This is a genomic window from Allochromatium humboldtianum (assembly GCF_013385175.1).
Taxonomy (GTDB): domain Bacteria; phylum Pseudomonadota; class Gammaproteobacteria; order Chromatiales; family Chromatiaceae; genus Thermochromatium; species Thermochromatium humboldtianum.
In genome coordinates this window covers 115,344-230,686 of the sequence record NZ_JABZEO010000006.1, presented here as the reverse complement: position 1 = coordinate 230,686, position 115,343 = coordinate 115,344, and the positions used below count along the sequence as shown (strand labels likewise).

Below are 115,343 nucleotides of genomic sequence, written 5' to 3'. Positions count from 1 at the left end.
GCGGAGGAAATCAGTGATGAGTCAACGTGACATCGGACGCGAGATCCTGGACGGTCTGCGAGAGATCAAGGCCCATCAGCGCGGAGAGGTGACTTTGCGGACCTTCGAGGTCTCCACACCAGACGCTCGCGCAATCCGCGAACGCATGGGGCTGACCCAGGAAGCGTTCGCTGCCCTGTTGGGTGTCAGTCGCCGCACCCTCGAAGGCTGGGAGCAAGGCCGCCGCCATCCGCGCGGTCCAGCGCTAGCGCTGCTGCGGGTTGCCGCGCGGCATCCCGAGGCATTGCGGCCCTGAGCGCAAGGAGTGCGTAATGATTGCCAAGCGGTCAATGGATGCTCTGGGGGGCAGGTACCACTACAGGTACCAGCAAATGCACGCGATTGGGGTATTTTGACGCGATTCGCGCGATCGGCGTTTATCGTAAGTCATTGAATTGGCGGAGAGGGTGTCCGCCTAATTTCCGTATCATACTGTCTCAGATCATCTCAATAAAGTTAAAAAAATCATTTTAAAACAAATTGTTGTAAGTTTTTAGTGTCTCTGCTCGTCTCATGACGTATCATGCAATCGCATTTTTTATGGCGGGTATGATGGTGGGTAGGTGAGGCGGTTTAGGTTATGCCAAAACTTGCAAAAGAATTGTCGGCCTTGGAAGTGGGGCGACTGAAGAAGCCCGGGATGCATGCGGTAGGCGGGGTGGCTGGCTTGTATCTGCAAGTCACCAACGCTGGAGCACGCACTTGGATTCTCCGAACCATAGTCGGCGGTAAACGACGTGAGATGGGGCTGGGGGGCTATCCATCCGTGACGCTCTCGCTGGCCCGTGAGAAAGCCCGAGATGCTCGGCAAGCGATTGAGCTGGGCCGAGATCCCGTTGCGGAGCGTGCGGCTGCTCGCCGCGAATTGGCCGCGCAACGAGGTGCAGAAATCACCTTTGATGAAGCGGCGCGTAAGTTGGTGGCCTCAAAATCTGCTGAGTGGAAGAGTACTAAGCATGCAGCACAGTGGTCTGCCACCCTAGAAACGTATGCGTCTCCTGTCATCGGTCAGTTGCAGGTGAGGGATGTGTCTCTCTCGCATGTAATGAAGATCCTTGAGCCGATCTGGACTACTAAAACAGAGACGGCTTCGCGGCTTCGCGGACGTCTCGAAGCCGTTCTGGATTGGGCGCAAGCGCGAGGCTACCGGCAAGGTGACAATCCGGCTCGCTGGAAAGGACACCTCGACAAATTGCTGCCGAAGCCGTCCAAGGTTCAAAGAACCGAGCATCATGCGGCCTTGCCATGGGAAGACGTAGGCGCTTTCATGGATTCCTTGCGCGAGCGCGAAGGCATCGCTGCACGTGCTCTCGAATTTTTGATTCTGACGGCCACGCGCTCTGGTGAAGTACGCGGTATGACATGGCGTGAAATTGATCTGGAAGCCGGCGTTTGGACGATTCCAGCCAGTCGAATGAAAGCCAGCAAAGAACATCGTGTTCCGCTGAGCCAGCCAGCGATCGACTTGTTGAAAAGCATCAAGCAACTCGGTGCCTTTCAAGAGGACGACATCGTGTTCCCAGGAGCACGACATGGCAATCCCCTCAGCGATATGTCTCTGACGGCTGTGCTTCGCCGGATGGAGCGAGGCGATTTGACCGCGCACGGCTTTCGTTCGACGTTTCGTGATTGGGCGGGAGAAACTACGGCTTATCCGCGAGAGGTAATTGAGCACGCACTGGCCCATCAACTCAAAGATAAGGCGGAAGCCGCTTATGCGCGCGGAACTTTGTTCGATAAGCGACGTCGTCTGATGGAGGATTGGGCCAACTATATTACCGGTATCAGTGCAGCACCTGAAGCTGAGCGCCAGTAACTGAATTCAACTCTGCTTGGTGGGTCCATCTCTGTTTTTCGGTCCTATAAATGCCTTCTGAGCTTGCATAGGCAAGTTGTCAGGCGTTTTACTGACTGCAACATGACTTTCTGCAAAGAAAACGCTTGCTATGAGCGGATGTTCGCTCATAGCAAGTAGGTTACTGTTCAGGCCAGTCTAGAAACTTTGTTTAGCGGCGTTTTTTGGATTTGACCTTACTATATCACCTCGACGTGTCGTTGCGCGCTTTATCTAATACCTGGCGAAGCTCTCCAACATTCCAGCGGCTAATTCTAGGGCCGAATTTGTTTGGCGCTGGCAGGTATCCGTTTTTCACCCAGCGATAAATCGTCGCCCGAGAGCATCCAAAAAGACCTTGAACGACCGGTAGAGATACGTTCACAGAGTCGGCATACCTGTCAAACAACTCCAATGCGTGACTGTGTTGGGGAGCCAGGCGGAGGTTATCCGTCTGCGTCGTCAGTCTCGACGCGGCTTGATCTTGGGTAAGCGGAGAGGCTGAATGCTGATCCTGATCCTCGCGTTTCCTCATGGGCAACTCCAGTGTTGTGCTATCAAGCAGGCTGCACAGCGCAGGTTGCTCTAGCCTCCAGGCTTTACAGGAAACGGTTTAGCTAGCGACTCACCGCCCTCCCAGTTGTGCATTGATGCATCAAAATCGCTCCTAAACGGTGTCTTCGCGCAAAATTCCGCTATCCTTTGAGAGGATGGGAGGATGGGAGGATGGCCGGAGTGTCATCGTCGCTCAGGATGCGTGGCGGGACTCTAAGTCGCCCCACGCCCTCGCGACGTGACAACCTGGAGGCCCGGCTTCGTCCCACTCCGAGGACGGCTTCGGCACGAGTTGCTACACCATTTTGGGATTGAGATGAACATGGTTGAGAAGTCGTTACGTCGTAAGAGCATGGAGCAACCGGAGAGTCCCGTCACGTCTACTGATCAACGATAACACTCAGGTTTTATGAGAGAGTTTGGATTAAAAAATTGCATGATTTGCCAGTTGATGCTAACGCAATAGTGCTAAGCGCAAGGTGGTATCAAATGAAGAACTTACAAAAAGAGAATATATTCGAGAATAAGAAATGGTCTTTTCAAAAAGCTTTTAAAGTGATGTTTGTTGCTGATTCAGTTGAAAGTGGCTCTTCAGATCATTTTGATGATTTGTGGGGTTATATGCAGTGCCAGATGGATGGCGATATTCATGGCTCATTTAATAGAATTCCCAGTGACGATCGCGAAATTTGTGATGCACTCGCTCTTTTTTTAAAAAACGAAAGTCGAGCACTTATTAAAACTGAAAGCAAATTTCCGCCAGCGGTTTGGATGAGACTGGCTTTTAAATTTTGGATTAGTTACGGCAGTGGCAGCAAAAAATTTCTTGAGCGCTATGATAAGTGGCGCGGTGAATCGGGAAAAGAGTTTTGTTACGTAATTGTTTCAGTAGGTGATGGCTGTAATGCTTTGGAGCAAGATCCGAATCACAAAGCATCGCTTAAGTCAAAAGCCATTTTCTCTCTGGATAAGTTTTTGTTTGGTTTTGTGGATTTTGATTTACTGTATAATGCCAACTGGAGTATTAATTTTTTTTCAATGGCTGCTATTAATCAATCCTGTGGAAAGCCAAAAGCTTTTGCACAAAAATCAAGCGGCAAAAAAATTCTAAAAAAAATTATACCTTACAATGAAGAAGAAAGTGATAAGCTGCGCAAATTCAAGAACTCTGTTGGCGCTAAGAATTATAATTCACTTAAAGAGATTATTGAAGATGCTGCTTCTAAAGGTGTCATCCGTAATTTGCGACCTAGAAAAGATTCTGCAACTGGGAGGTATTTGTATAAAGGGCAGAGGAAATCTTGCATTGAGGATTTGAAAAAAGAATATCCCGACGCGATTCAGTGTAGTGATAGCGTGTTTCTAAAAATTATTTCACATTTCATTAAGTGCAGATTGTAGTGGTCGAGCGTTAATGCCTTGTTTGCGAGGCTGGCGCTAAGCGTTTTAACTATGAAAAGCAGTGTATCCGTTGATTAAAGAGCAAATGACTGAAGCCCTGAAATATACAGGACGTTATAAAGCTAATTTCACTAAAGGTGGGCTTATGGTCCCGGAGAGTCGCCTCGTCGCCGATCTGCTGCTCCAAGACGTCGATGCCGATAGCTGGAAACACGCCATCGAAGTCGAGAATGTGCTGCGCAAGCGTTCTCCCGCCACCGCTGTCGGCAAGGCGGGGCTGATTCGTGCCCGGTTGCGGACCATGACCCCTGAACTCTGGACGCTGGTCCGCGACGCCGGCAAGCCAGTTGCTACGCAGGCAGTGTTCGCGGCGACGCTCAAGTATTCGCCGCTGCTGGCGGATTTTTTGGATCTCATCGTGCCGGATCTGTACCGTCGCTTCGAACCCCAGCTCAAACCTCGGCACTGGGAGCGGTATCTGGAAGACTGTCATCTCCGCGATCCCCGGATGCCTGCCTGGTCAGCCGCAACCCTGACCAGTCTGCGCCAGCGTGCCTTTGGGATGCTGGCCGAGGCTGGCTATCTATCCGACTCACGTCCCCGGAGGTTGCAGGCGCTGCGGCTGGAACCCGAGGTCGTGGCCTGTCTGCGTGCTCAGGGTGAAGACGATATACTGCGCTGCATGCAGATCCGACTGACCTGAAGCCTGGGATGAGCAGCGATTTCGACCGACGACTCGATCAAATTCTGACCCGCCTCACCTCCGACGATCTTCTCCACGGCCAGGGATTGGGGAACGAGATCCCCTTCTATGCCTTCGACTACCCGCCGGCGCGTGAACCGGCCATGCGTGCTCACATCGACTTTTTATTGGCTCAGCTTCCCAAGCGGCGTCCTGGCCTGCGATTCCGGCATGTCGATCTGCTCGATTTGATCGTCCGCCATCTCAAGGCGCGCGGACTCTATGACAAGTCGCTGGAGCGGCAGAAAACGGCTGGCGATGCCGCCCTGCTCAGGGCGCTGTCCGCTCCGCTGGAAGCCGGCAAGCTGGCACAGGTCTTCGCCGACGAAGTGCAGCCCGAACAGCAGGATCTGGTGCTGGTGTCCGGCGTCGGTGCGGCCTATCCATTGCTGCGTACCCATAACCTACTCAACAACCTGCATCACCGCCTGGGTCACACGCCGCTCGTGCTCTTCTATCCGGGCGTTTATGACGGACAATCCCTGCGTCTGTTCGGGATCCTGCCCGACAAACCCTATTACCGTGCCTTCAGACTCGTGAATTAGGAGCTGCGTATGCTGGTCAAGGAACTGTTCGCCAAGCCGATCGACCGTCCCATCAATGGTGTCATCAAGGCCGACCAAGCCGACAGCGCCTCCGTATGGCAGGAGCTGGACGAATATGTCGTCACGCGCGAACTCGATGTTCACTTCCGCCGCTTCTTCGGTGCCTTTCTGGAGGCCATCGACCGCACCGGCGATCCGAGTCTCGTTGGTTTGATCGGGGTGTGGATCTCGGGCTTTTTCGGCTCCGGCAAGTCGCATTTCCTCAAGATCCTCTCCTATCTGCTGGAGAATCGCGAGATCACCTGGAACGGCCGGACCAAGCGTGCTATCGAGTTCTTCGACGGTAAAATCCAGGACGCCATGCTGGCCGCCGATATCAAGCGTGCGGTTGGCACCGAGATCGATGTCATCCTGTTCAATATCGACAGCAAGGCCGACAGCGGCAGCGGACGCGACGCCATCCTGCGGGTCTTTCTCAAAGTCTTCAACGAAAAGCTCGGCTACAGCGGCGATCATCCGCATATCGCCGATCTAGAGCGGCGTCTCGCGGCTCAGGACCAGCTGGACAGCTTCAAGGCGGCTTTTCACGCCTTGGCGCACGTCGAGTGGGAGCAGGAGCGCGATGCCTACAGCTTCTATGCCGACGAGCTGGTTCAGGCGCTCGCGGAGACGCTGGGCAAAAGCGCCGAGGGTGCACGGAGTTGGCTCGACAAAGCGGAAGAGGACTTCAGGTCACGGCTGAACGTCGAGAACTTCGCACGTTGGGTTAAGGACTATCTCGACAGTCGCAGTCCCCAGCATCGTCTGCTGTTCCTGGTCGATGAGATTGGCGGTTTCATCGGCGACGACACACACCTCATGCTCAATCTCCAGACCATCACCGAGAATCTCGGCACGATCTGCGGGGGACGCGCCTGGGTTGTCGTGACCTCGCAGGAAGACATCGACGCGGTGATCGGCGAAGTGCGCGCGTCCAAGGCCAATGACTTCTCCAAGATCCAGGGACGTTTCAAGACGCGCCTATCGCTGTCGAGCGCCAACGTCGACGAAGTCATCCGCAAGCGGCTGCTGAACAAGGACGAATCGGTTCAGGCGGCGCTGACCCAGGTCTACGAGGATCAGGCCGACATTCTGCGCCACCAGCTCAGCTTCACCAACGTCGGCATGACCTTCAAGCCCTATGCCGATGCGCGCGATTTCGTCAGCGTCTATCCCTTCGCGCCCTATCAGTTTCAGCTGATGCAGAAGGTGTTCGAGGCGATCCGCCGCCATGGTGTCACCGGTCTGCATCTGGCGCGTGGCGAGCGTTCCATGCTGGACGCCTTCCAGTCAGCCGCCATCCAGGTCGCCGACGAGGCGGTGGGCGTGTTGATCCCGCTCTATCGCTTCTATCCCTCGATCGAGAGTTTTCTTGAAGGCGTCGTCAAGTCGACCATCGATCACGCCGCCGACAACGACCGGCTCGAACCCATCGACGTGCAGGTGCTCAAGACCCTGTTCCTGATCCGCTACGTCGACGAAATCCGCGGCCATCTCGACAACTTGGTGACGCTCTTCATCGACTGCATTGATGCCGACCGGCTCGTCTTGCGTCAGCGGATTGAGGGCAGCCTGCAACGGCTGGAGAAGGAGACACTGGTTGGTCGCAACGGTGAGGACTTTTTCTTCCTCACCAACGAAGAGCGCGACATCAGCCGCGAGATCAAGGACATCGATCTCAGTGCAGCGGAAGAGACCAAATTTCTCGGTGAATTGATCTTCGAGGAGGTCTACAAGGGGCTGCGCAAGCACCGTTTCCCGGACAACAACAAGGACTTTGGGCTGACTCGTCTGTGCGATCTGCATCCGCATGGCAGCCGGACCGAGGGCGATCTGATCGTGTCGGTGATCACGCCGCTGGCCGACGACTACGGCCTCTACAGTGACGGCAAGTGCACCCTCGACAGTGCCGCCGATGGCGGACAGCTCCTGATTCGACTCGACGACGACAAGACCCTGAGTCGGGAGCTGCGCACCTGGCTGCAAACTGATAAGTACGTCGTCCGCAAGCACGACGGCACCGCCTCCACCACGACCCTGCGCATCCTGCGCGAGCGTCAGGAAGAAAACCGTGAGCGTCGCCAGCGGTTGATCCATCAGTTGGAGGAACGCTGCAAGGAGGCGCACTACTATGCCGTGGGCCAGCACATCCAGCCCAAGGGCGGCAGCGCCGCCAGTGTCTTAACTGAGGCACTGAACTATCTGATCCGCAACAGCTTCAATAAGCTCGGCTATCTGGCACGCCTGTCCGCCAATCCCCAGGCTGAGATCAAGGCCGTGCTCAACGCCACCGATGTGGATGAACTCGGATTCTCGCTGGAGGCCGGGCAGGGCAACCAGCAGGCGCTCGCTGAAGTGCAGAGCACCGTCGGGCTGATGGCAAGTGCCAATCGACCGGTGATCCTGGAGGATCTGGTGGAGAACCGTTTCGGACGGCGCCCTTACGGCTGGCCGGAATGGGAGGTCGTGTTGCTGGTGGCGCGTCTGGTGCGTCGGGGCGACTTCAATTTAGTGAGCGATGGCGCGGTCCTGCCGATCGACCGGGTGTATGACGCCGTCATCACGCCGAGCAAATGGAAACGTCTGCTGATCATCCAGCGTCAGACCGTCGATCAGGGGCGGCTTCAGAGTGCCCGCCAACTCGCCAGGGAGGTGTTCGGCCAGCTTCCGCCGGATGGCGAGGAGGCACTGGATGGATTTTTGCGCGAGCACTTCGGGGGCTGGCGTACCGATCTGACACAGTACCAACCGCTGACGGCCAGTGGCGACTATCCGGGCAGTCAGGAGATCGCCGAAAGTCTGGGCGTGATCGCCAAGCTCTTGGCCGAGTCCGAAAGTTTCGGTCTGATCTCCCGTTTCCTGGAGCGCCGGGACGATCTGCTCGATCTGTCCGAGAGCGTCCATGAGTTGCGCCATTTCTACCAGACGCAACGTTCTGCCTGGGATCGGTTGCGTCAGGCGCACAGCCGCTTTCAACTCAACCGGGACTGGCTGGAGCAGGACGCTGGAGCCAAACCGGCCCTCCAGCGGATGCAGGAGATTCTGGCTGCGCCCGCGCCCTATGGGATGATCAAGGAGGTCGAGGGGCTGATCGAGCGCGTTGAACAGGTCAACGCGGCACTGGTCGAGCAGCACCGCACGGCGGTCTTGCCCGCGATCGACGCTCAGATCGACAAGATTCAGGTCGAGCTGGACGAGGCCAAGGCTGGGGCCGATGTTCGCAATCGTTGTCTCTATCCGTTGCAGCAGCTCAAGAGCCAGGTCGAGTCACAGGCCAGTTTGGCGCACATCGATCAGGCGGCTCGGCGCGCGGTCGAACTGGCCGATAGTGCGTTCAGCCGGATCGAGTCGCTCACGCCGCCCGCACCGACGCTGGTGAATGACAAGGGCGGTCCCTCGCCTAAGCCGGTCGTTGTGAAGTCGAAGCCGCGCCGAATCCTCAGGGCCGCTGAGCTGGCTCCCAAGACCTATTTGGAGACGCAGGATGATATCGACGCCTATCTGAACAAACTCAGACAGGTGCTGGAGTCGGCGATCGCCAATCATGAGCGGGTCGAGATTCGCTGATTCAGCTTGACCTATCCTGGAATCTGTAAGCCCTTCAAGGAGCCTCGATGCAAACCGCCAAACTCAAGACCTACGCCCCCAAGGCCCGACGTGACTTCATTGCCGCCGTGATGCGCCGGGCGGCGACCTTTGGCCTCACGGCTCAGGGTGTCGCGCCCCAGCGGGAGGAGGGGCAGCTCATTTTCATCGACGGGCGGGCCTATCCGCGCGGCATCGGGGTTCAGCGCCAAAAGCTCGCCGCGCGCATCGAGCGGCAGGGGTTTCAGGCGGTCATGGAGTCGGCGGCCTACACCTGGTTCAACCGTTTCATCGCCATCCGCTTCATGGAGCTGCATGGCTATCTGGAGCATAGCTTTCGGGTGTTGAGTCATCCGGCCGGTGGTGGGCTGCCGGAGATTTTGGAGCAGGCCCAGCATGTCGAGCTTCCGGGACTCGACCGGGCGCGAGTGTTGGATCTCAAGCTGGATGGGACGCGCGACGAGGAGTTGTATCGCGATCTGTTGCTGGCGCAGTGTCGGGCGTTGCATCGGGCGATGCCGTTTCTGTTCGAGCCGATCGATGACGAGACTGAGTTGTTGTTGCCGGACAATCTGTTGCAGACCGATTCGTTGATCCGCGAGTTGGTGACGGCGATCCCGGAGGAGGATTGGCAGGAGGTCGAGATCATCGGCTGGCTCTACCAGTTCTATATTAGTGAGAAGAAGGATCAGGTCATCGGTAAGGTGGTCAGGAGTGAGGATATTCCGGCGGCGACGCAGTTGTTCACGCCGAATTGGATCGTTCAGTACATGGTGCAGAACTCGCTGGGGGCGCAGTGGCTGGCGACCTATCCGGATTCGGCGCTCAAGGGTCAGATGGCGTATTACATTGAGCCGGCGGAGCAGACCGCTGAAGTCAAGGCGCAAATCGCGGCCATCACCCCCGAAAGCCTCAATCCGGAAGAACTGACCCTGATCGATCCTGCCTGCGGATCCGGGCACATCCTGGTCGAGGCGTATGAGCTGTTCAAGGCGATCTATCTGGAGCGTGGCTATCGGCTGCGTGAGATTCCGCAGTTGATTCTGGAGCGGAATCTGTATGGGTTGGATATCGACGAGCGGGCGGCGCAGTTGGCCGGGTTTGCGTTGATGATGAAAGCGCGGGCGGATGATCGGCGGTTGTTCGAGCGGAGGGTAACGTTGGATGTCATGGCCTTGCAGGAGAGCAAGGGGCTGGAGGCCGACGAGCTGGCGCAGATTCTGGGAGCGGTTGGCGGTTTGGATGCGACGGGGGAGGGGAGGCGCGCGCCGTTGTTGGGGGTTGCTGGGGATGATCTCTTTCCCGATACGTTGCCGCAACTGAGTCTGGGAGAGGTGGAGACGGGGCGGGCATCGAGTGAGGCGGAGGCGTTGCGGGCGACGCTGGCGGTGTTGATCGAGACCTTTGCCGAGGCGAAGACCTTTGGTTCCCTGATTCAGGTGCCGGAGGCGCTAGCGGAAAAGCTGCCGGAGTTGCGGCGGCGGTGCGAGGTGGAGAGTCAGGATCTGTTCGTGGTGGAGGCGTTGCGCCGATTGCGGCCGCTGGTGCAGCAGGCGGAGTTGTTGGCGAAGCGATATGATGCGGTGGTGACAAATCCACCGTATATGGGTAATAAAGGAATGAACGCCCAGCTGAAAAAATTCATGAAGCAAAAATTCCCTGGATCAAACTCTGATTTGTTTGCTGCGTCAGCAACGCGATTTTTGCAGTTTTCGAAATTATCAGGTTTTGTTGGATTGATGACGCCATTTACCTTAATGTTTTTAAAATCATATAGTTATTTGCGGGAAATTATTCTTGGGTCGTATACTCTTCGGTCTCTTATTCAGCCTGAATACCACTCGTTTTTTGATTCGGCTTTTGTGCCAATTTGCACGTTTGTAGTTAAAGCATGTAGGACCAATTCTTATGAAGCTTCATTTATCAGGCTCTCGGATTTTTATGGTGCGGAACTGCAATCGGTTAAAGCAATTGAAGCGATAAGAAATCCTGCGTGTGGCTGGTACTACTGCACGAAAACCACCGCATTTGAAAAGCTTCCAGGTCTCCCTTTTGTATATTGGATTAGCGAAAAAATTCTCAAGCTTTTTAGTTCAAATAAATTGTTGGGAGATGTTTGCGAATCTCAAGCTGGAATATGCACTACAGACAACAATCGTTTTCTGCGATTTTGGCACGAAGTGGCTTACGATTCTGTGATGTGGAATGCAACTGATAGTGAGGCTGCTCAAGCTTCTGGTCGTCGATGGTTTCCGCATAACAAAGGTGGTGGCTTCCGAAAATGGTGGGGTAACCATGACTATATCGTTGATTGGGAAGATAATGGGTCGCGCATAAAAGCATTGGTGATTAATAAATACGACTATCTCAATGGTGATCCAAATTTTGTTGTTCATGATTATGGAAATTATTTTAAGCCATTTGCATCTTGGTCTGAGATTACATCAGATATTATATCGTTTCGCCTGTTTCCGCTTGGCTTCACAAGTAATTATAAGGGAATGTGCGTATTCCAGGCTGGAGATACTACGCTTGAGCAAATAGTTGCATTATGTAACTCACGTCTCACGGCAGTGCTGTGTGAGGCACTTAATCCGACTCTTAGTTTTGGTATTGGAAATTTTCGGTCATTACCTGCTGCTCTTGTTGAGCATAAAATTGTTGCTCCAATCGTATCTCAGCTTGTTTCGATTGCTCGATTAGATTGGGATTTGCTTGAGGTTTCCTGGAAATTTCAATCTGTTCATATCTTGACGAGCTCTTCTGGATTTCACCCTAATATAAAATCCAGCTACACCGCTTGGATCACCCAAAACCGCACCACCATCGCCGAAATGAAGCGCCTCGAAGAGGAAAACAACCGCCTCTTCATCGACGCCTACGGCCTACAGGACGAGCTGACGCCCGAGGTTCCAATCGACCAAATCACCCTGACGGTGAACCCCGCCTATCGCTACGGCAAGAAGCTGACCAATGATGAATGGTCGGTCGAACACGGCTTTCCCGAAGAACTGGAAACCCGCTTCCGCGAAGACACCATGCGCGAACTGGTCTCCTACGCCATCGGCTGCATGATGGGCCGCTACAGCCTTGACGAACCCGGCCTAATCTACGCCCACGCCGGCAACCAAGGCTTTGATCCCAACCGCTACCGCACTTTCTCCGCCGACGCCGACGGCATCCTCCCCATCACCGAACTCGACTGGTTCGACAACGACGCCGCCCACCGCCTCGTCGAATTCATCGCCGTCGCCTGGGACAGAGCCCACCTCGAAGACAACCTGAGCTTCCTCGCCGCCAACCTGTCGCCCAAAAAAGACGAAACCAGCCGTGACACCCTCCGCCGCTACCTCAGCGACGGCTTCTTCAAACACCATCTCCAGACCTACAAACGCCGCCCCATCTACTGGTGCTTCAGCAGCGGCAAACTCAAAGCCTTCCAGTGCCTTGTCTACCTGCATCGCTACCACGAAGGCACCCTGGCCCGCCTGCGCATGGAATACGTCGTCCCGCTGCAAAGTAAACTGACCGCCCGCATCGATCGCCTGGCTGACGACATCGCCGCCGCCGCGACCTCGGCCCAGACCAAACGACTGCAAAAGGAACGCGACCTGCTCACCCGTCAACTCGACGAACTGCGCCAGTACGACGAAAAGCTTCGCCACGCCGCCGACCAACGTATCCGCCTCGACCTCGACGACGGCGTCAAGGTCAACTACGGCAAATTCGGCGACCTGCTGGCCGAAGTGAAGACCGTCACGGGCCAGACCAGCGACTGAGGCCAACACGGAGCCTTGCAACCATGACTATCGCTGAACAGATCTACCAGGAAGCTCGAACACTACCGCACGAATTGGCACGCGAAGCCCTCAATTTCACGGGATTCATAGCATTCAAGCAGGGGCTGAAGCCGGCAACAAAAAAGACTGTCAGTGACCAACTCCACAAACCTCTTCGTCGGACACCGGGAACCGCTAGCTGAAGCTGACCGTGTGGATCGAAAACGATGAGCACCTCAAGGGTTTTGAGGATGACATGCCATGAGAGTATTGCGCGATATGCCGACCTTTTTATTGGGATGCTGAGCGAATGACGGTTAACGAGCAAGTATCCGTGCAAGCTGCCGAGGCAGAGCATTCTGTTTCGTCCATCCGCCTAAGGTCCATCTATGTCGATAACTTCAAATCATTGGTGGACTTCCAGCTATCGCTGGCCGCGTTCACCTGCCTGATCGGGCTGAACGGCTCCGGGAAATCGACTGTGCTGCAAGCGATCGATTTCATCTCCAGACTGTTCAAAGGCAATGTCTCGCAATGGCTGGAGCAACGTCAATGGAAACCGGGAGACCTCAACTCGAAGCTGAGCGGCAAGAGCAACCTCAAGCTGGGCATTGAGCTGTCGGGCGCCGATGGAGATTTTTCCTGGGACTGTAGCTTCAACCGCTCACTCCTGCGCTGCACACAGGAGACCGTGAAGCTCAATGGCAAAACACTGCTTTCGGTCGCTGATGGGCATTACTGGTTCGGTGATGTCGTTCACGCTGGAACAACGGCCGCGCGTACCAAGATTGCATTTGAATATGAAGGCTCGATCCTGTCTCAGCTCAAGGATGAGGTTCTACCCAAGCCACTGCTGCCGCTGAAACGCTTTCTTCAACAAACCGCCTCACTCGACCTGCTCGCGCCTCAGCTTCTGCGCAAGCGGGCCGTCCAAAGCCAAGGCGAACTGGGAATGGGCGGAGAACGCCTCTCGGCCTTCCTCTCCGAGCTGTCGGATGAGCAGCGACTGACCCTGGGGAGTCAACTGAAGAGCGCCTATCCCCATTTGGAGCAATTCGTGACCCGCTCGCTACGCGCCGGCTGGAAAGAATTGGGGATTCGCGAACAGTTCGGTGACAAAGCCCTCTACACCGAGGCCCGTCATATCAACGACGGAATGCTGCGCCTGATGGCGATCCTGGCCGAGATCCTGACCGATCATCAGTTTCTGCTGTTCGATGAAATCGAAAACGGCATCAACCCGGAACTGGTCGAATTCCTGCTCGATGTGCTGGTCAACGCGCACCAGCAGATCCTGGTCACGACGCATAGCCCAATGATCCTGAACTATCTGGACGACTCCGTGGCGCGCGCGGGCGTGCAATACCTCTACAAGACGCCGGAGGGCTTCACGCGGGCGGTGCCCTTCTTCTCGATCCCCTCGCTGGCCGCCAAGCTCGAAGTCATGGGGCCGGGCGAAGCCTTCGTGGATACGCACCTGTCGCGCCTGCCCGAAGAAATCGACGCTATGCGCGCCAGCAACATGGAGAGGCCGAATGCTGATCCTCGTCAGCGGTGAGGGTCCAACCGACATGGGGCGATGCACGGGCACCGACCCCGTCACGGGCGAGGCCTTCGAGGCCGGTCCCATGGCCTGGCTGGTGGATCAGATCGCCGAAACCTCGGAAGGCTATCCGTTCATCGATGCCGAGTTGATGTTCTGTGTTTCAAAGCAGCGACTGTCCGAAGTCTCGAAAAAACTGAAGCCGGCCTCTTTACCAGGGCGACGCCGTGGCAAAGAAACGGCCTACTACTTCCGCAATGCGCGCGGACTGGCGCAGATTGCCGCCGAGCTGGCCAAGCGCTGGGAGCAACCCGTTATCCCGATACTCTTCCGGGATGGCGACGGTACGCAGTCGGCTGGGCGCGGGGTCTGGCGCGACAAATGGGACTCCATGTGTCACGGCTTCGCGTATGAAGGCTGTACGGTCGGTGTCCCCATGATCCCCAATCCCAAGTCCGAGGCTTGGTTGCTTTGCGCCCTCAAGTCGTTCCAGCCGTACCAGCACTGCGACCCCATCGAGCAAGCATCCGGAAACGACGCCGGACTAGAACCGCTCAAAGCCCAATTGGAAGCGGCGTTGGGTGCACCGCCAACTGCGGCCCGACTTGCCGAACTGGTGCGCACTGGTCAAGTGAATGCCGCCAGAATCGAGATGTCGAGCTTCGTCAAGTTCCGCCGTCGGCTCCAAGCGGTGCTCACGGAACCGGAGACATCAGGCGATGATCCGTCGGCGTCTGGTTGCTTCGATGAATTGGACTGATCTAACCCATGTCGATTGAGCGCATCGAAACGGCACTCCGTAGCCTGTTCATCAACGAAGGTCAGCGTATCGTCTTCTGGCACGATCCCGAACGCGAATTCGAGGACGCGCTGCCGGCGTTGAACCTGGACGACGTCACCCTGCTCCGGCTGGACCAGGAGCCGGCCTTGGCGGTCAAAGTCCGCCTCGGGTTGGAGGATCTCACCGGCCGTTATCTGCTTTATGCCCCCAGCGAACCGCCCGATCCGGACGACGACTGGCTGCTCGACATGCGTCTCTATAGCGCGAGCTTCCGCGCCGATCGCGCCTCGATGCTCCTGGCCGAACTGGGACTGGTGCAGCTGTCGCTGCGTTCGCATCTGGCCGAGCGCGCCCGCTTCTTCGCCAATCGCGAGCGCCTGGAGCGCGTGAAAAAACTGGTCGGTCCCGATGACGACGCGCTCGATCTTGACCGCAAGCTCATGGCCGTTGTGCTCAAATCGGAGCAAGCTGAATTCTTCAGCCTACTGATCGCGCTCTTCGATGCGATTCCCGACGCCAACCTGGAGGCCTTACCGCCGGCCTGGGCCGAGCTGGAAAAATATGAACTGACCGCCGCCTTCTGGACCCTGGCGGCGGGATATTTTGGCGATACCGGCGAGACGCCGACGCTCAAAACACTCCTGATCCGGCTTATGGTGTCGGATCTTGGGCAAGCCTACCGAGGGATACTACCGGAGGGTCTCAGACACCTGACACTCACTCGCCAGGGGACGGCCAATGCCGTGGTCTGTCTGGCTCAGTGGCGCGACAGCCTGGCCCGCAGCCCGTCTTATGAGGCGTTGTCCGCCGCCGTGGCCGAGGCGATCAAGCTAGAGCCGCACCTGGCGGCAGCGAGCATCGAGGATCTGGTCGAGGTTAAGACCTTCCTTCTGGTCGAAAAACTCATCGCCAGTCGCCTGCGCGATCGGGTGCTGGAGACGCTGGAGACGATCAAGCCTGATGCCATCCAAGCGATCGCCACGCAGCGACAGGACGGCTACTGGGTGGCGTCTGGATTACCGGATACGGCGCACGCCCCGCGTCGAGCGCTCGCGGCGGTCTATCGTGCCCTGACGACGGCGGCGGATCTGTTCGCCCTGCGTCAGACTCAGCTGGGCGGCTGGACCTACCCCGATGCCAAGGCCGTACTGACGGCCTATACCCAGACGCTGTACCGATACGACCAGGGTTATCGGCACTTCTGCGAGCTGGCCGACGCGGCGGAGTCGCGCGATTGGGACATCCTCAAGTCACTGCGCCAGCGGGTCGAGTCGTATTATGCGCAAGGCTTCATCACGGAACTGGCGCTGGCCTGGAACACGCACCTGGAAGCCGGGCTTCTGAACCAGTGGCGACTCGACGACCTGCCGAATCAGCAACGTTTCTATGCGCGGGAAGTCGCTCCGATTCTGGCGAAAGGGCCGGATCGGCGCGTCTTCGTCATCATCAGCGATGCCTTTCGCTATGAAGTCGCTCAGGAGCTGACCGAGCAGCTCAATGGCCGATATCGTTTCGACGCCGCCTTGTCGGCGCAACTCGGCGTATTGCCGTCCCATACCGCGCTGGGTATGGCCGCGCTGCTGCCGCATATGACGCTCGACTACACCGACAACGGTGCTCTGCGTATCGACGGTCGGCCCTGCGCCTCCCTGGAGCAGCGTAGCCGGATCCTCGACGCCGTACAGGGCGTGGCGGTTAAGGCCGACACCTTTATGGCGATGAAGAAGGACGAGGGGCGCGCCTTCGTCAAGCCCTATCGCGTCGTCTACATCTACCACGATCGGATCGATGCCATCGGCGATAAAGCGGCGACCGAGGCTCAGACCTTTGCCGCCGTGCGTCAGGCGATCGACGAGTTGAGCGATCTGGTCGGCAAGATCGTCAACAGTCTCAATGGCAATCATCTGCTCATCACCGCCGATCATGGGTTTCTGTTCCAGGAGACGCCGCCGGTTGAGACCGACCGTCAGCGGTTGGCCGACCAACCCCCCGGCACCCTGACGGCGAAGAAGCGCTATCTGCTTGGACGCGATCTGCCCAACCATGACGCCGTCTTTTGCGGATCGACGACGATGACCGCCGGTGCGGGGGGCGATCTGCTGTTCTGGGTGCCGAAAGGGGCTAGCCGTTTTCATTTCGTCGGCGGCTCGCGCTTCGTGCATGGTGGCGCTATGCCTCAGGAAATCGTGGTTCCCGTCATTCGGGTGCAGCATGTCAAGGACACGAGCAAGGCGGTCAAGACCCGGGTCCGCAGCGTCGGCGTCAGCGTCCTGGGCAACAACTTCAAGGTGACGACCAATCGTCACCGGTTCCAGCTCATTCAGACCGAGCCCGTGGGTGAGCGGGTCAAGCCGGTGACGCTCAGGATCGGGATCTATGCCGGCGAGGAGCCTGTGACCAATGTCGAAACGCTGACCTTCGACAGCCGTTCGCCGGATATGAATCAATGGAAGAAAACAGTGAGCCTGACCCTGGAAGGACGCCGGTTCGATCGCCGACAACTCTATCAACTGATTCTGCGCGAAGCCGAGACCGGTGTGGAAGAGGCTCGCTTCGACGTAACCATCGATCTGGCCTTCAGCAATGACTTCTGATGCGACTTCCGAGGCGCGCGACGTCGACCTCGACGTCTTGCTCAACCGCCATTTTGCCGGCAAGGTCGTCCGCAAGGATCTGACCAAGCGCATCAAGGAAGGGGCCAACGTTCCCGTCTATGTCTTGGAGTACCTGCTCGGCATGTATTGCGCCTCCGACGACGCGGAGATCATCCGCGACGGGCTGGAGACCGTGAAGACGATTCTGGCCGAGAACTATGTGCGGCCCGACGAAGCCGAGAAGATCAAGTCGAAGATCCGCGAGCGCGGCAGCTATAAGGTCATCGACAAAGTGACGGTGCGGCTCAACGAACGCCGTGATGTCTACGAGGCGCTCCTGTCGAACCTGGGGGTCAAGGATGCCGAGATCCCCGGACGCTATGTCCAGCAGTTCGAGAAACTGCTGGTCGGCGGCATCTGGTGCATCGTCACGTTGCACTATGTCTTTGAAGAGGGACGGAAAGGCTCGCCCTTCACCGTCGGTGATCTTAAGCCAATCCAGATGCCCAACATGGATCTGGAGGGCCTGTTCGCGGGACGCCAAGCCTTTTCGGAATCGCAATGGATCGATGTCCTGTGCCGTTCGGCGGGCATGGAGCCGGCCAATCTCAGCGAGCGGGTCAAATGGCACCTGCTGGCGCGGATGGTTCCCTTCGTCGAGAACAACTACAACTGTTGCGAGCTGGGTCCGCGCGGAACCGGCAAGAGCCATCTCTACAAGGAGATCAGCCCCAACAGTATCCTGATTTCCGGTGGTCAGACCACGGTCGCCAATCTCTTCTACAACATGGCACGACGCACGGTCGGACTGGTGGGACTCTGGGATCTAGTCGCGTTCGATGAGGTGGCGGGCATCGCCTTCAAGGATCGGGACGGGGTACAGATCATGAAGGATTTCATGGCCTCCGGCTCCTTTGCCCGTGGGCGCGAGTCCGTTCAGGCCGCCGCCAGCCTGGTGTTCGTTGGCAACATCAATCAGCCGGTCGACACCCTGGTCAAGACCAGTCATCTGTTGGCGCCCTTTCCCACCCCTATGATCGATGCCGCCTTCTTCGATCGCTTCCATGCTTATATCCCCGGCTGGGAAGTCCCGAAGATGCGCCCCGAATTCTTCACCAACCAATACGGCCTCATCACCGATTATCTGGCCGAGTTCATGCGCGAGATGCGCAAGCGCAATTTCTCCGACGCCATCGATCGCTTCTTCAAGCTCGGCAGTCACCTCAACCAACGCGACACCATCGCGGTGCGCCGCACGGTCTCGGGGTTGCTCAAACTACTCTACCCGCAGGGAGACTTCGACAAAGAGGCGGTGCGACGGTGTCTGGACTATGCGCTGGAGTCTCGGCGTCGGGTCAAGGAACAGCTCAAGAAGATCGGCGGCATGGAATTCTACGACGTGCATTTCTCCTATTTCGACCAGGAGACGCGCGAGGAGCGGTTCGTCAGCGTGCCCGAGCAGGGCGGGGACAGGCTCATCCCTGAAGGACCGCTGAACCCCGGGGTACTGCATACCGTTGCAACCGGCAGCAGCGGGCATTTGGGACTCTATCGACTGGAGACGCAGACCACGGCGGGAAACGGCAAACTGAATGTTTCAGGCTTGGGATCGAGCCCGATGGCGAAAGAGGCGGTCAAGGTCGCCTTCGATTACTTCAAGGCCAATCTCAGCCGCGTCAGCGGGCTGGCCAAGGCCGGTGAGCACGACTATCACCTGCATACCGTCGAACTGCACCTGACCGGACCAACCAAGGCGATGACACTGGCGAGCTTCGTGGCCCTGTGCTCCGGCGTGTTGCAGAAACCGCTGCAAGGGCAGATGGTGGTGCTGGGTGACATGAGTCTCGGCGGAAACGTCATTCCGGTCGAAAACTTAGCCGGATGCTTGCAAGCGGCATTCGATGCCGGCGCCAAACGCCTTTTGCTCCCCATGGCGAGTGTCGTCGATATTCCGACCATTCCGGGGGAGCTGTTCGCGAAATTTCAGACGTCCTTCTACGCCGATCCGATCGATGCGGTGTTCAAAGCATTGGGAGTAGAGTAGCGTTTTTTCGGTTTATTAGGGTTCGAGATTTTAATCAAACGAGATTGGAGCGCATTCATGGTTGAATCAAACAAAAAAACGATGTCATGGGATAAGTTGCTTTCATCAAAAAGATTAGGTCAATCGGCCGGCCTGCCAAGCTCTGCTGATAAACGCAGCCCATTTGATAAAGATATACAGCGAATCATTTTTTCAGGAGCTTTCCGCCGTCTCAGCAAAAAAACACAAGTTCATCCACTCGCGGCTAATGATCATGTTCACACAAGGCTTACACACAGCCTCGAAGTGGCCCAAGTTGGAAAATCTTTAGGTAAAGCGCTTGCCTTTCGAATTAAAGATGACCTGCCTGATGGAATAAGCCCTGACGATTTAGGCTCTATTGTCGAGGCCGCGTGCCTGGCGCATGATATTGGCAATCCGCCATTTGGGCATGGTGGCGAAGAGGCCATGACGCATTGGTTTGAGACGAATGGACCACGGCTTTTCAGGAGTCTTGGTCGGGCGTACAAGCGTGACCTGATGTTTTTTGAAGGCAATGCGCAGGGCTTTCGCATGATTACCCAAACGGAAAACCATCTTTTTCAGGGTGGTTTACGTTTGACTTATGCGACACTGGGTGCTTTTCTCAAGTATCCTTGGAGCAGCAGAATACCTGGTAAAAAATTCGGTGCTTTCTTAACCGAAGAAAGTATTCTTAAGGAAGTCGCCTCAGAACTCGGTATGATTTGTTTGGAAGAAGGGGCTCCGAATTGGGCTCGTCATCCTTTGGCTTATTTGGTTGAAGCGGCAGATGATATTTGCTATGCCATTTTGGATCTTGAGGATGCCGTCGAATTACGAATTATTTCCTATGACGCGGTCCGGTCGCTGCTTTTTGATGTGCTCTCCCCCGAAGATCAGGCTGAGTTGGAAAATTTTTTGGTTCCCGGTTACGAATCATTTCGCGTCAATCTTGCGAGAATTCGCGGAAAAATATTTGATCAAGTTATATCAGGCGCTGTTGATGGATTTATGAATGTTTACGAAGAAATTATGTCTGGATCTTATCGAAAGGGACTTAGTTTATTTGATGCGATTGAAGATGGTGACAATCGAAAAAAAGTGATTGGTACAGCCAAAAAAATGGCCCGTGAAAGCATATTTGGCGATTTAAAAAAAATAGAAAATGAGTTGGGTTCCTACTCTGTTTTTGAAACCCTCCTTAATGCTTTTTGCAGTGCGGCAATTGATCAGGCGCAGTATCTAAACAGCCCTCGACATGAAGTATCTATTGGGTGGAAATCTTCGCTAATTTTAAAAATGCTTGGCGAGCACTATCCAAATGAATTAAATCCTCCGCCAGGTCATGAATGGAGTGAATATCAATGTTTGCGACGTGTGATCGATTATATATCGGGAATGACAGATAATTATGCAGTTTATGTCGCAGAGCAGCTTCATGGTGCTGGTTTCTCAGGAAGGCAAAGGCCATAAGCGATGTTGAATCGAGAACTATTTTCGCTAGTCCCTCATAGTTAACTTTGTCAATTAAGCCTATCTGACCACAGAATTTCACCACAGAAAGCCTGTATCAAACTCAGTGGCTGGCAAGCTCTGTTGAGCACCTTTCGTGCTTAACCGGGTTTGCTTTTTACCAGTTTAGTGCTCCTCCCGCCGCTCCTTCTCCGTTGACGGTTTGTCCGTCCAACCGCTCCCTCCGCACTTCTCGCTTACATCAACTACTTCGCCCCGGTCGCGAACATAACGGGGTTTGTCAACTGGTCAAGGCAAGCCCTGAAACCTGTATTACAGATTTTGGGAGGAAAAATCCTCTCAAAGTAGCGTGTTGACTAGGTTTTTTTGAGAGGATTTTTCCTCCCAAAAATTTGCAGCTTTTGATCCGAAAACAGCGTTTTTTAGCGTTTTAAACTGTTTAGACGGTGGGCCGATGTGCAGAAAAGCGAGGTTCGAAAAAATACTGTGAAAAGGGACTGCTAGAGCAGGAAACCATGTCGGCTCCGGCTCGCTAGCACGATAGTTCGGAGATCTAAACGCCCATGTGTGAGACACCCCGTCAGTCCACCACCCGCCCCAAGCGGCGCGTCACTAACGCGCCCGTGACTGGGTGGGCGCTTGGCAGAGCGTTGGTCCAACGGCACCAGGTGCCGGATGTGTCAACGCAGTACGCCTTGATTTGGCCACGTCCGACCGATGTCCTCTTTGTGTGCGCTTGCGTGGCGGTATATCGCCGCGTGAAAGCTGGGCTGTGGCCCACGCTCAAAAGCACAGGCCACAGCGTTGTGGACATCTGCGAGATTCGCACCGCATAAAACGATGCGTAAACCGCGAAGTGATCAACGACGCGGGGGTTGTGTTAGACCAGTTGACGCAGCGTCGCTTTAGGCGGTCCGGCGTCACTCAATCATTTCTTATTGGAGACTCACATGAACGCTTCTTTTGTTATCGACGTGGATGTCCAGCATCTGAACGAGCGGCTACCCTACGAGCAAAATTGCAGGATTAATCAGAATGGAAAGATCACCGCATACAACAGCATGTTTTCTCAAACAGTGCGTTTTTCTCAGTTCGAGTATGCAGTACAGCCATTATTCGCCAAGGCGAGTCAGCTGCCGACCGTGCGGGTGACGGGTTATCGTCTGAAAGCGGATGTGACGCAGTGTGCAGCGGTTCACTCACTCTTTGCCAAGAACGGGCTGCGGTTGTCGGCAAAGTTGTTGCTGATGATGCTTCAGTATTATCTGGCTAAAGCGGGAGTCAGCCGCTCAGCCATCGATCAGATCACCCTGGAACATGTTCGTTTCAAGCAGGTGACGCTGTACTATCATTTCATGACTAACTCACCTCAGGAGGCCGCAGCGGTTTTCAACACGCTAGACACCATTCTAGGAAAAAATGACAAAGTCTCAGTAACGGTCAATAAAAACATGACTATTCATGTGTACCGTGAGTCAACCGTCGTTAACGAGGTCGCGAGGGATCGCTATCGCTCGATGGCACAAGACGCGGCCAAGGCGCTTTGTATTAAGCTGGTCCTCTCGGGTAAGCAGTTGGAGCAGAACTCACTTCACGAGCCAGCAAAGTTCTCACGAGAGACAACAAAAAACGCCCTTAAACATGGGCTCAAAGAAATTCAGAAACACTTAAATAGCGATCCCTGGCTGAGTATGCAAAATCCTCCAGAATGGAAAGCATTAAATGATCTGTTTACTGAAGAGCATCGGTGTCGTCTTAAGGCTTACGAAGAAGCCCGCTACACCAAAACCACAGCCGAAGAGGCGCGGAACGATCTACAGCAGGCGATCGATGAATTGTTCTCATCCTCTTCGACGACAGCCTCTAATGGCGTGAAGCCACACCCACAGGTACCGCCAGTGCCCTTGCTTTCCAGCTCCGGATTAGCCACTCCGACGCCGACCAAGCGTCGCGTGTCCTCACAGAGGAAGCGCCTGGCATCTCGCTCGTAAGCATTAACAGGGAGCTGGGTGTATCCCCGGATGCATACAGCTCCCTTCGCCAGCGAGATGAACCTCGCCAACATTCGCCAGCCTTCACAGGCCAAGTGACGCACGCGGCAGATTCCCAACTCCGTCGAACACCCTCACTTCGATCGCCTGGACCAGCCTGGTCAACGGAAGCGCTGGGGCATGTTGATGTTCAACAATGCGACTGAGAACGTTGTTATGAGCCGTCCGCATCGACAACCGGGTAAGCCTCACATCTTTCAACCTACCCAAGAGCAGCAATCCATCATCGCCTCTGTCAACCAGATCGACGTGATTAACGCTGGCCCTGGCTCTGGTAAAACCAGCACACTGATCGCCATTGCAGGAGCCCCGAAGTACCAGGGCCAAACGATTCTGGCGCTGACGCACTCAGCGCGCGCTGAAGTCACGCTGCGAAAGCGCGCGAAGAAAGCCGGTATTCGCCATATTCAGGTTGCGACCATTCACGGCTTTGGCTATGAACTCATCACGACTAATCCCGCCGCATTTGGCTACTCAAAAACACCCAGACCCACCGATGTCAAAAGCGTCAAAGCGCTGATCAAGCGAAAATTCAGGCGGGCCTTCAAGGGCACACCACTCGACGATGAAACCGAGCGTGAACTGTTCACCGTACTCAAACGGTCGATCTTACGCGGCACCTGTATCCAGGCCGATCTCGACACGCTTGACTTCAACCGGCGGATGCACGCACCGACACTACAAGCGTTGCAGGCGCAAATAGTCAAAAGCCAGCAGAACCACTGTCGCCTCGCCTTCAGCGATATGCTGCATCGACCGGTCGAGTATTTCAAAAACACGCCGCAAGCCTTGCGCAACATCGGCAAGCGCTACCACGTGCTGCTCGTCGACGAATTTCAAGACTTAAGTTCGATTCAGTTGAAACTCATCGAGTTGCTCGCGACCGTGATCGATAAAGTCGTGGTGGTTGGCGACGATGCCCAAACAATCTACGGGTTTCATGGCGCACAAACCGGCACTCTGTGGAACTTTGCCGAGAAGCACCAAGTTCAGCCCCGCGCCCTGAGTCAGTCACACCGCAGTACGCAGGAAATCCTGGATTTAGCCAACGTGGTGCGACGCCGTCTCAACGTGACGCCCCTCACGATGACATCCACGGTGCACGGCAAGAAACCTGAGCTGATTCTGTGCCCCACCAAGGAGACTCAAGCGCAGGAGGTCGGGCAGCTCCTAAACCGCCTCACCAGGACAGTGAAGGCGTGCCAGATTGCGGTGCTGGCTCGTGAAAAACTGAGCTTGCGTGATCTGCACAAGTCCCTGGAATCCAAGGGAATCAAAACGGTCTTGGGCAGCGAGGAGACGTTGAAGCACATCTGTGACGGTCTGGAAGCCTTCCTGCGCGTGTTCGCAAGGGGAAAAAAGGCCCCGATGGAGGCCGTCGACACCGTGCTGCACATCTGCGGCTTGACGCCGCACTCGCGAAACCAGGACGCCATTCGCCATTTGAAGGCCTCGAAAAAGAAACACTTGTACCTGATCAAGAAACTGAAGGCCGCACAGCAGGCGCGTTCGATCGAAGCACAGCTGAGTCTGATTCAAGACGTTCTGGTGCACTACCAACACCAGGACCGACATCTGATCGTGCCGGTGATCACGCAACTGATGCCGATGGTCCGTGGCCAGACGTGCAAACAGGCGATTCAGGAAATCCAGCGCTACCGAAGCGAGCACATGAACAGCGTGGCACTACAAACCATTCACAGTGCCAAGGGCCTGGAGTATGAGGTGGTGATCGTGATCGACATGGTTGACGGGCATTTCCCTCACTGTTGGGCGCATAGCGTCGCTGCCCAGGAGGAGGAACGTCGATTGCTGTATGTCGCCATCACACGCGCCAAGCGTGAACTTTTTCTCCTAAGTCCTCCTTATCAAAGCTACAACCCAAAGACACGACAGCCATTAACACTGACGCAGCGCTGTCCGTTCCTGGAGGCGGAGTTTGAGCAGCAGTGTGTGAAAAAAACGGTGTAGAGATTTTAAACTAAGGCGCAATTACCGTTCACCCTCACGGTGACGCAAACTGACACAAGCGATGTTGGCTGTAACCCCCTTAAAGACGGTGTTTTGGAGCTTGAGAATACTAAAGATCGCCAGTTCTAGGAAAAATAAACCGCTTGTGATGTGTATATATTATTATGCGCCGATGATAGCTATTTGAAAAATAGATCGGCGATTTTTGTAAGATGTGCAGGGGTCTTTTTTTGGGCCAAGGCGTGAAGCTCCGGTAGCCAGGACAAGAGTTGCTGTATGGGAATCTGTTCGAGGGTCGTTTGGCGTTGCTTAAAGAAATCGTTGCAGCATCTCTCTAGCGTGCGTCGTGATGGGTTCGCGGCGGATGCTAACGCTCGTCCCACATCTTCCTTGGATGGTTTGGCGATAAATGTAACGTGCTGGCGCATGAACGCCAAGATGTCGCATTCGATCAGATCCTGAAGCACACGAAAGTTGTGACGTTTGCAAGCCGCTGTTGTCGTCAGCCGGTACTCGAAATGCGCGCATGGTTGATCGCCAGAGCGTCTTTTTTGGCGTGAACTATAGATGAGCGGCACAAGACCGCGGCTATCTTTCGGGCTGAAGTAGCTGGTTCCCGCCGAGTCGGCGTCTTGGTGCACATTCTCGAAATAAAAGGGCGGCGCGGCCCGACGGCGGCACCGATGGATGAAATATTGTTCAAACAGCCGTTGCAATGTTCGGGCCTGTTCGGGAGTTTCAGTCACCCAATCGACCGTGAACTCGATACGAGCGATGAGATACGCGCAGGCGTGCTGGTCGAATGCCGCTTGGAGGATCTGGAGAACCTGGGGGTTGACTTGCGTCAGCTCAAGCTTAGTGCGGTACTCGCCCTGAAAAGGGGAAATCTTTAATGGAACGATGCTTACGTTGGCCCCCTGCTTCTTAATCTTCTGCCGTGTTGAGCGGTCGAGGATTTTTGTTTCGGTGTCAACCCATATCTCAATATGATCGAAATAGGCGTAGCGTTTTTTGATCAGCGTCTTGATAGTTGCTTTGCTGTCCCGTGCCGTCATGATCAATGTTCTCTACATTCAGCGCCGACCGTGGCTGAAGCTCTCCTGGGTCGATAACGGCCAAACCTGGGGCTCCGCTAACCCATCGCATTACACACAAGTCTGTAGGTCACTGATTTTTATAGAGCACGCTTCAGCCTGTGTTTCATGAAATTCAACAGCTTACGGAGATATGTGTAATGCGATGCCGCTAACCACGAGCGGAGCCGCGTTTCTGCTGGCCACAACGTGAGCGGTCTAACCCATACCGACGGCTTGCGTGCTGCACAGCGGCTTCGAACTGTTGCTTCGAAGCGCGTTGAATCTTCGCATAGAAAGGCATGCGATACCTTTTTGAAGGCGTACCGGCGCTTGAGATCGGTAACCAGATGCGTGAAAAGATAGCCGGCCATCTCCGCATCCGTCAACGCGCTTGGATTCCTGGTCAATTGCGATAAACGCAGGGCGTCGATCATGGCCACTAACCGATGGTCAAGCGTGTTCGCGTATAGTCGCCGTGATAATAGCCTGGAACAGGCACAGTCCTGATGGCGGGTCTGTCCAATACGCGCCCACTCCGCGTCTAGGAAGCGACAGTGAAAACCGGCATTGTGGGCCGCCAAAGGGATTGGCTCTAAAAAAGAGGATAGCTCCTGCATGACACTGTTGGCCGTGGGTTCCTGCTGGATCGCCTGCGGTGTTAATTTATGCCGTGAAAGAATGTCTGGCCGAACTAAAACTCCGGTATTTATTCGGCTGTGATAATGCGCTTCTACGTGTCTTTTTCGCATAATCACCGCGCCAACTTCAAAGGGGCGATCCCCGTTGTCCGTTGATGGACCTGTTGTTTTAAAGTTTATAATGGCGATTGATTTCATTTTGACTGTCCGATTTACGTAAACATTCGTCCTGATTTTTGGGCTGGCTATGAAGCGCTATCGGTAGGCACCGACACGCCGATGAAAGGCGTATCACTTGGCGCGATCCTTGTGCAGACATCTCGCGATTTTCATCAAACTGCTGCTTTGTAAGGTGCGGTGAGTACCGCACCGATGGCGACGGAGTGCTTATCTAGGCAGATCAACTGCTTGTAGATGTTGATGGCTTTTCGGCAATCACTTTAACACCGCCAGTTTTTTTAGAGTTAGACGTGGCTTTGCGTTTGGATGGCTGGCCTTGTCCGGATTTAGCAGATCGTTTTTTTCGCTTTGAAAACGCGGAAGAGCGTTCAAAATTCTTATCGACAAGATCGGAGCTGGCGTCCTCTTCGTCGGTTGGGGCCGATAATGTTTGAGTCTGAGGTGGAATAGCCCATAGAGCGGGGGGAGGAAGGCTGGTAGTGCGGCGTTTTTTTCTTGATCGCCGTGGTTTTTTGGCCGCAGGCTCTAGCACAGGTTTCGGCAGTCGAGCGTCCAACTTCTGAATCAGATCGCTACATGTGAGGGGGCCGAAGCTGTGCGCTTTAAGGGCGGGAGAAACATGGCTGTGATGGATAAAGGTCAAGAAGTGGGAGAGGTCCGGACACAGGTATTCCTGGACTGTTGCCCAGGGAATACGGTAATCGATATGGAACTGTTGACGAGCCCGCGCATTGGCTTTCTTAAACATGGCTTTCGGGTCGCGGCTCTGCGTGATCAACGGATGCTGCGAAACATCCCGGTGATTGTAATACCAGTCGATGAGCTGACCATCCTTGGTCTGAGTCGAGGGACGATACCGGCGCGCCAGAATGCGGCGACGAAAGGAAAAATCCTCCCACATTAAACGCTTAATGGTAGATATAGCCGTATCTTCGGCTCCTACCTGAGACCCGTTCCAGGCTGAAGGGTTGGAGAGACCTTGCCGTTGCAGCCAGCGTGCCTCCAGTGTGAGATCAAAAATGAGGTATCGCTGCGCCTCATGCCAAAGCTCTGACTGTAGAGGCTTGGAAAAATTGATCGGGCTTTCATGGTTCTCGATCGCCGACATTGACATGTTGGAGACGCTGAGCACGAGATCTTTGGCCTTTAGCGTCCATTTTCCATGACGGCGACTGCCCGCCCACTCCACGCGATCCGGTCCTTTTGGTTTCAACGATAGGCTTTCATTGTGTAAAGCTTCGGCATGGTTATACAGCGCGATCTTAGCGTCTATGGCCTCTTCCAGATTTAAGTGCTCGGCCAGGAAAGTCAACTGGACTGTTTCAATTCGAGCATTTTTTAGTGAAAAAGCGCGTAAACGATCAGGCTTTAAACCTTTCGAAGCCAGCCAGTGCTGCAAACACCGCAGTGCAACTTCACAGGCTCCAGAGACATCGTTAAATACAATCCAGTCCTGAGCGTGTGTCGATAAGGCTGTGTTAATTGTGACTTGATAGCCGTCGATCGATTTTGCATCAGCGTGTTGATCATACGTGGATTCGCTGAAGGCGCGAATCATGAATTTATGAGGCGTTAAAGGAGAGGCGGCCGACGCCACCTGTATTGTTTTTGTACTCCCCGGGCAACCGATGACGTGCGCCGTCCGCGGCAGTTCCGCTGCCAATGCTGTTTTTTGTTCATCCGTAAGAAGGAAAAAAATATCGAGTAATTTCATAGCTATCTCCTTAATTGTTAGTAGCTATTTAAATTACTATTAAATAAATAACTGCGAGCGATCATGTTTGGATGTAAGGGCGCTTACCCCAACGTCACTCTCACCCGCTAGAACAGGCGGCGGTCTGGCCTAGCCGCACGGCAGATCGCGCTGTCTTCGTCTGATGCCGTCACTTCCTCGCCGGTACGCTGGGCGCCATGCCTGAGCCGTCCCTGAAAAAACAACTCCTCCCAGCCTCCTGATCGTTACCGACGAAAAGGGAGACCAACCCCTTTCCGCGATCACTGCGACCTCCCAGCCTCACTCGCACTCTTCGCGATCCAAGACGGGCGGCGTCGCGTCGCTAGCGGCTGTAAAGCCCTCTGAAAGCCGTGCGTCGATGTCATCCCGTTTGGGTGTCGGCACCGGCTGTGGCTTCAGGCATGGCTGCATCGAATCTTCCGGAGTCTGCTCATTGAATCGGCGGCGCGGGTGTAAAGGAGACCGACAGCAGTGTGGCTGATCGCCGCTGTGGCTCACCCAAACGGATGCCGAAGCGCAACGCTGTAAACAGCGCTAGTCAATCCTTCGAGCCTGCGCCCTCGCATTGGCAAGATCCAAACACTCAGGTGGGATTGAGCTGAGTCAGCTAATGGGGCGTCGTCAAATAGGCTGTAAACGACAGCTAGAGTTTCAACGCCGCCAATCAGGACCGTGAATTCATGTAAATCAGAACAAACCGCACCACAGAACCAATGTCACAACCGAGACGGTTTTTAGAGGAGGCGCACAACACCAGCATTGTTCGACGCATAGCGCACGAGGCGAGGTGATACGCCGCGTTTTATTTGATTGCCAGCTGGCATTCCAAGGTGCGACTGATCACCTATTTTGACAGGGTAGTCAACGAGAAAATAGCCACTATAAAGTACAAAACGATTCGAGCTACATCGACGGTTCACGACCAAGGCGCTCGAACTTTGGTCTGATTAAGTGGCGATCGGCTTTTTTGAGGTGCGCGCAACGATCGCACTCCTTTAGAGAAGCGAATAGGAAAAACAAATTACAGCGTCTTTAACGGCAATAAGCAAATAGGAGTTTATCATGATAACCAGAATTTTTTTGATGAAGCGTTCTGCAACGCTTTCTATCGTCTTGACGCATCGCTTGTGAAAGAGCTCGAAGATCTGACGCCAACGCCAACGATGCAGCGCATTATTGCCGCGAGAGATCAAGCACCGTTACGATACATTCGCGGTTTCAAAGACGCGCAAGAAGCTTATGATGAGATTGGTTTGAAACTGATCGAAGCGCTTGAAGCACAGCGCATCACCTTTTGGAGTAATTCCATCAAAGAGCAGGTTTTGAATTTCGTCTGTCATATTTATTTTGGTACGAACATCATGCGCAGCTATAACATTGATAAATCATCGTTGTCACCGGTCATGAGCAAACTCTTAGAATACAGTAATGATTTTTCGCATTTTCATTTAGAAACATGGAGCAATCTAAAAGTCGCGCTATTTATTCAAAGTTTATACCTAGTCAAAAAAATTGAAAGCGGCGACATAAAGTTTGCGCGATCTTTCGATATGAAGAATTTTATTCAGGCTCTCAAGATTTCCTTGTTTGAGGCTAATGTGATTGAGCCGTACTCCGACATGTACGACTACTTTCTCAACTTGCCGACGACGCGGTACATTCTTTTTGCAAAAAAGATGAGTCTTAATAAAGACATATTTTGCGACTTAATATTTAACAAGGAAACCGTTAAGGAGTCTGTCATGTTATTAGCGGGCCATATTAATCAACGCTTGATTGTTTTTAAGGCCCAACATGACCTGTTGCAAGCGCAGATTCTTATGGCTCAAGTGTTGGTTTGGGCGGACGTGATTGAGGAGGGGGCGCGGCAATTTTTGTCAAACTCGATGTTAATGAGAATTTTCGAACTCAGCCAAGGAATGAATTCTTATGAGAGTGATCCGGATGGCCCTGAAGCGGATGAGATTGCCCAATCAAGCATGGAGCTTGTGGTGGCGTTAGAGCAGAATCGAGTGATATTTGAAAATCTCGGAGGGAAGTTGGCCTGTCATTTAGTTCTAGCGTATGCGCTGACCTTCGCCGAGATTATCCCTTGCGACTGGGGTTGTGAGAATACAAAAAATGCGGACAAGAGGGATAAGGCGGATGATTGCTGTGACGACGACTTTTACTTGGATGAGGATGAAGATGAGGATGAAATCGACTAAATATGGCCACGTCAGGCTTCGTAGAAAAAATCACCGACGTTCACTGATCGGCGATTCATGGCGAGACCGGGCCGTTGTTTTATCCGTGTCTTGCGTTGATTAAGGCCACTAGCGACATCCCGTCATGCTTTTATCTGTGGCGGGATGTTGACGGATTGCCGGATAGAACACAAAGACGGCGGCCTCCTAACGTCGTCTGAGCGATCGGCAGCCCTCGTGCTTACATCTGTCTACAACCGATACCGATGGCAACTGTCCATGTTCAGCTCCAGCCCCTCGTGCCCGAATTCCGACTGTTTCGCTTGAAATGGCAGCCCGGCGCATCTACGCAAGATAAAGTCTAATCGGGAGTAGGGTGGAGACATGACACCGAAGACACGCATTCCCGCCAGCGCGCCGGCACCTGTATCCACGCGCGTCTTGACCGTCGCCGAGTTTCAGGGACTGGCCGACGTGCCCCCTGAGCTGGAGTGGTTTGCCAACATCGGCAACCCCAAGACCCGCCGCGCCTATCAACAGGACGTCAAAGACTTTACGACGTTTGTCGGAATTGTCCGCCCCGAAGAGTTCCGTCTCGTCACTCGCGCCCATCTGATCACCTGGCGTCAGGATTTGGAGCGCCGGGCGCTTGCCTCCTCGACCATCCGGCGCAAGCTCTCGGCGCTGTCCTCGCTCTTCGACTATCTCTGCGAGCACAACGCCATTGGGCATAACCCCGTCGACGGGGTCAAACGCCCCAAGGCCAACCACAACGAAGGGCTGACCCCCGCCCTGGGCGATGCCCAAGCGCGCGCCCTCCTAGAGGCGCCACCGGCTGACTCCCTCAAGGGGCGCCGCGATCGGGCGATTCTGGCGACCCTGCTCTATCACGCGCTGCGGCGCGAAGAACTCTGCACGCTGCGCGTGCGTGATCTCCAGTCGCGCGAGGGCGTGTTGCATCTGCGTATCGAAGGCAAGGGCGACAAGATTCGGTTTGTGCCGGTCGCCGCCAAGGCGGCGCGGCTGATCAAGGAATACCTGGAAACCGCCGGACATGGCGATGACCTGGGCGGCCCCTGTTTCGCCCCGTGAAAAACAACACCACGGGCACGCTCAACAAACCGCTGAATCCAACCTCGATCTACAAGGAAGTGGTGCGTTACTACGGGGAACGGATCGGCATCACTACCGCTGTGCATGGTTTCTGTGTGCATTCTCTACGGGCGACCGCGGCCACCAACGCGCTGGAGCACAACGCCGATATCGCTAAGGTTCAGGAATGGCTTGGTCATGCCAACGTCTCTACAACCCGCCTGTATGACAAACGGAAGCATCGACCCGAAGACAGTCCGACCTTGCGCGTGGATTACTGATCAATGTCAACCAATAATATTTTGGCCGTAGAAAAAAAGAAAATTAGACCCGATGTGCGATTTTTTAACGGGCTGTGTGGGCGGTTGAGGTCTGACTGGCGCGACAGGGCCGTCTGAACGACGCTGAGAAGAGGCTCTATTCACCTCAGAGGCGTTCAGGAGGCGGCCATGTTGCTGGAAGACTTTATCATCGTGGTCTATTGCTGCGTAGACGATCAGCTCAAGGCGTGGCTGGGGCCGCGGCGCCTGCGTCAGCGCGGGCGTGCCCCTCAGCTCAGTGATAGTGAGGCGATCACGCTGGTGGTCGTCGGTGAGTTTCTCGGCTATGACACTGATGTACGAATCTGGGCGTATTTCCGCCAACACTGGGCGGCGTGGTTTCCTGCGTTGGGGTCGCGCAGTCGCTTTGCGCGCCAAGCGGCCAACCTCTGGGTGGCGACGCAAGCCCTCCAGGAACGCTTGAGCTGTGCCTTGGGGGCGCGGGACGATTCGCTGCACCTCGTCGACGGCTTTCCGGTGCCCGTGTGCGTGATCACGCGCGCCCGACGCTGCGTGCGGTTCTCCGAGGTGGCCGATTATGGCCATTGTGCGGCCAAAGACACCGCCTATTACGGCTTGCATGGCCATCTGCTCGTCGGGTCATCGGGCGTGATGACGCGCCTGACGCTCTCAGCCGCCAACGTCGACGAGCGCCAGGCACTCTGGGAGTTAACCGAACGCCTCGCCGGGCGACTCGTCGGCGATAAAGGCTATCTCAGCGCGCCGCTGCGCGCCGATCTGGCCGCGGTCAATGTCGCGTTGCAGACCCCATACCGCTCCAATATGCGCGATCCCCGCGATCCGGCGTTCGTACACCACTTACAACGCCTCCGGCGCCGCATCGAGACAGTCATTGGGCAACTGACCGAGCGCTTCCACATCCAAAAGGTCTGGGCGCGTGATCTCTGGCATTTGACCGCGCGCATCGCCCGTAAGGGACTCGCTCATACCCTGGCCATCTGGATCAATCGCTCCCTCGGACGCCCCGATCTACAGTTCGAGGGACTGATTTCAGTCGGATAGAAAGTCGCGCATCGGGTAAAATTAGATTAAAATATAAGGCTGTATCGAGTATTTAAGTTTCTGATTGATTTATATATCCTTGTCCGAGTAGTAGGTCGTTCCAGCGAGCTGTTTCCCAACCATGCTTAGCAAGAAGGTCGAAATCTGAAGTAGTCATTTGGCAAAGTGTTGTCGGATAGTTTGCAGCTGCTTCAATCTCATTTTCTTGTAACCACTTCATATTTAAGAGTTGTTCGGCTACTTTCTCGCGCCCGCGCATTAATCTTTTGATGGTTTTTATTGGAAAAGACCCGATCTGAAGATAAGCGCCGCTTGATGGGTTTTTTTGCAAAAAATTAACAAATGATCTTACTCGAAGCGAACGAGTTTGATCAAAAGCAATGTCAGCGATCCGCTTGAAACGCAATGGATTAAGCATATGTGGTAAAGAACTACGTGATAGTGCAGCCCCAGCATCTGAAACGACAAAATAATTGACCTTGCCATGCTCTGAATCTTTAAATTGTTGTGTGCCCATGTCAAAGATAGGCTCTATCCCAAGATTGTCATATAAGCCACCATCGTATAGATGTAGTTTATTAAATGGCAATTTTTTTATTACTTTCTCATCATGTGCATCCCACTGCGGTTTCTTAAACCATTGAAATTCATTTGCACTGATAACAAGAGGGCCTATTCCCCCTGGAAATGCTGCCGAGACTGCCATGGCCGAAGCTAATGGGAATTTGGTCGCGTCAGCATACCCTATTTCATAATCACCCATCCGTCCATTTTTAAATCTGAACCTACGTCCTGTCTCAGCAGCCGTGCCATTGATTGACCATAAAATATTTGGCGTTACTTGACCTAGTAAAACATTTATCCCCCAAAGTGATTTTATGGTTTGCGCAATAACATTTGCTCGGGAAAAAATAAACATCCAATTTAATGGATTTAAAAGCAGGTTAAATATTGCGGATCTTTGTAATGATTTAGAGGTTAGTAATTCCCGAATTTGCGGAAAAACTGCTGATAAATATTCTGAAGAAGATGGCCATTTATATTGAGCGTTGTTAAAAACAAGCCCTATAAAAAGACTTCCGCCAGAAACAGAAGATACATGAGAAATCATCTCAAGTTGTTCTTTCTCCGCAAGATAGCGAAGCACTCCCGCATGAAAAGCGGCTGCACGGACACCTCCTCCAGAAAGAGCCAAACCTATTTTGATTTCGGTACTTTCTTTTTTGGCGCTCATAAAATATCTGCTTCTCCGATTTGTATTTTAATCGAATTTTCTCCGACAATAATCATGATTGCTGGCAAACCAGCTTGCGCCATCATCGTGGATAGATGCGCAATAAGATCCATATCAAGCTCGCTAGCACAAGCTGTAACTCCACGAGGATGCGAATGCCATTCGCCAACATAGTCAACTACATGAGCCGTACGGCGCAGACATTCCTCATGATCTTCACGAAGTCCTTTTGTTCCACGTGTAAAACCGTTTACTGATGACTCACTGTCACTCGGAGCAGGCAAAGCATCTACCAAATGCAGCATTTTTAGCTTTTGGTCAAAATAACCTAAAATAATTCCGCCTGTTTCATTGGGGAGACTGTGCGCACGCATCGCAAAAAATTTATCCCGTAAATCGTTATCCCAGACGACGCACCACTTGCCATGCTGTTCTATTATTACTTTAGAAACGGGTAAATTGTAAGAAGTTAGCGTGCCAGACGCATCATCTAACTCCCAAACACGCATTTGTGATTCGTCTTTTGCAGCGAGTTTACGCAACTGGCGTGCTAACATTGATCCATGTAGCTGAACAAGCTCATAAGAGATAACTGCCGAAATATCGCGGCAACCCGCACCTACCCAAAGCTCGCCGGCGTGTCCTTTAAGGTGATTAGCCCCCCACATAGCATTAAGAACAGCTCGGTAATACTGGGATTCAAGAGCATGAAGGGGTACAGATTTTTCATGGTCTTCAATAAGAAGGACGGAGCCATGTCCCGATGGTGTTAAAAAAACAGATGCTGTGCGTGGAGCTGATTCCTGTACCGATAAATCACGAGGAACCTCTAGAGTGGTTGTTGCATCGACAATTAAATCCGCTGAGGTTAGCATTTCCGCTAAGCGTTCATTAGATCTATCTGAAATTTTGGCATGGATTGCGATATTAGAGATTTGTCCGGGATAATAAATGCCGTTAGTCAAGTCTCGGACTGTTTCAACTTTTGAGCGTCCAATATGCTCATTGCGAGCAATGTGACGAACCACGTTGTGAGGGAAGACATAGTCATCGTCTACGTAGGTCCATTCCCCCCATCCTTCGCGTGCCCAAAAGTCAGCTAGAACACTTCCAAGGGCGCCAACTCCTGCTAGAACTCCACGAAATTGCGCTTTCTCCGAAAGCACATCGGAGGCATTGCGTGAGAATTCAGGTGTGACTGCAATTTTAACACCAATGGGTTCGATAACAAAATCTTGCCATTTATTTTTTTCGGCAGATTCAGTTTCGCCAATAGAATAATCGACATAGAATTTTCCGTTTCTTCCATCAATTAATGCTCCAGATGCGATTCCAATGGTTGCAATATCGGCATGAATAAAAAAAGCCTGCGTCTCTGAACGCTCCGGTGGTTGATCCGGAGCACGTCGGACTGATGTTATCACTAAAAGAAGTGTACTTACGTCGGTCTGTTTTTCAATTCCAGCGCTTGTGACTTTATTGCGTAAAGCGGCTTTTATATCGCCTATAATTTCAGAGCCTCTTTCCTTGAATTGGTCGTGAAATTCACCGAGTGTCTGCGGATGTCTTTGCACAGGACCGTGGTTTAGAGGTTGAGGAGAGATTACTAGGAAGTCCCCAAAAGGCAAATTATATTTCTTTACCAACGAATCTTGTATAAAATCCCCCCAGATTATCCGAGGCTTAGTGCCAGGACACTGGATCGGAAAGAATGACAGTAATTGACCATCCGTAGCGGTTTTTTCCAAAAAATTCGGCGGAAGAACGATGTCGTAAGGTGGCGTGAAGTACAGATATTCCAACGGCTGATCGCTTCTGTGAAGCGTTCCGAGAGCTGTTTCTCGCAGCCACCAAAGGATGCGTTCAAGGTGACGTTGAGGGGTCCAATCCCGTTCGACAGCACTCCATGGTTCAAAGTAAAGACATAGCGACGCCGGTTCGCCTGAAAGGATATGATTTTGGTGTAAAGTTACAGGGAAATCCCTCCTTAGCGCCCGCACCTCGTGGGGAAAACCAGAGCAATAAAAAAGCGCCAGCCGCTCTCGGTTCCGTATCCCTACTGAATTACGGGATGGAATAGTTCCATCGCAGCAATCTACGACGATAACATCGGCGCGACTATAGGTATTGATTTCGAGTTTGCGTAGCTCTATAACCTCAAAATCCGGGTGACAAAGACATGCCGCCAGCAGATTCCGCGCTTCCGGATGCTGTATATTTTTTGGATCAAGGCCAGGCATTGCCTGGCCAAATTCTACGTAATCGATACTCAAACTATCCTGCCCTTGGCGCACGAGACGATGTGATCACAGTAGCAGCAGACATAAGCTTTTTATCTAAACTGATGCCACAGCCATCAATCTTGAACTCTATCGGCTCTGGCTTGGTAGTATTTGGTGTTTCCATGGTAGCTAAGAATTTTGCACCACCGACATTTTTTAGATAACGCACATAACAGTTTTTAGCCTGAATATGTGGAGGTTGTTGCTGCTCCCTAGCTTCTTGAGTGTCTTTAATTGGTCTGCTTGAACTAATCATATACGCTCCTTCTTTGCCGTTTTCTAGGAGTTCCTTAACAAGTGGTTTCGGGGTCGTTTCAATTTCACCCTTTTCGTCGCTAAGGGCAAGATAGCTACAGTGGTGAGGAATGTTATAGATGTCCCATGCGAGTCTGTCCATATTGTTGTGATTTTTCGTGGCCTGAACGATATCTTCCAATACAAGCCATTCCGTGTCACCTACTGCCAAATAGTCATAATTGCTACCGCTCTGTTGAAATCTGACATTAAATATCAGAGCTGCTGAATTACGAAGATCTTCTCCTTCATCGACATGCTTGATAAACGGCGAGTGGCAGAAAAATTCGACCCCGTCGCTATTAATGTTAAATTCATCGACTAAACAGCCGGCATCTGTTATAAGGTGGCGTCTAGAGTCAAGGGTAAGGTCGTTTTTTTCAAGCCAATTTTTTAGTTTATCTGGCTTGGAAAATACTCTAATGCCTTTTCCTTCCTTTAAACGGTATTTAGCTTCTTCACGCCAAATAACAAATTCGGAGCTTTGTTCTTTATTGGTAGCGCACTCCAGGATCATGGCAGCGGGAACCCAAAGTGTATTGATTTTTATTCGACCATCGCCTTGATATTTTTTGGCATGTAGAAGTTCAAAAAACTCTGTACTGTTTTCGATATGATCTGAGTCTCCGTGAGTAAAAGCGACAACATCAAAGTAGTCGCGATCCACATTTTCCAGCTCTTTTCGGAGTTGTGCTGCTAAGTCTATTTCTGGATTGCTTTCGTCTTCGCTTTTTTTAGTGTGACGAAAATCAAACAGAATGCGCTTGCCGTTATCCAGAACTATCTGGCTGCTATCGCCGTTTCCAACCGGATAAAAAATAATGCGATGGGGCATACTTATAAGTCTCCTTTCAATCTTTAGAGCCCTGGTTGTTGTTCCAGAGCTGATCCGGCCGCTGTCTTAGCAGACTTGCTCACCTGGGGGGCGTCAAACCTAGCTGGAAGCCGCGCCGCCCGCTCCTATCTGCTTGAAATGACTGCCATTAAAAAACCAATGCCAAACATAGGTTTTAATCTATAGTTTGAAAATCGAACGGTCAAGTATAATTTTTCCAAAATTGCATAAATATGTTATAATTTATTTAAAAAACAATAAACTAAGACACTCACCCGGAGAAGACGACCATGTCTTTTAACCCCATTACCCTTGGCGCGCGCCTCCGCGAAGCGCGCGAAAACAGAGCGTTGAGCCAACAAGCGGTGGCTGAGGCCATCGGTCTACCCCGTACCGCCATCACCCAACTGGAAGCCGGCAAGCGCGCGGTCTCCACCTTTGAACTGTCGCGCCTAGCGGAGCTGTATCGGCGGTCAATCCTGGACTTCTTTCAGCCAGCGGCCATCGAGGAGGAGGATTGGCTGGTGGCCCTGCATCGCTTGGCGCCCGGCATCGAGGCGAGCGGTGAGGTCAATGACCAAGTGCAGCATTGCTTGCGCCTGTGCCTGGACGGGTGCGCCTTAGAGCGTCTGCTCGGGCGTCCTGAACGGAGCGGACCACCCGCCTACGCTGTGGCCACCCCCAAAACGCCGAGTGAAGCCGTGCAACACGGCGAATATGTCGCCGCGCAAGAGCGCAAACGGCTTGGTCTGGGACCAACGCCGATTGGCGATATGAGCGAATTGATTGCCGATCAGGGGATTTGGTCGGCGGGCGTGCATCTGCCCGATGAGATGTCGGGACTGTTTCTGCGCCATGCCTCCATCGGTATGGCGATTCTGGTCAACTACACCCATGCGCGGGCGCGCAAGCGGTTCTCCTATGCTCATGAATACGCCCATGCCCTGCTTGATCGTGAACGCACCGCCACGGTCTCGACGCGCGAAAATGCCCCGGAACTGATCGAGAAACGGGCCAATGCCTTTGCTGCCGCCTTTCTGATGCCTGCTGATGGTGTCACCGACTTCATTCGCTCCTTAGATAAGGGACAGCCGAGCCGCCAAGAACACGCGATCTTTGATGTTGCCACGGAAGGGCGCATCGAGACCCAAACGCGCCCGGCGCCGGGTTCGCAAGCGATCACCCATCAGGATGCCGCGCTCCTGGCGCATCACTTTGGCGTCAGTTACAAGGCCGCTATCTTTCGGCTGCGCAGTCTGTCGCTGGTCTCACCGGCCGAATGCAACAAGCTCCTGAGCCGTGAGAGCGAAGCTAGAGCGTTTCTATCGTTCCTTCAGATGTTGGATGATATGGAGCAACCTGAAAAACCCGAGCGGGAAGACCGTGAATTGAAGACCCAGATTGTACAACTGGCGATCGAAGCTTACCGCCGGGAAGAGATTTCACGCGGACGCCTGCTCGATCTCAGTAAAAATCTCGGTGTCTCGGGTGCTACGCTCATCGAATTGGCGGAAGCCGTCAAGGACGAGGACTAATGGAGACACGAGAAGTAAAAGATTCGCACTCGATCATTATCGCCGACACCTCGGTTCTCATCAATTTTTTAGCCATCGACCGCCTGGATTTGATTGAGCGGCACTCGTGCCGCTTTTTCATTACCGAGCACGTCCGCCACGAAGTCACCACGCACTATGGCGAGCAAGTCTGTCGTCTCGATCGCGCCGTGGAGCAGGGCATCCTTGAAGTCATCCAGATTACCGACCCCGACGAGGTCGAGACATTCGCGCGCTGGATCGGATTCGAGCGCTTCGGTGAGGGCGAGTGCGCCTGTATCGCCGTCGCCTTGCATCGTCAGTACCGCCTGGCGATGGACGACAAACAGGCGATCAAGCAGGCCGAGCGCTGCCACGCCACCTTGAAGATCCTGACGACTCAGGATCTCATGTGCTCGATGCTGCAAGAAACCCTGCTGACCGTGGCCGAAGCCGATGCCATCAAGCAGGATTGGGCAACGTTTCATCGGTTTCGCCTCAAGATCGCCTCCTTTGGCGACCTCCTCTGACCGTGATACAGCGCCTTGGCGACCTGCAACGTCCAACCCCCTGTTATCGCCCGTGTCCAGCCCGTCCCTGGACTTGAACACGGCGATCTTCAGCCTTTCAGCCCTCTGGTTCCTCGCTGACCAGCGCGGTGGCTCCCGTCATCTCCACCAACACCTGGATGAACTCAAATGCCTTCTGAGCCAGGCTCACCGCGCAAACTCAAAACGTCAACATTTTGACGGAATCTGATGTTTGTCGCTGAAAGTCGGTCACGCACACAAAATACCAAGTTCAGAATCGGTACGCGACAGCAGCTGCCCGCGTTGAGATTGAAGCCGCATGGCTTGCACAGCAATGCTTGAACTGCCTCACCATAAAACGAGCAAATATCGAGCAAATCTGGCACGGAATTTGATTTTCATTGATTCAGTCTCCACGCGCGAAGACGATGATGCGCCTATGCACAGTATCAGCCGGTAGCAAGAAATCTTCATAAACAATTGTTTATGTTGCTGGTTCCGGATGCCGTCGCAGGGCAAAAGTCAACGCACTCAACAGGGATTTAATGAGTCTGCTGTCATGCCTATGGTCCTCAACTCAAATGTTGCCTCGCTGAAGTCTCAGCGCAATCTCAGTACATCACAGGCTAGCCTTGCCCAGGCCATGGAGCGGCTGAGCAGCGGTAAGCGGATCAACTCTGCCAAAGACGACGCCGCCGGATCGGCCATTTCCACAATCCTGACTGCACAGGTCCGGGGACTGAATCAAGCAACGAGGAACAGCAGTGACGGGATTTCGTTGTTACAGACTGCCGAGGGGGCTTTGAGCGAGATTGGATCGGCGTTGCAGCGTATGCGTGAATTGTCGGTACAGTCTGCAAACGGCACCTACACAGAGGGTAATCGCGAAACCTTAAACGCAGAACTGCATCAACTGGTTTCTGAAATCGATCGGGTATCCAAAACCACAGACTATAACGGGCTCAAATTGCTGGATGGATCGGCTTTGGATCTCGATATCCAGGTTGGAGCCGACTTCGATCAAAAGATGAAAGTCGCTGTTAGAAAAATCGATGCGGACAGTCTAGGGATTTCGGATAGCGCTGGTTTAGGGTCGTTTCAGCGGTGTGCCTACGGTGGAGAGACTGATACGACGGGAATTTTAGCAACACAAAAACTCCCAGCTTTCCGGGAAGGAGATTTAGTCATAAATGGGGTGACGATTGGTGGAGCTATAGCAAGCGCAGACACCGCCTCATTTATGGGCAAAGACAAGAGCACCATTGCTATTGCCGCTGCAATCAACGCCAAGGCTAAGGAAAGTGGAGTTAAAGCGGTTGTGGGTGAAACCATTGTCAGTGGGTATCCCATGTCGCCAGCTTGGACGGATGTCGCTGGAGCTATTCAGGTCAATGGGATTGATATCAATGTCCATGTGATGGCTGGAAATCCCACTGCGACCCGTGCAGGGATCGTCGCTGCTATTAATCAGGTCTCGGAGCAGACCGGAGTTGTTGCGATTGATACCGAAAAAGATGAGTCCGGCATTGTTTTGAAGGCGGCGGACGGCAGAAACATTGTACTGGCAAACAAGAGCGGCAATCCCTTTGGGCCACCGAGTAGTGTTTTGTTGACCGGGATGACTGGACTTCATTTTACAGACGGCTTTGACTCGGCTGTCTCGGGTATTTTCACTGCAACAATGACCTTAGTCGCAACTGAGGGTCAAGACATCCATATCGATAACAACGTCTTCGGGCGGGCAGAAAACGCCGGATTTCGAGTAGGCGCTTATAATGGAACAAAAACCGGCTTAGTCTCAACGCCGGTTAACATGATCGATACAGGCAACCGCGTGTATTGGAATACGCAAACCGGTGCCACGCTTATTAATGGGGTGCCCGTCCCTAAATCCGATTCAGGCATCAATAACGTAGTTTCAGCCATTAATTCGATCAGTGATAAAACCGGAGTTGTGGCAGTCATGCAGGAAAACCGAGCCGTCAATCATGGAACTCAGAGAACTGTAGCTGGAATGGTCACGGGATCAATTAATGGGGTTGAGATTGCTGGCTTTGCCGCTCAAGCAGGAGCGGATAAGTCGGGTTATAATCGGGCGATGCTTGTTCGGCAAGTCAACGCCATTTCTGGGCAAACAGGAGTCATTGCGGTTGACACCGGAGTTGATGGAACAGCAGAGGGTGGTGGTGTGATGTTGATTGATAAAATAGGAAAACCAATTTTTCCCCAACTGTTCAATGGAGATTTGGCAGGATGCGTGGTTGATGGTACGATTAATGGGTCTTACACGCTGCAATCCGATCGCGAAATAGAGATTACCTCCGGATTGAGCAATAATCTTATAACTACTGGCTTGCTGACGGGGAACTACGGCGGCGGGCAGGGTGGGCAGTCTTTAAGCAAAATCGATATCGCCACGGTGGAGGGCGCGAACAAGGCGATCCAAGCAATCGATAACGCGCTAAATCGGGTGAACAATGTTCGAGCCAAGATCGGCGCTTATCAGAACCGCCTGGAGTTTACGGTCAACAACCTTACAAACTTTTCGCAGAACAGTGAGGCCGCGCGATCCAGGATTGAGGATGCGGACTTTGCCGCCGAGACAGCGGCTTTATCGCGCTCTCAGATTCTCCAGCAAAGTAGTTCAGCCATGCTAGCCCAGGCTAATTCCTCGGCGCTACAGGTGCTGCAACTGTTGCGGACTGGAGAATAAGGCACCTCGGCGAGGTGTATTAAAGTAAGAGATCGCTGGCTGTTCCGTTTGCTTTATAGTGAGTGATTACGCCCACAAACACGAGTTCAAGCTATCAGGGATCAAAACAGCCCCATCCGCACATAGTCCGCCTCATCCTGCGGAAAGGGATCAGACTCCGTCCACCCCTCCTCCTTCAGATCCGAGACAATGTGCTGTCGTGCCACCGGCCCGACTGTGTCACCGAACAACCGCATCGCCTCGCGAATCCCCGCTTCATGATGACGCACTCGACGATGGCGCATCCCATAGCGTTCGCTCCCGGCCAACGCATCCAGCCACCGATGCACCTCGGCGTAAGGTTGACCGAAGAGGGCCACGGATTCTTGGCAGTGTACTTCGAATTTGGACATTCCTGAGACCTCATCACAGATCGCGGTGTCATCGTCGATCGTGCCCCAATCAGGAGGAACAGCACTCGCCACAAGCCCTCCGTGGCTCAAGCCCCTCTCGATCTTTACCCGGCTCCTTGGGGCACAACCGGATCGTCAATACCCCATGGCTTCGGCACTGTAGTCGCGTTGCCACGACCGCTCGCTGACCCAGTCCGGCAGCGTACTTTCCTGGCCTTCCGGTGCTTCCCGTCCCTCCCGCTGGCAGGCTGTCAGCGTGCAAACTAAGCGCCCACCCTGCGTGAGACGACCGTCGCAATCGACCCCATCGTCACACCATTCCCAGGTGATGCGATCACCGTCATGGCGCCAGGTGTTACTGTGCCATGACCAGCCTTCCTCATCCGGCCCGCCCACCTGATGAGACAGGACTTGCCCTGGTTTCAGGGTGAGTTTGACGAATGAATCACGATGCCAGTGCCAGAAGCGCGCATTGGGCGGCGTGATCCGGCGCGCCTGAGCCCTGCACCGCGTCTCTGTCATGGTCTGATCCATGTTGGTCTCCCCGAGCGCGACGATCCCGATGCGCATGGGATCACCGCGCTCGACTGATCACGTTGAATGGGATTACTGAATCACCAGCCGCTTGGACGCCTCCAGGTGGGCGCCGGCGACGGTCTTCCCGGCTTTCAAGGCAGCACTGATGTCGGCCTTGAGGAGGGTCGTGACAGTTTCGGTACGCCGGTAGGCGTTCGGAATGCGCGTTTCGTCATCGACCACGACAGATGGCGGGTTACTTTGCAACCGCAGCGCCAGATCCGGCGCCTTGGGCTTGAGTCCAGTGCGCTCCAGTTCCGCTTTCAGATAGGCTTTGAGGCGAGCGGCTTGATTCGCCGTAGCTTTGGCGCGGGCGTCCATGCGTTTCCTGGCCTCCTCGATGGCGGCGGCTTCGGCTTCCAGATTGCGCACATAGCGCGCGACATTGAGCGCTTTGTCCTCCCAAGCGCCGGCCAGTCCCTCCAGGGTATCGGCAATCACCTCGGGGGGCAGATCCTCCAGCTCGGCCAGGGCCTCTAAGGCATCGAGGTACTCGGCGGACAGTTCGTACAGTTTCAGTGTGGCTTTCGCGGTCATGATTTGACTCCGGGGCGCAGGCGGTCCGCCCATCGGCGATGGGACAGACCGCGGCGAGTTAGGGGTTCATGGGGGAGGCGGTATGCAGCAACGTCGCCGCTTCCTGCTCTAGGCGCTCGGCTTGGGCAAGTTCCTGGCTGTAGGCGCTGTAGTCATCGGCGTACTGGGCGAGCGCCCGCACCGACTGCGCGCGTTGGCGTAACGTCGCGACCTGCGCGACGATCTCCGGGGGTAACGCGCGTTCGCGCTCGGCCTGACGTGCCTGAGCCGCTTGCGTTCGCGCCCAGCTCCGCTCACCACGCTCAATCAGTAGCTCCAGATTCAACGCGCGCAGCGTGTCGATGTCCGTGGTCTCGTCGAGCGTTTCCGGTGGAATCTCGATCGCAAGTTCACGGCACAACCGAATGATCGACAGCCGCACCGAACCGCCCACGCAGGGGCCGATGACCGCGCGCATACCATCCTCACTCATCATGTAGTGCAACATGGCGACTCTCCTCAGCACGGTTCGGCGCGCGAACCGTGCTTGGCGGTGGCGGGGGGTTAGTGACTGAAGACGTCGCTGTCCGTTTCCGTTGCCATCTCAGCGGGCTCGGGAACAGGCGATTCACTGTGACGTCGGCGGCGACGGGGAGGAGGCGACTCCTCCAGGGCGCGGGTGTACTCGCCTTCCAGGAGGACGAGTTTGCGGTTACTGCAATGCGCCGTGAGCGCTTCGCGATCGGCCGGAATCAACCGCCCAATCTGAGCGCGCTGTTGACGCCACCACTGGTTGAGTTCTGTCACCGTGGTCAACGTCTCCACCGTCGCCGTCAGCGTCTGCAACAGCTGATGACTCTCGGCCAGTGGATCCAGGCCGTTGTCCAACCACTGGCGCAGCGCCTCCCCGGTCGCAGCTGTCGGCACGAAATGTTCGCCGTCGAACAACCCCGTGCGATCCTTGGTCGCGGTGGCGACATGACTATCGACGCTGAGATCGAGCACGGTCGTAAACTCGTACTCCAGCCCGTCGCGCTGCACCGGTGCCAACCCGATCTTGACCGGCTTCTTCTTGCCGTTGTCGTCGATCAGGTCGTAGGCGGTCTTGGTGCGCATGGTTACGATCACGTGCAGATCGGACGCCAACAGCGTATCGATCAGCTGATTGTGCTTCGGCGTCACCTCGCGCCAGGCCATGAACGAGTTGCCGGAGCGACTGGCGGCGGCGGCCTTGTCGTGCAGATCGAGGATGCCGCCTTCACCAGTCCAGGCATGACTGAGGCTGTCGATGATCAGCACGTCATAGCCGTCCTGCTCGGCCTGCTGAATGCGCTCGATGTAGCGCGCCGGAGTAAAGGGCGGGGCCAGGGAGGCCACGTCATAGGGCGTGAGATCGGCGTACAGCTCGCCCGAGCCGCGCTCGGTGTCGATCAACGCGATCTGGCCATCGGGGGCCAAACCCCGCGCCACCAACAACGCGCTATAGGTCTTACCCGATCCCGAAGGACCACAGAGCGCCAAGCGAAGTTTGGCTTGGCGGCGTTCAGCTTTTCGGAACATACTGGTGTCTCCTAAGTGTTGTTTCCCAGCGTTTAGGAACCGGGTGCCTGGGGAGGACCAGTCCCCAAGCACCCCCCCCTCAGAAGGGTGATTCCCCGTCGATCAGCGCCAACGCCGACGGCTGTCGCGGATCAATCCCCCAATACGGCGGCTGCTCACCGACGGGCAATGCCACTTGCGCACCCGTCAAATGCAGCGTGATCTCGCCAATCTCTTGACCGTCGCGGTTGTACAGCCGCACGGTTTGCCACCAGTGCATGTCGCCCTGCGTATAGAGCGGGCGTCCGTCTGAACTGACCGCGATGCGCGCGACATCGTGAATGCCAATGTGCCAGCTCATGGCTCAGTCCTCCCCTGGCTGAAGAATCGTCACCACCGGCTCGCCGACATCGCCGGGACCGATGTGCAACGTGAGTTGCGTCAGCTGCGGGGTCGTGCCGCCACGCGGGATGCGCAGCACCTTGAACGGCACGACTTGCAGGTTGCCGTGGCGACCGGCTTCCAGACGCGCCATCATCAGCACGTCCCACAGCCGCCCCTGTTCGTCCTGGCTGGGATCGTGACGGGGCCAAGCGACACAGTCGCTCCACACCGCCGCTGTCACCGCGACCGGGACTTTGAAGCCCGCTTCACGGGCCATGATCGAGACATCCATCAGCACACCATCGGCGATGGCCTGGGCTCTGGAATAGGCGTGCACAAGCTCCGCCTCCCGAAACAACGGGGACAATGACATAGAACCTCCTGGGTTGAGGGGCACCGGCAATGCGGTGCGGGAACGCTCCCGGTGAGAACAGGACGACCGGGACGGGAAAGGGGACGTCTGGCGTGATCAACGTGTCATCAGCGTGGCTGACGACGCCGAGTATTCGGCGTGCACATATTGTATCACATGCCGCCGCCTTTGTCAATAAAGTCCTTTCGAAACAAAAGCTTATGCTAGTTTGCGCAATCGACACCGACCATCGCTTGTAACGCCTCGATCACCGCCGCGACTTGGTCGGCGACCCAATCGTTCAAGTCATCGAGGGAGTGATCCTGAGCAAAGCGCGTGCTCTCTTCGAGCTCCAGGCGGGCGGCAAAGACCGGGAGGTTGCGGCACTCCCAGTCCTGGTCTTTCAGTCGTCGCTTCACCGTGCGCCAGAGTGACGGTACCAAGGGGGCGGTCTGATGAACGCTCAAGGACAACATCAGCCCTTCAGTCCAATGGGTTTGTCGCAGCTGCACCCGCGTCTCACCGGGGGCACGCCCGCCAAACAGTGACTCGGTCGGCAGGAGATCGAGCCCCGCCGCGTCGTAGCGCAGCTGGGTGTTGTCGGCGAGCTGGATCGTCCAGTCGCGCCCCAACCCAGCCGGGGGCGACGTCAAGGTCGCCTCGAAGCGGCGCTTCAACCCGTGCCACGCCAACAACCGCAGCCCCGGAACGTCCGTGGCCATCGCCCCTTTCTCGTAGTGCCAGATCGTGACGTCGATGTTGACGAGGGATTCTCCGACCCAGGGCGTCAAGCGCTCAAAGCTCTCCACCAGCAGCGGCTCAGCGAGTCGGCGACCCAGCACGCGGCGGGCGAAGTTGATCACCCACACGTCCGGTTTGATGGTGTCCGCGCCGCAGCGAATGCGCAGCCACTGAAAGACCGCAAACCCCAGCCCCTTGACGCGGTGCTTGAAGTCGCGCGCATAGTCGGCGTGGCACGCCCAAGTACGGAGGGTCGCTTGGTCGGTGACGTTCACCGACTCCAGGAATTCCAGCAAGCGCCGCAGCAGCGCCACGCGCGTCCAGTGGCGGTTGTTCCAGAGACAGCGACTGGCGGCCTGGTTGCCCGCCGGGGTGTCTGGGAAGGTGGCGAGCAGGGCGCGCAAGGCGTGGTGGTCGTACAGGGCGCGTGGCCCCTGCACCTCCTGGCGGAAGTAGCTCAGGGCCTCGACCACGACGGTGGTCTGCATGTGAAAGTTCAGCACGGTTTCCAGTACATCCAGCACGTAATCGCTGGGTTCACGTTGGCTGGAGACGAATGGAAGTTCAGCGACGGCGATGGCCAGCCGCTGAAACTCGTCGGGGGTGATGATCGAGGGCTTCATGGGGAACACTCCGAGAGACACGCCAAAACGGCGACGGCCAGCACGCAGGCTGGCCGTCAGGTGGGCAATGGATCATGGTCTGTGGATCAGTCCTCATTGAAGAGTTCTGCAAACGCGAGATCAAGCTCAACCAGTTTTGACTGCAACAGCAGCGCATCCTTGACGGTGACCTTGAAGCACCCGTGCGCTGTCTCATACTGATGGTGGCCACGGCGGTTGGGCTTGAGCGTGAGGGTGGCATTCCACGCCAGCATCGGAATCGGCGGTTCGCTCGGGTCGAGAATGAGCAGTTTGTCGTGCGCCGGTTCCCCTTCCCGCGTGCCTGTGCCAATGGCCAGGATCCAGTGCGAAAACGCGGCATTGACAATGCCCAGGATGGCAATCCCGTGGTTGTCGATGATCGCTCCCGCTTCGCGGGCGGGATTGTCGGTCGCCAGCGTGCACGTCAACCAATCGCGATACGGCTTGAGGAGCGCCTTCAACTGCCGCGCTTTGAGTCCGCGAAAGTAGTACGCCGTCGACGTCTTCCAGAACCCAGCCAGCGGCTGTTTGCGGGAGGTGCTCAGCTGCTCCAGCTCATGGCGCTCGACGACACCAAACAGCATCAGGGCCATCAGGGCGCAATGCAGTCCACAGGCCCCATCCAGATCACTTTGGCGTAGGTGCAAGGGGGCGGCATTGGCCACGGGGCCTACGGCCTCCGCGCTCAGCTGGGCACTCCAACGATAGACATGGCTCATGTTCAATACTCCTCAGGCAATAACAGGGTGGTCACTGAACGGTCGGCTTCCGTGATGATCCACAGGGATTGGTGATGACCGAGGTCATAGGCGGAGAACACGCGCGATCCCTGAATCACGGCTAACGTGTTAGCGCGCCGATCGTCCGCGTCGAGATCACCCCAATCGCCGCGCTGGTGTCGGGCGAGGAAAGACCACGGGGATAGCGAGAGTGAAGCGAGGGTGGCCAGCGCGCCGGGGGTGGTGCAGAGGCGGCCAAGTGAAAACAGCGGCTGAAGCAACGGGGCCGCTGAAGCGTGCGAGACGTTCATAGTGATGGCTCCAATGAGCAAACGATCACATGGCTAACCATGTGGACTAGCACACGAAGCGCTTCCGAGCGAAGACGATGTCAGGCGCGGCGACCAACACACCGGCACGGTTGACCCTGAGCGATTGGCTCATGATGTGAACTGAAGCGGCGATCAAGTCCGCGCGGAAAGTGCGCTGATGGCTCGGCGAAAAACGCTGGGAAGGGGATTGTCAGTTGACAATCGTGTGCCGTAACATTTTAACACGATTCGGCAACGATTGTCAAGTTTTTCCTTGAATATCAAATAGATAGTCAATATTTGTGGCAATGCGCGTGGGGGCGGGGCCAATTCGTCGTTTCAACGACTGGCGGCATTTGAGCGACCGATACATGGTGACGCAACGGTCGACACCCATGTTTTCAGGGCAATTTTGTTGGTGGCTGGTCCTGGCATCCAGTACTGAATTTTGAGCGAACTAGCTGGCCGGGTCTGAACAGGCGCGATGAACCGCCATTTCTTGAGATACCAGCAAAGGGGAACTTTCCGGGAAATCGGTGTTTTCGACAGGGTTCGGCTGACCAGTGCGGCTGAGTCGTCTCCAGCGGGCGTGAAACTCGACGATCGAGGGTAAAGGTAGATACCGGGCGCGCTGGATTACGACCGACGCGAGCCAAGAGTCGCCGGTTCCGGCGTCTTAGCAAGCGCTCGCCAAGCGTTTTTGCTTTGGTGGGTTTTTTGGCGGGTACAAACAAAAAACGCGCCGTAGGGCGCGTATTTGCTGGTGTTTTGGCGGAGAGGGTGGGATTCGAACCCACGGTACGCTCGCGCGTACACCTGATTTCGAGTCAGGCCCATTCGGCCGCTCTGGCACCTCTCCGGGCAGTGCCGACCAACGAGCGCGGTCGGCGACAAGCGCGCCACTATAATCGCAAGCGGAGCATTTGTCCATGCCCGCTTGCGATCCAGCGGCCTATCGATCCCTCAACCGTTGATCCAGAAATGAACGGCGATACTCGCCAGGAAGCCGAGCGCGATCGCCGGCGTCCACTCCAGATGCGCGAAGAAGGTGTAGGTGCCGCGCGCCTGTCCCATCAGCGCCACACCGGCCGCCGAGCCGATCGACAGCAGCGAGCCGCCGACACCCGCCGTCAGAGTCACCAGCAGCCACTGGGTATCGCTCATCTCCGGCATCATGGTCAGCACCGCGAACATGACCGGGATGTTGTCGACGATGGCCGAGAGCAGACCGACAGCGACATTGGCCAGAGTCGGCCCCCATTGCTCATACATGATTTCCGATGCCATCGACAGATACCCGATCTGTCCCAGTCCGCCGACGCAGAGCACCACGCCATAGAAGAACAGCAGCGTGTCCCACTCGGCGCGCGCGACCTTGTTGAACACATCAAAAGGGGTCATATCGCCGACCAGCGCCGCGCGATCCTCGTTGCGCTTGTGCCAGTTGTCATGGGTGTGACGCAGAAAGTAGCCGAGGATCTGGAGATAACCCAGTCCGGTAATCATGCCGATCACCGGCGGCAGATGCAGGAAGTTGTGGAAGCTCACCGCCGTGGCGATTGTCAGCAGGAACAGCAGGATGATGCGCCGCGCACCGCGCTTCATATGCGCGTTGGACTCCTGCGCTTCGGGTTTGATGTTGGGCACGGCAAAGGACATGAGGATCGCCGGCACCAGATAGTTGACGACCGAGGGCACGAACAGCTTGAAGAACGTAAAGAAGTCGAGCACCTCCTTCTGCCAGACCATCAGCGTCGTGATGTCGCCGAAGGGGCTGAAGGCGCCGCCCGCATTGGCCGCGACCACGATATTGATACAGGACAGGGTGACGAAGGTGCGGTTGTCGCCGCCGACGGCCATCACCACCGCGCACATCAGGAGCGCCGTGGTCAGGTTGTCGGCGATCGGCGAGATGAAGAACGCCAGCGTGCCGGTCATCCAGAACAGCGAGCGAAAGCCGAAGCCCCTGTTGATGAGCCAGGTGCGTAGCGCATCGAAGACGCGCCGCTCTTCCATGGCGTTGATGTAGGTCATAGCGACCAGCAGGAACAGCATCAGCTCGGCGTATTCGAGCAGGGTGTGGCGCACCGCGTCGCCGGCCAGATGCGGCTGGCCCTGCTGAATGTAGGCGTAGGCGATCAGGCACCAGATGAGACCCGCGGCGATGATGACCGGCTTGGACTTGTGCAGATGCAGGAATTCCTCGCCGATGACCAGCGCATAGGCGATGCCGAAGATCAGGAGTGCGAGATAACCGATGGTGTGGTCGGTCAGGTCGATGGCCTGAAGGGCCGCGGCGTCACCGCCGGCCCAGGCCAGGGCTGGAACAAGTAAGGCGAAGAGTCCGATGAATAGACGTTGAACGGGGGGCATGAAGCGGGCCTCTCGTGGGTACTGGGGGCGACCCCACGCCGCGTCGTCGGTGAACTGCGTGCGTGGGACTGTGCGTCGACGGCCCTGGCGCGTCCACTAAGGACGGCCCCACGGGCCACCGCGCAAGATACCCGCCGGGAGCCGGTACGCCAAGTCGAGCCGGGGTCTTCAAACCCAATTGAAAGGATTGAAGGTGCGATGATCGATGGGGTCGGTCGGCGACTTCAGGCCGCGTCCTCGGTCAGGATCGACTGGGACGCGCGCGTGTCCTCGTGTCCCATCAACAGCTCACGCTCGAAGGCCGCTTCGTCGATGCGCGCACCCAGATAGCCGGCGATGGTGCGCATGTCGTTCTCGCCGCTGCCCAGACAGCTCGTGCCGCCCGGCGAAGGCGTCATGTTGAAGATGATGCCCTGACCGTCGCTGATCTTGGCCTCGCCCATGCGCAGCTTGCGGGCCGCCTTGTCGATCAGTTGCGGTCGGATGCCGCCGAAGCCCTCGGCATAGCTGATGTCTTCGACCGTCATCGAGGGCACGATCTTGCGGATCTCCTTGACGAACAGACGCCGGTTGAGATGCGGCACCTCGTAGAGGAAATTGCGCAGGATGTAGTGCCGGATGTCGCGCACCTTGAACTGATCCCAGAGCACGCCGGCGACCTGACGGTCGAAGCGCAGCACCTTGAAGAACTCGCGGATCGAGGACGGATTGCGCCGTTCGAGCATCGGCAGCATGAGCGCTGTGGGTCCGAAGCGGGTCTTGCCGCGTTCCTTGACATCGTGGTCGCCATGCACGGCCGCGAAAGGCAGATTGGGATTCTGGACCGTGTAGACCTTGCCGTTGAGCGCCTCGGGAGCGAAATAGAAGGAGCCGGCCACCGGCAGACAGGAGTATTCCAGCCCGAGTCCCATCTCCTGGGCCATCAGCAGCGAGTGCCCGCCGGCGCAGACCACCACGGCACGCGCCTGGAGCGGACCGCGACTGGTCTCGACCGCATAGCCGCCGTCATCGGTGCGGCGGATTCTGTCGACCTTGGTCGAAAACAGCTGGGTGATCTGCTTGTTGGAGCTGCGTTCCATACGCACGCACTCGCGCGAGAAGGATTCGGCCAGCGCCTGGAAGTCGACCGCGCAGTACTCGTCCGGAGTGCCGGTGGCGACGATCTCCTCCTTGCGCCAGGCGCCATCGACCAGGGCGACGTTCGGCTCCAGGTCGGCGATGTCCTGACGCTCCAGGAGCTGCATCCGGGGGAAGAGCTCCTTGAAGCTCTCATAGCGCCGACGCACCAGATCGCACTCATCCTTGCCAACCCCGAGCAGCATCTTGGGCATGCGGAAGATGATGCGGTCGCGATCGCGCGCCGGGAGCTTGGTGGCGTAGTTGATGACCATATAGGCCGTGCGCTTGACGGCGCGGGCCTTGTCGAGCGAGTAGTTGGTCTCGATGTCGCCGCAATGGATGGTCTGGCTGTTGCTGTGGGCGTGTGAGTTGACGCTGGCCACGCTGTCGTATTTCTCGACCAGACACAGCCGGTTGAGATCCGTGAACTTGGCCAGTTCATAGAGCAGGGCGGTGCCGGTGACGCCGGCGCCGACGATCAGAACATCGTAATGGGTCGAAGCGGACATGAGTTCTTGGTCTCCAACGGCGGCGCGGACGCCGATCGCCGCGAGCGGGCCGTACTAGCCCATGATGCGGCGCAACATAACCGTCACGTTAGCTGAAGTTGAGATCCAAGAGAATGCCGGGAGTTGCATTTAATGGATTAAAACACTCAATTAAAGCGTGTTCTTATCCAGCCTGAGTCAGCCGGTCGAGCCGCAGTCGCTGGCGCTCGTCGAACAGCCGCCGCGAACCCATCCAGACGGCGACCATCGCGCCGAGTCCGGTGCCGGCGGCGATCAGGAACATGATGAGCAGTTGGTACTTGGCTGCGTCCATCGGCGGACTGCCGGCGAGGATCTGGCCGGTCATCATGCCCGGAAGACTGACCAGTCCGGCCGTGCCCATGGCATTGATGATGGGGATGAGTCCGGAGCGCAGGGCCTCGCGCCGGATGTGCTCGATGGCCTGCTCCCAGTCCTGACCGGCCAGCAGACGCGCTTCGATCCGGCCACGTGACTCCCAGGCATGGCGGGTGAGGTTGTCGAGTGCGATGGCCACGCCGCTCATGGTGTTGCCGAGCAGCATCCCTAGCAGGGGGATGAGATATTGCGGCTGATACCAGGGTTCGACCCCGATGACGACCGTGAGCGCCAGCAGGGTGACGCTGAACGAGGACAGAAACATCGAGACGGCGCCGATGCCGTAGCCCCAGGGACCGCCGAAGCGGCGCGTCTGGCGCTGCATGACCTCGAAGCCGGCGACCGAGAGCATGACCAGAGCCATGAGTCCGATCAGCGGCAGACTGGTCTGGGCGAACAGCAGTTTGAGCACCAGACCGACCAGGCTGAGCTGCACCGCACTGCGCGCGGCGGCGATCAGCACGCGCCGCTCGACCCCGAGCCGCAGTCGCCAGGACAGCACGGCCAGTAGCAGCACCAGCAGCGAGGCCAGCGACAGATCCCAGGGCGAGAGTTCGATCAGGCTGATGCTCGGGCTTGCAGGGGCGTTCGCGTCCATCAGGTCTCAGGCTCCAGCCGTCCATTGCAAATGACGAAGGCGCGCCCTCCGAGGCGTCGGCGCTGTTCGGGATCATGGCTGACCCAGAGCACAGCGGCGTCCTGTTCGCGTCGATAGGTTTCGACCAGGGTCTCGACCCGATCGCGGTTGACCGGATCGAGGTTGGCCGTCGCCTCGTCGAGCAGCAGCGCCTCGGGTCGCTGTGCCAGCAATCGCACCAGAGCCAAACGTTGGCGTTCGCCGGTCGACAGCCGTGTGACCGACCAGTCGAGCACGTCCGGCTCGAAACCGAGTCCGGTCAGCCAGCCGTTGATCTGATCTCGATGCGTAGGATGGTCCGAGTGAAACGCGCCCATCTTTTCAGCCGACAGCGTGCCGGATGTTTGAATCGCGGGGAAATGTTCCCCGACCGTCTCGGCCCACCAGAACGACTCGGCTGGCAGCAGCCCAACCCGCCGTCGCCAGACGGGCGGCGCCATCCGCGAGCGCGGCTCGGTATCGAGCCAGACCTCGCCCTGATGCGGATCGAGATCGGCGATGGCGCGCAGCAGCAGGCTCTTGCCCGACCCGGACGGACCGGAGACGAATACCCGCTCGCCGGCATCGAGCACGAGATCCACGGGCGCCAGCGTGCGATGCGTCAGTCCGTCGAGTCGCAGGCCAGCCATGCGGATTCAGCCTCAGAGGCGTCGGTAGATGAGATCGGCCACCGGATGCCCGAGCCGCTCGCCGCGCTGCTCGAACTTGGTCAGCGGACGGTTGGCGGGGCGGGGCGCATAGGCGCCGGCTCCAGCCGCGTTCTCGAACAGATCCGCCGCACCGTCGAGCACCTCGAGCATCTGCTCGGCATAGTGCGCCCAGTCGGTCGCGGCATGGAAGATCCCGCCCGGCCGGATGACGCGCGCCAGCAGTCCGACCAGCTCCGGACTCAGAATCCGCCGCTTGTGATGACGCTTCTTCGGCCAGGGATCGGGGAAGAACAGTTGCACGGCATCGAGCGCGCCCGGCTCGATCCCGGCGCGCAGCACCTCGACGGCGTCGTGACGCATCACCCGCAGATTGGTCAGACCCCGCCGCTCGATCTCCAGCAGCAGATGCCCGACGCCCGGACGATGGACCTCGATCCCGAGCCAGTTGCGCTCCGGATCGCGCTCGGCCATCTCGGCCAGCGATTCGCCGTTGCCGAAGCCGATCTCCAGCACCACCGGCCGGTCATTGCCGAACAGCGTCGCGAGATCGAGCGACGCGCCCGGCCTCCAGTCCACACCGAAGCGCGGCCAGAGTTCGTTGAAAGCACGTTCCTGAGCCGCCGTCAGACGCCCCTCGCGCAGCACGAAGCTACGGATGGCACGGCGATGCTCGGGAGGCGTGGCGTTTGAGCGAGTATCCGAAAAACTCACGGGATTCCTTGGATTCAAACGATCAAAAGAACAAACCTTCGATCGGCGAAGATGCCGAGGCAAAGCGCTTGGCCGGCATCCGCCCGGCCAGGAACGCCTCGCGCCCGGCCTCGATCGCCTTGCGCATGGCGCTGGCCATGAGGATCGGGTTCTTGGCGGCGGCAATCGCGGTGTTCATCAGCACGCCGTCGCAACCCAGCTCCATCGCCTCGGCCGCATCCGAAGCCGTGCCCACGCCAGCATCGACCAGGATCGGCACCTTGGCGTTCTCGACGATGGTCAGGATATTGAGCGGATTGCGAATGCCCAGGCCCGAGCCGATCGGCGCTGCCAGCGGCATCACGGCCACACAGCCGATGGCTTCAAGCTCGCGCGCGACGATGGGATCGTCATTGGTGTAGACCATGACCTCGAAGCCGTCCTTGACCAGGATCTCGGCGGCCTTGAGCGTGGCCATGACATCGGGGAACAGCGTCTTCTCGTCGCCGAGCACTTCGAGCTTGACCAGGTTGTGGCCGTCGAGCAGTTCGCGCGCCAGCCGACAGGTGCGCACCGCCGTGTCGACGTCATAGCAGCCGGCCGTGTTGGGCAGGATGGTGTAACGATCCGGCGGCAGCACGTCGAGAATGTTCGGCTCGTCGCTGTTCTGGCCGATGTTGGTGCGGCGCACGGCGATGGTGACGATCTCGGCGCCGCTGGCCTCAATGGCGCGCGCGGTCTCGTCCATGTCCTTGTATTTGCCGGTGCCGACCAGCAGACGCGAGCCGTAATCCTTACCGGCGATGATGAGACGATCGGAAGTTGGGGCGGGTGTGGACATGCGATGACTCTAGAGGTAGCGATTCGGACATTGGGGATTGGAAACGACAGCGCACTCGACTCAACCGCCGCCGACGGCCTGGATGATCTCGACCCTGTCGCCGACGGCCAGCCGATGCTCGGCGAAACGACTGCGCGGCACCAGTTCGGCATTGACCTCAATGGCGAAGCGCTGGCCGAGCAGCTCCAGATATTCGACGAGCTCCGACACGCGCATACCGTCGGCGATCTCGCGGGGTGCTCCGTTCAAGATGATCTTCATAGTCTGATGTATGAGTGATCCGATTAGGATTTCAGCGAACCTGATTGGCGTCCTGCCCGAGCATCTCGGGCGTCACCAGGGTGACGCCGCCCTCGCTCACATGGAAACCGGCGCGCCGATCGGCCTCGGCGTCGAGTCCGATTTGGGTGCCCTCGGGCAGCTGGCAAAAACGGTCGACGATCGCCTTGCGCACGATGCAGTTTCGCCCGATCTCCACGTCCGGCAGAATCACTGAGTCACTCACCTGGCTGTAAGAGTTCACTCGCACGTTCGAAAACAGCAGCGAATGGCGCACCGTCGCGCCCGAGATGATGCAGCCGCCCGAGACCATGGAGTCGACCGCCATGCCGCGCCGGTCGTCGTCGTCGAACACGAACTTGGCCGGCGGCAACTGTTCCTGATAGGTCCAGATCGGCCAGTTGGTGTCATAGAGGTTCAGCGGCGGCGTGACGCCGATCAGCTCCAGATTGGCCTCCCAGAAGGCGTCCAGGGTTCCGACGTCGCGCCAGTAGGCCTGATCGCCGCTGCGCGGATCGCGGAAGGTGTAGGCCATGACCCGATAGAGCTTGATGACGTTGGGGATGATGTCCTTGCCGAAGTCATGACTCGACCCCGGCATGTCCGAGTCCTTGAACAGTTGCTCGAACAGAAAACCGCGATTGAACACATAGATGCCCATCGAGGCCAGACAGCGGTCTGGCTGGCCGGGGATGGTCTCAGGGGTGGCGGGTTTCTCGGCGAAGCGGCGCACCCGGCCGTCGCTGTCGACCGACATGACGCCGAACTCGCGTGCGCGCTCCACGTCGACCTCCAGACAGCCGACCGTCATGTCGGCGCCGCTCTCGACGTGATGGGCGATCATGGCGCCATAGTCCATCTTGTAGATGTGATCGCCGGCCAGGATCAGGATGTATTCGGGATCGTGGTCGCGGATGATGTCGAGATTCTGGAACACCGCATCCGCCGTGCCGGCATACCAGGCGGTCTCGGCCACACGCTGCTGCGCCGGCCACAGCTCGACGAACTCGCCGAACTCGCCGCGCAGGAAGCCCCAGCCCTTCTGGATGTGCAGGATCAGCGAATGGGCCTTGTACTGGGTCAGCACGCCGATGCGCCGGATGCCGGAGTTGATGCAGTTGGAGAGCGGGAAGTCGATGATGCGGAACTTGCCGCCGAAGGGCACGGCGGGCTTGGAACGCCAGGCGGTCAGTTGCTTGAGTCGCGAGCCACGCCCCCCAGCCAGGATGAGCGCCAGTGTGTTGCGGGTCAGCCGGCTGATGAACCTGGGGTTGGTGTGAGCCATGGCTCCTCCTGTTTGACGACGGCCTACAAAGGATTGGGAACATCCTTATGATACCATCCCCGCGTATTCCAATCCCCAGAGGTACAGGAACGACATGGCCAACGCGACCAGATCCGCCCCCAAGCTCCCTGAACCCTTGCAGCGTATCGTCGAGGCGCGTCACCACGATCCCTTCGAGGTTCTCGGACGCCATGAGGACAACGGGCGGGCCGTCGCGCGCGTCTTCCTGCCGCAGGCCGAGCAGGTCCGACTGGTCGAACCCGACGCGCCGATGGAGCGCATCGATGGCAGTGATTTCTTCGTCTGGGAAGGCGAGGCGGGTCGGCTGCCGCAACGCTTCCAGGTCGAATGGACGGATGCCGACGGTCTGACCCATGTCCAATACGATCCCTATTGCTTCCCGCCGGTGCTGGGCGATCTCGACCTGCATCTGTTCGGCGAGGGCAAGCACTGGCACATCTACCGCATCCTCGGCTCGCACGCGGTCGAGTTCGAGGGCGTGCCCGGTATCCGCTTCGCCGTCTGGTCGCCGAATGCCGAGCGCGTCAGTGTGGTGGGCGACTTCAACGCCTGGGACGGACGCGCCAATCCGATGCGGGTGCGCGGCGGTTCGGGCGTCTGGGAGCTGTTCATTCCGGGGCTGGAGGCGGGCGGTTTCTACAAATACGAGATCCGCGACCGCGCCACCCATATCCACATCAAGATCGACCCCTATGCGCAGGCGTTCCAGGAGCGTCCGCAGACCGCCGGGCTGCTCGCCGTGGAGAGCGCCTTCGACTGGTCGGACACCGACTGGATGGAGCAACGCGCCAAGACCAACTGGCAGCAGGCGCCGATGTCGGTCTACGAGGTCCATCTCGGCTCCTGGCGGCGTGATCCCGAGGGCGACTTCCTCAACTATCGGGTGCTGGCCCACGAGATCGCCGACTACGTCAAGGAACTCGGCTTCACCCATATCGAATTGATGCCGATCACCGAGCATCCGCTCGATGCCTCCTGGGGCTATCAGTGCACCGGCTATTTCGCCCCGACCTCGCGTTTCGGCACGCCGGACGACTTCCGCTATTTCGTCGATCATTTCCACCGCGAAGGCATCGGCGTGCTGCTCGACTGGGTGCCGGCGCACTTCCCGAAGGACGCCTATGCGCTGGCGCGCTTCGACGGCACCGCGCTCTACGAGCACGCCGATCCGCGTCTGGGCGAGCACAAGGACTGGGGCACGCTGATCTTCAATTTCGGGCGCAACGAGGTACGCAACTTCCTGCTCGCCAGCGCGCTCTACTGGCTGGAGGAGTTCCACATCGACGGTCTGCGCGTCGATGCCGTGGCCTCGATGCTCTATCTGGACTATTCGCGCAATGCCGGCGAATGGATCCCCAACAAGTACGGCGGCAACGAAAACCTGGAGGCCGTCGATTTCCTGCGTGAGCTGAACATGGTCACGCACGAGCAGTTCCCCGGCACGCTCATGGTCGCCGAGGAGTCGACTGCCTGGCCGGCGGTGTCGCGTCCGACCTATCTCGGCGGGCTGGGCTTCAGCATGAAGTGGAACATGGGCTGGATGCACGACACCCTGTCCTACATGCAGAAAGACCCGATCTATCGCCACTTCCATCACGACCTGCTGACGTTCGGGCTGCTCTACGCCTTCACCGAGAACTTCGTGCTGCCCTTCTCGCACGACGAGGTCGTGCACGGCAAGAAGTCGATGCTCGACAAGATGCCGGGCGACGGCTGGCAGAAGTTCGCCAGTCTGCGCCTGCTCTACACCTTCATGTTCAGCTATCCAGGCAAGAAGCTGCTGTTCCAGGGCTGTGAGTTCGGTCAGGGCAAGGAATGGAACTTCGCCAGTCAGCTCGATTGGGAGCTGATGGAGCGCCCGCCGCATCAGGGTGTGCACAGGCTGATCGCCGATCTCAACCGGATCTACGCCGAGCTTCCGGCCCTGCACGAGGTCGATTTCGACGCGGCCGGATTCGAGTGGATCGACTGTCACGACAGTTCGCAGTCGGTGCTGAGCTATGTCCGCAAAGATCGCGCCGGCAAGACGTTGATCGCGGCGGTGTTCAACTTCACCCCAGTGCCGCGCACCAACTATCGCATCGGCGTGCCCGAGGCCGGGTTCTATCGCGAGGCGGTCAACTCGGATGCCGAGCTGTACGGCGGCAGCAACGTCGGCAATCAGGGCGGCGTGACGGCCGAGCCGGTGAGCTGGATGGGACGTCCGCACTCGCTGCTGATCTCGCTGCCGCCGCTGGCCGGGCTGATCCTGGTGCACGAGCCGCTGACCGAAGCGTCCGGCGAGGCAGAGGGCGATGACGCGGCCCCGACTTCGACGACGTCGGAGGCTCCTGAGACTTCAACGGATGCCGGCGATGCCAGTGACAAGGCCGCTTGAGGATCAGGACGCGCTGGAGCGGGCGAGGATCAATCAGGAGACGGCCCGTCTCCCGTGGCGTGAACTGCAACGCTTTTTCGCCCAGGGGCGGGTGATCGCGGTCGTGCCCGAGCTGGATCTGGTCGAGCTGGCGTTGCGCTGTTCGCGTGACGAGGCTCAGACCATCGCCGCCGATCTGGAGCAGGGCCGTCTGGCGCCGGTCAGCGACGACCAGGCACGCGCCTGGCTGGAGGCCGACGCCGAAGTCTGGGCGGTGGTCGTCAAGCCCTGGGTGCTGGTTCAGGATCGGGCTTAGATCCAGTCGAGCGGATCTTCGTCCGGGGCGGGCTTGAGTTCCGGTTGATCGATGAACAGCCGGTGCCAGATGGCGAACTGCATCAGTCCGAACAGCTCGCGTCCGCCGCCGCGTCCGGACTGACGCGCGGCGACCAGCTCGGGGATGGCGCTGACCTCGAACCAGTCACGCACGCCTGGATTGCACGCCAGCCGTCGCCCGACCTCGGCGGCCAGATCGCCGCGCAGCCAGTCGCCGACCGGGACATGGAAGCCGCGCTTGGGCCGCTCCAGATGGCCGGGCGGCAGCTTCGGCTCGGCCCAGCGTCGCACCAGCCATTTGCCCTGATGTCGGCGGACCTTGAGTTCATCCGGCAGCGACAGCCCGAACTCGACGATCCGATGGTCGAGAAAGGGTACGCGCCCCTCCAGCCCGAAGCCCATCAACAGCCGGTCGGTCTTGACCAGCAGATTGTCGGGCAGGGCCGTGACCAGGTCGGTGTACTGACGGCGCTGCATGTCCGACCAGCGGCGGGGCGTCTCGCGCCAGGCGCTGAGCACCGGCGCGCGATCGGCCTCGACGACCGCCCGCAGTGCCGACCCCATCAGGCGTCGTGTCCAGCGTCCGGCCCACTGGCCACGGGTGCGGAATCCGCCGCTGCCCGGATGCAGCATCGATTTCAGCAGCCGCTCGGCGAGCGGCGGACGATAGCGCCCGTAGCCGGCGAACGCCTCGTCGCCCCCTTCGCCCGAAAACACCACCTTCAGCTCCGCGCCCGCCGTCTCGGCCAGGATCGAGGTCGGCAGGCAGGCGTAATCGCGCATCAGCTCGTCGGCGCACCAGACCGTATGCGGCAGACGTCCGAACACCTTGGGCAGATCCAGTTCGAGCGGTCGATGGTCGAAACCGAAGTGCGCGGCCACGCACGCGGCTTCGTCCAATTCATGCGCCATGGTCGTGCCGCGATAGCCGACCGAATAGCTCTTGATGCGTCCGGCGCCCTGTTCGGCGAGCTTGGCGGCCAGCACCGCCGAATCCAGCCCGCCGGAGAGAAAGAGTCCGAAGGGGACGTCCGAACGCTGATGCTCGCGCATGGCGTCGTCCATGAGCACGTCCAGTTCGGCGCGTGCCTCATCGAACCCGATCCGGCGCGGTTCCACATCCAGCGCCGACCAGTAGCGATGCCGGCGGATGTTCAGATCGGCGTCGATCAGCAGCACCGTACCCGGCGGGACGCGCCGGATGCCGTCGATCAGCGTCTCCTCGCCGCCGGCGAACTGGTTTTGCAGGAACTGGCGTAGCGCGCTCGGCGAGATCCGGGGCGATTCGGGCAGGATCGCCAGCAGCGCCTTGATCTCGGAAGCAAACGCGATCCGGTCGGGCAGTCGGACGTAGAACAACGGCTTGATGCCGAGCCGGTCGCGTCCGAGGATCAGGCGTCCGGTGTGCGCATCATGGAGCGCGAAGGCAAACATCCCCCGCAATCGTTCCAGCGCGTCGAGTCCATGCGCTGCATAGGCGTTGAGGATGGTCTCGGAGTCCGAGCCGGTGCGCGGCGGATGCCCGAGCGCCCGCAGTTCGGCGTTCAGCTCGATGTAGTTGTAGACCTCGCCGTTGGCGACCAGCGCGAGCTGCCCGTCCGCCGACAGCAGCGGCTGATGGCCGCTCTCCAGTCCGATGATCGACAGCCGCGTCTGCACCAGACCGACCGGCCCGGCGCAATAACGGCCCCGATCGTCCGGCCCACGGTGCGCGAGCCGTTCGGCCATGCGATCGAGCAACTCAGGTTCGGGGTGCCGACCCCGAGCCAGGATGAATCCGGCGATGCCGCACATGGCCGTTCAGAGTCCGCGCAGCAGTTCGCGCACGAAGCCGGGGCCGCGATAGATGAGTCCGGTATAGACCTGGATCAGATCGGCGCCCGCCGCGAGCTTGGCACGCGCGCCCTCGGGGTCGAGGATACCGCCGACGCCAATGATGACCGGCTCGGGACCGAGCGCCGCACGCACCTTGCCCAGCAGCTCGGTCGAACGCGACAGCAGCGGTCGGCCCGAGAGTCCGCCGCTCATTCCCTCGGTCGAACTCCTGAGACCCTCGAAGCGAATCGTCGTGTTTGTCAAAATCAATCCGGTCGCCCCGGCTTCGAGCGCCGCTCGCGCACACTCGATGGCCTCGTCATCGGCCAGATCCGGCGCCAGCTTGACCAGCAGCGGACGCGGACGACTGAGGCGCTGATTCGGCCCCTGGATCGCCTCCAGGATGCGTGCGACCTCGTCGACCCGTTGCAGATCGCGCAACCCCGGCGTGTTCGGACTGGAGATGTTGACCACCACATAGTCGGCCAGCTCGCCCAAGCGCTCGAAGCTTTGCCGATAGTCATCAGCCGCCCGTTCCGCCGGTGTGACCTTGGATTTGCCCAGATTCACCCCGAGCGGGATCTCGGGCAGTCCGCGCGCGCGCAGGTGCTGGAGCCGCCGCGCCATCGCCTCAGCCCCGCCGTTGTTGAACCCCATGCGATTGATCAGCGCCTCGTCGGCCGCGAGGCGGAACAGACGCGGTCGCGGATTGCCGGGCTGGGGCAGGGCGGTCACGGTCCCGACCTCGACGAAGCCGAAACCGAGCGCCTGCCAGGCCGGCACCGCCTCGCCCTGCTTGTCCAGCCCGGCGGCCAGACCGATGGGGTTGGGGAAATGCAGACCCATGACATCGCGCGACAGCGCCGGACGCCGCGCGATGTCCGTCACGCCGAGCCGCCCGTCGAAGAGTGCCGACCAGCGTGCGAGCAGTCCGAGCGTGAGATTGTGGGCCTGCTCCGGATCGAGTTTGAACAGCGCGGCGCGGGCGAGCGGCCAGGGCGGGGTGACGAACATGGGTCTGAAGGCTCCTGTGTCGAGGCTGGTCTGGATCGATGGCGAACGCGCGTCGCGACGATCCTCAATGCTATAGTTTGAACTTTCCAATCGCGGCGATCCGGAGGAGGACAGCGCTCATGGCGATCAAAAAGATACTGATGCTGGTCGGGGACTATGTCGAGGACTACGAGGCGATGGTGCCGTTCCAGATGCTACAGATGGTCGGGCATCAGGTCCATGCGGTCTGTCCGGGCAAGCAGCCGGGCGAGCGCGTGCGCACCGCCATCCATGACTTCGAGGGCGACCAGACCTACAGTGAAAAGCCCGGCCACAACTTCGCCATCAACGCCGACTTCGCCACCGTCGATCCGGCCAAGTACGACGCCCTGGTGATCCCCGGCGGGCGCGCACCCGAATATCTGCGGCTCAATCCGCGCGTCATCGAGATCGTGCGTCACTTCGCCGCCGGCGACAAGCCGATCGCCTCGGTCTGTCATGGTCAGCAGATCCTGGCCGCTGCTGGCGTGCTCGACGGTCGCCAGTGCACCGCCTATCCGGCCGTGCGGCCCGAGTTGGAACGGGCCGGCGGCACCTGGTGCGAGGTCAACGAGACCGTCTCCAACGCCTATGTCGACGGCAAGCTGGTGACGGCTCCGGCCTGGCCCGCCCATCCGGAATGGATGCGCAAGTTCCTGGAAGTCCTGGGCAGCCGCATCGAACCCTGAACCCCGACCGTCGAGGAACCCCTCATGTCCGAGGAAGGCCGTTTCACCATCCATCTCCAGCAGCAGGAAGGTTTCCTGATCAACGTCGCCTTCGACTGGAAGCGCGCGCCGGACGTCCTGATGGACGAACCGCCGCCGCTCGGCGAGCAGCAGGGGCCGAACGCCTCGCGCATGCTCGCTGCTGCCGCCGCCAACTGCCTGAGCGCCAGCCTGCTCTACTGCGTCTTCAAGGAGGAACCGCCCGAGAACTGTCTGCGCGCCGAGGCCACCTGCATCATGGTCCGCAACGAGCGCAAGCGGCTGCGCATCGGCTCGATGGAGATCCGGCTGATCGTCAGCGAGGCGGTCACGCAGTCGGCGCGTTTCGCCCGCTGCAAGGATCTGTTCGAGGACTTCTGCGTGGTCTCGGCCAGCATCCGTCAGGGCATCCCGATGCGGGTGACGGTCGAGGACGAGGCGGGCGAGATCCTGCATACCTCGTCTTGAAGCCAACGGTATAGGCTCGCTGTACAGACTTGATAACGGTTCAAAAGCGACTGAGCCATTACGGCTCCTTCTCACCCTCTCCCGCCAGGGGATGGGGCCAAGATGAGCCGGTCGTCGTTGGTGAGCGGGATAAGGGCCTGATCCGGGCCGCCGTCCAAAATATGTCTACTTGGGCGGCGGGCGGTTTAGAATGACCGCCTCACTGCTGTGTGGAGGAGTGTGTCATGATCCAGCACGATGCCGCTGACGCGGAACGGTTCGAACAAGTCATCGTGGAGTCGGTTCGGCACATCCTGGAGTATCCCGATCCGCGCGATTATATCGACTGGGCCGACGACTATATCCCCGCGACCCTGGGTCTGTGGGATTCCAGTCTCGACCCCGGCGAGATCGTGCGGCTGACGCGGATGCTCGCTACCCTGATCTGGAACGCCACGCCGCTGCCATCCAACGCCTTCCAGCCGCGTCCGCTGCCGCAGCCTGAACCCGAAGAGCCCTGTCTCTGCGGCTCCGGCTTTGCCTACGGTGAATGTTGCGGCAACCTCGACGAACTGCCGCACCTCTCGACCGAGCTGGTCTGGGACATCGTCATCGAGCTGCTGTCGGAGGATGGGGTGCGCGCGGCCCTGGCCAGCGGCGCCATCCCAGAACCGCTGCTGGCACGCATCGCCGACCGCTGGCTCGACGAGGATCGGCCCGGACGGGTAGTGACCCTGCTGGAACCGCTGTTCGCCGGAGCGCTCGATGCGCTCGATGGTCGCTACGAGCCGGCGCTGGATCTGCTCTGCGACGCCTATGACCGGCTCGACCACTGGCGCAAGAAGCTCACGCTGCTCCAGCGCGTCTGCGAGGAAGGCGGTCGTGCGCTCCAGTCGGCGGCCTGGCAGCGACTCGGCACCATGAACATCGACGCCGGCGACTACGATCTGGCCCAGATGGCCTTCACCGCCGCCCAGCGCAGCGACCCCGACAGTCCGGGCACGGCCCTGCTCGAAATCACCCTGCTGGTCGCTCAGCACAAGGACGATCTGGCGCGCGAGCGGGCGCGCTTCTGGCTTCATCGCTTCAAACGTCTGGGTGTCGAGTCCGAGAGCTTCCTGGAGTTTCTCAAACAGGTCGTGGTCGATCCGCAGGAAGCCATGGTCAACACCCAGGCCGACGTGCTCGACCCGGCGCTGGTGGATCTGCACGACTGGGTCGCGGTCGCCATGGCCCGTCCGCTGCCTGATTATGGTCTGGTCAAGCGTCGCCCGCCGCGCGCCCGAACGCCGACACAGCCGCGCAGCACACACACGCAGTTCGAGCTTTTCGAGGGATTGGAGGCACGCACGCCCCCGGCCAGTGAGACCGACGACGCCGAGGCCCTGCCCGATGCCTGGAGCGATACCGGCCGCCCGGTCGGTTTGCGCGCGCCGTCCGAGGTTCGGGCGTCCGAGGATCTCTGGCGCCGGCTCTATCCCGGCGGCAAGCCGCGCTCGATCCATCTGACCCTGGCCGAAGAACTCGACGTCTGGTCCGAGCCGGGCTGGCTGGACCATCTGCTCGGTCATCCCGAGTTGGCCGACAGCCTGGACGTGCTCGACGATCTGGCCACGGCGCTCTATGTCCATCCCGAGAGCGCACTGCCCTGGATCGCCCATGCTCTGCTCACGCCCGTGCTCGACCGCGCCTGGTCGATCCTGCAACAGGTGCTGCCGCCGGACGCGGGCCGACAACTGCCCTGGTCGATCGAGGCCAACCGTCCGGCACTGCGTCTGCTGTTCCGGCGCTATCTGGCCCAGTCCCAGGAGGGACAGGCCGAGGAGGCGCGGCGCACGCTCGAAACCCTGCTGCGCCTCAACCCTCAGGACAACCATGGCGCACGCGCCGAGCTGATGAACCTCTATCTGCGCGACGGCGAGGACGAGCGTGCCCTGGCCCTGGCGCGGCGCTTCCCGGACGACCTGCTCGCCGACCTGGCCTATGGCGAGGTGCTGGCGCTCTATCGGCTCGGACGCGAGGAACGGGCGCGCACCGTGCTCCAGACCGCCATGCGCCGCCTGCCGCGCATCCCGCGCTATCTGACGCGCAAACGCATCAAACAGCCGCGCCTCGATCCGCTCGGCGTCACCCTCGGCGGCGAGGATCAGGCCTGGCTGTATCGCGAGGCCATGCGCGACGTCTGGGCCGCCGAGCCGGGCGTGCTGGACTGGTTGAAACGCTGTCTGGTCTAACGATCGCAACGCAACCATTGGAGGTATACAGATGGACACTCGCTATCGCATCGTCTATTCGGGACGGTTGTCGCTGGGTCACAGTCATCACGAGGTCATGGAGCAGCTCGCGCGCAAGTTCAACATGACCGAAGAGGAAGCTCGAGAACTGGTAATGAACGGCAGCGGACGGGTCATCAAACATGACCTTAGCGCCGCCAAGGCCGAGCGTTATCGGAACGAGCTGGCCTCGGTGGGGCTGGAGGTCGATATCGAGGCACAGGCGCCGTCGGGCACCTCCGGGCCGTCGCTGGCCAAGCCGGCGGCATCGGACTCCAGGGCGTCGTCACCGATCGATCTCGGCGCCGCCTCGGATCGACTCGGCGAGCCGAACGCCGTCGAGGCCGGTCGTGGCTGGGGCTGGATCCAGGACGCCTGGGGGCTGTTCAAGCAGGCGCCCTGGGCCTGGATCGGCGCCCTGCTGCTGTTCTATCTGATTGTCATCGTGGTCAGTCTGGTGCCGCTGATCGGCGGACTGGCGACGACCGTTCTCGGTCCGATGTTCACCGCCGGACTCATGCTCGGCGCCCAGGCTCAGGATCGCGGCGAGGGATTCGGCGTCGGTCAGCTCTTCGCCGGATTCTCGGTGCGACCGGGTCCGCTGGCGCTCGTCGGTGTCGTCTATCTGGGACTGGCGCTGCTCATCGGGTTGGTGATCGGTCTGCTGTTCATCGTCATGGTCGGCGGCTCGGGCATGATGGTCCCCGAGATGGCGCCAGGTACGACCATGACACCCGAGCAATTCGAGGCCATGGCCGCCGGTCCGCAGTTCATGCTGCCGGTCCTGATCGCGCTGCTGCTCGGTATCCCGCTGGCCATGGCCATGTTCTTCGCCCCGGCGCTCGTGGCCCTGGACGCCGTGCCCGTCATGCAGGCCTTCAAGCTCAGCTTCATGGGCTGTCTGAGGAACATCCTGCCGTTCCTGGTCTTCGGGCTGATCGCATTCGTCCTGCTCTTCGTCGGCGCGATCCCCTTCTTGTTGGGCTGGCTCGTGCTCTTGCCCGTGCTGACCATCGCGGTCTATACCGCCTATCGCGACATCTTTCGTTGACGTAGGCGTTGGACCAGCCAGCGTAGCGGGGCGGTGATCCGCCAGGAGGTCGAACGTTCGATGGCGGAGAGTCGGTCCTCGAAGTCTCCGCATGGCCGGCGCAGCGACTCGGCCAGATCCTTCAGCGAACACTCGGCGTCGGGGCGCATCCGGTCCCAGGGCGGCGCGCGCAGTTCATCGCGACTCAGGAGCCGGAAGGCCTCGGCGGCGCGGATCTCGGGCGGGAGGGTATAGGTGCGAAAGCTGTTCAGTCCGGCGACATGGCGGTCGTAGTCCTGCTGAGCCATCTGGGTCGTGAAACAGGCCATGGCGGTGCGCTTGCGCTCGGCCAGATCCGTGATGTCGAGCAAGCGATTCGGCCACAGCGGCGAGCCGACCTCGTAGAAGGCGAGCCGGATCGGACGCTCACAGCGCCGCACCGCCTCGGCGCTCGCCAGCGCCAGCGTCAGATGATCCGGGTGGATCTCCCACCAGGACGGCGCATAGACCAGATCCGCCGACCAGTGGGCGATCGCGTCCAGGATCTGCCCGATCAGCGCCTCGCCATAGTTCAGCCCCCGATCCGGCCAGCCCCAGAACACCGGGTCGACATGGCCGAGCACCGCCGCCGCACGCCGGGTCTCGTCCCGACGTGTCCGGATCGGATCGGGCTGATCCGGCCCCACACCCAGGGCGCCATCCGTGACGACGATGACCCGCACTGGGTCTCCCGCCGCGAGATGACGCATAATGGCGCCCCCGCAGCCGAAGACCTCGTCGTCGGGATGCGGCGCCAGCACCAGCACGCGCCCGTGCGCCAGACAGTGCTCGGCGTGATAGGGAACGAATTCGTGTTCAGCCAAGCTCACAGTCAGGTATCGTCTTGATCAATTACTCGGTCTCCTGGTCGTCCCAGTCCGCTCCAGCCGCCACGAAACCGGCCGATCCGCTCGCCGCCGGACTCGACGCCCACCTGCAGGGCGACCTGGAACGCGCTATCGCCGATTATGCGCGAGCCCTGCGCGAGCGGCCACAGCGCATCCTGGCTGCCTACAACCTGGGCGTGGCCCTGATCGACGCCGGTTGCGGGCTGAGTTCGATCGCGCTGTTTGCGCGCGCGACGATGCAATGGCCAAACTCAGCCGTGTTACGCGGCGCCTGGATCTACAGTCTGGTCCGTGCCGGACGCCATCCCGAGGCCGAACAGCGGCTGGCCGAGGCCGAGTCGCTGGGCCTGCCGCCCGAGACCCTGGCGCGCTGGCGCGCCTGGATCGACGCGCCCACGCCCGAGGAGCATGAAGCCGAATCGCGTCCAGCACCGGCCCAAATCGGCGCCGAGCCGCCTGATGCACCCCTGAACCTGCCGACCGGATCGGCCGTGCAGGCCCGGCTCCAGGAAGCCTTCGCCCGTCTGATCCAGCTCTACCAGTCCGGCCGCTTCGAGCCGCTGCTCACCGAGCTGGAGCGCGCGCTCGCCGAGCAGCCCTCCTGGGGGGAGGCTCATCATCTGCGTGGTCTGGCCGCCATGGCGCAGCGCGACTTCGAGACGGCGCGCCGGTCGCTCGCGCGTGCCGCCGAACTCATCCCCGGCCGCGCCGAGCTCTGGGACCATCTGGGCGTGGCCTGCTCACGGCTCGGCGATGCCGAGGGTGCGCAACGGGCCATCGAACAATCCCTGTGCCTGAATCCACTGCGCGCCGAGACCTGGAACAATGCCGCCGATGCCGCGCTGCGCTGCAATCAGTTGGAGGCGTCCTTCCAATACGCGCTCCAGTCGCTGCGGCTCGACCCCGAACTCCTGATCGCCGGCTATTCGCTGCTGCAAGCCGCCTACAAGCTGCTCGAACGCGACCGGCCTGAGACCGAGCCGGCCGAGGACCGGAACGGACCGCTGGCGTTCGCCGCCGAAACCGTCAAATCCAAGGCGACCGACCCCGAGCGCACCCTGATGCTGGCCGGTTGGCTGTCGGATCTGGGGCGTTTCGAGGATGCCGTCGATATCCTCGCGCGCGCCCATGAGTCTGTGGAACTCCAGCCGTCGCGACTGCTCGCCGAGCTGATCCGCAACCAGTTGCATGTCTGCGACTGGCGCCGGTTCGACGAACGTTGCGCGACCCTGGTCGAACGGGTCCGTACATCCGATCAGGCTGTCATCCGGCCATTCGCCGCGCTCGCCATCCCCGGACTCACGGCCCTCGATCAGCAGCGCATCGCGCGCCAGCAGGCCGCCGAATATGCGCCCTGGTCGACGCGCGCCCAGGCGTTGCCGCCGACTCCGCCCAAGCCGGCCGGGGCGCGTCTGCGCATCGGCTATCTCTCCGACGACCTCCAGGAGCACGCCACCGCCTATCTCACTGCCGCGCTCTTCGAGCGTCATGATCGCCAGCAGTTCGAGATCTTCGCCTATTCCACCGGCCACGACGATGGCGGTCCCATGCGTCGGCGTCTGCGTGCGGCCATCGAGCACTTCGTCGACATCCGTGAGCTGACCCACGAGGCAGCGGCGCGACGCATCCGCGAGGACGGCATCGATATCCTCGTCGACCTCAAGGGCTATACCCGCAATGCGCGCCTGGAAATCCTGGCCCAGCGCCCGAGTCCGATCCAAGCGAGCTGGCTCGGCTTTCCGGGCGGGCTGGGAAGCGACTTCATCGACTATCTGATCGCCGACCCGATCGTGGTTCCGCCCGAGTCCGTCGCGGCCTATGACGAAGCCATCGCTTATCTGCCCGACGCCTATGCCCCGGTCGACGACCGGCGTCAGGTCGGCGCACGGCCCACGCGCACCCAGGCCGGGCTGCCCGAGGACGCCTTCGTCTTCGCCTGTTTCAACGATCCCTACAAGATCACGCCCGCGGTCTTCGAGCGCTGGTGCCGGCTGCTCCACGCCGTCCCCGGCTCGGTGCTCTGGCTCTATGCGCGCACCGAGGCCATCCGGCGCAATCTGAGGCACGAGGCCGAGCGGCGCGGTCTGGCCGCCGATCGGCTGATCTTCGCGCCCAAGCGTCCTCAGTCCGAGCATCTGGCGCGTCTGCCGCTGGCCGATCTCATGCTCGATACGCTGCCGGTCAATGCCCACACCACGGCCTCGGACGCGCTCTGGATGGGCGTGCCGCTCGTGACCTGTCAGGGCGAGACCTTCGCGGCGCGCGTGGCCTCCAGTCTGCTTGCGGCCAGTGGTCTGAGCGAACTGATCGCCACGGATCTCGACCGCTATCAGGCGCTGGCGCTCGATCTGGCCACCCATCCGGCGCGGCTCCAGGAACTGCGGACACGCTTGAGCGAGGCCAGGACGCGCGCGCCCTTCTTCGACGGCGAGCGCTTCGCCCGCCGGCTCGAGGAGCTCTATCGGCGCCTTTGGGAGCGTCATCTCCAGGGCGGTGGGCCGGATCGGCTCGATGCACCGGCGTGCTCGGGCGCGAAGGAATAAAGGGCTTGCCGGACGTGGGTCTTCCACTGGATAATTCTTCGATGGATCGATATCAACTGCGCGTTGCCGAGTCCGACGATGAGTCCAGGCTGCGCGAGCTCTTCGCCGCCGTTTTTGGTGAGCAACGGACATCCGAGCAATGGCGCTGGAAGTATGGCGCCAGTTGTGCACTCGCTGCGAGTGCCGGATACCGATGCGCCGACTCGGTCGTCGCGCTCGACGAGACCGGAAGGCTGGTCGCCCACGCCGGTGCGCTGACCTTGCCCGGCTGGCGTGAGGGCGCACCGATTCCGATCGTCCAGGTCTGCGACGTGATGGTGCATCCCGAGCATCGGGGTGGGCTGGGTCGCAACAACCTCTTCACGCTCATGCTGCGCGATCTGCTCGCGCGCATCGCCGAGCGGTTGCCGACGGCGTTTCGCTATGGTTTTCCGGGTTGGCGTCCCTATCTCATCGGCGAACGTTCAGGCGTCTACGAGCGTCTGGAGATCGCCCTGGAGTCGCGTCTCACGGGGCCGCGCGGCTGGAACAACCTCTGGCGCGCCGCGCCGCTGGACTGGCAGGATACGCGCCTCGATGCGCTCTGGGAGCGTCTGAGCGGCCAATGTCGTCTGGGACTGGTGCGCGATCGTGCCTATCTGCGCTGGCGCTATGCCGACAACCCCAGTCATCGCTATCGTCTCTATGGTCTGAGCCGGTTTGGGCGGCTGGCGGGTTGGGGTGTTTGCTCGGAGGATGGTTCCGAGCCGAATCTGGTCGACCTCTGGTTGCCGTCGGCGGGTGTGGGGGCCGCCTTGCGCGCTCTGGTGGCGCGTCTGGAGTCTGATCTGGGGCGGACTGGCATTCGCGCTTGGCTGCCGGACGGCTATCGGGTGGCCCAGGGCGTCCCTGGCGCAGAAACCCCGGTCGTAGTGGCCAACATGCGTTGGGAGTCGGCAATCTCGGCTGAGATTGCGCGCGATCTTTTGTATTATACGATGGGCGATGTGGATATCTTCTGAGGCGCTCCGAGTCCTCGCCGCCGTCGGAGGTGACGACCGCGCTGCCTCGTGCTATCCGGATTGCTGTGGCGAAAAAGTCATGTAGTTCGGCTTGAGCGACATTTTCGTCAGGTGTTGTCAATTTGCAACAGGAGGTGTGGGTGTGCTTGAAAATCAGTCTAACAAACTCGTTTTTAAGTCTTTTTTCGGTGCGCTCCGCTGGCGCGGGTCCAGTCGGGCGTCGCTAAATTTACGGATGTGGGTTGACAACAACAATTTGTGGTGTAGACTCCTGGACGAGCCGCGAGCCAGCGTGGCATGCGTTTCGGATGGGCGGCGCCTCCGCTAACTCCAGCATGAGTAGTCCACGAGATCCGGAATACTCAAACCCTTTGGTCAGTTTGTAACGTGTGAATCACAGGAGAACTCCAGCGATGTTCGCAAAAAATACTCTCGCATCCGCGGTCGCGGCAGCCATCGGCGTTTCGGCGGTTGGTGTAGCCCAGGCCGATACCGTCTTCTTCCCCTATGCAGCTCTGAGCCCGACTGTCACCACCATCGTCAGCGTCATCAACACGACCGATGACAACTGGAACCAGAACGGCCAATTCGCCGCAACTCACCTGCACTACCGCTTCTACTACAAGAGCGTCGCTGCCGGCGAGGGCCTCCTGAATCCTTGCGAGGAGTACAACGAGTTCCTGCCGACCAGCCGTAACGACATCCAGACCATCGACCTGGGTGGCGTCTTCGCCAACGACACCGCAGGTGTGCTCTTCAGCGATCCGAGCATCAACAACCAGTGGCAGCAGTCCGGTCGTGACTATGCCCTCGGTCGCAATGTTCAGCCCGCTCGCGGCTACCTGACCGTCGACAACAGCGATGGCACCTCTGTCGACGTGGATGGTGATGACGGCGAGACCCTCGCCGGCGAAGCTTTCGTGTTTGAGTTCGGCAGCGGTGCAGCTTGGGGTTATCAGGCTTACAGCTCTGATGACAACGACTTCCGCTTCGCGGCTTCGCAGAGTCCCTCGCCTGTGGCTGTGATGCCTTTCGACGAGATCACGACCGCCTTCTTCGTGACGCCTGTCGATCAGGATCAGCATCCTGATTTCGCGAACAACTATCGTGCTCGTATCGAGTTCGTGACTTCTGCTCGTGGCGACCTCTTCGATCGCGACGAGAACCTGATCTCCGGTACCATCCCGCAGGATGTGGTCTGCGTTGGGCGTATCGATGCGATCGACATGCTGAGTGACGGTACTGCCGCTCGTCTCGTCAAGGGAGGCTGGGGCAGTTTGTGGAATTACCGTGTCGTGAAGCCGGCTGGCAGTGATACCTGGGTTCCGGCCAAATTCGACTCGGCTGGCAGTGGCGGCATTTCTGAGGTCTCCAGCAGAAATCTGACCGACGATGGCGCTGTCGTCATCAAGCTCGAGTACAACACCGGCGGTACCTTCAATGAAGAGGCTGTGGGCGGAACCTACAACAACGCAATCATGTTCGGCCCTGACGAATACAACCGCTTCCGTGTTCAACCCTAATGAAGGCAACCCCTTCTGACGTCTAGATCGCTCCTTGATCGATCAAATCGTCGACTACTGGTAGGACTGGCCAACATCTGTCCCAACCAGTAGACCAAAAAAGCCGCCTCCGGGCGGCTTTTTCATGGAAGTATCGTAAGCATTTTGCATCTTTGATTGCCTTACAATAACTTCTGATTCAAACGTTGGCTGTCGGGGATTCTAAGTGATCGTTCAAAAATTCAAGACCCTGGGGCTGGGCTGTGTCCTAGGTGCATTTGTCATGGGTGGCTTTTCATTCGCCGCTGATCGAACCGAATCCTCCGCGTCTTACGCGACGCTGAGCGATTCGGCCATGGCGGCCACGAGCGGTTGGGACTACGTCCTGGACGCTTCGGGGCAACGCTGGCTCGCCTACTATGATCGAGATCGTCTGCTCAGATTGCGCGATCCCAAAGGCCAGGAGCGTCTGCTGGTTCCAGACGACCGCGCTCAGGCGCCCTCTGGGCTGACACTGTCTGCTACTGACAAGGGGACGCTCGCACTCTGGCGCGACAAGTATCCCGACAAGGGTCTTTATCTGCTCGATACCGACCACCTGCCCCCCGACACAACTTCGATCAAGCCGCTGGAGATCGGTGCCGACACCGAGCCATTGGCGCGTTTCGTGGCCCAATCCGATGCCAAGGGCTCGACTCATCTGCTCTGGTACGGCGAGAAGGCCGGTCAGCCGACCGGCAGCGTACACAATCTCTATTATCGGAACCTCGACCGTTCCAAGCAGGAACTGTCGCCGATCGAACTGGTGATGGCCGGCATCTATCCGGTCATGGCTTCAGATCCGCAAGGTAATCTGGTCGTCTTCAGTTGGCAGGGCGATGTCGATGGACGGCGCATCGTCTCCCGCTTCCGCCCAGCGAGCGGTGAATTCGCCGAGACCGTGACGGTTGCAGACGATGTGTCCGACGTCACGCCGATCTTCGAGGCCTTCCGCTCCGGTTCGCGCTGGTTCGCGATCTGGCTCTCCCAACGCGGCCTCGACAAGCGTGACTTCCATCTCGAAGGTGCACACTCCGACGACAACGGCAAAACCTGGAAGCGCTTCGATTTCGAGGATCTGCGTGGACACGACATCGCCAGCCTGAACATCGCGGCTGATGACGAGGGGCATATTCTGCTTGCCGTCAGCGGGCGCGACCGCAGTGAGCATGATCAGGACAAGCAGGATGTCTATGTGATTCATTCGACCGACCGCGGCGAGACCTGGTCCAAGGCTGTTAAACCGCGGACAGGCGACCCGGAACTCCTGGCCCTGTTCCATGCGCGCAACCCCTCAGTCGCCTTTGGCCAGAAGCCCGGACAGGTGCTGCTGGTCTGGGAGGACTGGCGCGACATCCGTTCTGGCCTCTACGCCAGCCTCTCTAACGATTATGGCGCGACTTGGGCGATCATGGACGTACCGCTGCCGCATGAGTCGGGCGTCAACCTGGGCCTGCGCTACGAGCCGAACGCGGTCTATGCCGCGGGCGACGGCTATCGCGTGATCGCCGAGCGCTACACCGACGACACGCTCGAAGGCAAGCAACTCGTCGAACTGACACTCGACGAATCCAGCCTGAAATCGCTCGCCGAGTCCGCGCGCGCCGAGCGCGAGCGCCAGGCCAAGACCGGCGAGGCGGCTCTGCGCGAGCGGGTCGAGAACTATTGGAAAGCGATGCAGGTCGATGACTACAACACGACCTACACCTATCTCGACCCCTTCTTCAAGGCCGCCACCCCGCTGAACATCTATCTGTCCAACATGGGCAAGATCAAGTACAGCGAGGCCAAGATCGACGCGATCACCATCAAGGGACCGATCGCCGAGGTCGTCACCACCATCCGCGCTCATGTGCCCGAGTTCAAGGCGCCCATGACCGGCGAAGTCATCAAACAGCCCGAACGCGTGGTTCCAGTCAAGAACCGCTGGCTGTGGATCGATGGTGAATGGGTGAGCGAATTCCGGATCGAGTCGCAGGACATCGTCTTCACGCGCTATTGATCCAGAAGCCTATTGGGCTGGGCGCTCCGGGTGAGCCCAGCCCAGCTTTTCGACCGGCGGACGATTCCCCCAATGCATTTGCTGATCCTGCATCTGGCCACCGTGTTCGGCGGCGCCGAGCGCACGACGAGCAATCTGATCACCCATCTCGATCGCCGCGTCGTGCGGCGGATCACGCTCGCCGCGCCCGCCGCTCTACGCGAGTTGGTTCCCCCCGACTACGACGACTTTCTCGACACCGCCGCGCATCTGTCGCGTGGTTGGTTCTCCAACACGTCCGATCTGCATGACGACGCACGCATCATCGGCCCCCTGATCGCGCGCGCCAAGCCGGATCTGGTGCTCGGAATGATGCACTACCCCTCGGCGCTCGCCGTCTTCGGGACGCGGCTGCAACGTCTGCCCATCAAAACGGTCGGCAGCTTCCGCGGCCCGGTGTACGAACACATGCGCCGCTACGAGCATGGTCGCCGACGGAACCTGTTCCTGCGGCTGGCCGTCGGCGCCACGGCACGGCTGGCCGATCGCATGATCGTTCCCTCCCAGGGCACCGCGCGCGAACTGAGCCGACGCTTTCTCGGTCCGGCTCGGCGCACGGTGGTCGTCCCCAACGGCATCGATAGCGCCGACGTAGCCCGTCTCGCCGCCGAATCCGCGCCTGGACTGGAAACACTGCCGCCCGACTTGCCCCGTCTGTGCACCGCCGCGCGTCTGTCGCCGGAGAAGGATCTCGGTCTGCTGCTCGCCGCCTTCCGGCGCTTGCAATCGATCCGGCCGGCCGCCCTGATCCTGGTCGGCAACGGACCGGATCGCTCGGCGCTCGAACGTCAGGTCGCCGACTGGGGGCTGGCCGATCGCGTTCGTTTCGTCGGCCATCGCGAGAACGTCTATCCCTATATCCGCCAGGCCGATCTCTATGTGCACACCTGTCAGTTCGAAGGCTTTGGCTATACCATGCTGGAAGCGCTGGCCTGCGGCACGCCCGTGGTGGCGACCGATTGCCCCTATGGCCCGCGCGAAGTGCTGGGGCAGGACGAATACGGTCTGCTGACCCCGATGGAGGACGCCGAGGCGCTCGCGCACGCCATCGGCGCCCTGCTGGCCGACCCCGAGCGCCGGCGCCGTCTGGCCGAACGTGGACGTGAGCGCGCCGGACAACTCTCGATCGAACGCATGGCACGGGGGTATGAGCGCGTCTTTACCGATCTCATGGAGCGTGGTTGAGCCTTGAAACACTCGGTTTTGCAAGCCTCCTGGTATCGTCCGCTCGCCCTGGTCGCCGCGCTGCTCGGCGCCACTCTGGGTCTGTGGCTGCTGCTCGCCGGGGTCTATCTGTGGAGCGACGATCCGGCGCGGCCGACCATTCGGATCGACGCCCCTGAGCTTCAGCTCACGGCGGGCGAGGGCGCCCAGAGCGAACGCGGTCTGCGCGTCGAGCGCGCGGCGTCCAATGGTCTGATCCTGGTCCAGGGCGCGATCCGCCCCTTCGAGGCGCGCGACTATCGCGGGCTGGGCTGGCGGATCGACGGGCTGGATCAGACGCGCGAACTGCGCGTCATCTGGGCCACGTCCGTGACCACCCGCAAGCCCTTCGATCGACTGATCTCACCGGACGAGCGCCGCGCCGGTGTCGTCAACCTGACCGATGATCCGAACTGGGCGGGTCTGATCGTCGGCGTCGGTCTGGCCGTCGTCGGCTCCGAGCCGGAGGCCGAACCGCTGCTGTTCGAGTCGCTGACACTCCAGCCGCGCCGCCCAGCCCTGTCCGCGATCCTCCCGCTCGCCTGGAACGACTGGCGGCACGATCTGGGTTGGACGGGGCGCTCGATCAATTTCACGGATGCGGCAGAGGGCGCAGGCCGGATCCGACCGCTGATCCCAGTGGTCGTCTGGTGCGCACTGGCCGCGCTGATCCATCTGCTGCTCGCGCCGCCCTGGCGCGGATTCCGGACCTGGACGCCCTATGGCGTCATCCTGCTCGTCGGCTGGCTGGCGCTGGACGCGCGCTGGCAGTGGCTGCTGCTGGAGCGCCTGGATCAGACCCGTTCGCTCTATGCCGGACTCGAGGCCGACGAACGCCAGCGCGCGGGGCCGGACCAGGGCTTTTATCCCTTCATCGCGGACATCCGCGCGCGACTCGGAACCGAGCCGGTGCGGATCTTTCTCGTCACGTCCGATCCGGCGAGCTATGGCGCCAATCGGGCGCGCTACCATCTGCTCCCGCACAACGTGCGTCTGAGCGCCACCCTGGATGCCGCGAGCGGGGTCGAGCCGGGTGATGTCGTGTTCCTGATGAGTCCGCTCGATCGCACGGCCCATGATCGGGCGCGCTCCGAACTGGTGTTCGGTGACTGGCGTCTGGCTGTGTCGAGCGAGTTGTCCCAGCCGGGGCTGGGCACCTTGTTTCGGGTCAAATCGGTCGAGTCGGAGGACTGAGCGCATGGATACGAGCATGACCCCAATCGCCTGGTTCGCCGTCGCACTGTCGCTGCTGCTGCCCTGGCTCGCGGGCGCCCTGCTGCTGCGGCGGCTGTGGCCGGACGGGACGCCGGGCATCTGGCCGCTGGCATTGGGCTATGGCTATTGGCTGGCACTGCTCGTCGGTGCGCTGCTGCTCTATCCGCTGTCGGTTCTCGGCCTGCGGGTCGCGTTCTGGCTACTGATGCTGGGTTTCGCACTGGCGCTCGGCTGGGCCGTGCGTGACCGGCGGCCGTCCGGTCGGGAGACGCTCCAATCGCTTCGGTCAGTCTGGCCGCGAGACGCGCATGAGCTTGGATCGCGCCTGCTCCTGGTGCTCCTGCTCGGCTGGCTCGGACTGCGCTTCGCGGTGCTGGCGCTGGAGGTCTGGTGGCAGCCGCTGTATCCCTGGGATGCCTGGACCACCTGGGCGGTACGGGCGCGCGTCTGGTCCGAGCTGGGGCGGCTGGCGCCCTTCGTTGCACCCGAGGTCTGGGCGGGCGACGGCACGGGCGCGGTCTATACCATTGAGGCCTGGCACTATCCGGCGCTCGTCTCGCGTCTGTCGCTGTGGCCGACGCTGGCCGCCGGCGATTGGAACGAGACCGCCGCCAATCTGCCCTGGCTCGGGGCTGCGATCGCGCTGGCGCTGGGGTTCTATGGCCAGGCGCGTCTCTGGGGCGCCTCGGCGTTGACGAGTCTGACGGCGCTCTGGGGACTGATCTCGCTGCCCCTGCTCGACACCCATGTGGCCCTGGCCGGGTATGCCGATCTCTGGCTGGCCGGGGCGCTCGGCCTGAGCCTGATGGCCTTTCTACAGTGGACGCGCACCGGCGACAAACGTCAGGCAGCGCTCTGTCTGGCACTGGCCGCGACCTGGCCGCTGCTCAAGCTGGAGGGTGCGGTCTGGCTGGCGCTCCTGGTTCCGGCCTGGATGCTCGTCGAGGCGCGCCGACGTCGGATCGGTCTGAGCCTGATCGCGGCGGTCTTCCTGGGCTTCGGACTCGCCTGGCTGATCGGTCTGAGATTCGAGGCGCCCTTGATCGGCCTGATCGAGATCGGCACCGAGGCGATCCAGTTGCCCTTCATCGGACGCTTCGAGTTGGGCTATCACGATAGCTGGGGCGTCTTCGCCCAGACGCTCCTGGGGCTGGAGAACTGGCACCTGCTCGGCTATCTGCTGGTGGTTGGGCTGGTCGTGGCGCTCTGGCGGGTCGCACGCGGCGAGCGCGCACCCTGGCTGCTGTCGGGGCTGGCGCTCGTGCTCGGCAGTCTGATGCTGCTTTGGGGGCTGTTCTTCCTCACCGACGCCCATCGCTGGGCCGAGCAGGGCACCAGCCTGGGCCGGTTGCTGCTGCACTTCATGCCGTTCTATGTCTTCTTCCTGCTGACGCTCTGGGGACGTACATCGACCACCTCGGCATAGAGTCGCGCGATCTGCTCGGCGACGCGCGCGATGCCGAAGCGCGCCTCCAGCGCCTGGGCGCCTGCCTGGCCGAGTCGCCGAGCCTGCTCGGGATCGCGCCCCAGCCGGTCGATAGCGGCGGCGAGCGCCGTCGGATCGCCCGGCGGAACCGTCAAGCCATTGCCTGCCTGACGCACCACCCAGCCGGTCCCCGAGCCGGGGATATCGCTGACCACCACCGGCTTGCCGAAGCGCATGGCCTCCAACTGCACCAGTCCGAACGCCTCGGTCCGCTCGATCGAGGGCAGGCACAGCAGGTCGCAACCGGCCAGCAGGGCGTCGAGCACTGAGCCGGGCTGATGACCCACGAGCCGGACGCGCCCGTTCAGCCCGAGTGCCGCGATCGAGCCGCCCAGCGCATTGGCCAGATCGCCCGAGCCGACGATGAGCACAGCGGTTTCGGGCAACTCGGCGGCGGCCCGGATCAGGATCTCGTGTCCCTTGTAGTAGGTCAGGCGCCCGATGGCGAGGACACGTCGGGGGCTAGGGCTGTGTCTATGTGAGGGGGCGACGCTATGCCACAACGCCGCCGCTTGGGCACGACTCGCGGCGTCGGGTTCGGGAATGCGCGCCGCATCCAGCCCCAGAGGCACGACGACACAGCGCTCACGCCAGGGCGCCAGTGCCGGACTGGATGCGAGATACTCCGGCGAGGTCGCGATGATCCGCGCAGCGCGGGCGAGCAACGCCTGCTCGAAGGGTCGATACAGGCCATAGGCCAGCTTCAGGCGCCGGTCGAGCGTCGAGGCGACCACATCCGAATGCCAGTGCACCACCCAGGGCAGACGGCGCGCCGAGGGCAGGGCGAGCGCCCAGAAGGCCGAGGTGTTGGGCAGGTGCAGATGCAGCAGATCGGGCGCGAGTTCGCCGATGAGCCGGTCGAGCCAGCGCGGGAAGGCCGGGCTGAGCGGGGCATAGAGCAGTCGCCCGTAGGTCGGGGCGCGATACACCGGCGGATCCTCGGGCGCGATCGGGCGTGAGCCGTGCCGGCCGAATCGCTCGTGATGCACCAGAGCGGCGGCTTCGATGCCCAGCGCGGAGAGCGCCGGCAGCAGGTCGGCGAGGAAATGCTCCATGCCGCCTGCGAAGGGCGGGAAATATTTGCCGATGTGCAGGACGCGCATGGCTCAGGGGGCGGGGGCCTGTGGCCGTTCATTCGGATCGGAGATCGTCGGCTCGCGCGCCTCCAGCATCGCCAGCCGCTGGGCCAGACGCCGGATCTGGCGCTCCTGACGCGAGCGCTCCAGATCCATGGTCAGGATCTTGATCAGCAGCAGGGCGAATCCCAGCACCATGGCCAGCATCGGCGGATAGCTGACCCCGAGATAGCCGCCGAGACGATCGAAGATGCTCGGAAAGAAACCCAGCACCGTTACGGTCGCCGCCGCGCCGATCCACCAGACCGCGTAGGGGCCGTGCAGATGATCGCGGCGTACCAGCCACAGGATCACGGCGGCGAGCGTCAGCCCGATCACCATCGAGGTCATTTGATACGTCATGGAAACGTCCGATCCTATCCTTATGCGTCTGAGTCCGTCCGCCGATCGCGCGCTCGACCATGGCCGACGCGCGCCAGACAGAGCAGACTGGTCTGAAGCATATAGTTTCCCACCGTCCACCAGGACTTGAACACCCTGGAAACGCCCTGGAGGCGCGGTTGCATCGGTACCGGCTCCTCGATCACGCGCAGATCGTGCCGATGCAGCGTCAGGAGCACGCCGACGTCCTGATAGTCGAGCAGGGTCGCCTCGCGCGAGGCCAGCAGCCGGATGGCCCGTTCGTCGTAGGCGCGAAAGCCGGAGGTGATGTCCTCCAGGTCGAGTCCGGTCAGCCAGCGGAAATAGCGCCAAGCGAGGCGTCGCGCCGGGCTGGCGCGGGCGGGGAAGGCGCCGATCACGACGTTGGCTTGGCCGGCGAGCACGGGCGCGACCAGGGCGCCGATCTGCGCCGGCTCGTGCTGACCGTCGGCATCGAGGGTGACGGCCAGTTGGTAGCCATTGCGTTCGGCATAGCGCAGTCCGGTCTGAAGTGCGCCCCAGGCGCCCAGTTGCAGCGGCAGCGGCAGCAGGGTGGCGCCGGCGGCGCGGGCGATCTCGGCTGTGTCGTCGGTGCTACAGTCGTCGATCACGACCACCCGATAGCCCCAGCGCCGGCGCACCTCGCGCACGATGGCGCCGACGGTCGCGGCCTCGTTGTGGGCCGGGATCAGGATCAGGACGTCCGATGTTTGCAGGGAGGAGGAGACTGGCCCGGGCGCCGGATCGCGCGGCGCGGGTTCACGAAAGCTGGACACGAATCACCACATGGAGTCTCGATTTTGAGCGGCGAATGACTTGATCGCGCGGCATGTTGGGATAAACTTCAGTACGGACGTATCCGGCGCCCAAAGTTGCGTTCAAGGCAAAAAGTGTTACTTTTATGGTACGGCTCGTGTCGTGGCCGGTGTATGGGATCGGAGGAGTCGATTCACCGGGTCTAGGATGATCGAGCCGCGTCCCTGAGGACGGAGATAGCGCGCCAAGCTAGCCGATCGCTCGCGGCGATGCAAATCCAGGATCGATGCGGCTCGAGAGCGACATTGTGGCACCCGTGATCCAGGCTCACGCATCCAAACACTTCATCAACTCGACGACGAAGGAACGAAGCCGTCAACTACCCCGGTTTGAAGGCCGGAGCTTGTGAGAACAAGCTGGGTTGACCAGCCTCAGCCCGCCTGACCAGGACGGTCGAAAGGGGCTACGTGTGCAACAGGTCGCCAAGACCCACTCCGGGATGCTTCCTCAGTTCCGGACCCTGGAAGGTCAGGATCATGCAGGCGAAAGGTAAAACGTCGAAGGTTCTGATCGCCACCGCAAGGCGGGAGCCGGTTGCACACATTGGCGAGGGGAGCGAACACGCCGTGAGGCGTCGTCCGTCACCAGGCCCTTACGGGCAGAGCCTCACGGCCCGGCAGGTGGAAAGCCTGCACCAATGTCGATGGCTGCGAGGTCGTAGCCGCTCTATCCCTCCCCGCCCTGAAGGACGGGGTTTCTCGTGGAGAAACTGATGAAACCTCTGATTCATACTGTGGCGGGGCTTGCGCTCCTGCTGCCCATCGCGGTGAGTGCGGCCACGCTTGGTGGCTATCCCCCTGAGGAGACCTGTAGGGCCGATCGCGAAGCCAGTTTCGCCTCGGGATATTCCCAGGGCTACAGCGCGGGTGAGTCTAATGGCTTCCAGATCGGGCATCAGGCCGGACATGAGTACGGCATCAATACTTGCGTTGCTGACCCGTTGCAATTTGGCGTTAATCTTTCTCAAGTTATTCCTCCTGCTGTTTATGGCGAAACTGAGCCAAATGATAGTTTTATTACCGCTGATCCTCTTGCGCAGGGTGTTAAATTTTGGGGGCAGCTTTATGAATTAGCTGACCAAGATTGGTTTTATCTGGAAACAACTGCAGCCAATCAAAACATTTTGGTTACTTTTTCCATTCCTGAGTGGATTAAAAATGTAAGAAATATTGATTTAGTCAGTGAAGATGAAGATGAAAATGATGCGGAGGTGCAAAGCTTCGCTTTTGATTTATTGAAAGGAACACCGGCAGTTTGGAATGTCTCTGTTCGAGATGCTGCCGGTAATGTTTTTGCGAACTTTAATACAGACGTCATGGGAGGTATTCCCTCTTTTTCTTTTGATCCAGATGGCAACGTCGTTTTTGATGCTATGACTTATAGTGTAACGACTGGCCTTGCTGGAACTTACTATGTTGTCGTAAAGCCTGTAAATGCTTTTTTGCCAACTTTGGAAAGATATACTAATGCAGTTCACTACCCTTATGCAGTCTCGGCTGTAGTTCAAGATTCGCCGCTTGTTAATAATCAGCCCATTGTTGGCTTTTATGATGCGGAGGTTGAGCCAAATAATTTGCCTAGCCAAGCTAATCCGCTGGCAAATGGGGTTACTATGTATGGTCTTGTTAATCTTAAGTTTGAGGATGTAAATCAAGGGCAATGGGTCCAGGGTGAGGATGATTGGTTTGTATATAACAGCAAAGGGAATGAGCTGATAACTATATCTTTTTGTGAAAAAGATAGATTGCTATGTGAATCTAGATCTGGTACATGGTACGTTGAGGTTCTGGATTATATCTCTGCTCAACAATGGGAGAGGCTAACCAGCAATGCCGAATCAACTGCAAGTGTTAACCCGCTGCTGGCCTTCAATGTTGATTTAAGGAGCTTGAGAACAAGAGTTAATCCTGATTACAGTTTGGATCGCGTTTACATTCCAAATGAGCTTCCGGTTGTTTATAGGCTTGGTTTGCGTGATCCTGGCTATTATTTTTTACGGGTTAATCATAAGCGCGTGTTTTCCTCTGCTTGTGATGAGCATCGATTTGTGAGGCAAGATGGTGAGTTTTTAAGTGGTGATGAAGGTGTTTGTTCTTGTGCAAACAATGACTGTCGCCTGCCATCAGGTTTATGCAGTGACTCTGAAAAAAATCTTGATTGCATTAATGAGATCATGGATTGCAATCCTGACCCTGACCTTGGTCAGGAAGGCTGTTTTGTTGCTAATGGGCGAAATGGGCGCCCTCGCTTTCCGCAAAATTGTGTTGAGAATGCAAATGAGGAACAAGGTCAGGTTGAGTGCGAAACTTATATGACTTTGGCGAATTGCAGTTGCTCTATTTTTAGTCTAGAGCCATATTCATTAGAGGATGATTACACAATACCTTACAACTTCACCTGGCACGGAACCCAACTGCCGCCCAGCACCATCGACACCGATGCCTATGAGGACTATCTGAACGACCGCCCGAATCCCTATACGCCGTAAGCGACGCAGTTCGGGCTGGGCTGGATCGGCTTTGTGCGATCCGGCCCCAAAATAAAACCGCTCCCGGCAAAACCAGGGGCGGTTTTTTCATCAGCATCGGCCCCGAGTCGGTTCGGTTCAGACGCGCTTCACGCCACAGCCATAGCGATCGATCCCGACCTCGGCGGCGGTGACGGCGCGAAAGATCGCGCGCCCCTTGTTCATGGTCTCCTGCCACTCGGACTCAGGCACCGAGTCGGCGACGATGCCGGCGCCGGCCTGGATGTGCAGGGTGCCGTCCTGGATGACGGCGGTGCGGATGGCGATCGCCGTATCCATGTTGCCGTTCCAGGACAGATAGCCGACCGCGCCCGAATAGATGCCGCGCTTGACCGGCTCCAACTCGTCGATGATCTCCATGGCGCGGATCTTGGGCGCGCCCGAGACCGTTCCAGCGGGGAAGGTCGCGCGCAGCACGTCGATGGCGCTCAGTCCTTCCTTGAGCGTGCCGATGACGTTGGAGACGATGTGCATCACATGCGAATAGCGCTCGACGATCATCTTGTCGGTCAGACGCACGCTGCCGATCTCGGAAACGCGCCCGGCGTCGTTGCGCCCGAGATCGATCAGCATCAGATGCTCGGCCAGTTCCTTGGGGTCGGCCAGCAGCTCGGCTTCGAGCGCCTGATCCTCGGCCTCGGTGTGACCGCGCCGTCGGGTGCCGGCGATCGGACGCACCGTGACCACGCCGTCTTCCAGCCGGGTCAGGATCTCGGGTGAGGAACCGACGATGTGGAAGTCGGCCAGATCCAGGAAGTACATGTAGGGTGAGGGATTCAGCCCGCGCAACGCCCGGTAGAGATCGAGCGGCGGCGCACCGAAGGGGATCGAGAGCCGCTGCGAGAGCACCACCTGCATACAGTCGCCGGCGAGAATGTACTCCTTGATGCGCTCGACGGCCTCCTTGAACGCGGACTCAGTGAAACCCGAGACGAAATGCGATTCCTCGACCTCGCGCGGCGGGTTGCTCTGACCATTGGGGATCGGCTGACGCATCATGGCGTTGAGCGCACCGATACGCGCCTCGCCGGCTTCGAGCGTGTCCCCGGCGGTCGGGTCCAGATGCACGATGATGTAGAGCCGCCCGCTGAGGTTGTCGAACACGACCACCTCGTCCGAGACCATCAGCAGGATATCGGGCGTGCCGAGCTGATCGGGATTGGGACAGACCGCGAGCTTCGGTTCGATATAGCGGATGGTGTCATAGCCGAAATAGCCGACCAGACCGCCGGTGAAGCGCGGCAGACCTTCGATCTCGGCGACCTGGAACCGGCTCTGGTACTGCTCGATCCAGGCCAGCGGATCGGCACTCTCGGTCGACTCGATCACCTGATCATCGCGCTCGACCTGGATCTGACGACCGCGGATCTTGATGACGGTGCGCGCCGGCAGGCCGATGATGGAGTAGCGGCCCCATTTCTCGCCGCCCTGCACCGACTCGAACAGATAGGAATATGGCCCCTTGGCCAGCTTGAGATAGACGCTCAGCGGGGTTTCGAGGTCGGCGAGCACCTCGCAGGCGACTGGAATGCGGTTGTAGCCCTGCTCGGCGAGGGCGTTGAAAGTCTTGGGGGTCATCGGGATCTCCGGACGCTGGGAAAGGACTGGGGTTGTGAGCGCGACCTCAGCGTCGCCATCGCCTGGATCTCATGTCCCCTCCCAGACTCGAATCGAACCGGAATCCCATCGTCTGCCTGCTCCTGATCCTTCGGTCCTCAGCTCGCCAACAGCTCGCGCAGCTCGACGAACGAATCGATCACCGCGTCCGGGTCGGACTCGCGGATATCGACGCCGTGGTTATAGCCGTAAGTGGTACAGATGACCTTGAACCCGGCCGCGCGTGCCGCGTTCACATCGCTCACCGAGTCGCCGATCATCAGCGACGCTTCCGGCTTGACGCCGAAATGACCGGCGGCATGGATCAGCGGCAGCGGATCGGGCTTCTTGCGCGGTAAGGTGTCGCCACTGATGACGATGCCGAAGAAGTCATAGATCCCGAGATGCTGGAGCAGCGGCTCGGTGAAGCGCGCCGCCTTGTTGGTGACGCAGCCGAGCGGATAGCCCGCGTCCCGCATGAACTCCAGCCCCTCGCGCACGCCCGGATAGAGTCCGGAGCGATTGAAGGTGTTCTCGGCATAGAGTTCGAGAAAGATCGGATAGGCGCGCTGATAGTCGGTCTCGTCCGGCTCGCCGTCGAGCCGACCGATCAGGGCGCGGCGCACCAGACGCTCGATGCCGTTGCCCACCCAGGTGCGCACGGCCGCCTCGCCGCGCGCCGGGCGTCCGAGCCGCGCCATCATGGCGTCGACGCAATAGGTCAGATCCGGAACACTGTCGACCAGGGTTCCATCGAGGTCGATCAGGATCATTTTCGGCTGCAACAGCGACATGGGCGCAGACTCCGGAATCGAGCGGGCAGGATCAGCGATCGACACGGGCGAGCGCGCGCCGCATCTCGGCGACGATGCTGTCGTAACGATTGGGGTCGGAGTCGCGGCCCTGGCCGAAGATGCCCGACCCGGAAACGAAGGTGTCGGCCCCGGCCGCCTTGATCTCGGCGATGTTGTCGGCCTTGACGCCGCCGTCGATCTCCAGCCGGATGTCGAGTCCCGAGTCGTCGATGATCTCGCGCACCTCGCGCAGCTTGTCGAGCGCCGAGGGGATGAAGCTCTGACCGCCGAAGCCGGGGTTGACCGACATCAGCAGGATCATGTCGACCTTCTCCAGCACATAGTCGAGATAGGTCAGGGGCGTGGCCGGGTTGAACACCAGACCGGACTTGCAGCCCGAGTCGCGGATGAGTTGCAGAGTGCGGTCGACGTGCTCGCTCGCTTCCGGATGGAAGGTGATGTAGGTCGCACCCGCCTTGGCGAAGTCGGGGATGATACGGTCGACCGGCTTGACCATCAGATGCACATCGATGGGGGCGGTGACGCCATGCTTGCGCAGCGCCTCGCACACCAGCGGGCCGATGGTCAGGTTCGGAACATAGTGGTTGTCCATGACATCGAAGTGCACGATGTCGGCGCCGGAGGCGAGGACGTTGTCGACCTCTTCGCCGAGCTTGGCGAAGTTTGCCGAGAGGATGGACGGTGCGATCAGATCAGCCGGCATGGTGTGTCCCCCAGACGATCCCGGTTCGGTCCGAACGCCCGCGTCGGGATCAGGATGTTTGTATAGTGTGGATGGGATGATCGGAAAGTCGTCAACTCTAACCCATGCGGAACCGTTTTTCACTCGCGTCGACGCGCGTCCGGCCCCATGTCTGAGGTTCAGGCTCGCGCTGCGTCAGTGACGCGAACCCGGCGAACTCGACACCGGCGGGGTTTAGGTTTTTAATTTTTCTCGGTTTTCGGAATCCGCCACCACTGGAGGGCACCTGCAATGCAATACAGACGTCTCGGCCGTTCGGACATCGACGTGAGCGCACTCTGTCTCGGGACCATGACCTTCGGGCAGCAGAACACCGAGTCCGAGGCCCATGCGCAACTGGATCTGGCGCTCGCCGTCGGGATCAACTTCATCGACACGGCCGAGATGTATCCGGTGCCGCCCCTGGCCGAGACCCAGGGCCTGACCGAGACCTATATCGGTACCTGGTTCAAATCGCGCGGCTGTCGGGATCGGGTGGTACTGGCGACCAAGGTCGCGGGTCCGGGCGACTGGCTGCCGCACATTCGGGGCGGGAAGAACCGGCTCGACCGGCCCAACATCGAGGCGGCGATCGACGCCAGTCTCAAGCGGCTCCAGACCGATTATATCGACCTCTATCAGCTCCACTGGCCGGATCGCCGGACCAACTTCTTCGGCCAGCTCGGTTATGACCCGGTCGACGACAGCGACAGCGTGCCCTTGCTGGAGACGCTCGAGGTGCTGGCCGATCTGGTCAGGGCGGGCAAGGTGCGTCAGATCGGCGTTTCCAACGAGACGCCCTGGGGGCTGATGCGCTATCTGGCGCTCGCCGAGCAGTATGATTTGCCGCGCGTGGTCAGCATCCAGAACCCCTACAACCTGCTCAACCGCAGTTTCGAGGTCGGTCTGGCCGAGATCGCCATTCGCGAGCAGTGCGGGCTGCTGGCCTATTCGCCGCTGGCCTTCGGCATGCTCTCGGGCAAGTATCTCAACGGCCGGCGTCCGGCGGACGGGCGTATCACCTTGTTCGAACGCTTCAGCCGCTATTCCAACGGCGAGGCTGAGCGCGCCACGGCCGAGTACGTCGCCCTGGCCGAGCTGCATGGTCTGGATCCGGCGCAGATGGCGCTGGCCTGGGTCACGAGTCGGCCATTCGTGACCTCCAACATCATCGGGGCTACGACACTCACACAGTTGGAGACCAATATCGGCAGCCTCGACATCAGGCTCGACGATGCGGTGATCGCCGGGATCGAATCGATCCACACCAAGCAGCCGAATCCGGCGCCTTGAGACTGGGGGGAGGTCGGTCGCGTCCGCGCGACCTGGATGTTGCGGTGGGGGAGTAGGGTACGCCATGCGTACCCTACGCAGGCTTCAACCGCCCTGTTGCGGCGTGCTCAAGACCTTGAGGTTGACCCGTGCGACGCCGCGATCGACGATGCCGAGTTCTCTGGCCGCCTCCTTGGAGAGATCGACGATGCGGCCCTTGACGAAGGGGCCGCGATCGTTGACCCGGACGACGATGCTGCGTCCGGTCTTGGCGTCCGTGACCTGGATTTTGGTGCCGAGCGGCAATGTCTTGTGTGCGGCGCTCAGGCGATGTTTGTTGTAGACCTGTCCGCTGGCGGTTTTGCGACCGTGCAGACTGTCGTGATAGAAGGATGCGATGCCTTTCTGGACATGACCGATTCCGCTATTGGCCGTGGCGCTGCCGGCGAAGGGCATAAGCCCCGCCAGCAGGCCGGCTGTGATGAGCGTCTTCTTCATGGAGCCAACCTCTTGTTTTCGAAGGGCGCGCCGAAACGATGAGACGCGATAAAACCCTTCTCTGACTTAAGAAAGGCGCCAGTCTAGGTGAAAACCCTATATGGGGTAAACCCTGAATCGGCCAAAAATAGCGATTAGTGTATGAATCGGTCCGTCAGGCCTCCCGGCTCACAGGTTGATCCACCCCATTGGCCTCCCGGCAATCCATGTCCGACATCGGACCGACCAGATCGGCCGACAGATGGGTCCAGGCACTCATCAGCGACACCAGTACCGTCGCCAGATAGGGAATGGCCTGCACCACCAGCACCGCGACCCAGATGCGCACGTCGAGCATGAAGGCATCATCGCGCTGCATCACCGACACCGCCGCGAACAGGAAGGCAAAAGCCAGCAGCGCCTCTTCGCGCGCATCGGCCAGGGCGCGGATCACCGCCGGCGCCTCGGCCATCTTGGGCGTGCGGAAGAAGCCGAGCTTGCCCGTCACCAAGCCCCCGAACATGGCGCGCGCAATGGTGTGCGAGAGCGCCAGCCCCGCCAGCCCGGCGGCCAGACTCTGGCGCAGCGTGGCCGTGACCCGGCGCCGGTACAGAAACAGGCTCTTCGACATCTTGAAGACGAACAGCACCAGCGGCACCAGGGCGATGGTCATATAGGGCGGGGTGACGGTGTCGGGAGCCATGACCATGGCCACCGACCAGGCGAGCGCGGCGAAGTTGAACAGCAGGTTGAAGCCGTCGGCGAACCAGGGCAGCCAGCCGGCGACGAAGTGATAGCGTTGACCGAGCGAAAGCGAGGTGCCCCGCAACCCGAGCAGTTCGCGCCGATGATGCAGCAGGATGCGCACCGCGCCATAGGCCCAGCGGTAGCGCTGCTTGCGGAAGTCGGCGAAGGTGTCCGGCATCAGACCCTGACCATAGGTGCAGGGGATGTAGAGCGCCTTGTGACCACCCTCGAACAGCCGCAGACCGAGTTCCGCGTCCTCGGTGATGCACCACTCGGCCCAGCCCTCGACGGCATCGAGCGTCCGGCGCCGGATCATGGTCATGGTGCCGTGCTGGATGATGGCGTTGCGCTCGTTGCGCGTGACCATGCCGAGATGGAAGAAACCGCGATACTCGGCCATGCACATGGCCTTGAAGGCATTCTGATGCGCGTCGCGATAGTCCTGCGGCGCCTGGACGATGGCCACCTCTGGATCGCCGAAGGCGGGCACCAGATGACGCAGCCATGGCGGACGCACGATGTAGTCGGCGTCGATCACGGCCACGACGTCGGCGCGCGGGTCGGTGTGACGCAGGGCGAAGTTGAGCGCCCCGGCCTTGTAGCCGGCGAGCGGGTCGACGTGGAAGAAACGGAAGCGCTCGCCGAGCCGGGCGCAATAATCGCGCACCGGCTCCCAGACGGCCGGATCCTTGGTGTTGTTGTCGATCACCAGCACCTCGAAGTGCGGATAATCGAGCGCGGCCAAACCGTCGAGCGTTTCCTTGAGCAGTTCGGGCGGTTCGTTGTAAGCCGGAACATGCACCGAGACGAAGGGGAGCCGGTCATCGGGCACCGAGCGTAGCGGGAAGGGCCGGCGCCAGCGGCGCAACCAGACCGACTCGGCCCATTCGTGCGCCTCGGCCATCAGCAGCACGATCACGCCCACGCCGCCGATGAGAAGCAACAGCCCGACGATGGCCGTCGCCGGGGTCATGTACTGGCGCGTGTAGTCGTAGACGATCCACACTGCCGCCGTCGAGATGGCATAGGTGATGAGCGCCAGGAAGCCCTTGCCGCGCTTGGAGAGCGTCGAGCTGTCGCGATAGAGGAAGGCCAGCAGCAGCACGCCCATGACCACCGACAGCCCGGCCAGCTCACGCCACTGCGGGATGCGCACCACGGGTTCGGTGAAGTCGAACTTGGGTTCGCGGTTGGTATCGTAGACGCCCCAGTAGGTGCCGGTCGCGCCCTCGGTCCTGAGCTTCCAGGGCTGGTCGAACGCCTCCATGACGTAATAGACATAGTGCTCGGACTCGGCGGCGGCCAGGAAGCGGCGCAGGAAGCGGGTCTGGTTGGCCAGGGACGCCTCGGCGCCGCGATTGCGCCGTCCGTTGCTCGGCCAGCCGACCTCGCCGATGATGATCGGTTTGTTCGGATAGGCCTCCTTGACCTGGTTGTAGCGGCTGATGGCGTAGTCGACCGCCTGATCCAGTGGCACGCCCTCCCAGTAGGGCAGCAGATGGATGGTGATGAAATCCACATGCTCGACCAGCTTGGGATACTTGAGCCAGACGTGCCAGGGCTCGGCGGTGCTGACCGGCAGCCAGGTGAACTGGCGCACCCGGTCCAGATAGGCGACCAGCTCCATGACCTCGACGTCGTCGCGCAGGATGGCCTCGTTGCCGACCATGACCCGCACCAGATTGCGATACCCCTTGGACAGGATCTCGCGCAGACGCCCGAGTTCGGCCTCGTTGGCCTCTGGATCGTCGCCGATCCAGGCGCCGATCGTCACGTTCAGGTCGTACTGGGCGGCCAGTCGCGGGATCTCGGCCAGAGTGCTCTCGACGGTGTAGGAGCGCACGGCATGGGCGCGGCCCTTGAGCAGGGCCAGGTCGGCGTCGATGTCCTCGACCGAGGGAAAGCGTTTCTGGCTCGGGTCGTCGTCGGCGCGCATGGGCGAGAAGGAGAAGCCCTGGATACGGGTCGGCCAGGCCGGCTCCTCGTTGGGCCGGTTGAGTATCCACCAGGCCGCGATCGTGAGAACGGCGATCAGGATCGGAATGACGAAGTTGACGGAGCGATTCATGGGCGGGTGCGCTCAGGGGCGATGGACTATCCGGGGCAGCGGGGACCGATACGACAAAGACCCCAGCCAAACGAAGGCTATGATAGCTTGATCCGGTGTGTTTCGAATGCCTGCCGCACGCGATTTCGATGCGAGGCGAATGTCCAGCCTGAGAGCTGTGCGTCTGGATGTGAACGAAAATTAAGCTGCCGTCAATTTCACGGCAAGGCCGTCTTGGCGATACTGTCGGCGGGCAGCGTTGGCTCAGAGCCGGCGGTTTGGTCTTGAACAGGCGCGAGGGCGCAAACACGATGCATATCCTGCTGGTCGAGGACGATCCACAGATGGCCGAATATCTGCGCAAGGCGCTCGTCGAGGCCGGCGCCGCCGTCGACCGCGCGGCCGATGGACGCGAGGGCTTGCTGATGGCCGCCGGCAGCGACTATGACGTCCTGATCCTGGATCGCATGCTGCCCGGACTCGACGGGCTGGCGATCGTGCGAACCCTCCGTGCCTCGGGCAACCATACCCCGGTGCTGTTTCTGAGCGCGCTCGGCGATGTCGACGATCGGGTCGAGGGGCTGCGCGCCGGGGGCGACGACTATCTGATCAAACCCTTTGCCTTCTCTGAGCTCCAAGCGCGGGTCGAGGCGCTGCTGCGGCGCGGCGCGGCCGAGGCCCCGGAGACCCGGCTGCGCGTGGCCGATCTGGAAATGGATCTGCTCAAGCGTGAGGTCACGCGCGCGGGTCAGTCCATCCAGCTCCAGCCGCGCGAATTCCGGCTGCTGGAGTGTCTGATGCGCCATGCCGGACAGGTCGTCACCCGTACCATGCTGCTCGAACAGGTCTGGGACTATCATTTCGATCCCCAGACCAACGTCATCGACGTGCACATCAGCCGTCTGCGCGGCAAGATCGACAAGGACTTCGAGCCGCCGCTGTTGCAGACGGTGCGCGGCGCCGGTTACAGGTTGCAGGCCGGGTGAGGGCCGCCGTCCCGACGCTCCGGCTGCGAGCCCGACTCGCGCGCGTTCCGCGCGGCTCCATCTTCCGGCTGGCGCTGCTCTATGTGCTGCTGCTCGCCGGCTCGGTGGGCATCCTGCTCGGCTTCATCTACTGGTCGACCGCCGGCTACATGGACCGCCAGACCACAGAGACCATCGAGGCCGAGATCCGGGGTCTGGCCGAGCAGTATCGCCGCCGTGGACTGGTCGGTCTGACGGGACTCATCAGCGAGCGGGTGGCGCGCGATCCGGTGGGAGCGAGCGTCTATCTGCTGGTCGACGAGCATTTCGAGCGTGTAGTCGGCAATCTGGATCGCTGGCCGTCCGAATCGCCCGATGCCGAGGGCTGGATTCGTTTCCGGCTGCGCGAGTGGGGCACGGATCACGCCGAGGAGCACGAGGCACGCGCGCAGGTCTTCCTGTTGCGCAGTGGTCTGATGCTGCTGGTCGGGCGCGACATCCGCGATCTGGAGGCGACCCGCCGGCTGATCCTGGATGCCCTGACCTGGGGTCTGGCGATCACCCTGGCCCTGGCGCTCGCGGGGGCCTGGCTGATGAGCGCCACCCTGACCCGGCGGCTGGATGCGATCAACCAGACCAGCCGCGAGATCATGGAGGGCGATCTGACGCGCCGTATTCCGCTCAGCGGCAGCGGCGACGACTTCGACCGGCTCGCCGATGGGCTCAACCGGATGCTCGAGCGCATCGAGGCGCTCATGGCCGGCGTGCGTCAGGTCTCGGACAACATCGCCCATGATCTGCGCACGCCCCTGACCCGACTGCGCAACAAGCTCGAACTGCTCGCCGCCGCCCTGCCCGAGTCGAGCGAGTCCCGTCTGCTGGCCGAGGAGGCCATCGCCGATGCCGAGGAGCTGCTCGCGACCTTCAACGCCCTGCTGCGCATCGCGCGCCTGGAGTCCGGCAGCCGGCGTTCGGCCTTCGGGCCGGTCGATCTGGTGCCGCTGATCGAGGATCTGGTCGAACTCTACGAGCCGCTGGCCGCCGAGCGCGAGCAGCGGCTCGACTGGGCGGCCGGGGCGTCCTCGATCGTGGTCGAGGGCGATCGCGATCTGCTGTTCCAGGTCATGGCCAATCTGGTCGACAACGCCATCAAATACACCCAGCCCGGCGGGTACATCCGGCTCGCGGTCGATTCGGCGGATGGATCGGCACGGGTGCTGGTCGCCGACGATGGCCCCGGCATCGCACCCGAGTTGCGTGAGCAGGTGTTCAGGCGTTTCTTCCGTGTCGACGACAGCCGCGCCACGCCCGGCAGCGGACTGGGGCTGAGTCTGGTGCAGGCCGTCGTCGCGCTCCACCGCGCGCACATCGAGCTCTCGGACAATGCACCGGGGTTGCGGGTGACGCTGAGCTTCGGGCGCGCGTCTCAGTAGGCCCCGCTCAGTCCATCCTGCTGATTGCCCCAGGGACGTCCGAGGAACAGATAGAGCGCGCCATTGCCGCTGTCGGCCTGCCCATAGCCGAGATAGAGCGGGCCGATGAAGGTGTCGGCGCCGACGAAGAGACTGCCGCCGAAGCGCAGACTGTCCCAATCGATGTCGCTACGCTCGTCCCACACGTTGCCGAACTCCAGCGAGCCGCCGGCATAGGTCTTGATCAGGCTCGTGCCGAGATCGCGCAGATAGATGGCGCGAACCAGACCGAGATTGGCCCCCGAGAGTTCGTTCTGATTGAAGCCCGAGAGGTTGAGGAAACCGCCCAGTCGATAGTAGGACTGCGGCGGGGCCTGGCCGCCGAAGCTCCCGGCCAGCGTCATCCCGGTCAGGAGACTGTTGCGGCCCCAGCTCTGGGCGCGCAGCCAGCTCAGGCTGCCTTGGTCGTAGTCGTGCGAGGCTCCCAGCTCGCCGCGCGAGGTGAGCGCCTGCGCATCGAGCGACCAGCCGTGGCGCGGGAAGGTCAGGCTGTCGAGTTTGTCGATACTGAATCTCAGGCTCAGCTCGCCGGCATCGAAGTCATAGTCCGGATAGGGCGTGGCGCCGATGCGCTGCTCGGCGCGTCCGTCGAAGCGGGCATAGCGCAAGCCCAGGCGGCCCCAGGTGTCGAGGTTGCGCCCGAACTCCAGTGCGCCACCCGTGCGCGTGAGCTGATATTCGGCGATGGGTTTGCTGTGGGCATCGGGATCGAAGAGCACCAAATTGTCGTTCAGATAGCCCAGGCCGGCCATCACATACCATTTCTCCAGGGGGTCGAGGGGCTGATAGAGGGCGGTGTAGAGGCCGGGTTCCTCGCCCAGCTGGAACTGGGTGCGCCATTCGCCGTTGAACGCATTGAGCGGTGCCATGGTGTAGGCCAGGCCGATGTTGAAGCGCGAATCGCCGCCCGTGGTCGAGGAGAACTCCAGTCCGCCCTGGAGCGAGCTGGTGCCCCAGGATTTCTCGCGCGCTGTTACCACCAGTGTGGCTTCGGAATCGGTCTGGTCCTCCAGGTGATAGCGCACCGACTCGAAATTGTCCTGATCGTAGATGCGGGCCAGTTGACGTTCCAGGGCGGCCGGGTCGAGCCGCTCGCCGGGGACGACGTCGAGCCGTTCGCTGATGACGCGATCCGAGAGCCGCGAGTGGTTCTCGATGCGCACCGCGCGGATGGTCGGGCGCGTGTAGGGCGCCGGCTGGCGGCGTTCGCGATAGGCGGCATACTGGGCGTTCGGCAGGGCGAGCCGGGCCAGTTCGGGGCGAGCATCCTCGGCGGCGCGCTCGCCGATGGCGATGGCCGCGAGCATCTTGCCGAAGTCGCTCGCCAGCACCTCTTGCCCGAGCGCCGGCGTGATCAGCAGATCGCGCCCGCCAAGCGTGGCGATCTGCTCCTGGGTGTTGCGCCAAGTCACGAGGCTGGCGATCTGGTCGAGCATGGTCAGAACGTTGGAGATCTCCTCGCGCTCGCGTCTTGGGCCGCCGACATCGACGGCGATGACGATGTCGGCGCCCATCCGGCGCACCACGCTCACCGGCAGGTTCATCGCCAGCCCGCCGTCGACGAGCAGCCGGTCGCCGATCTCGACCGGGGCGAAGACCGCCGGCACGGCCATGCTGGCGCGCATGGCCGTGGCCAGATCGCCTTCGCCGAGGACAACCGCCTCGCCGGTGACGACATCCGTAGCCACGGCGCGGAAGGGGATGCGCAGGTCGTCGAAGTCCCGGATGCGGCTGGCCGGCAGGCTGTACTTGCGCAGCGCCAGATCCAGCTTCTGGCCCTGGATCAGGGCCGGGGCCAGATTGACCTTGCGCTCGCGCTCCTGCACGCCGGGGCGTGCCTTGACCAGATAGTTGCGATCCTCCAGCTTGCGGCGCATCCGTCGGTCTTCGCGCTCGGCCTCGTCCTGGAAGATGGTGTCCCAGTCGATCTCCTCGATGGTCCGTTCGATCTCGTCGGGCGAGAGGCCCATGGCATAGAGTCCACCGATGATCGAACCCATCGAGGTGCCGGCGACATAGTCGACCGGAATACCCAGTTCCTCGATCAGCTTGAGCACCCCGACATGGGCCGCGCCGCGCGCGCCGCCGCCGGAGAGGGCCAGTCCGATCTTTGGCCGCTCAGCCGCCTCGACCTGGGGCGCGGGGAGCGTGAAGACGACGAGGACGATGAGCGACAGGGCCAGCCAGGCTCTGAAACCGGGTTTGTTGAAGGGCATGGGACATCTCCATGGCTTGGGCGAGCTGGAAGGAAACCACGATTTCAGTGGCCAGGTCGAGACTCGGGTGTGTGCTCAGCCATAGAGCAACAGTGGCCTGACCACCTCGGCCCACTGCGCTTCGTCCGGTTGCAGACGCTGTTCCAGATCCTCGGGTCCGGCCTCCGGGTCGTCGACCCATTCGCGCAGGAAGGGGCCGCCCGAGAGCAGGTCGATGGCCAGCCGCTCGGTCTCGTATTCGTAATGGAAGTGACGCCAGAGCGGATAGTCGGGATATTCAAGCCGGATGCACTTGAACAGGAGCGCGATCAGACGATAGGGCTTGAAATGCTCGTGCCGGTAGTCGGCGTTGTCGGTATGGATCTGGAATCCGGCGCACCGCTGACCGGCGTGCTTGTTGAAGGTCGGCTCGAACCAGCACGAGCGGATGAGCGCGCCCTGGAGCCAGTCGGCGCGTTCGCGCTCCATGCGCGTGAGCAACAGATCCGCATCCAGATCGGGCGCGCCGACGAGTTCGAGCGCCGTGGTGGTGCCGCGTCCCTCCGAGAGCGTGGCGCCCTCCAGGAGCACGGTTCCCGGAAAGCAGCGCGCCATGTTGAGACTGGCGGCGTTGGGACTGGGATTGACCCAGGACAGCTCCATCACCGGCCAGCCATAGCCGGGCGCCTCGTTCGGGTGATAGCCCTCCATCGCCACCACGTGCAGATCGAGATCCAGGTTCAGATGGGCGATGAACCATTTGGCCAGTTCACCCAGCGTCAACCCATGGCGCATCTGGATGGGACCGGCACCGACGAAGCTCTCCCAGCCCGGTTCCAGCAGACTGCCCTCGATCGGCCGCCCGGCCGGATTCGGCCGGTCCAAGACCCAGAGCGTCTTGCCATACGCGGCGCAGGCGCGCATCAGATAGACCAGGGTCGTGACATAGGTATAGATGCGCGTACCGATGTCCTGGAGATCGATCAGCAGGACATCGAAGCCATCGAGCATGGCGGCCGTCGGTTCGCGCACCTCGCCATAGAGGCTATAGACGGGGATTCCATGCCGGGGATCGATCTCGTCCGGGGTCTCGATCATGTTGTCCTGTTTGTCGCCGCGCATTCCATGCTGGGGGCCGAAGGCCGCGACGATATCGAGTTCCTTCAGCGCCATGAGCGCATCGAGCGCATGATGTCCGTGACGAGTCATAGAGGCCGGATGGCCGAGCAGCGCCACGCGCCGCCCCCAGAGCGGTTTGCGCAGTTCCGGATTTTCGAGCAGACGGTCCAGACCGAGTTTGATCATTGTGTATTTCGGGATCCTGTAGTGTCGATTGTGAGAGGCCGCAACAGCGCATCCGCAGCCGGTTTTTTACGGACCAAGTACGGAAAATGGTCGGCCGACTCGAATCCGGCATATCCTAGCGGCCTCTGTTTGTCATAGAATGATGCCGATGCGCCGCTCCGATTTCCATTATGAACTTCCCGCCGAACTGATTGCCCAACACCCGCTGCCCGAACGCTCAGGTTCGCGCCTGCTGGTGCTCGACGGTTTGGAGACCCCGCCACGCGATCGGATGTTCACCGATCTGCCAAGCCTGCTCAAACCCCATGACCTGCTGATCTTCAACAACACCCAGGTGATGCGTGCCCGTCTGTTCGGCCACAAGGAGACGGGCGGACAGGTCGAGATCCTGATCGAGCGTCTGCTCGACGCGCGTGAGGCGCTGGCCCATGTGCGCGCCAGCAAATCACCCAAGCCGGGCAGTCGTATTCGTGTGACCGATGGGGCCTGGTTGTCGGTCGTCGGTCGTGAGGGTGATCTATTCCGGTTGCGCGCGCTCGAAAGCGATTTCAGCGAACAGATGGCGCAGCACGGTCATATGCCGCTGCCACCCTATATCCATCGTCCGGACGACGTGCTCGATGAGTCCCGCTATCAGACCGTCTTCGCGCGTCGCACGGGCGCGGTCGCGGCACCGACGGCGGCGCTCCATTTCGACGAGCCGATGCTCGCGCGGCTCGATGCGCTCGGAGTCGCACGCGCCGAGATCACACTGCATGTCGGTGCCGGAACCTTTCAGCCGGTGCGCGAAGACGATCTCGAACGCCACCACATGCATTCCGAATGGCTCGAAGTCGACGAGACGGTGTGTGAACGAATCGAACGGACACGTCAATTGGGCGGGCGTGTCATTGCCGTGGGCACCACCAGCGTCAGAAGTCTCGAAACAGCGGCGACCGATGGTAGGCTCAGACCTTTTCGGGGCGAGAGTCAGCTTTTCATTCGGCCCGGTTATCGTTTCAAGGTTGTCGACGCCATGATTACGAATTTCCATTTGCCCGAATCGACCCTGCTAATGTTGGTGGCGGCCTTTTCGGGGTATTCCGAAATCATGAAAGCCTACCGCCATGCCATCGACCAGCGTTATCGCTTCTTCAGTTATGGTGATGCCATGTTCCTGACGCGTCAGGATGTGGCCTGAATATTTTCAGACCGATCTAGAATATTCATTCCACTTTGTAATAAAATAGCGGCATCGCTGTCATGATTCCATGACGCCGAAGTCATCAGGCTATTCACCACCAGGAGACATACGAGTGGAACATTCCAATCTCAGCCTCGAAGAAATCCAGCGTCAGCTGGAAGAAGCCGATAACAAGAAAGCCCAGCTCGAAAAGCTGCTCAAGGACAAGCGCGAGGAAGGCAAGGGCGCGGTCGTCGAACAGATCAGAAACATCATTCTCGACAACGGCTATGATCCGGAAGAGATCATGAATCTGGTTCTGCGCCGTCGCCGCAAGCTCGTCAGTGATCGTCAGTATCGCCGTTATGTCGATCCGGACAATCCTGAAAACTTTTATTCGCGCGGTGTTCTGCCGGGCTGGATGAAGGAGAAGATGGCCCAGCAGGGCTATGACCCGAATTCCAAGGAAGACCGCGAAGCCTTCAAGGCCAACTCGCTGCGACTGGTCGAGGGCTGAAACGACTGCCATGCGCGCGACGTCCTTCAGTATGACGTCAGCTCGTGATATCCGGTGCAGTCATTTCTGACCTCTGCCTCGGACGCGGTTCGTGATCGATGTCTGGATATCGAATCCAACGAACCGCGTTCGCTCGTACTGACCTCCTCACATTTCACGCGCACGCCAGCCTGTCACCGAGACCTGTGTATCTTTACGGATATACCGCGCTCCGGTCTTGCCGTATCGTCCTCCTCAACGCGAGGAACGGACCGCCTCCCAAGCTTCGCTCCGGCACCCGGAGCCAAGACTGTCGAATCAGTTGTGCATTGATTTTTCGACCGTTTTCTCACTCTCTTCAATGCGCTTTCCACGGAATTTGAACGATGAATATCTATGTCGGCAACCTGGCCTACAGCGTCACCCAGGACGAGCTTCGCGATGCCTTCGGCGCCTATGGTGAAATCTCCAGCGTGAACCTGATCACGGACAAGTTCACTGGCAGCTCCAAGGGCTTCGGTTTCGTCGAGATGCCGAACAACTCCGAGGCCGATGCCGCGATCAAGGGTCTCAACGAGACTCCGCTCAAGGGTCGTAACCTGAAGGTCAACCAGGCCAAGCCGCGTGGCGAGCGCCCAGCCGGCCGCGGACCGCGCTGGTAAGCCCCCCCCTGACTGCGTCTGGGGTGGTCTGTCGCGGTGTCGACCGGCGCCGTCGCCTACTCTCCGGACGCGGTTTAAAAAACCGATTTCGATCTGTTACCGTTACGGCATTCGATCCCTGCCTCCGGATGCCGCTGAATGATCCATCCTGTCCCGCCTAGCTCCACGCTGCTCTATCGCGTCAGACCCGTCTCGCCTCAGGCCCATCTGTTCGAGGTCGAGATCCTGGTCGAGCCGTCGTCCGAATGCACGCTCGTACTCTCCATGCCGGCCTGGATTCCAGGCAGCTACATGATCCGCGACTTCGCGCGTAACATCGTTGCCATTTCCGCGTTCGATGAGCGTGACCAACCCCTCGCGCTCCAAAAGACCGACAAGCAGACCTGGCGTCTGGCTGAGGTCGCCGGGCCATGCCGGATTCGCTATCGCGTCTTCGCCTGGGATCTCTCGGTACGCGCGGCGCATCTCGATGCCATCCATGCCTATTTCAATGGTCCGGCCTTGCTGTTGCGCGTGCATGGACTGGAGGATCGTCCCTGTCGGCTGGAACTCCAGCCGCCCGATGGCGAATCCTTCAGTGAGTGGCGTCTGGCCACTAGTCTCCAGCCGCTCGACGTCGATCCCCGTGGATTCGGTCTCTATGGCGCCGAAGACTATGAGGATCTGATCGACCATCCGGTCGAGATGGGGCGCTTCCGTGAACTGGCGTTCGACGTGTCCGGCGTTCCGCATCGGTTCGCCATCACGGGGCGGCATCGGCTCGACGAATCGCGCCTGCTGGGCGACCTGACGCGCGTCTGCGCCGAACACGCTGCGCTCTTCGGCGAACTGCCGATCGATCGCTATCTTTTTCTCGTCACGGCTCTGGGCGAGGGCTATGGCGGGCTGGAGCATCGCTATTCGACCAGTCTGCTCTGTGTCCGCGACGATCTGCCCCAGCCGGGGGATGACGCGCCCACCGAGGGTTACAAGCGCTTTCTGGGCTTGTGCAGTCACGAATACTTCCATCTCTGGCATGTGAAGCGCATCCGTCCGCGTGCCTTGATGGAGTCGAATCTGGAGCGCGAGGCGCCGACTCGTACCCTTTGGGCCTTCGAGGGCATCACCTCCTATTACGACGAGCTGGCACTGGTGCGCGCCGGCTGCATCGGCGAGAAGGACTATCTCGGGCTGCTCGCCCAGACCCTGACCCGCGTGGCGCGCACGCCCGGACGGCGCGTCCAGACACTGGCCGAGTCGAGCTTCGATGCCTGGATCAAGTTCTACAAGCCCGACGAGAATGCGCCCAACGCTCTGGTGAGCTATTACGCCAAGGGGGCGCTGGCGGCCCTGATGCTGGATCTGACACTCCGCCGTGACACCCAGGGCGCCTGTTCGCTCGACGACGTGATGCGCGAGCTGTGGCGTGTCCATGGGCGGACCGGAGTCGGTGTCGAGGAACGCGGCGTGGAGGCGATCGCCTCGGCGGTCAGCGGGCTGGATCTGAGCGGCTTCTTCGCCCGCGCCTTGGATTCCACGGATGAACTGGACCCGACCGAACTGCTGGCCGATGTCGGCGTGGCGCTGCGCTGGCGTCCGAATCGCGGCGACAAGGATCTCGGCGGCCAGGTCGAGCGCTTCGAGCCGGTCACGGCCAAGCCGACGCTCGGGGTGCGGCTGCGTCCAGGCGAGACCCTGATCCAGAACGTGCTCAATGAGAGCGCGGGCGAGCGCGCCGGATTGGCGCCGGGCGATCAACTACTGGCCGTCGAGGGTCTGCGCGTCACGCCCGCCAATCTGGAGACGCTGGTCGCGCGTGCCGCCGTCGACGGTGCGCCCGTGGTTCTCCATGTCTTCCGGCGCGATGAGCTGTTGACCCTGACCGCCGATCCTGAGCCGGCGCCCGAGGATACCTGTGAGCTGAGTCTGCTGGATGATGTCCCGGAGGCCGTGAAACGGGCGCGCGCGCACTGGCTGTCGAGCGTCAGCGCCAGAGGCCGCCATGGATGAGCGCCAGCTCGCCCTGATCCGGCGTCTCTCGGATGGCCGGTCGCACTCGGGCGAGGCCATCGCGCGCGAGTTCGGTCTGACCCGCGCGGCGGTCTGGAAAACGCTGCGCAAGACGGCCGATGCGTTCGGACTCGAACTGATCTCCGAACGCGGGCGCGGCTATCGGCTGGCCACGCCGCTCGAACTGCTCGATGCCGGGCGTATCCGCGCGACCCTGTCCGAGTCCGGACGTGCGCATCTGAGCCGGCTCGACATCCATCCCGTGATCGATTCGACCAATCGCGAACTCATGCGTCTGGCCGCCGAAGGCGCACCCTCCGGGAGCGTCTGTCTGGCCGAGCGTCAGACGGCCGGGCGCGGGCGGCGCGGGCGCGAATGGGTGTCGCCATTCGGGGTCAATGTCTATCTTTCGCTGCTGTGGCGCTATCCGTTCGCGCCGTCCAATCTGGGCGGGGCGAGTCTGGCCGTCGGCGCGGCGCTGGCTGCCGTACTGAGCGAACTCACGGATGAGGGAGTCGCGCTCAAATGGCCGAATGATCTGCTATGGCAGCGGCGCAAGCTCGCCGGCCTGCTGCTGGAAGTGGCGGGTGAGTCTCAGGGGCCATGCCATCTGGTGGTCGGACTCGGACTCAATCTGCGCATGACGGCCGGGCAGGGGAGCGCCATCGATCAACCCTGGGCGGGTCTCGAAGAGGCGCTCGGCGGCGTCATGGTCGGACGCAATGCCTTGGTGGCCTGCCTGCTGGAAGCGTTGCTGGAGGCGCTCGATCGCTATGGGCGCGAGGGGCTGGCGCCCTTTCTCCCGCTGTGGCGTGCCCATGATGCCTATCTGGGCGCGCCGGTGCGGCTACTGCTCGGCGAGCGGGTCATCGAGGGGATCCACGCGGGCGTGGCCGACGATGGGTCGCTGTTGCTGGATACGTCGGACGGACGCCGTGCCTTCCAGGCCGGCGAGGTCAGTCTGCGTCCGCTGGAGTCTCAAATCCAATGAATCTGCTCATCGATATCGGCAATACCAATCTGCGCTGGACACCGCATGGCGCCGGGACCGAGTGGTCAGTCCGGATCGCGCGTCACTCGGGCGCGATTCCGCTCGATCTGCTGGCGGCCTGGGAGCCGATCCAGCCACCGGAGCGCGTGATCGTCAGTCATGTCGGAGGGCCGGCAGTCGCCGAGGCGCTGGAGCGGGTGACGCGCGCGCTCTGGAAAATCGAGCCTGAATACGTCCGTGTGGCGCCGGTCGCCGCCGGTGTGCGCATTGCTTACGAGTCTCCGGAACGCTTCGGTGTCGATCGCTGGCTGGGACTCATCGCCGCCCATGCCGAGCGTCGACAGGCGACGCTCATCCTCGATGCCGGCAGCGCCGCGACCTTCGATCTGCTGCTGGCCGATGGGCGTCATCTCGGCGGGCTCATCCTGCCGGGGGTCGAGATGATGCGCACCAGTCTGCTCATGGGCACCCACATCCCGCGCGTCGAGTACGAACCGACCGATGTCGACTGGGCCACGGATACCACCACGGCGGTTGCCGCCGGCAGTCTCGGCGCCATCGCCGCGCTGGCCACCCGGCTGCATGACCGGCTGGCCGAGGCGGCGGGCGAGTCGCCCAGATTCATCCTCGCGGGCGGCGATGCCGAACGTCTGCGCCCCTATCTCGATCGTCCTTGCGAGACCGTCCCTGATCTGGTGCTACGAGGGCTGGCCGTGCTGACGGAAATGCTCGAAATCGAGCAGATGCAGTAGCTTGAAAAGCTTGATCTTGCCACAGTGGCGCGTATGGCTCGCGAAGTAGAGGATGGCGCTGATCAGCTTTTCGCGCTCGTGGGTGATGAGCACACGGAGAGCCAGAGGGTATGTGGCGCCCTCGACAGGATTTGAACCTGTGACCTACCGCTTAGGAGGCGATTGCTCTATCCAACTGAGCTACGAGGGCTTGTGAAGTGAGGACATTCTAGCGCAAGGCGGACACTCGGACCATGCCGCCCGCCCGAGTCTCATTCGGACGGACGTCGCCCCGCACGTCGCCAGCGCCAGGCCAGATCGGCCAGATGGGTGACGAGCGATCCGGTCAGGGCCAGACTGATCCAGCCCCACCAGGCCCCCACCAAAGCCGCCCGCAACGCCAGCATCAGCAGAAATCCCGACAGCAGGAAGCCGATCAGATCCGAGGGCGGAAGCCCACGCCCGGTGCGCCGATGCACGAGGGCCAATACCAGGCCCTCGACCACGATCAGCACCAGGATCAGATCGATGATCCGACCGCTGGCGAACAGCTCGCTCAACGCGGCGACACCAGACCCAGCAGATGAGCCATGTCCTTGAAGAAGATCCGCAGATGCGCGCCCGGACGGGCCTTGACCAGACGCTTGTTCATATAGGCCTCCCAGGTCAGATACTGGATGTCCGGGTCGGCGCAGAGGCTCACGAAGCGCTCGCGGCGCTTGTCGCTGGAATACCAGAAGCGCTGCATGATGCCCAGCACCCAGAACACCTTGCCGTGGTCCTTCATGAAACGCTTGCGCGCCTGCTTGAGCGCCTTGGGATCACCGGTGCGGCAGAACTCGTCGACGGCCTGCGCGGCCAGCCGTCCGCCCATCATGGCGTAATAGATGCCCTCGCCCGAGGCCGGGGCGACCACGCCCGCCGCATCGCCCGCCAGCAGGATGTCGCGCCCGTTGTCCCAGCACTTGAGCGGTTCGAGCGGAATCGGCGCGCCCTCGCGACGCAGGATCTCGGCATCGCCCAGTCCGGCGCGCCGGCTCAGTTCGGTACAGGCCGCGCGCAGCGAGAAACCCGGAACGGCCGTGCCCACGCCGACGCTGATGGTGTCGCCGTGCGGGAAGACCCAGCCGTAGAAGTCCGGCGAGATGTCGCCCTGATAGTAAACATCGCAACGGCTGCCGTCGAAGCCTTCCGGGGTGCGCAGGATCTCGTGATAGGCCGAGACATACTTGACCGTCTCATAGCCCGGAACATAGTGCTTGCCGACGAAGGAGTTGGCCCCGTCGGCGCCGATGACGGCGCGCGCCCGAACCTTCTCGCTCGGCGAATCGTTGCGCCCCTGACCAGGACGATAGACGACGATCGCCGTCCCGTCCGTATCGCGCTCGATCTTCTCGAAGGTGCCGGTACGACGGGTCGCGCCGGACTCGGCGGCACGCGCCCGCAGCCACTCGTCAAAGTGCTCGCGGTCGACCAGACCCACGTAACCGTTCTGGATCGGCATGTCCACCTTGCGGTCCGAAGGCGAGATCATGCGCGCCGAGCTGACGCGGTTGGCCAGCACCGATTCGGGCAGATCGAAGTCACGCATGGCCTGAGGCGGAATGGCGCCGCCGCAGGGCTTGATGCGCCCGGCACGGTCGAGCAGGCACACCGAGCGGCCCGCCTTGGCCAGATCGTTGGCGGCGGTCGCGCCGGCCGGTCCGCCGCCGATCACGACGACGTCGAAGGTTTCGAGGTTGGACATGGGGAATCTCGTTGCTGGAGCGTTCGTTCAGGATTGACAGGGAGGATGGAGGGCGCGCGCTTCGCTGAACATCCGGCGCCGCCCCGCATCCGCGAGGTTCAGCCGGCCGCCGTCATCAGCCCGCGCACGGCGAAGGCGCTGATCATCATGCCGGTGACATAGACGGTCACGCCCAGTCCGCTGAACCAGACGGCGCGTTCGACCGGCTTGGCGAGGAAACGGACCATCAGGGCGACCTGGATCAGCAGCACCACGCCGACGGCGATGGCATGGGCCGGCTTGTCCCAGGCGAACAGCAGCGCGACCACGACCGCCTGCGGCAGGCCCATGACGACACAGGCCCACCAGGCCGCCTTCTCGACGCCGAGCTGAACCGGCAGCGAGCGCACGCCCATTTCGATGTCGCCCTCGATGGCCTTGAAGTCGTTGAGCGTCATGATGCCGTGCGCGCCGAGACTGTAGAGCAGCGCCAGCACCAGGATCTCCCAGCCGGGCAGGGCGCCGCCGATCATGACCGCCGCGCCCGTGACCCAGGCCAGGCCCTCATAGGAGATGCCGGCGGCCAGATTGCCCCACCAGCCGTTGCCCTTGAAACGGAAGGGCGGGGCGCTGTAGCCCCAGGCGATGGCCATGCCGATCAGTGCCAGGCCGAACACCCAGGGACCGAGCACATAGGCCAGCGCCAGCGAGACCACCGTCCAGATCAGCGACAGATAGAAGCCCCAGCGTCCGGGGATGCGCCCGGACGGAATCGGGCGATCCGGCTCGTTGATGGCGTCGACATCACGGTCGTACCAGTCGTTGACGACCTGACTGGTGGCGCACATCAGCGGCCCGGCCAGGATGATGCCGGCGATCAGCAGCCACCACTGCTCCAGGATCGGCGCGCCCGAGGAGACCACGCCACAGGTGAAGGCCCACATCGGCGGGAACCAGGTGATGGGATGCAGGACTTCGAGAATGGCCTTGGGCTCGGGATAGGTCCGGGTCGCGATGACCGTGGTCTGATTCATGCGGGGGAAACCTGTCTTGGGTGCGGTTTGATCCGTGCATCGCCCGATTCCAAGCCCCCCGGACATCGCGAGGCATGAACTCCCGAACCGGAGTGCAGGCCGTCGAGTTCGGAAGCGATGGAAGGTCGTATCGGGCGCGGCAAAACGGTTGTTTAGGGTTCTTCGGCGGACGCCGGCGCGGCATGATGATCCGCGACGATGCCGTAGCGGTCGATTTTGACGTACAGACTTTGCCGACTCAAGCCCAGCAGTTCGGCGGCCGAGGCGCGGTTGTCCCCGGTGAGCTTGAGCGCGGCCTCGATGCACAGTCGCTCGATGGTGTCGGTCGACTCGCGCACCAGTTCCTTGAGCGGTACGCGCCCGACGCGCTCGGTGAGCTGATCGAGCCAGCGCGTCTGCTCGGGGCTGACCGGCGGCTCGCTGTGCAGTCGGCGTCCGACGTCGCGGATGAAGAAGCCGAAGTAGGGCCGTTCGCCGTTGCGCACCGCCGCCGCCGAGATCTCGACATCCGTGGTGGTGCCGTACTCGCCGCGCAGCAGGGTCGCGAACAGCCGCACCGTGGTGTATTGACGCAGATTGGCCATGAGCACGCTGAGATCGACCCCCGGACGCCCAAGCCAGCGGTCGAGCGACTCGCCGCGCGCCTGCTGTTCGGTGGCGATCTCGGCCAGGCTCAGGAAGGTGGCGTTGGCGCTCAGGACGCGCCCGTCGGCATCCGTGATGACCACGCCGTCCGGGGCCTCTTCGAGCACGCGCAGATAGCGCACCTTGGCATCCGGCGGCGCGCTGGAGGCCGACTCGGCCAGGATCGGCGACAGCCGCACCAGCAGGAAGGAGGCGTTCTCCTGACGCAGCAGCGAGGCCGCGACCAGGAAGTCTTCCGCACCGTCGATCAGACGCGCCCGCACGTCGTCGGCACGTCCGGCCGCGCGCACGCCCGCCAGCAGACCGTTGATGGCCTGCGTACCCTCAGTGTCGAAGCCTTCGGGGAAGGGGCGCCCGATGATGCGCGCCGGCGCCTCGCCCAGAAGCTGACCGGCGGCCGGATTGGCCTCGACCACGCGCTGAGTCGGCGCGTCGATGATGAGGATGGCCTCCGAGACCATACGGAACAGCAGCCGGTAGCGGGTCTCGACCTGACGGAAGCGCCAGTAGTCGCGCTCTAGGGCCTGCTGGGCGTCGATGAGCTGCTGCTGGAGCGCCGCCATGCCCTGGAGACTGCGTCCGACCGCGACGATGGGACCGTCGTCGCCCTTGAGGCGCAGGGCACGGTACTGGATCGGGATCTCGTTGCCGCGCGCGCCGCGATGCGTGACCTGACGCCAGCGCGTGACCGGAACCTGCCGGACCTCGTCGAGCAGGGCTTCGAGATTGGGGCGGGTGTCGAGCGAGACGCTCGTCAGCCAGGGCTCGCCGATCCAGTCGGCGTCGACATCGGAGCGCAGATCAGCGTTGCCGAAGGAGACGTCCCGGACCGTCCCCGCCGCGTCGAGCACGACGGCGACATCGGCCAGCCCCTCGATCAGGGCGGCCGCCGTCGCGGCATCAAGGGTGCCGAGATGCTCATTCGGGGCGCTGAACGCAGTCACGGCCACCGGACCCTCCACGGCCACATGGGCACATCCTCGATGCTCCGGGCACGCGGAGTCTCCACGGCCAGGGACTCGGTGGATTCCACGGCGGCCATCGGACGCAGCACCGGCCGCGATGGACATTCACCTCCAGTTTTGGTCTTCATTCAGCTTGGCTCGGCTCGATACCCAGGCGCGTCTAAGGCACTCATCCGCGGTTCGGGCCGACTCACTGGAGTAGATCGTTCTTCCCTATAAGAAGTAAGGGATCGGGCAAACGCCAGAATGGAGCGGCTCCCAATCCGGGGCTTGACCCCTATTGTGGTGGCTTGTTTCGGGTTGTCAAGTCAGGTTTACGTAAAGTTTGGTTGACGCATCAAGGAAAGCGGACTAGATTTCCACTGACGATTCGGTAAAGATCTAGGGGATCTTTCAATCGCATTTCGGCCTCAAGCACAGCAGATGACCCAGCATTCAGCCTCACAGCCCCCGCGTCGGCCACTCTACACCCCGGAAGAGCGCCGGCGGCGGGACGAATCGTCATGGACCCTGGTTCAGGGGATCCTTGCGCCCGTGCAGTTCGTGGTGTTCCTGATCAGCCTCTATCTCGTGTTGCGCTATCTGGCGACCGGCGAGGGCTATCTGGCTGCGACCATTTCGGTCGTCGTCAAGACCCTGGTGCTCTACACCATCATGATCACCGGCTCGATCTGGGAGAAGGTGGTCTTCGGCAAGTATCTGTTCGCCGAGTCGTTCTTCTGGGAAGACGTGTTCAGCATGCTGGTGCTGGCGCTGCATACGGCCTATCTGGTCGCGATATTCACGCTCGACAGCCAGACCCAGATGTTCATCGCCCTGGCCGCCTATGCGACCTACATCATCAACGCCGGTCAGTTCCTGATCAAGCTGCGCGCGGCCCGGCTCGAAGGTCAGCGTAAGGACAACGCCCAGGACGGCGCACTCGCCGGAGCCGCCGAATGAGCGCGCCCGAGATTCGCTGCGAGCAGGGACAGCGTCAGGTCTTCTGCGGTCTGTCCGGTATCGTCTGGCTGCATCGCAAGATCCAGGATGCCTTCTTCCTGGTCGTCGGTTCGCGCACCTGCGCCCATCTGCTGCAATCGGCGGCAGGTGTGATGATCTTCGCCGAGCCGCGTTTCGCGACCGCGATTTTGCAGGAGCGCGATCTGGCCGGTCTGGCCGACTGCAATCAGGAACTCGACCGCGTCGCCGCCGAGGTGCTGGAGCGCCGTCCCGACATCAAGACCCTGTTCCTGGTCGGCTCCTGTCCGTCCGAGGTCATCAAGCTCGATCTGGGCAAGGCCGCCGAGCGGTTGTCCGAGGTCTATCGCGACCGGGTGCGGGTGCTCGACTATTCGGCCAGTGGTCTGGAGACCGCGTTCACCCAGGGTGAGGATGCGTGCTTGCAGGCACTGCTGCCCGAGTTGCCGACCCGTGCGGCGGGCGAGCGTTCGCTCCTGATCGTCGGCACCCTGCCCGATGTGGTCGAGGATCAGTTCAAACGGCTGTTCGACGAGCTGGGCATCGGCCCGGTCGAATTCCTGCCGCCGCGTCACGCGACCGAGTATCCGTCGGTCGGCAACGGCACCCTGATGCTGCTGGCTCAGCCCTTCGTCGGCGAGACGGCGCGTGCACTCCAGAAGCGCGGCGCGACCCTGATCACCGCGCCCTATCCGTTCGGCATCGAGGGCACGCGCGCCTGGCTCAAGGCCGCGACCGACGCTTGGGGCATCCCCGCCGAGCGGCTGGAGGCGGTCACGGCTCCGGCCATCGCCCGTGCCGAGAAAGGTCTGGCCCGTCAGCGCGAACTCCTGGCCGGCAAGCGCATCTGCTTCCTGCCCGACTCGCAGCTCGAAATCCCGATGGCGCGCTTCCTCCAGCGCGAATGCGGCATGGAGCTGGTCGAGGTGGCCACGCCCTTCCTGGATCGTCAGCTCATGGAGGCCGAGCTGCCGCTGCTGCCGCCGGATCTGCATCTGACCGAGGGGCAGGACGTGGATCGGCAACTCGACCGCGTGCGCGCGGCACGGCCCGATCTCACCGTCTGCGGTCTGGGTCTGGCCAATCCGCTGGAGGCCGAGGGCCTGCGCACCAAGTGGTCGATCGAGCTGGTGTTCACGCCGGTCCATGGCTTCGATCAAGCGGCCGATCTGGCCGAGCTGTTCGCGCGCCCCCTGGTGCGCGGCGCCTTGCTGAAGGTTTGACGACATGCAGTTGACACTCTGGTCCTATGAAGGGCCACCCCATGTGGGCGCCATGCGCATCGCTGCCTCGATGAAGGGTGTGCACCTGATCCTGCATGCCCCGCAGGGCGATACCTATGCCGATCTGCTGTTCACCATGATCGAGCGCCGTGCCTCGCGTCCGCCCGTGAGCTATACCAGCTTCCAGGCGCGCGATCTGGGACGCGACACCGCCGAGCTGTTCAAGACCACGGTCGAGGCGACCTATGAGCGCTTCAAGCCGGAGCTGATCCTGATCGGCGAGTCCTGCACCGCCGAGCTGATCCAGGATCAGCCGGGTGCGCTGGCTCAGGGTATGGGACTGCCGGTGCCCGTACTGCCGCTGGAACTGCCGGCCTATACGCGCAAGGAGAACTGGGGCGCGAACGAGACCTTCTATCAGATGGTCCGCGGCCTGCTCAAGAGCCGCGTCCCGGCGCCCGGCACCGAGCGCGAACTGCGCGCCCAGGGCACGCGGCCCAAGGCCAATCTGCTCGGTCCGACCGCGCTCGGCTATCGCTGCCGCGACGATATTCTGGAAGTGACGCGCCTGCTCGACTCGATCGGCATCGACGTCAATCTGGTCGCTCCGCTCGGTGCCACGCCCGCCGATCTGCTGCGCATCCCCGAGGCCGACTTCAACGTCTGTCTCTATCCCGAGGTCGCGGATCAGGCCTGCGACTGGCTGCGCCGCAGCTTCGGTCAGCCGGTGGTCAAGACCGTCCCGATCGGCATCGGCGCCACCCGCGAGTTCCTCCAGGAGGCCGCGCGCGCCGCCGGGATCGAAGTCGACACGACGCGCGAGCCAATCTCGTCTAGAATGCCCTGGTACTCGCGGTCCGTCGACTCGACCTATCTGACGGGCAAGCGGGTCTTCATCTTCGGTGATGCGACGCACGCGGTGGCCGCGGCGCGGATCGCGGCCGAAGAGCTCGGTTTCACGGTTGTGGGCCTGGGCACCTATGCCCGCGAGTTCGCCCGCGAGGTCCGCGAGGCGGCCAAGCGCTACGGCGTCGAGCCGCTGATCACGGACGACTACCTCGAGGTGGAGGCCAAGGTCGCCGAGTTGCACCCGGAGCTGGTGCTCGGCACCCAGATGGAGCGCCACATCGCCAAGCGTCTGGGAGTCCCCTGCGCGGTGATCTCGGCGCCGGTGCACATCCAGGACTTCCCGTCCCGGTATGCGCCGCAGATGGGCTTCGAGGGCGCCAACGTCATCTTCGACACCTGGGTCCACCCGCTGATGATGGGACTCGAGGAACACCTCGTGACCATGTTCCGGGAGGATTTCGAGTTTCACGATGGCGCGACACCCTCGCATCTTGGGCCAACGACCGCGCGCATGAGCCAGGCGCCAGACAGTCCGCCGGAGCCGACGGAAACGGCCGTCGTCGCCGATGGAGCCATGGTGTGGGCACCGGAAGCCGAGCAGGAACTGAAAAAGATCCCGTTCTTCGTGCGTGGCAAAGCCAAGCGCAACACCGAGCGCTTCGCCGAGGAGCGCGGGATCCAGACCATCACTGTGGAGACGCTCTACGATGCCAAAGCGCACTTCGGCCGCTGATCAGACGCGCCCCAACGCGACTCCGGTTCGCGTCGTCATCATCAATCTCGATGGCCATCTGGCGGGGACGACGCAGCGCGCGCTCCCCCAGGTTCAGCGTGATCTGCCGGGTTTGCAGCTGAAGCTGCACGCGGCGACCGAGTGGGCGGACGATCCGGCCTCGCTCGAACGCTGCAAGCAGGACATCGCCGAGGGTGACATCATCATGGTCACCATGCTGGTCATGGAAGAGCACTTCAAGCCGATCCTGCCGGCGCTCGCCGCCCGGCGCGATCAGTGCGACGCCATGATCGTCTGCATGTCGGCCTCGGAACTGATGAAGCTGACCCGTATGGGCGGCTTCAGCATGGACGGCTCCTCCAGCGGCGGTCCCATGGCGCTGCTCAAGAAGCTGCGCGGCAACAAGGAGCGCAAGCAGAGCGCGGGCGCCCAGCAGATGTCGATGCTGCGCCGTATCCCCAAGCTGCTGCGTTTCATCCCCGGCACCGCGCAGGACGTGCGTGCCTACTTCCTGACCCTCCAGTACTGGTTGGCCGGTTCCGACGAGAACCTGGGCAACATGGTCCGCTTCCTGGTCGACCGCTATGCCGGCGGCGAGCGTGCGCATCTGCGCGGCTCGCTCAAGGTCGCCTCCCCGGTCGAGTATCCCGAGGTCGGTCTCTATCACCCGCGCATGAAGGGCCGCATCTCCGACAAGCTCAACCAGTTGCCCGGCATCCAGGATGCGAAGAAGGGGCGGGTCGGTCTGCTGCTGATGCGTTCCTATGTGCTCGCCAGCAACACGGGGCACTATGACGGCGTGATCCAGGCGCTCGAAGCGCGCGGTCTGCACGTCGTCCCGGCCTTTGCCAGCGGTCTGGATGCGCGTCCGGCGATCGAGACCTTCTTCATGCAGGACGGCATCGCCACGGTCGACGCCGTGGTCTCGCTGACCGGCTTCTCGCTGGTGGGCGGTCCGGCCTACAACGACTCGCACGCGGCTGAAGAGATCCTCAAGCGGCTCGACGTGCCCTATCTGGCCACGCTCGCGGTCGAGTTCCAGACGCTCGATCAGTGGCAGGAATCGGCTCAGGGTCTGCTGCCGGTCGAGGCGACCATGATGGTCGCGATTCCAGAACTCGACGGCGCCGCCGGTTCACTGGTCTATGGCGGACGCAGCGGCGGCGGCGCGGAAGACGGTGCGCGCGACATGCAGTCGCACAAGGAACGCACCGAGATGCTGGCCGCGCGTGTCGAGAAGCTGGTGCGTCTGCGCCGTGCCGAGCGCGCCCAGCGCAAGGTGGCGGCGGTGCTGTTCAACTTCCCGCCGAACGCCGGTAATACGGGTACGGCCGCCTATCTGTCGGTCTTCGCCTCGCTCTACAACACCCTGGTAGCGATGGACGCGGCCGGCTACAGCGTCGATCTGCCCGAGAGCGTCGACGACCTGCGCGAGCGCATCGTCAACGGCAATGCCGCGCGCTATGGCGCCCATGCCAATGTGCATACGCGCATTCCGGTCGATGATCATGTCCAGCGTGAACCCTATCTGGCCGAGATCGAGAAGCAGTGGGGTTCGGCGCCCGGCAAGCAGCAGAGCGACGGGGCCTCGATCTTCGTGCTCGGCGCCCAGTTCGGCAACGTCTTCGTCGGCATCCAGCCCTCGTTCGGCTACGAAGGCGACCCGATGCGGTTGCTGTTCGAAAAGGGCTTTGCGCCGACCCACGCCTTCACCGCCTTCTATCGCTACATCCGCGACGACTTCGGCGCCCATGCCGTGCTGCACTTCGGCACCCACGGCGCGCTCGAATTCATGCCGGGCAAGCAGGCCGGTATGTCGGGCGAGTGCTGGCCGGATCGTCTGATCTCGGATCTGCCCAACATCTATCTCTACGCCTCGAACAACCCGTCCGAAGGCACCATCGCCAAGCGCCGCTCGGCCGCGACCCTGATCAGCTACATCACCCCGCCGATCGCCCACGCCGGACTCTACAAGGGCCTGATCGATCTCAAGGGTTCAATGGAACGCTGGCGTTCGCTGCCGCCGTCCGAGATCGATGAGCGCCGCTCGCTAGCCGAGATCATCCAGGCCCAAGCCGCCGAGCTGGAGCTGGCCGATCTGGAGCCGGCCTGGACCGAGGACGAGGTCGGTTCGCGCATCGCCAAGCTCAACGAAGACGTGCTGGAGCTGGAATACACCCTGATCCCGCATGGTCTGCACGTCGTCGGCGAGGGTCCGACCGAGGAAGAGCGTGTCGATCTGCTGATGGCGATCGCCGAGTCCACCAAGGACATCCGCCCCGAGCGCGCCGCGCTGGAGGCCCTGATCGCCGGCAAGTCGGCCGAGAAGGCGCTCAAGGCGGCCAAGATGGCAACCAGCGAAGAGAACGTCACGCTCTTCCGCGAGCTGGCCGAGATCGACCGCCTGCTGGTGCAGGACACCGAGATCCCGGCCATCCTGCGCGCGCTCGATGGGCGTTTCATCCCGCCCGCGCCCGGCGGCGACCTGCTGCGCACCCCGGCGATCCTGCCGACCGGACGTAACCTGCACGGCTTCGATCCCTTCCGGCTGCCGAGCCTGTTCGCGGTCAAGGACGGCTTCAAGCACGCGGCACTCCTGATCGAACGTCATCTGGCCGAGGGCAACGGCTTCCCCGAGACCATCGCGCTGGTGCTCTGGGGCACCGACAACCTCAAGACCGAGGGTGGTCCGATCGGTCAGGCGCTGGCCCTGATCGGCGCGCGTCCGCGCTTCGACAACTATGGCCGTCTGGCCGGTGCGACCCTGATCCCGCTGGAAGAACTGGGCCGTCCGCGCGTCGACGTGGTCATGACCCTGTCGGGCATCTTCCGCGACCTGCTGCCCTTGCAGACCAAGCTGCTGGCCGATGCCTCCTATCAGGCCGCCTGTGCCGACGAGCCGCTGGAGCAGAACTTCATCCGCAAGCATGCGCTGGAGTATCAGGCCGCCCACGGCTGCGACCTGGAGACCGCCGCACTGCGCGTCTTCAGCAACGCCGACGGGGCTTATGGCGCGAACGTCAACCACCTGATCGACAGCAGCACCTGGGACGACGAGGGTGAGCTGGCCGAGACCTACACCCGCCGCAAGAGCTTCGCCTATGGCCGCTCGGGCAAGCCGGTGCAGCAGGCCGAACTGCTCAAGAGCTGTCTCGGTCATGTCCAGTTGGCCTACCAGAACCTCGACTCGGTC

Annotated in this window: 91 protein-coding genes and 2 tRNA genes (2 of these 93 cut by a window edge); 49 read left to right on the top strand and 44 right to left on the bottom strand. The window is 60.4% G+C overall.

The features are described from left to right. The 3 genes from HW932_RS11030 to HW932_RS11020 all read left to right on the top strand — a co-directional run. On the top strand, positions 1-30 hold the end of the coding sequence (locus HW932_RS11030; RefSeq protein ID WP_176976543.1) for a type II toxin-antitoxin system RelE/ParE family toxin. 288 nt of this gene lie to the left of the window's left edge; only the last 30 of its 318 coding nucleotides appear in the window; its start codon lies off the left edge, out of view; it ends in the stop codon at positions 28-30. Continuing rightward, positions 17-295, top strand: coding sequence for a helix-turn-helix domain-containing protein (locus HW932_RS11025; RefSeq protein WP_176976542.1), 279 nt, complete (start codon positions 17-19; stop codon positions 293-295). Before HW932_RS11030 ends, HW932_RS11025 begins: the two co-directional genes overlap by 14 nt. Before the next feature lie 324 nt (positions 296-619). Beyond that, positions 620-1,855: a tyrosine-type recombinase/integrase gene (locus HW932_RS11020; protein WP_176976541.1), complete on the top strand. Its 1,236-nt coding sequence runs from the start codon at positions 620-622 to the stop codon at positions 1,853-1,855. Between the two features lie 223 nt (positions 1,856-2,078). On the opposite strand, the gene HW932_RS22190 is transcribed toward HW932_RS11020, so the two are convergent. Beyond that, positions 2,079-2,408, bottom strand: coding sequence for a helix-turn-helix transcriptional regulator (locus tag HW932_RS22190; RefSeq protein WP_176976540.1), 330 nt, complete (start codon positions 2,406-2,408; stop codon positions 2,079-2,081). 509 nt (positions 2,409-2,917) lie between these two features. Between HW932_RS22190 and HW932_RS11010 the strand changes: the two genes are divergently transcribed. The 12 genes from HW932_RS11010 to HW932_RS10955 all read left to right on the top strand — a co-directional run bounded on the left by HW932_RS11010 (position 2,918) and on the right by HW932_RS10955 (position 24,976). Continuing rightward, on the top strand, positions 2,918-3,829 hold the full coding sequence (locus HW932_RS11010) for a hypothetical protein (protein ID WP_176976539.1): 912 nt from the start codon (positions 2,918-2,920) through the stop codon (positions 3,827-3,829). Positions 3,830-3,914: 85 nt separating this feature from the next. Further along, complete coding sequence (locus HW932_RS11005; protein ID WP_176976538.1) at positions 3,915-4,532, top strand: DUF1819 family protein; 618 nt, start codon at positions 3,915-3,917, stop codon at positions 4,530-4,532. A gap of 8 nt (positions 4,533-4,540) precedes the next feature. Next, on the top strand, positions 4,541-5,116 hold the full coding sequence (locus HW932_RS11000) for a DUF1788 domain-containing protein (RefSeq protein WP_176976537.1): 576 nt from the start codon (positions 4,541-4,543) through the stop codon (positions 5,114-5,116). Positions 5,117-5,125: 9 nt separating this feature from the next. Further along, positions 5,126-8,722 (top strand): BREX system P-loop protein BrxC, encoded by a 3,597-nt coding sequence (gene brxC / locus HW932_RS10995; protein ID WP_176976536.1) that lies wholly within the window; start codon positions 5,126-5,128, stop codon positions 8,720-8,722. Positions 8,723-8,769: 47 nt separating this feature from the next. Next, a complete protein-coding gene (gene pglX, locus HW932_RS10990; RefSeq protein ID WP_176976535.1) occupies positions 8,770-12,519 on the top strand; it encodes a BREX-1 system adenine-specific DNA-methyltransferase PglX in 3,750 nt (1,249 codons plus the stop codon). A 334-nt stretch (positions 12,520-12,853) separates the two neighbouring features. Further along, positions 12,854-14,077 carry an AAA family ATPase gene (locus HW932_RS10985; RefSeq protein WP_343047296.1) on the top strand — a complete coding sequence of 408 codons (1,224 nt, stop codon included), beginning with the start codon at positions 12,854-12,856 and terminating at the stop codon, positions 14,075-14,077. Beyond that, positions 14,055-14,822: a hypothetical protein gene (locus HW932_RS10980; protein ID WP_176976533.1), complete on the top strand. Its 768-nt coding sequence runs from the start codon at positions 14,055-14,057 to the stop codon at positions 14,820-14,822. The genes HW932_RS10985 and HW932_RS10980 overlap by 23 nt, the downstream gene beginning before the upstream one ends. 8 nt (positions 14,823-14,830) lie before the next feature. Continuing rightward, a complete protein-coding gene (gene pglZ / locus HW932_RS10975; RefSeq protein WP_176976532.1) occupies positions 14,831-17,437 on the top strand; it encodes a BREX-1 system phosphatase PglZ type A in 2,607 nt (868 codons plus the stop codon). Then, positions 17,427-19,481 (top strand): protease Lon-related BREX system protein BrxL, encoded by a 2,055-nt coding sequence (brxL, locus tag HW932_RS10970; protein ID WP_176976531.1) that lies wholly within the window; start codon positions 17,427-17,429, stop codon positions 19,479-19,481. The genes pglZ and brxL overlap by 11 nt, the downstream gene beginning before the upstream one ends. A 57-nt stretch (positions 19,482-19,538) precedes the next feature. Continuing rightward, positions 19,539-20,954 (top strand): deoxyguanosinetriphosphate triphosphohydrolase, encoded by a 1,416-nt coding sequence (locus tag HW932_RS10965; protein ID WP_176976530.1) that lies wholly within the window; start codon positions 19,539-19,541, stop codon positions 20,952-20,954. Positions 20,955-21,904: 950 nt separating this feature from the next. Continuing rightward, a complete protein-coding gene (locus tag HW932_RS10960; RefSeq protein ID WP_176976529.1) occupies positions 21,905-22,945 on the top strand; it encodes a hypothetical protein in 1,041 nt (346 codons plus the stop codon). Between the two features lie 180 nt (positions 22,946-23,125). Beyond that, positions 23,126-24,976, top strand: a complete 1,851-nt coding sequence (locus HW932_RS10955; protein WP_176976528.1) for an ATP-dependent helicase — start codon at positions 23,126-23,128, stop codon at positions 24,974-24,976. Between the two features lie 179 nt (positions 24,977-25,155). Here HW932_RS10955 and HW932_RS10950 read toward each other — a convergent pair whose 3' ends face one another. From HW932_RS10950 to HW932_RS10940, 3 genes are all read right to left on the bottom strand, one after another. Then, positions 25,156-26,031, bottom strand: coding sequence for a hypothetical protein (locus HW932_RS10950; protein WP_176976527.1), 876 nt, complete (start codon positions 26,029-26,031; stop codon positions 25,156-25,158). 119 nt (positions 26,032-26,150) lie between these two features. Continuing rightward, positions 26,151-26,888 carry a 3'-5' exonuclease gene (locus HW932_RS10945; RefSeq protein ID WP_176976526.1) on the bottom strand — a complete coding sequence of 246 codons (738 nt, stop codon included), beginning with the start codon at positions 26,886-26,888 and terminating at the stop codon, positions 26,151-26,153. 202 nt (positions 26,889-27,090) lie between these two features. Further along, entirely contained in the window at positions 27,091-28,584 is a 1,494-nt protein-coding gene (locus HW932_RS10940; protein WP_176976525.1) for a hypothetical protein, read from the bottom strand. Between the two features lie 1,148 nt (positions 28,585-29,732). On the opposite strand from HW932_RS10940, the gene HW932_RS10935 reads away from it, so the two are divergent. The 4 genes from HW932_RS10935 to HW932_RS10925 all read left to right on the top strand — a co-directional run bounded on the left by HW932_RS10935 (position 29,733) and on the right by HW932_RS10925 (position 33,226). Then, a complete protein-coding gene (locus HW932_RS10935) occupies positions 29,733-30,812 on the top strand; it encodes a hypothetical protein (RefSeq protein ID WP_176976524.1) in 1,080 nt (359 codons plus the stop codon). 363 nt (positions 30,813-31,175) lie between these two features. Next, a complete protein-coding gene (locus HW932_RS10930) occupies positions 31,176-31,883 on the top strand; it encodes a tyrosine-type recombinase/integrase (RefSeq protein ID WP_222932314.1) in 708 nt (235 codons plus the stop codon). Further along, positions 31,880-32,164: a tyrosine-type recombinase/integrase gene (locus tag HW932_RS22020; protein ID WP_222932313.1), complete on the top strand. Its 285-nt coding sequence runs from the start codon at positions 31,880-31,882 to the stop codon at positions 32,162-32,164. The genes HW932_RS10930 and HW932_RS22020 overlap by 4 nt, the downstream gene beginning before the upstream one ends. Positions 32,165-32,332: 168 nt before the next feature. Next, positions 32,333-33,226: an IS982 family transposase gene (locus tag HW932_RS10925; protein WP_176976523.1), complete on the top strand. Its 894-nt coding sequence runs from the start codon at positions 32,333-32,335 to the stop codon at positions 33,224-33,226. Between the two features lie 52 nt (positions 33,227-33,278). On the opposite strand, the gene HW932_RS10920 is transcribed toward HW932_RS10925, so the two are convergent. From HW932_RS10920 to mblB, 3 genes are read right to left on the bottom strand one after another with little or no spacing between them, the layout of a single operon-like run. Further along, positions 33,279-34,460 (bottom strand): patatin-like phospholipase family protein, encoded by a 1,182-nt coding sequence (locus HW932_RS10920; protein ID WP_176976522.1) that lies wholly within the window; start codon positions 34,458-34,460, stop codon positions 33,279-33,281. Next, a complete protein-coding gene (cap2-3, locus tag HW932_RS10915) occupies positions 34,457-36,733 on the bottom strand; it encodes an anti-phage 6A-MBL system cap2_3 protein (RefSeq protein WP_176976521.1) in 2,277 nt (758 codons plus the stop codon). Before cap2-3 ends, HW932_RS10920 begins: the two co-directional genes overlap by 4 nt. 1 nt (position 36,734) lies before the next feature. Further along, positions 36,735-37,871: an anti-phage 6A-MBL system MBL-fold protein gene (gene mblB / locus HW932_RS10910; protein WP_176976520.1), complete on the bottom strand. Its 1,137-nt coding sequence runs from the start codon at positions 37,869-37,871 to the stop codon at positions 36,735-36,737. Between the two features lie 290 nt (positions 37,872-38,161). Here mblB and HW932_RS10905 point away from each other — a divergent pair, with 290 nt between their 5' ends. From HW932_RS10905 to HW932_RS10895, 3 genes are all read left to right on the top strand, one after another. Next, positions 38,162-39,406: a helix-turn-helix domain-containing protein gene (locus HW932_RS10905; RefSeq protein WP_176976519.1), complete on the top strand. Its 1,245-nt coding sequence runs from the start codon at positions 38,162-38,164 to the stop codon at positions 39,404-39,406. After that, entirely contained in the window at positions 39,406-39,933 is a 528-nt protein-coding gene (locus HW932_RS10900) for a PIN domain-containing protein (protein ID WP_176976518.1), read from the top strand. The genes HW932_RS10905 and HW932_RS10900 overlap by 1 nt, the downstream gene beginning before the upstream one ends. Before the next feature lie 559 nt (positions 39,934-40,492). Continuing rightward, positions 40,493-42,646: a flagellin N-terminal helical domain-containing protein gene (locus HW932_RS10895; protein ID WP_176976517.1), complete on the top strand. Its 2,154-nt coding sequence runs from the start codon at positions 40,493-40,495 to the stop codon at positions 42,644-42,646. 101 nt (positions 42,647-42,747) lie between these two features. On the opposite strand, the gene HW932_RS10890 is transcribed toward HW932_RS10895, so the two are convergent. The 19 genes from HW932_RS10890 to glgC all read right to left on the bottom strand — a co-directional run bounded on the left by HW932_RS10890 (position 42,748) and on the right by glgC (position 57,599). Then, a complete protein-coding gene (locus HW932_RS10890; RefSeq protein WP_176976516.1) occupies positions 42,748-43,038 on the bottom strand; it encodes a DUF6915 family protein in 291 nt (96 codons plus the stop codon). Between the two features lie 135 nt (positions 43,039-43,173). After that, entirely contained in the window at positions 43,174-43,608 is a 435-nt protein-coding gene (locus HW932_RS10885) for a hypothetical protein (protein WP_176976515.1), read from the bottom strand. 36 nt (positions 43,609-43,644) lie between these two features. After that, the gene (locus tag HW932_RS10880) at positions 43,645-44,151 is read right to left on the bottom strand and encodes a siphovirus Gp157 family protein (RefSeq protein ID WP_176976514.1); all 507 of its coding nucleotides are present in this window, start codon (positions 44,149-44,151) and stop codon (positions 43,645-43,647) included. Between the two features lie 58 nt (positions 44,152-44,209). Next, positions 44,210-44,638, bottom strand: a complete 429-nt coding sequence (locus HW932_RS10875) for a hypothetical protein (protein WP_176976513.1) — start codon at positions 44,636-44,638, stop codon at positions 44,210-44,212. A 56-nt stretch (positions 44,639-44,694) separates the two neighbouring features. Next, positions 44,695-45,690, bottom strand: coding sequence for an ATP-binding protein (locus tag HW932_RS10870; RefSeq protein ID WP_176976512.1), 996 nt, complete (start codon positions 45,688-45,690; stop codon positions 44,695-44,697). 79 nt (positions 45,691-45,769) lie between these two features. Further along, positions 45,770-46,030, bottom strand: coding sequence for a hypothetical protein (locus HW932_RS10865; RefSeq protein WP_176976511.1), 261 nt, complete (start codon positions 46,028-46,030; stop codon positions 45,770-45,772). 3 nt (positions 46,031-46,033) lie between these two features. After that, entirely contained in the window at positions 46,034-46,426 is a 393-nt protein-coding gene (locus HW932_RS10860; protein WP_176976510.1) for a DUF6573 family protein, read from the bottom strand. A gap of 203 nt (positions 46,427-46,629) precedes the next feature. Continuing rightward, a complete protein-coding gene (locus tag HW932_RS10855) occupies positions 46,630-47,769 on the bottom strand; it encodes a hypothetical protein (RefSeq protein WP_176976509.1) in 1,140 nt (379 codons plus the stop codon). 86 nt (positions 47,770-47,855) lie between these two features. Next, positions 47,856-48,509, bottom strand: coding sequence for a hypothetical protein (locus HW932_RS10850; protein ID WP_176976508.1), 654 nt, complete (start codon positions 48,507-48,509; stop codon positions 47,856-47,858). 2 nt (positions 48,510-48,511) lie between these two features. After that, positions 48,512-48,820 carry a hypothetical protein gene (locus HW932_RS10845; protein ID WP_176976507.1) on the bottom strand — a complete coding sequence of 103 codons (309 nt, stop codon included), beginning with the start codon at positions 48,818-48,820 and terminating at the stop codon, positions 48,512-48,514. Positions 48,821-49,589: 769 nt separating this feature from the next. Beyond that, positions 49,590-49,679, bottom strand: a tRNA-Ser gene (locus HW932_RS10840). A gap of 104 nt (positions 49,680-49,783) precedes the next feature. Continuing rightward, entirely contained in the window at positions 49,784-51,193 is a 1,410-nt protein-coding gene (nhaD, locus tag HW932_RS10835) for a sodium:proton antiporter NhaD (protein ID WP_176976506.1), read from the bottom strand. A 224-nt stretch (positions 51,194-51,417) separates the two neighbouring features. Further along, positions 51,418-52,821 (bottom strand): FAD-dependent oxidoreductase, encoded by a 1,404-nt coding sequence (locus HW932_RS10830; protein WP_176976505.1) that lies wholly within the window; start codon positions 52,819-52,821, stop codon positions 51,418-51,420. A gap of 163 nt (positions 52,822-52,984) precedes the next feature. After that, positions 52,985-53,785 carry an ABC transporter permease gene (locus HW932_RS10825; RefSeq protein ID WP_176976614.1) on the bottom strand — a complete coding sequence of 267 codons (801 nt, stop codon included), beginning with the start codon at positions 53,783-53,785 and terminating at the stop codon, positions 52,985-52,987. A gap of 29 nt (positions 53,786-53,814) precedes the next feature. After that, complete coding sequence (locus HW932_RS10820) at positions 53,815-54,483, bottom strand: ABC transporter ATP-binding protein (protein WP_176976504.1); 669 nt, start codon at positions 54,481-54,483, stop codon at positions 53,815-53,817. A 12-nt stretch (positions 54,484-54,495) separates the two neighbouring features. Then, positions 54,496-55,215 carry a tRNA (guanosine(46)-N7)-methyltransferase TrmB gene (gene trmB, locus HW932_RS10815; RefSeq protein ID WP_176976503.1) on the bottom strand — a complete coding sequence of 240 codons (720 nt, stop codon included), beginning with the start codon at positions 55,213-55,215 and terminating at the stop codon, positions 54,496-54,498. 22 nt (positions 55,216-55,237) lie between these two features. Further along, a complete protein-coding gene (locus tag HW932_RS10810) occupies positions 55,238-56,035 on the bottom strand; it encodes a thiazole synthase (RefSeq protein ID WP_176976502.1) in 798 nt (265 codons plus the stop codon). 60 nt (positions 56,036-56,095) lie between these two features. Next, positions 56,096-56,296, bottom strand: a complete 201-nt coding sequence (thiS, locus tag HW932_RS10805; RefSeq protein WP_176976501.1) for a sulfur carrier protein ThiS — start codon at positions 56,294-56,296, stop codon at positions 56,096-56,098. 31 nt (positions 56,297-56,327) lie between these two features. Further along, positions 56,328-57,599: a glucose-1-phosphate adenylyltransferase gene (gene glgC, locus HW932_RS10800; RefSeq protein WP_176976500.1), complete on the bottom strand. Its 1,272-nt coding sequence runs from the start codon at positions 57,597-57,599 to the stop codon at positions 56,328-56,330. Between the two features lie 94 nt (positions 57,600-57,693). Between glgC and glgB the strand changes: the two genes are divergently transcribed. Continuing rightward, on the top strand, positions 57,694-59,997 hold the full coding sequence (gene glgB / locus HW932_RS10795; RefSeq protein WP_176976499.1) for a 1,4-alpha-glucan branching protein GlgB: 2,304 nt from the start codon (positions 57,694-57,696) through the stop codon (positions 59,995-59,997). After that, positions 59,975-60,292 (top strand): DUF2288 domain-containing protein, encoded by a 318-nt coding sequence (locus tag HW932_RS10790; RefSeq protein ID WP_176976498.1) that lies wholly within the window; start codon positions 59,975-59,977, stop codon positions 60,290-60,292. Before glgB ends, HW932_RS10790 begins: the two co-directional genes overlap by 23 nt. Here HW932_RS10790 and asnB read toward each other — a convergent pair. Together asnB and HW932_RS10780 are read right to left on the bottom strand one after the other, a co-directional pair. After that, positions 60,289-62,106 (bottom strand): asparagine synthase (glutamine-hydrolyzing), encoded by a 1,818-nt coding sequence (gene asnB, locus HW932_RS10785; RefSeq protein WP_176976497.1) that lies wholly within the window; start codon positions 62,104-62,106, stop codon positions 60,289-60,291. The two genes, HW932_RS10790 and asnB, sit on opposite strands and share 4 nt — an antisense overlap. Before the next feature lie 6 nt (positions 62,107-62,112). After that, on the bottom strand, positions 62,113-63,141 hold the full coding sequence (locus HW932_RS10780; protein WP_176976496.1) for a quinone-dependent dihydroorotate dehydrogenase: 1,029 nt from the start codon (positions 63,139-63,141) through the stop codon (positions 62,113-62,115). A 119-nt stretch (positions 63,142-63,260) separates the two neighbouring features. Here HW932_RS10780 and HW932_RS10775 point away from each other — a divergent pair, with 119 nt between their 5' ends. The 4 genes from HW932_RS10775 to HW932_RS10760 all read left to right on the top strand — a co-directional run bounded on the left by HW932_RS10775 (position 63,261) and on the right by HW932_RS10760 (position 67,637). After that, positions 63,261-63,848: a DJ-1/PfpI family protein gene (locus tag HW932_RS10775; protein WP_176976495.1), complete on the top strand. Its 588-nt coding sequence runs from the start codon at positions 63,261-63,263 to the stop codon at positions 63,846-63,848. Between the two features lie 24 nt (positions 63,849-63,872). After that, positions 63,873-64,334 carry an OsmC family protein gene (locus HW932_RS10770; RefSeq protein WP_176976494.1) on the top strand — a complete coding sequence of 154 codons (462 nt, stop codon included), beginning with the start codon at positions 63,873-63,875 and terminating at the stop codon, positions 64,332-64,334. Positions 64,335-64,558: 224 nt separating this feature from the next. Next, positions 64,559-66,547 (top strand): outer membrane protein assembly factor BamD, encoded by a 1,989-nt coding sequence (locus HW932_RS10765; protein WP_176976493.1) that lies wholly within the window; start codon positions 64,559-64,561, stop codon positions 66,545-66,547. Positions 66,548-66,578: 31 nt separating this feature from the next. Further along, positions 66,579-67,637 (top strand): BPSS1780 family membrane protein, encoded by a 1,059-nt coding sequence (locus HW932_RS10760; RefSeq protein WP_176976492.1) that lies wholly within the window; start codon positions 66,579-66,581, stop codon positions 67,635-67,637. Here the strand turns inward: HW932_RS10760 and HW932_RS10755 are convergent. Then, the gene (locus HW932_RS10755; protein WP_222932311.1) at positions 67,616-68,479 is read right to left on the bottom strand and encodes a PIG-L deacetylase family protein; all 864 of its coding nucleotides are present in this window, start codon (positions 68,477-68,479) and stop codon (positions 67,616-67,618) included. The genes HW932_RS10760 and HW932_RS10755 overlap by 22 nt on opposite strands. A 20-nt stretch (positions 68,480-68,499) precedes the next feature. Here HW932_RS10755 and HW932_RS10750 point away from each other — a divergent pair, with 20 nt between their 5' ends. The 7 genes from HW932_RS10750 to HW932_RS10720 all read left to right on the top strand — a co-directional run bounded on the left by HW932_RS10750 (position 68,500) and on the right by HW932_RS10720 (position 79,473). Beyond that, positions 68,500-71,046, top strand: coding sequence for a tetratricopeptide repeat protein (locus HW932_RS10750; RefSeq protein WP_176976490.1), 2,547 nt, complete (start codon positions 68,500-68,502; stop codon positions 71,044-71,046). Positions 71,047-71,087: 41 nt separating this feature from the next. Beyond that, positions 71,088-72,047: a GNAT family N-acetyltransferase gene (locus HW932_RS10745; RefSeq protein ID WP_176976489.1), complete on the top strand. Its 960-nt coding sequence runs from the start codon at positions 71,088-71,090 to the stop codon at positions 72,045-72,047. A 413-nt stretch (positions 72,048-72,460) separates the two neighbouring features. Beyond that, entirely contained in the window at positions 72,461-73,570 is a 1,110-nt protein-coding gene (locus tag HW932_RS10740; RefSeq protein ID WP_176976488.1) for a hypothetical protein, read from the top strand. A gap of 334 nt (positions 73,571-73,904) precedes the next feature. Then, complete coding sequence (locus HW932_RS10735) at positions 73,905-75,590, top strand: sialidase family protein (RefSeq protein ID WP_176976487.1); 1,686 nt, start codon at positions 73,905-73,907, stop codon at positions 75,588-75,590. Positions 75,591-75,662: 72 nt separating this feature from the next. Beyond that, positions 75,663-76,814, top strand: coding sequence for a glycosyltransferase (locus HW932_RS10730; RefSeq protein ID WP_176976486.1), 1,152 nt, complete (start codon positions 75,663-75,665; stop codon positions 76,812-76,814). A gap of 3 nt (positions 76,815-76,817) precedes the next feature. Beyond that, positions 76,818-78,026 (top strand): hypothetical protein, encoded by a 1,209-nt coding sequence (locus HW932_RS10725; RefSeq protein ID WP_176976485.1) that lies wholly within the window; start codon positions 76,818-76,820, stop codon positions 78,024-78,026. Between the two features lie 16 nt (positions 78,027-78,042). After that, complete coding sequence (locus HW932_RS10720; protein ID WP_176976484.1) at positions 78,043-79,473, top strand: hypothetical protein; 1,431 nt, start codon at positions 78,043-78,045, stop codon at positions 79,471-79,473. Here the strand turns inward: HW932_RS10720 and HW932_RS10715 are convergent. Genes HW932_RS10715 through HW932_RS10705 form a run of 3 tightly spaced genes read right to left on the bottom strand, consistent with a single transcriptional unit; the run spans position 79,419 to position 81,805 of the window. Continuing rightward, a complete protein-coding gene (locus tag HW932_RS10715) occupies positions 79,419-80,636 on the bottom strand; it encodes a glycosyltransferase (protein ID WP_176976483.1) in 1,218 nt (405 codons plus the stop codon). The genes HW932_RS10720 and HW932_RS10715 overlap by 55 nt on opposite strands. Before the next feature lie 3 nt (positions 80,637-80,639). Beyond that, a complete protein-coding gene (locus tag HW932_RS10710; RefSeq protein ID WP_176976482.1) occupies positions 80,640-81,011 on the bottom strand; it encodes a DUF2304 domain-containing protein in 372 nt (123 codons plus the stop codon). 20 nt (positions 81,012-81,031) lie between these two features. Next, the gene (locus HW932_RS10705; protein WP_343047272.1) at positions 81,032-81,805 is read right to left on the bottom strand and encodes a glycosyltransferase family 2 protein; all 774 of its coding nucleotides are present in this window, start codon (positions 81,803-81,805) and stop codon (positions 81,032-81,034) included. 752 nt (positions 81,806-82,557) lie between these two features. Between HW932_RS10705 and HW932_RS10700 the strand changes: the two genes are divergently transcribed. Beyond that, a complete protein-coding gene (locus HW932_RS10700) occupies positions 82,558-84,333 on the top strand; it encodes a hypothetical protein (RefSeq protein WP_176976481.1) in 1,776 nt (591 codons plus the stop codon). 117 nt (positions 84,334-84,450) lie between these two features. On the opposite strand, the gene trpE is transcribed toward HW932_RS10700, so the two are convergent. The 3 genes from trpE to rpe all read right to left on the bottom strand — a co-directional run bounded on the left by trpE (position 84,451) and on the right by rpe (position 87,486). After that, positions 84,451-85,950 carry an anthranilate synthase component I gene (trpE, locus tag HW932_RS10695; RefSeq protein WP_176976480.1) on the bottom strand — a complete coding sequence of 500 codons (1,500 nt, stop codon included), beginning with the start codon at positions 85,948-85,950 and terminating at the stop codon, positions 84,451-84,453. Positions 85,951-86,087: 137 nt separating this feature from the next. Next, a complete protein-coding gene (locus HW932_RS10690) occupies positions 86,088-86,762 on the bottom strand; it encodes a phosphoglycolate phosphatase (RefSeq protein ID WP_176976479.1) in 675 nt (224 codons plus the stop codon). Between the two features lie 31 nt (positions 86,763-86,793). Next, complete coding sequence (rpe, locus tag HW932_RS10685; protein ID WP_176976478.1) at positions 86,794-87,486, bottom strand: ribulose-phosphate 3-epimerase; 693 nt, start codon at positions 87,484-87,486, stop codon at positions 86,794-86,796. A gap of 270 nt (positions 87,487-87,756) precedes the next feature. On the opposite strand from rpe, the gene HW932_RS10680 reads away from it, so the two are divergent. After that, positions 87,757-88,797 (top strand): NADP(H)-dependent aldo-keto reductase, encoded by a 1,041-nt coding sequence (locus tag HW932_RS10680; protein ID WP_176976477.1) that lies wholly within the window; start codon positions 87,757-87,759, stop codon positions 88,795-88,797. Between the two features lie 84 nt (positions 88,798-88,881). Here HW932_RS10680 and HW932_RS10675 read toward each other — a convergent pair whose 3' ends face one another. Continuing rightward, positions 88,882-89,274: a septal ring lytic transglycosylase RlpA family protein gene (locus HW932_RS10675; RefSeq protein WP_176976476.1), complete on the bottom strand. Its 393-nt coding sequence runs from the start codon at positions 89,272-89,274 to the stop codon at positions 88,882-88,884. 154 nt (positions 89,275-89,428) lie between these two features. Next, positions 89,429-92,068 carry a glycosyltransferase gene (locus HW932_RS10670; protein ID WP_176976475.1) on the bottom strand — a complete coding sequence of 880 codons (2,640 nt, stop codon included), beginning with the start codon at positions 92,066-92,068 and terminating at the stop codon, positions 89,429-89,431. A 290-nt stretch (positions 92,069-92,358) separates the two neighbouring features. On the opposite strand from HW932_RS10670, the gene HW932_RS10665 reads away from it, so the two are divergent. Further along, entirely contained in the window at positions 92,359-93,033 is a 675-nt protein-coding gene (locus tag HW932_RS10665) for a response regulator transcription factor (protein ID WP_176976474.1), read from the top strand. Then, positions 93,030-94,445, top strand: coding sequence for a sensor histidine kinase (locus HW932_RS10660; protein ID WP_343047266.1), 1,416 nt, complete (start codon positions 93,030-93,032; stop codon positions 94,443-94,445). Before HW932_RS10665 ends, HW932_RS10660 begins: the two co-directional genes overlap by 4 nt. Here HW932_RS10660 and HW932_RS10655 read toward each other — a convergent pair. Together HW932_RS10655 and HW932_RS10650 are read right to left on the bottom strand one after the other, a co-directional pair. Next, positions 94,439-96,700, bottom strand: coding sequence for a patatin-like phospholipase family protein (locus HW932_RS10655; protein ID WP_176976473.1), 2,262 nt, complete (start codon positions 96,698-96,700; stop codon positions 94,439-94,441). The genes HW932_RS10660 and HW932_RS10655 overlap by 7 nt on opposite strands. Before the next feature lie 75 nt (positions 96,701-96,775). Continuing rightward, positions 96,776-97,984 carry an exo-beta-N-acetylmuramidase NamZ family protein gene (locus HW932_RS10650; protein ID WP_176976472.1) on the bottom strand — a complete coding sequence of 403 codons (1,209 nt, stop codon included), beginning with the start codon at positions 97,982-97,984 and terminating at the stop codon, positions 96,776-96,778. Positions 97,985-98,132: 148 nt separating this feature from the next. Here HW932_RS10650 and queA point away from each other — a divergent pair, with 148 nt between their 5' ends. The 6 genes from queA to HW932_RS10620 all read left to right on the top strand — a co-directional run bounded on the left by queA (position 98,133) and on the right by HW932_RS10620 (position 104,036). After that, positions 98,133-99,164 carry a tRNA preQ1(34) S-adenosylmethionine ribosyltransferase-isomerase QueA gene (gene queA / locus HW932_RS10645; protein WP_176976471.1) on the top strand — a complete coding sequence of 344 codons (1,032 nt, stop codon included), beginning with the start codon at positions 98,133-98,135 and terminating at the stop codon, positions 99,162-99,164. A 70-nt stretch (positions 99,165-99,234) separates the two neighbouring features. Beyond that, positions 99,235-99,663, top strand: coding sequence for an H-NS histone family protein (locus tag HW932_RS10640; protein ID WP_222932310.1), 429 nt, complete (start codon positions 99,235-99,237; stop codon positions 99,661-99,663). Between the two features lie 365 nt (positions 99,664-100,028). Then, positions 100,029-100,304 (top strand): RNA recognition motif domain-containing protein, encoded by a 276-nt coding sequence (locus HW932_RS10635; RefSeq protein ID WP_176976469.1) that lies wholly within the window; start codon positions 100,029-100,031, stop codon positions 100,302-100,304. A 138-nt stretch (positions 100,305-100,442) separates the two neighbouring features. After that, the gene (locus tag HW932_RS10630; RefSeq protein WP_176976468.1) at positions 100,443-102,293 is read left to right on the top strand and encodes a M61 family metallopeptidase; all 1,851 of its coding nucleotides are present in this window, start codon (positions 100,443-100,445) and stop codon (positions 102,291-102,293) included. After that, positions 102,286-103,284, top strand: coding sequence for a bifunctional biotin--[acetyl-CoA-carboxylase] ligase/biotin operon repressor BirA (gene birA, locus HW932_RS10625; protein ID WP_176976467.1), 999 nt, complete (start codon positions 102,286-102,288; stop codon positions 103,282-103,284). The genes HW932_RS10630 and birA overlap by 8 nt, the downstream gene beginning before the upstream one ends. Beyond that, positions 103,281-104,036: a type III pantothenate kinase gene (locus HW932_RS10620; RefSeq protein WP_176976466.1), complete on the top strand. Its 756-nt coding sequence runs from the start codon at positions 103,281-103,283 to the stop codon at positions 104,034-104,036. Before birA ends, HW932_RS10620 begins: the two co-directional genes overlap by 4 nt. Positions 104,037-104,149: 113 nt before the next feature. Here HW932_RS10620 and HW932_RS10615 read toward each other — a convergent pair. The 5 genes from HW932_RS10615 to ppsR form a co-directional block, all read right to left on the bottom strand. Next, positions 104,150-104,226: transfer RNA gene (locus HW932_RS10615), tRNA-Arg, on the bottom strand. Positions 104,227-104,287: 61 nt separating this feature from the next. Then, on the bottom strand, positions 104,288-104,575 hold the full coding sequence (locus HW932_RS10610) for a hypothetical protein (protein ID WP_176976465.1): 288 nt from the start codon (positions 104,573-104,575) through the stop codon (positions 104,288-104,290). After that, the gene (locus tag HW932_RS10605; protein ID WP_176976464.1) at positions 104,572-105,762 is read right to left on the bottom strand and encodes a geranylgeranyl diphosphate reductase; all 1,191 of its coding nucleotides are present in this window, start codon (positions 105,760-105,762) and stop codon (positions 104,572-104,574) included. The genes HW932_RS10610 and HW932_RS10605 overlap by 4 nt, the downstream gene beginning before the upstream one ends. A gap of 98 nt (positions 105,763-105,860) precedes the next feature. Then, positions 105,861-106,775 (bottom strand): chlorophyll synthase ChlG, encoded by a 915-nt coding sequence (chlG, locus tag HW932_RS10600; protein ID WP_176976463.1) that lies wholly within the window; start codon positions 106,773-106,775, stop codon positions 105,861-105,863. A 152-nt stretch (positions 106,776-106,927) separates the two neighbouring features. After that, positions 106,928-108,364: a transcriptional regulator PpsR gene (gene ppsR / locus HW932_RS10595; protein ID WP_176976611.1), complete on the bottom strand. Its 1,437-nt coding sequence runs from the start codon at positions 108,362-108,364 to the stop codon at positions 106,928-106,930. A 444-nt stretch (positions 108,365-108,808) separates the two neighbouring features. Between ppsR and bchF the strand changes: the two genes are divergently transcribed. The 4 genes in view from bchF to HW932_RS10575 are tightly spaced (at most 4 nt apart) and all read left to right on the top strand, a layout consistent with a single transcriptional unit that may run on beyond the window. Beyond that, positions 108,809-109,327 carry a 2-vinyl bacteriochlorophyllide hydratase gene (gene bchF / locus HW932_RS10590; protein WP_176976462.1) on the top strand — a complete coding sequence of 173 codons (519 nt, stop codon included), beginning with the start codon at positions 108,809-108,811 and terminating at the stop codon, positions 109,325-109,327. Next, on the top strand, positions 109,324-110,568 hold the full coding sequence (locus tag HW932_RS10585; RefSeq protein ID WP_176976461.1) for a ferredoxin:protochlorophyllide reductase (ATP-dependent) subunit N: 1,245 nt from the start codon (positions 109,324-109,326) through the stop codon (positions 110,566-110,568). The genes bchF and HW932_RS10585 overlap by 4 nt, the downstream gene beginning before the upstream one ends. 4 nt (positions 110,569-110,572) lie before the next feature. Beyond that, the gene (gene bchB, locus HW932_RS10580) at positions 110,573-112,150 is read left to right on the top strand and encodes a ferredoxin:protochlorophyllide reductase (ATP-dependent) subunit B (protein ID WP_176976460.1); all 1,578 of its coding nucleotides are present in this window, start codon (positions 110,573-110,575) and stop codon (positions 112,148-112,150) included. Continuing rightward, a protein-coding gene (locus HW932_RS10575; protein WP_176976459.1) for a magnesium chelatase subunit H crosses the window boundary here: on the top strand, positions 112,125-115,343 show its 5' portion. Its footprint extends 516 nt past the window's final position; the window shows 3,219 of its 3,735 coding nt (coding positions 1-3,219); it begins with the start codon at positions 112,125-112,127; its stop codon lies beyond the right edge, outside the window. The genes bchB and HW932_RS10575 overlap by 26 nt, the downstream gene beginning before the upstream one ends.

Bases quoted from the DNA above. Each gene is read 5' to 3' on its own strand.
- HW932_RS11025 (WP_176976542.1), top strand. From the start codon at position 17: ATGAGTCAACGTGACATCGGACGCGAGATCCTGGACGGTCTGCGAGAG.
- HW932_RS11020 (WP_176976541.1), top strand. From the start codon at position 620: ATGCCAAAACTTGCAAAAGAATTGTCGGCCTTGGAAGTGGGGCGACTG.
- HW932_RS22190 (WP_176976540.1), bottom strand. From the start codon at position 2,408: ATGAGGAAACGCGAGGATCAGGATCAGCATTCAGCCTCTCCGCTTACC.
- HW932_RS11010 (WP_176976539.1), top strand. From the start codon at position 2,918: ATGAAGAACTTACAAAAAGAGAATATATTCGAGAATAAGAAATGGTCT.
- HW932_RS11005 (WP_176976538.1), top strand. From the start codon at position 3,915: ATGACTGAAGCCCTGAAATATACAGGACGTTATAAAGCTAATTTCACT.
- HW932_RS11000 (WP_176976537.1), top strand. From the start codon at position 4,541: ATGAGCAGCGATTTCGACCGACGACTCGATCAAATTCTGACCCGCCTC.
- brxC (WP_176976536.1), top strand. From the start codon at position 5,126: ATGCTGGTCAAGGAACTGTTCGCCAAGCCGATCGACCGTCCCATCAAT.
- pglX (WP_176976535.1), top strand. From the start codon at position 8,770: ATGCAAACCGCCAAACTCAAGACCTACGCCCCCAAGGCCCGACGTGAC.
- HW932_RS10980 (WP_176976533.1), top strand. From the start codon at position 14,055: ATGCTGATCCTCGTCAGCGGTGAGGGTCCAACCGACATGGGGCGATGC.
- pglZ (WP_176976532.1), top strand. From the start codon at position 14,831: ATGTCGATTGAGCGCATCGAAACGGCACTCCGTAGCCTGTTCATCAAC.
- brxL (WP_176976531.1), top strand. From the start codon at position 17,427: ATGACTTCTGATGCGACTTCCGAGGCGCGCGACGTCGACCTCGACGTC.
- HW932_RS10965 (WP_176976530.1), top strand. From the start codon at position 19,539: ATGGTTGAATCAAACAAAAAAACGATGTCATGGGATAAGTTGCTTTCA.
- HW932_RS10960 (WP_176976529.1), top strand. From the start codon at position 21,905: ATGAACGCTTCTTTTGTTATCGACGTGGATGTCCAGCATCTGAACGAG.
- HW932_RS10955 (WP_176976528.1), top strand. From the start codon at position 23,126: ATGTTGATGTTCAACAATGCGACTGAGAACGTTGTTATGAGCCGTCCG.
- HW932_RS10950 (WP_176976527.1), bottom strand. From the start codon at position 26,031: ATGACGGCACGGGACAGCAAAGCAACTATCAAGACGCTGATCAAAAAA.
- HW932_RS10945 (WP_176976526.1), bottom strand. From the start codon at position 26,888: ATGAAATCAATCGCCATTATAAACTTTAAAACAACAGGTCCATCAACG.
- HW932_RS10940 (WP_176976525.1), bottom strand. From the start codon at position 28,584: ATGAAATTACTCGATATTTTTTTCCTTCTTACGGATGAACAAAAAACA.
- HW932_RS10930 (WP_222932314.1), top strand. From the start codon at position 31,176: ATGACACCGAAGACACGCATTCCCGCCAGCGCGCCGGCACCTGTATCC.
- HW932_RS10925 (WP_176976523.1), top strand. From the start codon at position 32,333: ATGTTGCTGGAAGACTTTATCATCGTGGTCTATTGCTGCGTAGACGAT.
- HW932_RS10920 (WP_176976522.1), bottom strand. From the start codon at position 34,460: ATGAGCGCCAAAAAAGAAAGTACCGAAATCAAAATAGGTTTGGCTCTT.
- mblB (WP_176976520.1), bottom strand. From the start codon at position 37,871: ATGCCCCATCGCATTATTTTTTATCCGGTTGGAAACGGCGATAGCAGC.
- HW932_RS10905 (WP_176976519.1), top strand. From the start codon at position 38,162: ATGTCTTTTAACCCCATTACCCTTGGCGCGCGCCTCCGCGAAGCGCGC.
- HW932_RS10900 (WP_176976518.1), top strand. From the start codon at position 39,406: ATGGAGACACGAGAAGTAAAAGATTCGCACTCGATCATTATCGCCGAC.
- HW932_RS10895 (WP_176976517.1), top strand. From the start codon at position 40,493: ATGCCTATGGTCCTCAACTCAAATGTTGCCTCGCTGAAGTCTCAGCGC.
- HW932_RS10890 (WP_176976516.1), bottom strand. From the start codon at position 43,038: ATGTCCAAATTCGAAGTACACTGCCAAGAATCCGTGGCCCTCTTCGGT.
- HW932_RS10885 (WP_176976515.1), bottom strand. From the start codon at position 43,608: ATGCGCATCGGGATCGTCGCGCTCGGGGAGACCAACATGGATCAGACC.
- HW932_RS10880 (WP_176976514.1), bottom strand. From the start codon at position 44,151: ATGACCGCGAAAGCCACACTGAAACTGTACGAACTGTCCGCCGAGTAC.
- HW932_RS10875 (WP_176976513.1), bottom strand. From the start codon at position 44,638: ATGTTGCACTACATGATGAGTGAGGATGGTATGCGCGCGGTCATCGGC.
- HW932_RS10870 (WP_176976512.1), bottom strand. From the start codon at position 45,690: ATGTTCCGAAAAGCTGAACGCCGCCAAGCCAAACTTCGCTTGGCGCTC.
- HW932_RS10865 (WP_176976511.1), bottom strand. From the start codon at position 46,030: ATGAGCTGGCACATTGGCATTCACGATGTCGCGCGCATCGCGGTCAGT.
- HW932_RS10860 (WP_176976510.1), bottom strand. From the start codon at position 46,426: ATGTCATTGTCCCCGTTGTTTCGGGAGGCGGAGCTTGTGCACGCCTAT.
- HW932_RS10855 (WP_176976509.1), bottom strand. From the start codon at position 47,769: ATGAAGCCCTCGATCATCACCCCCGACGAGTTTCAGCGGCTGGCCATC.
- HW932_RS10850 (WP_176976508.1), bottom strand. From the start codon at position 48,509: ATGAGCCATGTCTATCGTTGGAGTGCCCAGCTGAGCGCGGAGGCCGTA.
- HW932_RS10845 (WP_176976507.1), bottom strand. From the start codon at position 48,820: ATGAACGTCTCGCACGCTTCAGCGGCCCCGTTGCTTCAGCCGCTGTTT.
- nhaD (WP_176976506.1), bottom strand. From the start codon at position 51,193: ATGCCCCCCGTTCAACGTCTATTCATCGGACTCTTCGCCTTACTTGTT.
- HW932_RS10830 (WP_176976505.1), bottom strand. From the start codon at position 52,821: ATGTCCGCTTCGACCCATTACGATGTTCTGATCGTCGGCGCCGGCGTC.
- HW932_RS10820 (WP_176976504.1), bottom strand. From the start codon at position 54,483: ATGGCTGGCCTGCGACTCGACGGACTGACGCATCGCACGCTGGCGCCC.
- HW932_RS10810 (WP_176976502.1), bottom strand. From the start codon at position 56,035: ATGTCCACACCCGCCCCAACTTCCGATCGTCTCATCATCGCCGGTAAG.
- thiS (WP_176976501.1), bottom strand. From the start codon at position 56,296: ATGAAGATCATCTTGAACGGAGCACCCCGCGAGATCGCCGACGGTATG.
- glgC (WP_176976500.1), bottom strand. From the start codon at position 57,599: ATGGCTCACACCAACCCCAGGTTCATCAGCCGGCTGACCCGCAACACA.
- glgB (WP_176976499.1), top strand. From the start codon at position 57,694: ATGGCCAACGCGACCAGATCCGCCCCCAAGCTCCCTGAACCCTTGCAG.
- HW932_RS10790 (WP_176976498.1), top strand. From the start codon at position 59,975: ATGCCAGTGACAAGGCCGCTTGAGGATCAGGACGCGCTGGAGCGGGCG.
- asnB (WP_176976497.1), bottom strand. From the start codon at position 62,106: ATGTGCGGCATCGCCGGATTCATCCTGGCTCGGGGTCGGCACCCCGAA.
- HW932_RS10780 (WP_176976496.1), bottom strand. From the start codon at position 63,141: ATGTTCGTCACCCCGCCCTGGCCGCTCGCCCGCGCCGCGCTGTTCAAA.
- HW932_RS10775 (WP_176976495.1), top strand. From the start codon at position 63,261: ATGGCGATCAAAAAGATACTGATGCTGGTCGGGGACTATGTCGAGGAC.
- HW932_RS10770 (WP_176976494.1), top strand. From the start codon at position 63,873: ATGTCCGAGGAAGGCCGTTTCACCATCCATCTCCAGCAGCAGGAAGGT.
- HW932_RS10765 (WP_176976493.1), top strand. From the start codon at position 64,559: ATGATCCAGCACGATGCCGCTGACGCGGAACGGTTCGAACAAGTCATC.
- HW932_RS10760 (WP_176976492.1), top strand. From the start codon at position 66,579: ATGGACACTCGCTATCGCATCGTCTATTCGGGACGGTTGTCGCTGGGT.
- HW932_RS10745 (WP_176976489.1), top strand. From the start codon at position 71,088: ATGGATCGATATCAACTGCGCGTTGCCGAGTCCGACGATGAGTCCAGG.
- HW932_RS10740 (WP_176976488.1), top strand. From the start codon at position 72,461: ATGTTCGCAAAAAATACTCTCGCATCCGCGGTCGCGGCAGCCATCGGC.
- HW932_RS10735 (WP_176976487.1), top strand. From the start codon at position 73,905: ATGGCGGCCACGAGCGGTTGGGACTACGTCCTGGACGCTTCGGGGCAA.
- HW932_RS10730 (WP_176976486.1), top strand. From the start codon at position 75,663: ATGCATTTGCTGATCCTGCATCTGGCCACCGTGTTCGGCGGCGCCGAG.
- HW932_RS10720 (WP_176976484.1), top strand. From the start codon at position 78,043: ATGACCCCAATCGCCTGGTTCGCCGTCGCACTGTCGCTGCTGCTGCCC.
- HW932_RS10715 (WP_176976483.1), bottom strand. From the start codon at position 80,636: ATGCGCGTCCTGCACATCGGCAAATATTTCCCGCCCTTCGCAGGCGGC.
- HW932_RS10710 (WP_176976482.1), bottom strand. From the start codon at position 81,011: ATGACGTATCAAATGACCTCGATGGTGATCGGGCTGACGCTCGCCGCC.
- HW932_RS10700 (WP_176976481.1), top strand. From the start codon at position 82,558: ATGAAACCTCTGATTCATACTGTGGCGGGGCTTGCGCTCCTGCTGCCC.
- trpE (WP_176976480.1), bottom strand. From the start codon at position 85,950: ATGACCCCCAAGACTTTCAACGCCCTCGCCGAGCAGGGCTACAACCGC.
- HW932_RS10690 (WP_176976479.1), bottom strand. From the start codon at position 86,762: ATGTCGCTGTTGCAGCCGAAAATGATCCTGATCGACCTCGATGGAACC.
- rpe (WP_176976478.1), bottom strand. From the start codon at position 87,486: ATGCCGGCTGATCTGATCGCACCGTCCATCCTCTCGGCAAACTTCGCC.
- HW932_RS10680 (WP_176976477.1), top strand. From the start codon at position 87,757: ATGCAATACAGACGTCTCGGCCGTTCGGACATCGACGTGAGCGCACTC.
- HW932_RS10675 (WP_176976476.1), bottom strand. From the start codon at position 89,274: ATGAAGAAGACGCTCATCACAGCCGGCCTGCTGGCGGGGCTTATGCCC.
- HW932_RS10670 (WP_176976475.1), bottom strand. From the start codon at position 92,068: ATGAATCGCTCCGTCAACTTCGTCATTCCGATCCTGATCGCCGTTCTC.
- HW932_RS10665 (WP_176976474.1), top strand. From the start codon at position 92,359: ATGCATATCCTGCTGGTCGAGGACGATCCACAGATGGCCGAATATCTG.
- HW932_RS10655 (WP_176976473.1), bottom strand. From the start codon at position 96,700: ATGCCCTTCAACAAACCCGGTTTCAGAGCCTGGCTGGCCCTGTCGCTC.
- HW932_RS10650 (WP_176976472.1), bottom strand. From the start codon at position 97,984: ATGATCAAACTCGGTCTGGACCGTCTGCTCGAAAATCCGGAACTGCGC.
- queA (WP_176976471.1), top strand. From the start codon at position 98,133: ATGCGCCGCTCCGATTTCCATTATGAACTTCCCGCCGAACTGATTGCC.
- HW932_RS10640 (WP_222932310.1), top strand. From the start codon at position 99,235: ATGACGCCGAAGTCATCAGGCTATTCACCACCAGGAGACATACGAGTG.
- HW932_RS10635 (WP_176976469.1), top strand. From the start codon at position 100,029: ATGAATATCTATGTCGGCAACCTGGCCTACAGCGTCACCCAGGACGAG.
- HW932_RS10630 (WP_176976468.1), top strand. From the start codon at position 100,443: ATGATCCATCCTGTCCCGCCTAGCTCCACGCTGCTCTATCGCGTCAGA.
- birA (WP_176976467.1), top strand. From the start codon at position 102,286: ATGGATGAGCGCCAGCTCGCCCTGATCCGGCGTCTCTCGGATGGCCGG.
- HW932_RS10620 (WP_176976466.1), top strand. From the start codon at position 103,281: ATGAATCTGCTCATCGATATCGGCAATACCAATCTGCGCTGGACACCG.
- HW932_RS10605 (WP_176976464.1), bottom strand. From the start codon at position 105,762: ATGTCCAACCTCGAAACCTTCGACGTCGTCGTGATCGGCGGCGGACCG.
- chlG (WP_176976463.1), bottom strand. From the start codon at position 106,775: ATGAATCAGACCACGGTCATCGCGACCCGGACCTATCCCGAGCCCAAG.
- bchF (WP_176976462.1), top strand. From the start codon at position 108,809: ATGACCCAGCATTCAGCCTCACAGCCCCCGCGTCGGCCACTCTACACC.
- HW932_RS10585 (WP_176976461.1), top strand. From the start codon at position 109,324: ATGAGCGCGCCCGAGATTCGCTGCGAGCAGGGACAGCGTCAGGTCTTC.
- bchB (WP_176976460.1), top strand. From the start codon at position 110,573: ATGCAGTTGACACTCTGGTCCTATGAAGGGCCACCCCATGTGGGCGCC.